86 protein-coding genes and 4 pseudogenes are annotated in these 98,759 nt (G+C 67.6%); 61 read left to right on the plus strand and 29 right to left on the minus strand.

Annotated elements, in window-relative coordinates; genetic code table 11:
- Positions 1 to 114: 114 nt before the first annotated feature.
- The 5 genes and pseudogenes from ABD743_RS44565 to ABD743_RS26620 form a co-directional block, all read left to right on the plus strand.
- Positions 115 to 324, plus strand: a pseudogene (locus ABD743_RS44565) (hypothetical protein); the annotation flags it as partial.
- Positions 228 to 977 carry an IS3 family transposase gene (locus ABD743_RS26600; RefSeq protein ID WP_379659371.1) on the plus strand — a complete coding sequence of 250 codons (750 nt, stop codon included), beginning with the start codon at positions 228 to 230 and terminating at the stop codon, positions 975 to 977. The pseudogene ABD743_RS44565 and the gene ABD743_RS26600, both read left to right, overlap by 97 nt.
- Positions 978 to 1,476: 499 nt before the next feature.
- Positions 1,477 to 1,770, plus strand: a complete 294-nt coding sequence (locus tag ABD743_RS26605; protein WP_344724972.1) for a hypothetical protein — start codon at positions 1,477 to 1,479, stop codon at positions 1,768 to 1,770.
- Between the two features lie 891 nt (positions 1,771 to 2,661).
- Positions 2,662 to 3,630, plus strand: a complete 969-nt coding sequence (locus ABD743_RS26610) for a COG4705 family protein (RefSeq protein WP_344724974.1) — start codon at positions 2,662 to 2,664, stop codon at positions 3,628 to 3,630.
- Positions 3,631 to 4,252: 622 nt separating this feature from the next.
- Complete coding sequence (locus ABD743_RS26620) at positions 4,253 to 4,591, plus strand: hypothetical protein (protein ID WP_344724975.1); 339 nt, start codon at positions 4,253 to 4,255, stop codon at positions 4,589 to 4,591.
- A 145-nt stretch (positions 4,592 to 4,736) separates the two neighbouring features.
- On the opposite strand, the gene ABD743_RS26625 is transcribed toward ABD743_RS26620, so the two are convergent.
- The gene (locus ABD743_RS26625) at positions 4,737 to 5,285 is read right to left on the minus strand and encodes a helix-turn-helix domain-containing protein (RefSeq protein WP_344724977.1); all 549 of its coding nucleotides are present in this window, start codon (positions 5,283 to 5,285) and stop codon (positions 4,737 to 4,739) included.
- A gap of 783 nt (positions 5,286 to 6,068) precedes the next feature.
- Here ABD743_RS26625 and ABD743_RS26630 point away from each other — a divergent pair.
- Both ABD743_RS26630 and ABD743_RS26635 read left to right on the plus strand, forming a co-directional pair.
- Complete coding sequence (locus ABD743_RS26630; RefSeq protein ID WP_344724978.1) at positions 6,069 to 6,782, plus strand: SDR family NAD(P)-dependent oxidoreductase; 714 nt, start codon at positions 6,069 to 6,071, stop codon at positions 6,780 to 6,782.
- Between the two features lie 73 nt (positions 6,783 to 6,855).
- A complete protein-coding gene (locus ABD743_RS26635; protein ID WP_344725118.1) occupies positions 6,856 to 8,376 on the plus strand; it encodes a GMC family oxidoreductase in 1,521 nt (506 codons plus the stop codon).
- Positions 8,377 to 9,633: 1,257 nt separating this feature from the next.
- Here ABD743_RS26635 and ABD743_RS26640 read toward each other — a convergent pair.
- Complete coding sequence (locus tag ABD743_RS26640) at positions 9,634 to 9,858, minus strand: transposase (protein WP_344724980.1); 225 nt, start codon at positions 9,856 to 9,858, stop codon at positions 9,634 to 9,636.
- Positions 9,859 to 10,384: 526 nt separating this feature from the next.
- Here ABD743_RS26640 and ABD743_RS26645 point away from each other — a divergent pair.
- From ABD743_RS26645 to ABD743_RS26670, 6 genes are all read left to right on the plus strand, one after another.
- On the plus strand, positions 10,385 to 11,710 hold the full coding sequence (locus ABD743_RS26645; protein ID WP_344724982.1) for an FAD-dependent oxidoreductase: 1,326 nt from the start codon (positions 10,385 to 10,387) through the stop codon (positions 11,708 to 11,710).
- A 255-nt stretch (positions 11,711 to 11,965) separates the two neighbouring features.
- Positions 11,966 to 12,286 carry a hypothetical protein gene (locus tag ABD743_RS26650; protein ID WP_344724984.1) on the plus strand — a complete coding sequence of 107 codons (321 nt, stop codon included), beginning with the start codon at positions 11,966 to 11,968 and terminating at the stop codon, positions 12,284 to 12,286.
- A gap of 731 nt (positions 12,287 to 13,017) precedes the next feature.
- Positions 13,018 to 14,670: an AMP-binding protein gene (locus ABD743_RS26655; RefSeq protein ID WP_344724986.1), complete on the plus strand. Its 1,653-nt coding sequence runs from the start codon at positions 13,018 to 13,020 to the stop codon at positions 14,668 to 14,670.
- 74 nt (positions 14,671 to 14,744) lie between these two features.
- Positions 14,745 to 15,407, plus strand: coding sequence for a cysteine hydrolase family protein (locus tag ABD743_RS26660; RefSeq protein ID WP_344724988.1), 663 nt, complete (start codon positions 14,745 to 14,747; stop codon positions 15,405 to 15,407).
- 306 nt (positions 15,408 to 15,713) lie between these two features.
- Positions 15,714 to 17,102 (plus strand): mercuric reductase, encoded by a 1,389-nt coding sequence (locus ABD743_RS26665; RefSeq protein ID WP_344724990.1) that lies wholly within the window; start codon positions 15,714 to 15,716, stop codon positions 17,100 to 17,102.
- An 86-nt stretch (positions 17,103 to 17,188) separates the two neighbouring features.
- The gene (locus ABD743_RS26670) at positions 17,189 to 17,395 is read left to right on the plus strand and encodes a hypothetical protein (RefSeq protein ID WP_344724992.1); all 207 of its coding nucleotides are present in this window, start codon (positions 17,189 to 17,191) and stop codon (positions 17,393 to 17,395) included.
- Positions 17,396 to 17,442: 47 nt separating this feature from the next.
- Here ABD743_RS26670 and ABD743_RS26675 read toward each other — a convergent pair whose 3' ends face one another.
- On the minus strand, positions 17,443 to 17,649 hold the full coding sequence (locus ABD743_RS26675; RefSeq protein WP_344724994.1) for a helix-turn-helix domain-containing protein: 207 nt from the start codon (positions 17,647 to 17,649) through the stop codon (positions 17,443 to 17,445).
- Positions 17,650 to 17,744: 95 nt separating this feature from the next.
- Here ABD743_RS26675 and ABD743_RS26680 point away from each other — a divergent pair, with 95 nt between their 5' ends.
- Together ABD743_RS26680 and ABD743_RS26685 are read left to right on the plus strand one after the other, a co-directional pair.
- A complete protein-coding gene (locus tag ABD743_RS26680) occupies positions 17,745 to 17,903 on the plus strand; it encodes a hypothetical protein (protein ID WP_344724996.1) in 159 nt (52 codons plus the stop codon).
- 725 nt (positions 17,904 to 18,628) lie between these two features.
- The gene (locus tag ABD743_RS26685; RefSeq protein WP_344724998.1) at positions 18,629 to 19,630 is read left to right on the plus strand and encodes a LacI family DNA-binding transcriptional regulator; all 1,002 of its coding nucleotides are present in this window, start codon (positions 18,629 to 18,631) and stop codon (positions 19,628 to 19,630) included.
- A gap of 238 nt (positions 19,631 to 19,868) precedes the next feature.
- Here the strand turns inward: ABD743_RS26685 and ABD743_RS26690 are convergent, their stop codons facing one another.
- Positions 19,869 to 21,407, minus strand: coding sequence for an alpha-N-arabinofuranosidase (locus ABD743_RS26690; protein WP_344725000.1), 1,539 nt, complete (start codon positions 21,405 to 21,407; stop codon positions 19,869 to 19,871).
- Between the two features lie 211 nt (positions 21,408 to 21,618).
- On the opposite strand from ABD743_RS26690, the gene ABD743_RS26695 reads away from it, so the two are divergent.
- From ABD743_RS26695 to ABD743_RS26705, 3 genes are read left to right on the plus strand one after another with little or no spacing between them, the layout of a single operon-like run.
- Positions 21,619 to 22,890 (plus strand): ABC transporter substrate-binding protein, encoded by a 1,272-nt coding sequence (locus ABD743_RS26695; RefSeq protein WP_344725002.1) that lies wholly within the window; start codon positions 21,619 to 21,621, stop codon positions 22,888 to 22,890.
- Between the two features lie 31 nt (positions 22,891 to 22,921).
- Positions 22,922 to 23,875: a carbohydrate ABC transporter permease gene (locus ABD743_RS26700; protein WP_344725004.1), complete on the plus strand. Its 954-nt coding sequence runs from the start codon at positions 22,922 to 22,924 to the stop codon at positions 23,873 to 23,875.
- Between the two features lie 2 nt (positions 23,876 to 23,877).
- Complete coding sequence (locus tag ABD743_RS26705; protein WP_344725006.1) at positions 23,878 to 24,783, plus strand: carbohydrate ABC transporter permease; 906 nt, start codon at positions 23,878 to 23,880, stop codon at positions 24,781 to 24,783.
- Positions 24,784 to 24,899: 116 nt separating this feature from the next.
- On the opposite strand, the gene ABD743_RS26710 is transcribed toward ABD743_RS26705, so the two are convergent.
- From ABD743_RS26710 to ABD743_RS26720, 3 genes are all read right to left on the minus strand, one after another.
- Entirely contained in the window at positions 24,900 to 25,103 is a 204-nt protein-coding gene (locus ABD743_RS26710; RefSeq protein ID WP_344725008.1) for a CsbD family protein, read from the minus strand.
- Positions 25,104 to 25,956: 853 nt separating this feature from the next.
- On the minus strand, positions 25,957 to 27,138 hold the full coding sequence (locus ABD743_RS26715; protein WP_379659363.1) for a cytochrome P450: 1,182 nt from the start codon (positions 27,136 to 27,138) through the stop codon (positions 25,957 to 25,959).
- Positions 27,139 to 27,233: 95 nt separating this feature from the next.
- Positions 27,234 to 28,025 carry an SDR family NAD(P)-dependent oxidoreductase gene (locus ABD743_RS26720; protein ID WP_344725010.1) on the minus strand — a complete coding sequence of 264 codons (792 nt, stop codon included), beginning with the start codon at positions 28,023 to 28,025 and terminating at the stop codon, positions 27,234 to 27,236.
- A gap of 114 nt (positions 28,026 to 28,139) precedes the next feature.
- Here ABD743_RS26720 and ABD743_RS26725 point away from each other — a divergent pair, with 114 nt between their 5' ends.
- The gene (locus ABD743_RS26725) at positions 28,140 to 28,535 is read left to right on the plus strand and encodes a winged helix-turn-helix transcriptional regulator (protein ID WP_344725012.1); all 396 of its coding nucleotides are present in this window, start codon (positions 28,140 to 28,142) and stop codon (positions 28,533 to 28,535) included.
- A 147-nt stretch (positions 28,536 to 28,682) separates the two neighbouring features.
- Here the strand turns inward: ABD743_RS26725 and sigJ are convergent, their stop codons facing one another.
- Positions 28,683 to 29,537: an RNA polymerase sigma factor SigJ gene (gene sigJ, locus ABD743_RS26730; RefSeq protein WP_344725014.1), complete on the minus strand. Its 855-nt coding sequence runs from the start codon at positions 29,535 to 29,537 to the stop codon at positions 28,683 to 28,685.
- A gap of 92 nt (positions 29,538 to 29,629) precedes the next feature.
- Between sigJ and ABD743_RS26735 the strand changes: the two genes are divergently transcribed.
- Complete coding sequence (locus ABD743_RS26735) at positions 29,630 to 30,028, plus strand: nuclear transport factor 2 family protein (RefSeq protein WP_344725015.1); 399 nt, start codon at positions 29,630 to 29,632, stop codon at positions 30,026 to 30,028.
- A 317-nt stretch (positions 30,029 to 30,345) separates the two neighbouring features.
- On the opposite strand, the gene ABD743_RS26740 is transcribed toward ABD743_RS26735, so the two are convergent.
- Together ABD743_RS26740 and ABD743_RS26745 are read right to left on the minus strand one after the other, a co-directional pair.
- A complete protein-coding gene (locus ABD743_RS26740) occupies positions 30,346 to 30,549 on the minus strand; it encodes a hypothetical protein (RefSeq protein ID WP_344725017.1) in 204 nt (67 codons plus the stop codon).
- Between the two features lie 245 nt (positions 30,550 to 30,794).
- On the minus strand, positions 30,795 to 31,607 hold the full coding sequence (locus ABD743_RS26745; protein ID WP_344725019.1) for a helix-turn-helix transcriptional regulator: 813 nt from the start codon (positions 31,605 to 31,607) through the stop codon (positions 30,795 to 30,797).
- Positions 31,608 to 31,693: 86 nt separating this feature from the next.
- Between ABD743_RS26745 and ABD743_RS26750 the strand changes: the two genes are divergently transcribed.
- Entirely contained in the window at positions 31,694 to 32,497 is an 804-nt protein-coding gene (locus ABD743_RS26750) for an SDR family oxidoreductase (RefSeq protein WP_344725021.1), read from the plus strand.
- A gap of 186 nt (positions 32,498 to 32,683) precedes the next feature.
- Positions 32,684 to 33,727 (plus strand): methyltransferase, encoded by a 1,044-nt coding sequence (locus ABD743_RS26755; protein ID WP_344725022.1) that lies wholly within the window; start codon positions 32,684 to 32,686, stop codon positions 33,725 to 33,727.
- A 272-nt stretch (positions 33,728 to 33,999) separates the two neighbouring features.
- Here ABD743_RS26755 and ABD743_RS26760 read toward each other — a convergent pair whose 3' ends face one another.
- Positions 34,000 to 34,464: a DUF1579 domain-containing protein gene (locus ABD743_RS26760; protein ID WP_344725024.1), complete on the minus strand. Its 465-nt coding sequence runs from the start codon at positions 34,462 to 34,464 to the stop codon at positions 34,000 to 34,002.
- Between the two features lie 50 nt (positions 34,465 to 34,514).
- Here ABD743_RS26760 and ABD743_RS26765 point away from each other — a divergent pair, with 50 nt between their 5' ends.
- Positions 34,515 to 35,096, plus strand: coding sequence for a MarR family winged helix-turn-helix transcriptional regulator (locus ABD743_RS26765; RefSeq protein ID WP_344725025.1), 582 nt, complete (start codon positions 34,515 to 34,517; stop codon positions 35,094 to 35,096).
- Here the strand turns inward: ABD743_RS26765 and ABD743_RS26770 are convergent.
- Entirely contained in the window at positions 35,076 to 35,471 is a 396-nt protein-coding gene (locus ABD743_RS26770; protein WP_417716249.1) for an alpha/beta hydrolase, read from the minus strand. The genes ABD743_RS26765 and ABD743_RS26770 overlap by 21 nt on opposite strands.
- Positions 35,472 to 35,511: 40 nt before the next feature.
- Entirely contained in the window at positions 35,512 to 36,774 is a 1,263-nt protein-coding gene (locus ABD743_RS26775; RefSeq protein ID WP_344725026.1) for a PucR family transcriptional regulator, read from the minus strand.
- A gap of 582 nt (positions 36,775 to 37,356) precedes the next feature.
- On the opposite strand from ABD743_RS26775, the gene ABD743_RS26780 reads away from it, so the two are divergent.
- The 6 genes from ABD743_RS26780 (at position 37,357) to ABD743_RS26805 (ending at position 46,807) form a co-directional block, all read left to right on the plus strand.
- Entirely contained in the window at positions 37,357 to 38,643 is a 1,287-nt protein-coding gene (locus tag ABD743_RS26780; RefSeq protein ID WP_344725028.1) for an acyl-CoA dehydrogenase family protein, read from the plus strand.
- Positions 38,644 to 38,734: 91 nt separating this feature from the next.
- Positions 38,735 to 39,970 (plus strand): CaiB/BaiF CoA transferase family protein, encoded by a 1,236-nt coding sequence (locus ABD743_RS26785; protein ID WP_344725029.1) that lies wholly within the window; start codon positions 38,735 to 38,737, stop codon positions 39,968 to 39,970.
- Between the two features lie 23 nt (positions 39,971 to 39,993).
- The gene (locus tag ABD743_RS26790; RefSeq protein ID WP_344725030.1) at positions 39,994 to 40,794 is read left to right on the plus strand and encodes a crotonase/enoyl-CoA hydratase family protein; all 801 of its coding nucleotides are present in this window, start codon (positions 39,994 to 39,996) and stop codon (positions 40,792 to 40,794) included.
- 93 nt (positions 40,795 to 40,887) lie between these two features.
- The gene (locus ABD743_RS26795) at positions 40,888 to 42,390 is read left to right on the plus strand and encodes a long-chain-fatty-acid--CoA ligase (protein ID WP_344725032.1); all 1,503 of its coding nucleotides are present in this window, start codon (positions 40,888 to 40,890) and stop codon (positions 42,388 to 42,390) included.
- 109 nt (positions 42,391 to 42,499) lie between these two features.
- Positions 42,500 to 43,930, plus strand: a complete 1,431-nt coding sequence (locus tag ABD743_RS26800; RefSeq protein WP_344725033.1) for a cytochrome P450 family protein — start codon at positions 42,500 to 42,502, stop codon at positions 43,928 to 43,930.
- 129 nt (positions 43,931 to 44,059) lie between these two features.
- On the plus strand, positions 44,060 to 46,807 hold the full coding sequence (locus tag ABD743_RS26805) for an ATP-binding protein (RefSeq protein ID WP_344725034.1): 2,748 nt from the start codon (positions 44,060 to 44,062) through the stop codon (positions 46,805 to 46,807).
- Between the two features lie 125 nt (positions 46,808 to 46,932).
- Here ABD743_RS26805 and ABD743_RS26810 read toward each other — a convergent pair whose 3' ends face one another.
- Positions 46,933 to 48,636, minus strand: coding sequence for an alpha-keto acid decarboxylase family protein (locus tag ABD743_RS26810; protein ID WP_344725035.1), 1,704 nt, complete (start codon positions 48,634 to 48,636; stop codon positions 46,933 to 46,935).
- Positions 48,637 to 49,096: 460 nt separating this feature from the next.
- Between ABD743_RS26810 and ABD743_RS26815 the strand changes: the two genes are divergently transcribed.
- Positions 49,097 to 49,540: a Fur family transcriptional regulator gene (locus ABD743_RS26815; protein WP_344725037.1), complete on the plus strand. Its 444-nt coding sequence runs from the start codon at positions 49,097 to 49,099 to the stop codon at positions 49,538 to 49,540.
- A gap of 54 nt (positions 49,541 to 49,594) precedes the next feature.
- Entirely contained in the window at positions 49,595 to 50,164 is a 570-nt protein-coding gene (locus tag ABD743_RS26820; protein WP_344725038.1) for a VIT1/CCC1 transporter family protein, read from the plus strand.
- A 559-nt stretch (positions 50,165 to 50,723) separates the two neighbouring features.
- On the opposite strand, the gene ABD743_RS26825 is transcribed toward ABD743_RS26820, so the two are convergent.
- Positions 50,724 to 51,107: a winged helix-turn-helix transcriptional regulator gene (locus ABD743_RS26825; protein WP_344725039.1), complete on the minus strand. Its 384-nt coding sequence runs from the start codon at positions 51,105 to 51,107 to the stop codon at positions 50,724 to 50,726.
- A gap of 145 nt (positions 51,108 to 51,252) precedes the next feature.
- On the opposite strand from ABD743_RS26825, the gene ABD743_RS26830 reads away from it, so the two are divergent.
- Positions 51,253 to 52,251 carry an LLM class flavin-dependent oxidoreductase gene (locus tag ABD743_RS26830; RefSeq protein ID WP_344725041.1) on the plus strand — a complete coding sequence of 333 codons (999 nt, stop codon included), beginning with the start codon at positions 51,253 to 51,255 and terminating at the stop codon, positions 52,249 to 52,251.
- A gap of 1,198 nt (positions 52,252 to 53,449) precedes the next feature.
- A complete protein-coding gene (locus ABD743_RS26835) occupies positions 53,450 to 53,764 on the plus strand; it encodes a hypothetical protein (protein ID WP_344725042.1) in 315 nt (104 codons plus the stop codon).
- Positions 53,765 to 54,038: 274 nt separating this feature from the next.
- Here ABD743_RS26835 and ABD743_RS26840 read toward each other — a convergent pair whose 3' ends face one another.
- Positions 54,039 to 54,374 (minus strand): hypothetical protein, encoded by a 336-nt coding sequence (locus tag ABD743_RS26840; RefSeq protein WP_344725043.1) that lies wholly within the window; start codon positions 54,372 to 54,374, stop codon positions 54,039 to 54,041.
- A gap of 353 nt (positions 54,375 to 54,727) precedes the next feature.
- Between ABD743_RS26840 and ABD743_RS26845 the strand changes: the two genes are divergently transcribed.
- The 5 genes and pseudogenes from ABD743_RS26845 to ABD743_RS26865 all read left to right on the plus strand — a co-directional run bounded on the left by ABD743_RS26845 (position 54,728) and on the right by ABD743_RS26865 (position 58,831).
- Positions 54,728 to 55,003: a hypothetical protein gene (locus tag ABD743_RS26845; RefSeq protein ID WP_344725045.1), complete on the plus strand. Its 276-nt coding sequence runs from the start codon at positions 54,728 to 54,730 to the stop codon at positions 55,001 to 55,003.
- A gap of 168 nt (positions 55,004 to 55,171) precedes the next feature.
- A pseudogene (locus ABD743_RS26850) lies at positions 55,172 to 56,187 on the plus strand (cytochrome P450).
- A 29-nt stretch (positions 56,188 to 56,216) separates the two neighbouring features.
- A complete protein-coding gene (locus ABD743_RS26855; RefSeq protein ID WP_344725122.1) occupies positions 56,217 to 56,417 on the plus strand; it encodes a ferredoxin in 201 nt (66 codons plus the stop codon).
- On the plus strand, positions 56,414 to 57,622 hold the full coding sequence (locus tag ABD743_RS26860; protein WP_344725046.1) for an NAD(P)/FAD-dependent oxidoreductase: 1,209 nt from the start codon (positions 56,414 to 56,416) through the stop codon (positions 57,620 to 57,622). Before ABD743_RS26855 ends, ABD743_RS26860 begins: the two co-directional genes overlap by 4 nt.
- A gap of 690 nt (positions 57,623 to 58,312) precedes the next feature.
- On the plus strand, positions 58,313 to 58,831 hold the full coding sequence (locus ABD743_RS26865; RefSeq protein WP_344725048.1) for a sigma-70 family RNA polymerase sigma factor: 519 nt from the start codon (positions 58,313 to 58,315) through the stop codon (positions 58,829 to 58,831).
- Positions 58,832 to 58,998: 167 nt separating this feature from the next.
- Here ABD743_RS26865 and ABD743_RS26870 read toward each other — a convergent pair whose 3' ends face one another.
- Positions 58,999 to 61,485, minus strand: a complete 2,487-nt coding sequence (locus tag ABD743_RS26870) for an FUSC family protein (RefSeq protein ID WP_344725050.1) — start codon at positions 61,483 to 61,485, stop codon at positions 58,999 to 59,001.
- Positions 61,486 to 62,182: 697 nt separating this feature from the next.
- On the opposite strand from ABD743_RS26870, the pseudogene ABD743_RS44570 reads away from it, so the two are divergent.
- A pseudogene (locus tag ABD743_RS44570) lies at positions 62,183 to 62,382 on the plus strand (IS982 family transposase); the annotation flags it as partial.
- Between the two features lie 890 nt (positions 62,383 to 63,272).
- Here ABD743_RS44570 and ABD743_RS26880 read toward each other — a convergent pair.
- The 5 genes from ABD743_RS26880 to ABD743_RS26900 form a co-directional block, all read right to left on the minus strand.
- Positions 63,273 to 63,635, minus strand: a complete 363-nt coding sequence (locus ABD743_RS26880; protein ID WP_344725054.1) for a hypothetical protein — start codon at positions 63,633 to 63,635, stop codon at positions 63,273 to 63,275.
- Positions 63,636 to 63,638: 3 nt separating this feature from the next.
- Positions 63,639 to 63,839 (minus strand): ferredoxin, encoded by a 201-nt coding sequence (locus tag ABD743_RS26885; protein WP_344725056.1) that lies wholly within the window; start codon positions 63,837 to 63,839, stop codon positions 63,639 to 63,641.
- Positions 63,830 to 65,146: a cytochrome P450 gene (locus ABD743_RS26890; RefSeq protein ID WP_344725058.1), complete on the minus strand. Its 1,317-nt coding sequence runs from the start codon at positions 65,144 to 65,146 to the stop codon at positions 63,830 to 63,832. Before ABD743_RS26890 ends, ABD743_RS26885 begins: the two co-directional genes overlap by 10 nt.
- Before the next feature lie 192 nt (positions 65,147 to 65,338).
- Positions 65,339 to 66,202, minus strand: a complete 864-nt coding sequence (locus ABD743_RS26895) for a TetR/AcrR family transcriptional regulator (RefSeq protein ID WP_344725060.1) — start codon at positions 66,200 to 66,202, stop codon at positions 65,339 to 65,341.
- Between the two features lie 24 nt (positions 66,203 to 66,226).
- Positions 66,227 to 67,393, minus strand: a complete 1,167-nt coding sequence (locus ABD743_RS26900; RefSeq protein ID WP_344725062.1) for a redoxin family protein — start codon at positions 67,391 to 67,393, stop codon at positions 66,227 to 66,229.
- Between the two features lie 1,084 nt (positions 67,394 to 68,477).
- Between ABD743_RS26900 and ABD743_RS26905 the strand changes: the two genes are divergently transcribed.
- The 5 genes and pseudogenes from ABD743_RS26905 to ABD743_RS26920 all read left to right on the plus strand — a co-directional run bounded on the left by ABD743_RS26905 (position 68,478) and on the right by ABD743_RS26920 (position 73,167).
- The gene (locus ABD743_RS26905; RefSeq protein ID WP_344725063.1) at positions 68,478 to 68,705 is read left to right on the plus strand and encodes a tautomerase family protein; all 228 of its coding nucleotides are present in this window, start codon (positions 68,478 to 68,480) and stop codon (positions 68,703 to 68,705) included.
- A 311-nt stretch (positions 68,706 to 69,016) separates the two neighbouring features.
- Entirely contained in the window at positions 69,017 to 70,000 is a 984-nt protein-coding gene (locus ABD743_RS26910) for an AI-2E family transporter (RefSeq protein WP_344725065.1), read from the plus strand.
- A gap of 374 nt (positions 70,001 to 70,374) precedes the next feature.
- A pseudogene (locus ABD743_RS26915) lies at positions 70,375 to 71,478 on the plus strand (DUF4118 domain-containing protein); the annotation flags it as partial.
- A gap of 122 nt (positions 71,479 to 71,600) precedes the next feature.
- Positions 71,601 to 71,870 (plus strand): sensor histidine kinase, encoded by a 270-nt coding sequence (locus ABD743_RS44575; protein WP_425566985.1) that lies wholly within the window; start codon positions 71,601 to 71,603, stop codon positions 71,868 to 71,870.
- A 907-nt stretch (positions 71,871 to 72,777) separates the two neighbouring features.
- A complete protein-coding gene (locus ABD743_RS26920; RefSeq protein ID WP_344725069.1) occupies positions 72,778 to 73,167 on the plus strand; it encodes a tautomerase family protein in 390 nt (129 codons plus the stop codon).
- Between the two features lie 325 nt (positions 73,168 to 73,492).
- Here ABD743_RS26920 and wrbA read toward each other — a convergent pair whose 3' ends face one another.
- Together wrbA and ABD743_RS26930 are read right to left on the minus strand one after the other, a co-directional pair.
- On the minus strand, positions 73,493 to 74,143 hold the full coding sequence (gene wrbA, locus ABD743_RS26925; RefSeq protein ID WP_344725071.1) for an NAD(P)H:quinone oxidoreductase: 651 nt from the start codon (positions 74,141 to 74,143) through the stop codon (positions 73,493 to 73,495).
- A 39-nt stretch (positions 74,144 to 74,182) separates the two neighbouring features.
- Complete coding sequence (locus tag ABD743_RS26930) at positions 74,183 to 75,457, minus strand: MFS transporter (protein WP_344725073.1); 1,275 nt, start codon at positions 75,455 to 75,457, stop codon at positions 74,183 to 74,185.
- Positions 75,458 to 75,536: 79 nt separating this feature from the next.
- On the opposite strand from ABD743_RS26930, the gene ABD743_RS26935 reads away from it, so the two are divergent.
- On the plus strand, positions 75,537 to 76,424 hold the full coding sequence (locus tag ABD743_RS26935) for a LysR family transcriptional regulator (RefSeq protein ID WP_344725075.1): 888 nt from the start codon (positions 75,537 to 75,539) through the stop codon (positions 76,422 to 76,424).
- Positions 76,425 to 76,451: 27 nt separating this feature from the next.
- Here the strand turns inward: ABD743_RS26935 and ABD743_RS26940 are convergent, their stop codons facing one another.
- Together ABD743_RS26940 and ABD743_RS26945 are read right to left on the minus strand one after the other, a co-directional pair.
- Entirely contained in the window at positions 76,452 to 77,342 is an 891-nt protein-coding gene (locus ABD743_RS26940; protein WP_344725077.1) for a haloalkane dehalogenase, read from the minus strand.
- Positions 77,343 to 77,682: 340 nt separating this feature from the next.
- A complete protein-coding gene (locus tag ABD743_RS26945) occupies positions 77,683 to 79,065 on the minus strand; it encodes an MFS transporter (protein WP_344725078.1) in 1,383 nt (460 codons plus the stop codon).
- Between the two features lie 79 nt (positions 79,066 to 79,144).
- Here ABD743_RS26945 and ABD743_RS26950 point away from each other — a divergent pair, with 79 nt between their 5' ends.
- The 5 genes from ABD743_RS26950 to ABD743_RS26970 all read left to right on the plus strand — a co-directional run bounded on the left by ABD743_RS26950 (position 79,145) and on the right by ABD743_RS26970 (position 83,197).
- Positions 79,145 to 79,843: a winged helix-turn-helix transcriptional regulator gene (locus ABD743_RS26950; RefSeq protein ID WP_344725080.1), complete on the plus strand. Its 699-nt coding sequence runs from the start codon at positions 79,145 to 79,147 to the stop codon at positions 79,841 to 79,843.
- A 108-nt stretch (positions 79,844 to 79,951) separates the two neighbouring features.
- Positions 79,952 to 80,368 carry a VOC family protein gene (locus tag ABD743_RS26955; RefSeq protein ID WP_344725082.1) on the plus strand — a complete coding sequence of 139 codons (417 nt, stop codon included), beginning with the start codon at positions 79,952 to 79,954 and terminating at the stop codon, positions 80,366 to 80,368.
- Positions 80,369 to 80,650: 282 nt separating this feature from the next.
- A complete protein-coding gene (locus ABD743_RS26960; RefSeq protein WP_344725084.1) occupies positions 80,651 to 81,106 on the plus strand; it encodes a hypothetical protein in 456 nt (151 codons plus the stop codon).
- A gap of 783 nt (positions 81,107 to 81,889) precedes the next feature.
- Positions 81,890 to 82,720 (plus strand): oxidoreductase, encoded by an 831-nt coding sequence (locus tag ABD743_RS26965; protein ID WP_344725086.1) that lies wholly within the window; start codon positions 81,890 to 81,892, stop codon positions 82,718 to 82,720.
- Between the two features lie 30 nt (positions 82,721 to 82,750).
- The gene (locus ABD743_RS26970; protein ID WP_344725088.1) at positions 82,751 to 83,197 is read left to right on the plus strand and encodes an SDR family oxidoreductase; all 447 of its coding nucleotides are present in this window, start codon (positions 82,751 to 82,753) and stop codon (positions 83,195 to 83,197) included.
- A gap of 56 nt (positions 83,198 to 83,253) precedes the next feature.
- Here ABD743_RS26970 and ABD743_RS26975 read toward each other — a convergent pair whose 3' ends face one another.
- On the minus strand, positions 83,254 to 84,045 hold the full coding sequence (locus ABD743_RS26975; RefSeq protein WP_344725090.1) for a dioxygenase family protein: 792 nt from the start codon (positions 84,043 to 84,045) through the stop codon (positions 83,254 to 83,256).
- Between the two features lie 255 nt (positions 84,046 to 84,300).
- Here ABD743_RS26975 and ABD743_RS26980 point away from each other — a divergent pair, with 255 nt between their 5' ends.
- The 10 genes from ABD743_RS26980 (at position 84,301) to ABD743_RS27025 (ending at position 95,282) form a co-directional block, all read left to right on the plus strand.
- Positions 84,301 to 85,086: an IclR family transcriptional regulator domain-containing protein gene (locus tag ABD743_RS26980; RefSeq protein ID WP_344725092.1), complete on the plus strand. Its 786-nt coding sequence runs from the start codon at positions 84,301 to 84,303 to the stop codon at positions 85,084 to 85,086.
- Between the two features lie 82 nt (positions 85,087 to 85,168).
- Positions 85,169 to 86,095 (plus strand): LysR family transcriptional regulator, encoded by a 927-nt coding sequence (locus tag ABD743_RS26985; RefSeq protein ID WP_344725094.1) that lies wholly within the window; start codon positions 85,169 to 85,171, stop codon positions 86,093 to 86,095.
- A gap of 150 nt (positions 86,096 to 86,245) precedes the next feature.
- On the plus strand, positions 86,246 to 87,430 hold the full coding sequence (locus ABD743_RS26990; RefSeq protein ID WP_344725096.1) for a cytochrome P450: 1,185 nt from the start codon (positions 86,246 to 86,248) through the stop codon (positions 87,428 to 87,430).
- A gap of 17 nt (positions 87,431 to 87,447) precedes the next feature.
- Positions 87,448 to 87,636, plus strand: a complete 189-nt coding sequence (locus ABD743_RS26995) for a ferredoxin (protein WP_344725098.1) — start codon at positions 87,448 to 87,450, stop codon at positions 87,634 to 87,636.
- 41 nt (positions 87,637 to 87,677) lie between these two features.
- Positions 87,678 to 88,418 (plus strand): class I SAM-dependent methyltransferase, encoded by a 741-nt coding sequence (locus ABD743_RS27000; RefSeq protein WP_344725100.1) that lies wholly within the window; start codon positions 87,678 to 87,680, stop codon positions 88,416 to 88,418.
- 348 nt (positions 88,419 to 88,766) lie between these two features.
- Entirely contained in the window at positions 88,767 to 90,347 is a 1,581-nt protein-coding gene (locus ABD743_RS27005; protein ID WP_344725102.1) for a GMC family oxidoreductase, read from the plus strand.
- Positions 90,348 to 90,551: 204 nt separating this feature from the next.
- Positions 90,552 to 91,301 carry a carbonic anhydrase family protein gene (locus tag ABD743_RS27010; RefSeq protein ID WP_344725104.1) on the plus strand — a complete coding sequence of 250 codons (750 nt, stop codon included), beginning with the start codon at positions 90,552 to 90,554 and terminating at the stop codon, positions 91,299 to 91,301.
- 228 nt (positions 91,302 to 91,529) lie between these two features.
- Positions 91,530 to 93,284: an FAD-dependent oxidoreductase gene (locus ABD743_RS27015; protein ID WP_344725106.1), complete on the plus strand. Its 1,755-nt coding sequence runs from the start codon at positions 91,530 to 91,532 to the stop codon at positions 93,282 to 93,284.
- A gap of 544 nt (positions 93,285 to 93,828) precedes the next feature.
- Positions 93,829 to 94,374, plus strand: a complete 546-nt coding sequence (locus ABD743_RS27020; RefSeq protein ID WP_344725108.1) for an alpha/beta fold hydrolase — start codon at positions 93,829 to 93,831, stop codon at positions 94,372 to 94,374.
- Positions 94,371 to 95,282 (plus strand): DUF1028 domain-containing protein, encoded by a 912-nt coding sequence (locus ABD743_RS27025; protein ID WP_344725110.1) that lies wholly within the window; start codon positions 94,371 to 94,373, stop codon positions 95,280 to 95,282. The genes ABD743_RS27020 and ABD743_RS27025 overlap by 4 nt, the downstream gene beginning before the upstream one ends.
- Positions 95,283 to 95,458: 176 nt before the next feature.
- Here ABD743_RS27025 and ABD743_RS27030 read toward each other — a convergent pair whose 3' ends face one another.
- Both ABD743_RS27030 and ABD743_RS27035 read right to left on the minus strand, forming a co-directional pair.
- Complete coding sequence (locus tag ABD743_RS27030) at positions 95,459 to 96,031, minus strand: DUF308 domain-containing protein (RefSeq protein WP_344725112.1); 573 nt, start codon at positions 96,029 to 96,031, stop codon at positions 95,459 to 95,461.
- 125 nt (positions 96,032 to 96,156) lie between these two features.
- Positions 96,157 to 96,297 (minus strand): hypothetical protein, encoded by a 141-nt coding sequence (locus ABD743_RS27035; RefSeq protein WP_344725114.1) that lies wholly within the window; start codon positions 96,295 to 96,297, stop codon positions 96,157 to 96,159.
- A gap of 713 nt (positions 96,298 to 97,010) precedes the next feature.
- Between ABD743_RS27035 and ABD743_RS27040 the strand changes: the two genes are divergently transcribed.
- Positions 97,011 to 97,640, plus strand: a complete 630-nt coding sequence (locus tag ABD743_RS27040; RefSeq protein ID WP_344725116.1) for a TetR/AcrR family transcriptional regulator — start codon at positions 97,011 to 97,013, stop codon at positions 97,638 to 97,640.
- The last annotated feature ends 1,119 nt before the right edge of the window (positions 97,641 to 98,759 follow it).

Raw genomic sequence — 98,759 nt, forward strand, 5'->3', positions numbered from 1 at the left:
ACCAACCCAGGGGGTCAACTTTCCCGAACCGAACGGGGGTCAGTTTTCGCGAACCGTTGACAGCTGGGTGGCGTCGGATTCGAGCGTTGGTGGTGGGGTGTGTTCGAGGACGCGGTGGTCGGTGTCGAGGTGCAGGGTGGTGCCGGCTGGCCAGGGTCCGTTGAGGATGGCGGTGATGGGGTAGGGGCGGGCGGCGGCGAGTGCAGCGTGCAACCGGTGCCGCGCGGGTGTGGTGGAGGGCGCGGGGACGAGCAGCAGCCCGGCCGCACCTACGGCTCGCCCCGGGTCCACGCCGAGCTCCGCCGCCAGCACGGCCTGCGCATCGGCCGGGCCCGGGTGGTCCGGCTGATGCGCACCCGCGGCCTGACCGGCGCCACTGCCAACGCCGCCACCGGCCCAGCACCATCCGCGACCCACACGCCATCCCGGCCCCCGACCTGGTCGAACGCGACTTCACCGCCGCCGAGCCCGACCAGCTGTGGGTCTCCGACATCACCCAGCACCTCACCGACGAGGGCTGGGCCTACTGCGCGGTCATCCTCGACGTCTACTCCCGCTCCCGCCGGGTCATCGGCTACTCGATCGCCGAGCACGCCCGCACCGAGCTGATCACCAACGCCTTGACCATGGCCTGCCAGCGCCGCCACCCCACCCCGGGACGCATCGTGTTCCACTCCGACCACGGCGCCCACTACACCTCTTGGGCCTTCACCACCCAGCTCGCCGCCGCCGGCCTACACGCCTCCATGGGCACCGTCGGAGAGCGCTACGACAACGCCCTGGCCGAGAGCTTCTTCGCCACCCTGCAAACCGAACTGCTCGACCGCCGGCCCTGGCACCACCGCCACCACCTCGAACAAGCGATCTTCGAGTGGATCGAAACCTGGTACAACCCCCGCCGCCGCCACTCCGCCCTGGACTACCACTCACCCAACGACTACGAACAAGCCCACACCCAGGCCGCACCCGCGGCCTGACACACCCACGTGTCCACGAAACCCGAGCAAGCCCATCTGCACCAGGGCGCGCATGTGGGTGCGGTGGGTGTCGTAGAAGGCGATGCTGCCCTCCAGGTACCCCGCGCAAGGCCTGCCAAGGCCGACGTGGCGCCGTCGCTGTGCGGGCGCACCGCCGCGCCACCGGTGGCGTAGATCCGTACGTCGAGAGACGTACGAGTGTCGGTGTCTCGCGGCGGATCCGGGACCGACCCGGTGCTCGGCCTCGCGACCCTCGTGACCGGCCTTCTGACGGCCGCGGTGACCTGGTCGCTGCGGTCAGCTCGCGGGTGATCGACGAGCAGGCGGCCGAGAACGAGACACGGCTCGCGGCCCGCCAACGCCGCGCGGTCGCTGCACGGTTGCGCGGTTCCTCGGCCCGGGCAGCACGAAGGTCCCGCATGTTCGCGAGCAGAACCGGTACGCCCGCCACGGCGGACAACGCGGCCGCCGCGATGCTGACGAAGTCCCAGTTGAGGTCGTGCCAAAGTCCATAGACGAGCAGAAACATAACCGCAGCCGCGATGAGCACTACGGATACCCATCCGTCAGCCACCATCCATTCAAGGCGGCGCGCTCCCTTCGAGCGGCTGATGGCTACGCCGGCGGCAAAGGTTGCAAACACCATGAGAAATACGATCGAGAAGAACGTCAGCTGACAGGCGTCGTGCCACAGGCCAACCCAAACCCCGATCAGGTAGACGATCGCGGCGGCGACAAGGTTCGCGAGCACGTTGACCCCGACATCGCGGGCAAACCTCTGCACGTCTGGTGATCATGCCCGCCCGGTGTTCGGTCCTCCCCGTTGCCCCGGATCGGCCACGGCGGACTTACGTCGATGCGAGCGGCGAGCCGACAGGCGCTCCTCCGAACCGATCCGCAGTGGCCCGACCACCGGCAGATCTTACCGAGCGTTGCTCTGATTGTTCGAGGACTTACGTCCGATTGCGTAGCGTGGGCTTATGTCGAGGAATTGCTCCGGCCCGTCATCGAACGACACCCCTGATCCTTTGGTGAATCGGTGGATCCCACGGTTGGGTGCGCTGGTGGTACTCGGCGTGCTGTTGGTCACCCTGCCGAGTTTTCACCTGAAGGCCAACACCATGAAAGCCGTGGGTGGAGGGCCTTCAATGCTGAACCCGGTGGGCTGTTCTAAGGCTCCATCGTCGGTAATGGACATGCTCGGTGTCCTGGATGGGCAGCCGCCCATACCGCATCGGGGTGTCCGAGCCTGCGGATAGGAGGGTGATTGAACTGTGGGACGAAGAGGGAACCGGCCGTTTGTGGCCAGGTGTGCTGGCCTTTCCTCTCGGCTCTTTCCGGCCAGCGTCAGGAGGTCGATTCTCGCGCTGCTGGTTAGCTGTAGGTTATCAAGTTGTGTGCTCGGTAAAAATCGGGTATGCGGCCGGGGTGCATGGGTCGATTTCGCCGCGGCTTCATAGATCGTGTGTTGAGCGGAGCCCTTCACGCTACCCTCGGGGGTCGGTAGCGTGGGCCGAGCGGGTATCCATCGGAGTGCGAAGAACGGCCCCGACCTGCTCAAACCGGTCAGGTCGGACATAGTGTCCGTCATATTTGATCTGCGCTGAACACGAATTGCCTGCAGAGTTGTGCGCTGTTCCGTGACGCAGTCGATGCTGTGGTGCAAAAATACGATTGGAGAGCTATGTCCTCATCGGTGTCCGGGGCGGCCGGTCCGAACTTTCCAGATCGTTCGGCCGGTTACGTGATGCGCAAGCTGCCGTACATCACGTTGTTGTTCTGGATTGTGAAGATTGTTGCCGTCACCTTGGGGGAGACTGCGGGAGACCTGTTCGGGATCACGATCGGGGTCGGCTATGTCGCGACCGCGCTGATCTTTCTCGCGTTCTTCCTGATCGTTCTGACTCTCCAGATCAGGGCCCAGCGGTTCAGGCCGGCGCTCTTCTGGGCAGTGGTCTTGGGTACCAGCTTGGTAGGTACCGAGGTCTCGGACTTCCTGGACCGCGGTCCCGGTGACTCCAGTGCTCCTAACGGTGTCGGTTACGGATGGGGCGCACTCATCCTTGCGACGCTGCTGGCGATCATCTTCGTGGTGTGGTGGCGGACTGGGCAGACCTACGACGTGGAGAACATCGCGAGCCGCAAGGGGGAGATCCTCTACTGGATCGCGATCCTGGTGTCGAACACCCTGGGCACCGCTAGTGGCGACTGGCTGTCTGATGACACCGGCCTCGGGTTCCGCAACGCCTTCCTTGTCATCGCCGGGATCCTGCTGGTGATCGTCGCCGCCCACTACTTGACGAACATCAACACCATGCTGTTGTTCTGGTTGGCGTTCATCCTGACCCGCCCGCTGGGGGCGGCCGGTGGCGACTCGTTGATCAAGCCGGTCGACGAGGGTGGTCTCGGCTGGGGCACATTGTGGGGGTCGGTCGCGCTGTTCGCTCTGCTCGTCGTGTTGGTCGCCTGCCAGGCGGTCCAGGTCGGCCGCACGCCGCTGAAGCCTTTGCCGTACCCGATCAATCGGCGTACCGGCGAACCGCAGCAGCCGAGCGGCGGCGTGGTCGCTTCGACGACGGAACCGGGTGCCGGCGACGTCGGTGCGGCGAGTGCGTCTGATCGCCGCGTCGGTAGTCGCGAGCAGAAGGACTGACGACTGCCGCGGCAGGGACCGGTCCGGTGCCGCTGGCTAACACGGCGCCGGGCGGATCGTCGCCCCGCGCTGCTCCCAGGCCGAGCTGCATAAGCGCAACGGTCGGCGACATTGCCACAGCCGTCCGGGCGAGCTGCAGCCCTGCGACATCAACCCCGGAACAAAGTCGGGAAGGTCCTCGCTCGACTTGGTCCGACAAGCCGATTCCAAGGCAGCGTGGAGCAGGTCGAGGTGGACGTCGGTGCTGCGCTCGTAGCAGGTGCGCAGGCGCTTGAAAGCGGTGGACCATGCGAAGGCCGTTCGACGACCCAGGACCTTGCCCAGTCTGGAGCCTGTGGGTGCCGAGAACCCTGTCCTGTCATGCGACCTCGCGTCGGCGGTGCTGGATGTTGCGGCTGGCGGGTGGGGGAGCGACCTGTCGGACCTAACCCGACCGGGACCTGGGCGACAAAGCAGGCCCGCCTGCCCGCAGTCTCGACCTCCTCGACTCAGCCCACTTCACTGTGATTGGTCTGGCCGGCTCTGCGGTCGCCGAGGCCCTCACCGACCATTCCATCCCAGGGGCCGAGCGACAGCCCGTACTGCGCGAGCGGGCGATCGACGCTCCCCCCGCTCGTCCGTGGTGCAGGGCGGCGACTTCCAGCTCACGACGTGGGTATCCGAGTGGCCGACCCCGTTCCCGTCACTCGTCCAGCTCCTGCACACCGGAGGCAGCGGGAACTACGGCAAGTACTCCAACCCACAGGTCGATGCGCTGCTCGACGACGCCGTCGCCACCACCGACAAGGATCGGCAGGTCCAGGACTACAAACAGGTCGAGGACATCGCAGGAAAGGATCTCGCCATCGGCTGGTATAGCCGGGCCTACACCGGCCTGCTGACCCGCACGAACGTCAAGGGCATCGTTCTCGACGTCCCGACCGGCCCGCAGATGTGGGCATACGCCTGGTTGTCCAAGTAGTCCGGCCGTGGCATCGGACCCCGGCGGATCCGATTCTGCAGTAACCGCTGAGCCCACATGAGCTTCAGTGTGTCGTCGGCGCCCATCGTCACCCTGGCGACGGGCGCCGACGTCCCAGGTCCGGCTGTGGGTGCCGAGAACTCGGTCACGTTATGCGACCTGCAGATACTCGTGTACGAGACCACCGAGGCGGTCTCGTCGCAGCGGCCGAACGGTCGCTCCGGAGGGCGGGGGAGTGTGGCGGGCGGGCGGGAGCGGGGAGCACCAGGGCACCGGTGGGATGGGCGGTGATCCCGGCGATGCGGACGCGGCGGGTGCCGTGCTCGATCACGACCAGGATGTAGAGGCGACGGGGGAGGACGGTGTCGACATGGGCGAAGTCGACGGCTAGGACCGCGTGGGCCTGCGTCGCCAGGAACTGGCGCCAGGTCGGGCCGGACCGCAGGGGAGCGGGATCGATGCCTCCGCCCTTCAGGATTCTGCACACGGTCGAGGTAGCGACTCGGTGGCCGAGTCCGACGAGCTCACCGTGGACACGTCGGTAGCCCCAGGTCGGGTTCTCGCGGGCCATCTGCAGCGCCAGGGCCTGGATTCGCTGCGGGGTGGGTGGGCGGCCCGGTTGGCGTTTTGGGTAGGTCCAGCGGCGGGCGACGAGGCCGGCGTCGTGCCAGCGCAGCAGGGTTCCGGGCGACACCAGCCGTGGCCGGCGCAGCTGCGTGGGCAGGAGCCTGCCCAGTGCGCTGAGGAGAGCGCGGTCATCCCACGTCAGCGCCGGGCGCGGATTGCGTCGTCGATGTACGGCGACCTCGTAACGGTGGACCAGGATCTCGACGTCTTTCTCTGCGTCGGGTCGGGCGAGCAGCGCCAGTCAGCACGCGGGCGAGCATCAGGTACGTGAGTCGGAATGCCACAGCAGGCGATCATGCTGGCCGGAGTTCGGGCTGTGGCTGCGGGCGTCGCTGGTTGCGAAAGTGCTGATCAGACGCCGTGACACGGTTCTCGGCACCCACACACACCCTCAACTCGTACAACGCACCCGCGAACCGCTCGACACAACGCGCATGCTCGCCGTCGATCCGCACGGGCTCCCCGTAGCCCCGATCCTCGCAGCTGTCTCCGATGGGCGAATCATCAAATTCGTCGACAATGCAGCACTGACTAATGTACCTCCGCCGAGGCGACTACCGGCCGACATGAACCGAGCGCCGTTGCAGTGCTAGTCCGACTACTTGACAACCGCCTGCCATGCGAGATATTGCGGACCGATCGGTCCAGCCGATTCCTTCCGAAATGCCCGAATAGTGGCCGCTTTGCCGGGGTCGTACCACGAATCACGGCCTGAAAGTGGACCGGCTGGTCTGGCCTGGTTAGCATGCGATCGATGCCTAGAGATGATGCCGGGGAGGACACCCCGCTGCGGACTCACCGCGTCGATCAGGCAAAGGAACTCGTCCCGCACTGAAAGAAGAAATTCACCATGAAGACACCGCTGCAGAAGGTCGCCATCATCACTGGAGCCTCGCAGGGCATCGGCTCCGCCCTGGTCGACGCCTACCGCAAGCGCGGCTACGCAATCGTCGCCAACTCGCGCTCTATCACGCCCGCCGACGACCAGCACGTCCTGACCGTCCAGGGCGACATAGCCGACCCAGCCACCGCCGAACGCGTCGTCGCTGCTGCGATCGACCGCTACGGCCACGTCGACACCCTCGTCAACAACGCGGGGATCTTCTTCGCCAAGCCCTTTACCGAATACACCCTGGATGACTACGCCGCCTTCACAGGCACCAACCTCGCCGGCTTTTTCCGCATCACCCAACTCGCCGTCGAGCAGATGCTCGCCCAGGGCAGCGGCCACATTGTCAACATCACCGCCAGCATTGTCGACAACGCCGACGCCCGCGTGCCCTCCGTGTTGGCAGCGCTGACCAAGGGCGGGCTGCAGTACGCCACGAAGTCCCTGGCGATCGAGTACGCCGCCCGGGGCATCCGCACTAATGCCGTGTCTCCCGGCACGACCAATACCCCTATGCACCCGCGCGAGGCCCACGACACCCTCGCCGCTCTCCAGCCGGTCGGCCGGTTGGGCGAGCTGAGCGATGTCGTGGACGCGGTGATGTACCTGGAGAGCGCCTCGTTCGTCACCGGGGAGATCCTCCATGTTGATGGCGGCATGAGCGCAGGCCACTGAAATGGGAACAGAAGCAAGGGGCAGCAAGAACGACACGGAAGCGATCCTGCATGGCGTTCTCGACCGGATGGTCATGGAAGAAAGTGACTTTGTCGTGGTTGGTGGCGGGACAGCCGGATGTGTCCTGGCCAACCGGCTCTCCGAGGACCCGACGGTGAGGGTGATGCTGCTGGAGGCCGGCACCGCGGACGCCCCTCCCGCCGTGTCGGACCCGGGTTCCTGGTTGCGGCTGGCTGGTACGGAGGTCGACTGGGCGTTCTCCACGACTCCGCAGAAGCAGACCGAAGGCGCTGTGCATCCCGTTCCACGGGGAAAGGTCCTCGGGGGATCGAGCAGTATCAACGGAATGATGCACATCCGCGGCCACGCTCTCAGTTACGACGCCTGGGAGAAGGGCGGCGCGACGGGGTGGGGTTATCAGGAGCTGCTGCCGTTTCTGAAGCGCAGCGAGACCGCGCCGGGATGCGATTCCGCCTATCGGGGAACCAGCGGACCGATGATCGCGGCGCCTGCCTACGACACCCACCCGCTGTTCGACGCCCTTCTGGACGCCGCGATCGAAACGGGTCATGCCTACCACCACGACCTCAATGGGGCTGACGGCGAGGGTTCGTCGTGGACCGAAGTGAATGTCGTCGGCAGGAAGCGCCAGTCCGCCGCCGACGCCTATCTGCGCCCGACCCTGCACCGCCGCAATCTCACCGTGGTCGACCGCGCAGTCGCCCGCAGGCTCGTCCTCGACGGGCAGCGGTGCCGCGGTGTCGTCTACATCAGGGATGGCGAGGAGCATACGGTCGAGGCGCAGCGTGAGGTCGTCCTCACCGCCGGTGCGTTCGGCTCGGCACAGCTGCTGATGGTGTCGGGGGTGGGTCCGGCCGAGCAGCTGCGCGAGGTCGGCGTCAAGGTGCGGGCGGACCTTCCCGGTGTGGGCGAGAACCTGCACGACCACCCGCTCGTCGCCCTTGCGTACACGGCGCGTCAGCCGGTTGAGAGGGGCTTCTTCCGCAAGCCGAACGTCCTGTTCAGCAGCGGCCTTTCCGACCAGCCCGATCTGCAGATGATCTTTCTCGACAGCCCCCTCTATCCGCGCCTGCGGCCGGGAGAGGAGAGCGGCTACTCGGTACGCGTGGCGCTGATGACCCCGTTCAGCCGCGGCTCGCTCCGCCTGGCCGACGCGGACCCCGGCACGGCGCCGCTCATCGACCCGAACTACCTGGCCGACGAGCGCGACCTCGACCGCCTCGTCGTCGGCCTGCAACGGGCCAGGGAACTCGGCGGGGCGAGGTCCCTCGACGGCTGGCGGGAACGCGAGGCCGCCCCCGGCGCTGCCGCACGCAGCGACTCCGACCTGCGCGACCACATTCGACGGAGTCTGTCCACCTACCACCACTTCGTGGGCACCTGCCGCATCGGTACGGACACACATGCGGTCGTGGCGCCGGATCTACGGGTGCGCGGCATCGAGAACCTCCGCATAGCCGACGCGTCCGTCATACCCTCGATCGTCTCGGGCAACACGAACGCCACCGTGCTCGCCATCGCCGAGCGGGCGGCCACCTTCCTGACGTCAGGAAGCCCCGTCAACCACCGGTGAAGCCACACGGGCCCTCGTCACGGTCCCCCTGAACCAGCGGGCTGTCGCAGCGTACGTACCGGCCTCAGGCCTCGAAGTCGGTACTGCGGGCCGTCGCTTCCCATTGTCTGAACTCGGCCCGGGCAGCCTCCAATTGGGGGCCGATCACGTCCGCGGCATCGCTGCCGAGCGGCTCGGTGCGCCCTGTCGCACCTGTCGCTCTGTCACTTGACGCGTGTTGACCTGCCAAACGGGTGTGACAGTCGAGTGGCAGTCAGGAGTGACAGCAAGTCTCCACACTCTCTTACCGACAGGGTCACTGATGAGGCTGAAACAGGGGGGCTGCCTGTTTCAGCGTCTTTCTCCTGGTGGCAAGCGGAGCACTGAGTGACAAACTGAGCGACGATCGCCGGGGAAATGAGAAGCCCTCCTTGGACGTCCACGGACGTTCGGACTGAGTCTGATCTGGCCTTTCACCAGGTCTTTCGTCATGATCGGGTGCCTAGGGGTCAAAAGGGTCGCAGGTTCAGATCCTGTCGTCCCGACGGCACGATGGGACGACCACCGAGGGCCTGGCGTGATCGCGGTCGGTTCACGGGGCGAGTTGATCACCAGCCCCGGCCCCTCGGGCAGAACACCGAGCCCGCGGCGACGATTCCGGGCCGACGCCCGCTGCGAACACCTACGACAGCCGCGAGCGCGCGGACGACTCTCGCCCTTCCGAGCCTGCGCAGACCTTTGCTGTTCTCGTCGCAACCGACCAGGACACAGGTCTGTCGGCGTGACCCCGCCTGTACCCTCTTTGATGCTGCTCTCAAATGCTGAGTTGTTCATCACGGCGAATCCCTCGACGGCGGCGAGGTATCCGGAGTAGTCGGGCCGTCCCGTGCGTGAGGAGCCATGGATCTAGCGGATGCACCGTCGCCCCCGCACGCGGCTAGGAGAGCGCCGAGGGCAAGGGCAAGAAGCAGGCGCCGGAAATTTACCCCACCGCCTTCCCGTTTCGTCCGGTTCCCGTGGCAGGAAAATCAGGTGCCGGCCTCTTCGGACGACCGCGCCGGTGGACGAAGTCGCCCGGCCCGGGGTGTCGATGGACGTCGTGCGCCGGGTGACGTTGTGTGAGAACGGGCCGAGCTTGATCCCGAACGACCGGCGGCCGGGCCGGGTGACCGTGACGTAGAGAGGGGCGAGCCGGAAGGCCCTCACCGGCAGCCCAGGCCGACCACGACCGGCGCCGAGCCGCCGGTGACGGCCATCCTGCCGCGTCGCGGCACCTGTTCAACCGAATCCTCGGCCGGCTGAAGCCACAGTGGCGAGCCGATCATTTTTGATGCGGCGGTGGGTGACGACGCGGCTTTGGTCGGAGGCTCTGGTGACCGGGGCCGAGTCGGCGTGGGCACGCAGCTTTCGGGCGTCGGCGAACCGGGTGCAGTCATCGCCGATTTCGCCGAGCAGCCGGGCGCCGGCGAGGCCACCGAGGCAGACGCAACGCCGGCCACACACCTGGCTTGGGTACGAACACGATCCCGACGGCGCAACCGATCACCGCAGGCTTGACCTGCGAGAAGCGCCGAGCGGTCGACAGAAGCGGCGCGACCGGTCCGACAGCGAGTCGTTCAGAGTCGGACATCGTCCACAGCAAACACGCCGAGATCATAATAGACCGGGATCTCAATGGTTTTTGGTGTAGTAGGAAGGCGCGGGCACTCTTGCCCGGATTGCGAATTTTTCGGCACGGGGCACATGCACCAACACTGGGTGTCGGCAGCGGCCAGGGGTTGGCACGGGGGCGATCTGCGTTCCGTCGGTGCAGCATCATTGTATTGCCGCCCTCTCAGCTGTAAAACTGAGATATAAGGCTCCGGAGGTGCGGAGATTATGAAGTCAGCTGGGTATATGGGTCAGATGCGCTCCGACTTGATGTGAGGCCGTTGTGTGAGCACGCCAAGGCTCGAAGGTTCAATCCCCGGAGCGATGCGTGTGGGCGTCGGCTGCCTACTATTCGATGTCAAATCCTCAAGGGGTTTCGATGAGTTCAGTCCGGCCCTACCGTCATGCCGTCGTTATTGGTGCATCCATCGGCGGTCTGTGCGCGGCGCGAGTGCTGAGCGATGTTGCCGAGCGTGTCACGCTGGTCGATCGCGACGAGCTCCCGGTCGAACCGATCGCGCGCCGTGGTGTTCCGCAGAGCCGGCACCTTCACCTTTTACTTGCCCGGGGGCGCAGCGCGCTTGAGGAGCTCTTCCCGGGGCTCAGTGATGAGCTGATCGCTGCGGGTGTGTCCGCAATCGACCTCCAGTCTGACTTTCGCTGGCATCTCGACGGCTACCTGGTGCGGCCCGAGCCGTCTGGTCTGATCGGGCTGGCGGTCAGTCGCCCTCTCCTGGAACTTGCCATCCGGTCCCGGGTCGAGGCGCTGCTCGGTGTGACGATCGCCGACCGCTGCGAAGTGACGGGTCTGGCGACCTCGCCCGACCGCGCCCGCCTCACCGGGGTGCGCACCCGGAACCGGGCCGACGACAAAGCGGAGTCGACGATCGACGCTGACCTTGTGGTGGACGCCGCCGGTCGTGGCACGCGCACCCCGGTGTGGCTGGAGGGACTCGGGTACACCCGTGTCCCGGAGGAACGGTTGGGTATCCAGGTCGCCTTCATCTCTCGAACCTATCGGCGGGAGCCCCACTATCTCGACGGGCACATCGGTGAAACCTTCAGTCCCTATCCCGGCCGCCAGCTAGGTGGTGTCGCGATGGCGCAGGAGGGTGATCGATTCATAGTCACGCTCGCCATCCGTGGAGAGGAGAAGCTACAGATCGGCAGGGCGGCGATGGCCGACTACGCCGACAGCTTCTCCCCGGGCATCGCGGAGGTCATCCGTACGGGAAAACCGTTGAGCGAACCCGCGCAGATGCGCTTCCCGGCGAGCATTCGCAGGCGCTTCGAGCAGCTGGACCGGTTCCCGGAGGGCTACCTCGTCATCGCCGACGCACTGTGCAGTTTCAATCCCCGCTACGCCCAAGGGATGACCGTCGCAGCACTCGAGGCCCTGTTGCTGAGCCGCCTGATTCGCGAAGGCGGCCATGAGCTGCATCTAAGGTTTTTCGCTGCCGCGGCAGCGCTTCTCGACACCCCATGGGACCTGATGGTCAGCGGCCCGAACGTCGAGGGCGAGCGCACCGAGGAGATGTTGGCGATGGACCAGTACCTCGAGCGATACCGTGCGGCCGCCGCGAAGGACGCTGTACTCGGCACCGAGCTGATCCGTGTAATCAACATGCTCGACGAGCCGAGCCGGCTGTTTGCCCCCGACCTGGCGGAGCGGGTGAACCGCACGGCACGTCCGTGCTCAAGGTGAGCTCCACGACCTTGCTCGTGGTGGTGATCATCGGCAGCGTGTCCTTCGGGTCTTCATCGTGCTCGCCGCTCTCTGGTCGGACCGGGTGGGCCGCAAGCCGGTGTATCTCGTGGGGTCAGGGCTGTTGGTGGTATGGCCGGTGCCGTTCATCCTGCTGGTCGACACCGGCTCGACTGCTCTGATTCTCGTGGCCGCGCTCGTTCTGGGATCGGGCTCGGCGCCTCCTTCGGCCCGCAGGCGACATTGTTCGCCGAGATGTTCGAGCCGCAGCACCGCTACAGCGGCGCCGCCTTCGCCTTCGCCGTGGGGGCGGTGCTCGGCGGGGGCTTTGCCCCGCTGGTGGCCACCGCGCTGCAGACCTCTACCGGCACGTCGCTCTCGGTGTCGCTACATATGGTGGGCACGGCCAACATGTCCGGCGTGACGCTGTTTCCCGATCCACTCGGTGATCGGATCCCTGACCCGGACCGTGTCCCGGCCGCGGATGCTCGCGGCTCGCCACTCCCCAGCAGTCGGTCGGTCACTCTCGTTTGCCGCAGCGCTCCCTGGACGCATGCCGGGTGCCACCTCCGATGAGCCTCAGACTGTCCGGGGTACCGCTCGGGATGGTCTGCTCGACCGTGTCCGGCCTGCGACTGTCAGGCCCGCGCAGTGGTGTCGGCGGGCTCGCGTCCCGCGCCCCATGGGCTGGCCTCAGTCAGGCCCTCGTCGGCCTCCAGGGGATCCTGCACGCCTCGGCCTCGGTCTTGGGTTGCTCTCGTTCACGTCCTGCGGCAGTACCGGTTCTTGGCACGCGGGCACGATGGTGGCGAACGGCGCCTTCTGCGCGAAGGCTAATCATGACGCTGTTGTCACGTTCGCTGCCGCGCCGACGGCCGGCTCCACATGAGCAGGGACACAGTCAACTCGACTGCTGCCCGAATTGCGAAGCCTCAGGCACGGGGCACCTGCAGAAGCCCACGGGAGCGGGGAGCAACCAGGGGTTCGCACTGGAGCGATCGCGGTTTCAGCGGAACAACATCGTCCGTGTCGGCATCCCTAACCAGAGGGTTGGCTCCGTCATCGCTCGACCCCGACCGCCAGTCCCGCGAGCCCCAATCCCGTGCCCCTTTCGACCCCGACGCGGCGGCCCCCCACTTATTCATGTACTGAAATCTTGGAGGTCTCCATGGCGCAGCCTCGTGATGTGCTCATCAAGAACGCACTGGTTCGTACTGTCGCTGAACGCAGTTCTGTTCATGATGTTGTATTGCTTGGATTGAGGGTCATAACGCCTGCATGACTCACCGCGTGAAAGGGGCTCCGGATTGTCAACGGATTTTTTGATCCGCCCGCGCAAAATCCGAGCGAGCAAGTTCCGCGCTTCCCATGTCTGGCGCGATGGTGGTCCGATTTCTGACCTGCGGCGCTGGCGTGATGAATTGCGGGAGTCGCTTGCGATCAAGGCGTATCGGGCCGACGGCGGAGCTGCCTGGATCAGTTACGCCGATTTCGCCCACTGTGTGGAGCGGTTCGCGGGTGCCTTGTACGAATTGGGTGTGCGGCCGGGCCACGTTGTGGCGTGCCAGCTACCGAACTGGTGGCAGGCGGAGGTGTTGCTGTTGGCGGCTGCGCGGCTGGACGCGGTGGTTGCGCCGATCATGACGGCAATCCGCCCGCGGGAGTTGGAGCGGATGCTGCGCCGGTTAGGCGCAAGCGTCTGTGTCACAGTGGATGAGTGGCACAGCTTCCCTCATGCTGCAGCGTTGAGGGAGATCGCCGCGCGGCTCCCTGAGCTGCGTCATCGGGTGGTGATCGGGAGCACGGTTGATGGGGAGATCGAGTTTAGTTCGTTCTTCGAGGAGACGCCGTGGGAGGAGCGTCATCCCGTGGCGTTGGACGACGCACGGGAGGATCCGGATCGGGTCTTCATGGTCCTGTTCACGTCCGGTACCTCGGGAGAGCCGAAAGGTGCGCTGCACACAAAGAACACCTGGTACTCGTGTACATCGGGGATGGTTGAGCCGTTAGGGATCACATCCACGGATGTGATCTTCACTCCACACTCTCTGATGCACGCGGCCGGGCAGTTCTTCTCCAAGATGTCGTTGCTCACCGGTGCGAGCATCGTCCTGCTGGATGATTGGTCGGGCGAGCGGGGCCTGAAGGTGCTGGCCGACAGCGGCACGACGCAATTCATGAGCGCGCCCTCGTTCATCTACGACATGATCGCGGCCACCGCTGGGGCGCGGCCGGTTCTCCCAGCGCTGCGTGTGGTTGGGTCCGGTGTCACGACCATACCGAAGCCCCTGGTCGCGGAGGTGCCGGAGGTGTTCGGTGTGACCTTGCGGGCGATCTGGGCCATGACCGAGGTTGGAGGCTGCACGGTCACCCGCAACGATGATCCGCCGGACTGGGCGGCACACAGCGACGGGCGGCCCACGACCGCGGTGGAACTCGACTTGCGCCCCGAGGCCGCGATCAGCAAGGACCAGCCTGCCCAGCTGTTCGTACGCGGTGGCTCCGTGTGCCTGGCGACGGTGGGCCGAGACTCGGGAGCGCTGACCATCATCGCCGATCACGACGAGGGCTGGTACGACACCGGCGACCTCGCCATCTCGGACGGGCGCGGCGGGATCCGGCTCATGGGCCGCGCCGGCGACCGCATCGGTGGGATGTTCATGATCCCGGTCAACGACGTCGAATCCGAGCTGCTCAAACATCCCGCCGTGTCCGATGTCGCCATAGTCGGCTATCCGGACGAGCAGGCCGGGGAGCTGGCATGTGCAGTGATCGTCCCGTCCACCAGGCCTCCTGTCACCCTGGACGAGCTGCGCAAGTACCTCGCCGGCAAGGGCATGACCGAGTGGTACCTGCCTGCTCGTGTCGAGTATCTCGAGGCCCTACCCCGCAACGATAACGGCAAGGTGCGCAAGGAGTTGCTCAGGCGTTTGCTCCTGGACGCCACCACCCCGACGTGAGAAGACTCAACGCGATTGGCCAGAGGCCGATCGGTGTGCCATTAGCTCCGGTACGACTATCCGACCCTGTGACAATGAATGGAACGAAGATGTCGCGTGAAGTAGTAGGAAAGATCAAATACGAGTATGATGTGACGACAACTGTCTTGCTCGGCGTCGACTTTCAACTCGCGTTCGGGGAGAGCAGTTGGGAGCCCGTCCCGGGTGCCGCTGCTGCGGTTGACAACTTCCGGGCTGCCGCAACCGCCTGGAGAGCGGCGGGCGGGACCGTCGTCCACCTGGTCACTACATTCACCGAGGATCGCCGGCCCACTGGGAGGGCCACGGATTTCGCGCCGGACGCTGCCGATGCTCTCGCAGTGAACGAGCCTATGGCAGCCAGCTATCCGGATGTGATCATGAGCGATGAACTGGTGATCGCTAAAACCAGCTTCTCTGGCGTGTTATCGAGTGACCTTGTGGCTCGACTGCATACCGATGGAGTCGACTCGGTCGTGCTCGGAGGACTCACGACCCCGATTTGTGTCCAGACGACAGCGGACAACCTCTCGATGTCAGGCTTCAAGGTGACAGTGCTCTCCGACGCTTGTGCATCACAGGCGATTGGCAGGTTGTCGGCTACGGAGGCGCACAACGCCGCGATCGAACGGCTGGCCTACCTGTTTACGGCTGTCGCAACAACGGCGGACTTCGTCGTTGAGGTCGCACTCGACTTCAAGAAGCATCTCGTTAACTGATCAACGTCGCTACGGACCCATGGGTGATCCACGATGGCCCAGTTGCAGAAGGATCGGCGTCGATTGTCCCCGCTACAGCGAATGGCAGACGCTCACGCCGACGCGGTCGCCGCCCACGTTCGCCGCGTCGCACGCTGCGAACGACTCGGGCTCGACGTCGCGATCGTTTCTGAACTTCGGATCGGCGTGTCGCCCTCGCGGGCGCAGTTTAAGCATTTCCTCGCCGAGATCGCTCGCTAACTTAGTTAGAATCTGGCTGTACGTGGTCCGCGCCAACACCCGTACCAGAACATGGGGAGACGACGCATGACTGATCAGCACTACGACGCGATTGTGATAGGGACCAGCCAGGGCGGCCGGTTCCTGCCCGTCGAGCTGGCGAAGGCGGGCCAGAAGGTGGCGCTCGTCGAGCGCAGCAGACTGGGCGGCGTCTGCGTCAACACGGGGTGCACCCCGACCAAGACGATGGTGGCCAGCGCGCGCCTCGCCTACCAGGCGCGCCGCGGCGCGGAGTACGGCGTGCGTATCGGTCCGGTATCGGTGGACCTGGCCGCGGTGCGCGAGCGCAAACGGGCCATGGTCGCCGGCGCGCGGCAGAACTACGCGAGCCGCCTGGCGCAGGACGGGCTCGACCTGATCGAGGGCGAGGCCCATTTCACGGGGCCGAAGACGGTGGAGATCGCCGTGACGGACGGCGGGACGCGGCAGATCAGTGCGCCGGTGGTGGTCATTGACGCGGGCACCCGACCCAGGCCGCTGGCGATCAGCGGCGCGGGCGACGTCCTTGTGCTCGATTCAACGTCGATCATGGAGTTGGGCGAGCTACCGGAGCACCTGATCATCCTCGGCGGCGGCTACATCGGGCTGGAGTTCGGGCAGATGTTCCGTCGGTTCGGCAGCGAGGTCACCATCATCCAACGCGCCGCGCGCCTGATGATGATCGAGGACGAGGACGTCTCGGACGAGGTCGCCGCTATCTTGCGCGATGACGGGATCACGGTCCTGACCTCGTCGACGCCGGTCCGGGTTGAGCCGGGCGACGGCGGCCGCTTGCGGCTGGCCGTTCGCACGGAGGACGGTGAACGACAGATCGAAGGGTCGCACCTGCTGTCGGCCATCGGTCGGATCCCGAACACGGAGGCGCTCACCCCCGAGGCGGCCGGCATCCGTCTCGACGACCACGGCTTCATCGAGGTCGACGAGTACCTGGAAACCAGTGTCCCCGGCGTCTACGCGATGGGGGACATCAAGGGCGGCCCGGCCTTCACCCACCTTTCCTACGACGATTACCGCATCCTGCACGCCAATCTCATCGCGCACGAGAAGGCAAGCACGCGGGACCGGATCGTTCCGTACACGATGTTCATCGACCCCCCGCTCGGCCGCGCCGGCATGACCGAGCGCGAGGCCAGGGCGCAAGGACGCGCGATACGGGTGGCGAAGCTGCCGATGAGCGCCGTCATCCGGGCCATCGAGACCGGAGAGACGCGCGGCTTCATGAAGGCCGTCGTCGACGCGGACAGCGGGCAGATCCTGGGCTGCGCGGTCCTCGGCAGTGAAGGCGGCGAGCTCATGACCATGATCCAGGTCGCCATGCTGGGCAAGCTCACCCACACCGCCATGGCGGACGCGATCTTCACGCACCCGCTCCTGGCCGAAGGCCTCAACACCCTCTTCGCGACGTTCGACGCCTAAAGACCTACGAACGCGAGCACGCCCTGGAGTCCATCGCGGCGAGCGACGCAGCGTGAGCCGTCGGATGCCAAGTCACCAGACTTGGAGTGGGCCGTGCAGTGGGCGAGTTCGCCGCGGTCACCGCGGAGATCGGCCAGGTGCTCGACGCCGACCAGGCGAATATGACCCGATTTGGCAGGGTCTCCCGGACCGTGCATGCGCTGGCCGACGTCGCCAACGGCGCGGAGGGCGGGAGGTCCGTGGGTCCGGCGAACCGGGCCTGTGTGTGCTCGGTCCGCACGGGATCACGGTGAACGTTGTGCGCGGTGTCTGCCCTCGGGGGTCTTGTCGACGAAGCCCATCAGGCGACCTCGGTTGAGCGAGCGGGCGCCGATTCCGCGCCGTCGAGCCAGGCATGGAATCGCTTGCGCGGTACGAGCCAACGTCGGCGGACTCGGGTTGCCGGGATGGACCCGTTCCGCACGCACTCGTAAGCGACCCCGCGGGCGATGCCCAGAAGTGCCGCCACCTCGTCGACGCTGTAGGTCAGCGGTTCTGTCCCCGTCATGCTGGTCTCCCTTGAGTAACCCTGCTCTTTCGCTGCTGTTGGTTCCGTTCTGCGATGGCCACAGCCAATTCGGCTCGGCGTAGGTGCGGTGTCCGATGGACGAGGCACCGGTCGTTGACGACCGTGACCGTGACCGTGGTCAGGTCGAGGGCGATGTCGTTCGAGTCGTCGGTGTCGCGATCGAGTTGGGCCAGGTCCTCGGCCAGTCGCACGTGCGCCGGTCCGCGCGGAGGGCGCCGGATGTGGTCGAGTAGCGCTGGTTGTCTGGTCCCAGTTGATGATCGTGTAGCCGGCGATGTGCTTGTCGGCCCGCTCCGGGGTGAGGTCGATGCCGGCCCGTCCGACGACGGCGGCGACCTAGGTCGCAGTGGTCCCAGACACCGCTGAGGTGGTCGAGGTAGATCAACAAATGACGCCGCTCAGGTGGCCGGTGCCCCACTGATCCGATCATGCCGGACCAGTGCCCGCATCGAACGCGCACGTCAGGGCGGTGGCGCCATTTCGCGGCGGGTGGTGGGGTGAGGCGTTGCCGAGCTGGCGGACCTGCTCGCGGCGCGTCCCAACACGCGGAGTCTTGGCCACCCGACAGATCACCTCACACGACCCGGCCGAACCTACGAGGCCGGTCCTCGCTCCATTTTGGGTCCGGCGCCGCGAGATCCCCGGCCGTCCGCGTGATCTTGACCGGGGCGCTGCGCCTGCGCCGGTTCCAGCGTGCGCACGAACACCCCAGGCTGCCGAGGCATCACCACCTCGACCGATTCATTACTGGTCCCTCTCCTGAGCCGGGCGCGGCGTGTCGGACCAGTTACGGCGAGGGACAGTCCCGGCGCGCCGGCAGTTCTCGAGGTGCAGAACGGAGGTGTCGGAAGGAGACGGCGAACGGGCGGCCGGTGGAGATGCGTAGTCTCTGCCGGACGGTCGGGCGAGAAGGTGTGGAGTGAACGGAGCCGCTGGACGTCGGTGGAGCGGGGTGACCATGACCGATGTCGCTCGCCGCGCGGGCGTGTCCACGATGACCGTCTCGAATGTGATCAACGGGCGGTCGCAACGGGTGAGTGAGTCGACAAAGCGGCGGGTGCTGGCGGTGATCGCCGAGCTCGGTTACCAGGTCAACCTCACGGCCCGGAATCTGCGGATGGGGCGAACCGGGGCGATCGGGTTGGCCGTGCCGAGCTTCGCGCCCGGGTACTACGCCCAACTCGCGGAGCGGCTGGCGGATCGGTTCGCGGCTCACGGGATGCGGCTGGCGGTGGAGAAGACGGGCGGAAATCGGGTGGCTGAGCTGGACGCCCTCACCGCGCCGCGGTTGAGCGGCTACGACGGGTTCGTGCTCAGCGTCGTCGCGGGCGAGGTAGCCGACCTCGATCGGCTCAGTCTCGACACGCCGGTCGTGCTGATCGGCGAGAAGGCGGTTCCGGCACGGTTCGACCACGTGATCATGGACAACGTCGGAGGCGCACGGATGGCCACCGAGCTCCTGATTCGCTCCGGCGCGCGGCGGATCGCGTTGCTCGCCGGCGTCGGGGTGCCGGAGGAGACGATGCCGGGCTTGCGGACGCGCGGATACCGGGACGCACACGCGGCCACCGGCACGGCGGTATGCGAGGAGCTGATCGTGTCGTGCGGGTTCGGCGTCGACCACGGCTACGAAGCGGCGCGGGATCTGGTCGGTCGGGGTGTCGAGTTCGATGCGGTCTTCGCCCTGACCGACTCGGCGGCGGTCGGTGCGCTGCGTGCGCTGACCGAGGCCCGCCGCAGGGTCCCGGAGGACGTCCAGGTGATCGGGTTCGACAACCTCGACGACAGCAGGTTCACCGTCCCGGGGCTCAGCACGGTCGAGCCCGGGAACGACGAGATGGCGGACGCGATCTGTGCATTGCTGATGGAGCGGATCGAAGCGCCGCCGGTCGGCGGGGCGGCCCGAGTGGTCATGCCGAAACCACGGATCGTGGAGCGCGAATCCACCCGAAGTCCCTGACCGCGGCGCCGCACCAACGGATGCTCTCGTTCCCGTCGCCGGGGGGCTCGTGGCGCAGCGCACTCGCGGGGGACCACGGTCGCCCGCAGCGCTCGTGGTCGGCGGTGAGTTCGACCAGTTCTGCCCACCCGGACGTCGCGTCCCCTGACCAGGAGGGACACGGTCGCATCCGGGTTCGGAGTCGGCAGGTCGTGACGGACGGCCGTGATGACAGCGTGGGCGTGCCCTGCTCATTGACTCATGTCAGGGACAACTCGACCGTGGCGAACGAATGTGGCGCCAGCACCGCGATCAGCTCTGTAGCCCCCAGCGCTCCGGGTCGCAGCGTGACGGCGAGGTCGGCCGGTGCCACCGTGTCCGGTGCGGTCGTCGAGTTGTGGCGCTGCGGCTTGTCGGCCGTGAGGATCCGGGCCCGGGCGGCCGTCACCGCCCGGCCGCGCAGGTCGAGCCGCACGGTCGTGTCGGTGTCGAGTGCGAGGTTGCTCAGCGAGACCAGCACGTTGCCGTCCTTCGTGCTGGCGGAGACCGACAGGGGGGCGAGTTCGTCGTCGCCCATCGTCACCGCAGCCGGCTTCTCGACCACATGAACCGGCACCGATGCGGCGTCCTGGTGGCCCTTGTTCATCGCGAACACGTGGTAGGTCGGGGTGAGCACGAGGCCGCCGTCGTCGTCGGTGAGGATCATCGCCTGCAGCACGTTGACGGTCTGGGCGATGTTCGCCATCCGGAGCCGGGCGGCGTGCTTGTGGAAGATGTCGAAGTGCAGGCTCGCGACGAGGGCGTCGCGCAGGGTGTTCTGCTGGTACAGGAAGCGCGGGTTGGTACCCGGCGCGGCCTCCCACCAGGTGCCCCACTCGTCGCAGACCAGGCCGACCCGGCGGTGCGGGTCGTAGGCGTCCATCACCGCGCTGTGGCCGGCGATCACGCGGTCGATGGCGGATGCCTTGAGCATCGTTCGGTAGTACTGCTCGTCGGTGAACTCGGTGGCCGATCCCTTGGAGATTCCGTCGCCGGCGAACGAGTAGTAGTGGAACGAGATGGCTTGGAAGATGTCGCGAGGTCGGCTCGTGCAGCCGAGGCAGCTCACGACCTTCATCAGGGCCTCGGTCCAGGCGAGGTCGTCGTCCGCGGCGCCGGCGGCGATCCGGTACAGCTCATTGCCGTCGTGGTTGTGCAGGAACGTCGCGTAGCGACTCGCGAGGTCGGCGTAGGTGTCGGCGCGCATGTGACCGCCGCAGCCCCACGCCTCGTTGCCGATGCCCCAGAACGGGACCCTCCACGGCTTCTCGCGACCGTTGGCCTTGCGCAGCCGGACCATCGGCGAGTCGCCGTCGCGGGTGAGGTACTCGACCCACTCGCTCATCTCCTGAACGGTTCCCGACCCGACGTTGCCGTTGACGTAGGGCTCGGCGCCGAGGAGGTCGCACAGCGCCAGGAACTCGTGGGTGCCGAAGTGGTTGTTCTCCTCGACGTCGCCCCACAAGGAGTTGACCATGACCGGCCGATCCTGTTTCCGGCCGACGCCGTCGCGCCAGTGGTAGGCATCGGCGAAGCAACCCCCCGGCCAGCGCAGGTTGGGGATCTCCAGCGCACGCAGGGCTTCGACCACGTCGAGCCGCAGGCCGCCCTCGTTGGGGATCGGTGAGTCCTCGCCCACCCAGAACCCGCCGTAGATGCAGCGGCCGAGGTGCTCGGCGAAGTGGCCGTACAGGTGCTTGCTGATGGTCGGACCCGTGACGTCGAGGTCGATCACGGCGCGGGCGGTCGACGATGGCATGAACATCCTTACGTGGTCGACGGTGCGAGCGGCGGGGTAGGGGGAGGCGCGTGTCTATATGTCGAAACTTTCGCGAAAGAACGGACCTTTGGGAGGTCTTACGCGCGAGGTTTGACGTTATACTGTGTCGCTCATTACAGTCACGCCGCGCGTAGGGCGCACGGGCCCTTGCTCTTCTGCTTCGAAACTTTCGACCCGGAGGCACATCGTCGTGAGACTCCGCTCCAGCTCTTTGGTACTGCTCGCTGCAGCCGCGCTCGCAGCGAGCGCGGCCTGTTCACCGGGCTCCGCATCCGGTGGCGGTGGGGATCCGAAGTCGTTCGAGTTCTGGTCGTTCAGCGGGATCGACCAGCAGCACGACGTCGACGTCTACCAACGCAGCCACCCCGACATCCAGGTCAAGCTGACCGAGGTCGGCAGCACGACGGAGACCGCGCAGGCGCTGACCACGGCCCTCGCCGGCGGGAAGGTGCCCGACCTGGTGCTCATCCAGGGCGACGACATGCCCAAGTTCGTGCAGCAGCCGCAGAACTTCCGCGACCTGCGCGAGTCCGGCGCCGACCAGATGAGCGGCGACTACCTCGACTGGGTGATGAAGCAGGCCACGGCGACCAGCGGTCCGATCATCGGGATCCCCACCGACGTCGGCGGCATGGCCGTCGCCTACCGCACGGACCTGTTCGCCGCGGCCGGCCTGCCCAGCGACCGCGAGTCGGTCTCCGAGCTCTGGCCGACGTGGGACGCGTTCATCGAGACCGGCAAGAAGTACGTGGCAGCGACCAGCAAGCCGTTCCTCGACAACTCCCCGACCAGCGTGTTCTTCCAGGCCGTCAATCAGGTCTCGCAGAAGTACTACGACGACGCGGGCAACCCGATCTACGACCGGAACCCCGAGGTCAAGGCGGCGTTCGACCTGACGCTCAAGGCGATCCAGGCGGGGATCTCGGCCAAGATCTCCTTCGGCTCCGACGGCTGGAACGCCGCGCTGCCCCGCGGCGACTTCGCCGCCGTCTCCGCGCCGTCGTGGATGCTGAACCAGATCCGCCGGGCAGCGCCCGACACGAGCGGCAAGTGGGACGTCGCGACCATCCCCGGTGGTGCGGGCAATTGGGGCGGCAGCTACCTGGCGATCCCGGCGCGCGCCCAGAACCCGGAAGCGGCCTGGGCCTACATCAAGGAGATGCAGTCGCCGCAGCACCAGCTCGAGCACTTCCTCGACGTCGGGGCACTGCCGACCACGCCCAGCGTCTACGACGACGCGCAGCTCACGGGTAAGGCCGACCCGTTCTTCTCCGGCGCACCGACCGGGAAGATCTATACCCAGGCGGTGCTGGGGCTCAAGCCGTTCCGGATGGGGCCCGACACCGGCACGATCGGCACGGAGTTCCTCAACGCCCTCACCAACGTCGAACAGGGGTCGGGCAACCCGGCCACGGCCTGGGACGACGCCGTGCGCAACATCCGCACGGCGATCGGGAAGTAGCTCCGATGCGTCGCTACCGCGGGGGGACCGCGTGACCGCGACCCTGCCTGTGCAGCAGGCTCCGTCCCACGGCGCGCCCCGGCGCGCCGTGGGGTGGGCCCTCCCGCTCCGCGAGCGGATCGCGCCGTACGCCTACATCGCGCCGTTCTTCGTGCTCTTCGGGGTGTTCGGGCTCATCCCGTTCCTTTTCACGTTCTACATCGCGCTGTTCGACTGGAACCCGATCGGCGACCAGACGTTCATCGGGATCAACAACTTCACCCGGATGATCGCCGACCCGCGCTTCTGGAACGCGACGGGCAACACGATCAGCATCTGGCTTCTCTCGACCATTCCGCAGCTGCTGGTCGCGCTGGTGCTGGCCCATGTCCTCAACAGTGCCCGGCTGCGGCTCGCGATGTTCTTTCGCATGTCGATCCTGGTGCCCTACATCACCTCGGTGGCAGCCACGGCGATCGTCTTCGCGCAGATGTTCGACCGCGACTACGGCCTGCTGAACTGGCTGCTCGGACTGCTCGGGATAGGGCCGATCGACTTCGTCCAATCCGTGTGGGGCAGCCACCTCATGATCGCCGTGATGGTCGCGTGGCGCTGGTTCGGCTACACCGCCCTGCTGTACCTCGCGTCGTTGCAGGCGGTCCCGCGCGACATCTACGAGGCGGCGTCGATCGACGGCGCGGGCGGGTGGCAGCAGTTCCGCTACATCACCGTCCCGTCGCTGCGACCGGTGATCATCTTCACCGTCGTCACGTCGACGATCGGCGGCCTGCAGATCTTCACCGAGCCTCTACTGGTCGCCCGCACGACCAACCTCACCTGCGGTGCCGTGCGGCAGTGCCAGACGCTCACGCTGTTCCTCTACGAGCAGGGCTTCGGCCAGTACCAGTTCGGCTACGGCGCCGCGATCGGCGTCGCGCTGTTCGTGATGATCATCCTGGTCGCCGCCGTCAACTACCTGTTGTCCAGCCGGATCCGAGGAGCGTGAGGATGAGCGACACGACGACCGGGACGGCGATCGGCACCGCGATCACCGGTGCGCCGCCCGCGGGCCGGCGCGGCGGGCCGGGCGGGCGCGTGGGCCGTGTGCGGTGGTGGACCTACGTGCTGCTGGGCGTCGCCGCGTTCGGCTCGTTGTTCCCGCTGTACTGGATGTTCATCGTCGCGTCGACCGACTCGGCGACTGCCACGAAGATGCCCCCGGAGGTCGTGCCCGGCGACAACTTCTTCCACCTGGCCGGCCTGGTCTTCGACACGGTCCCGTTCCTGCAGTCGATCCTCAACAGCCTGTTCGTGGCCCTGACGATCGGCGTCGGGCAGGCGCTGCTCTGCGCGCTGGGCGGTTTCGCGTTCGCGAAGCTGCGCTTCCGGGGCCGGGACGTGCTGTTCCTCGTGGTCGTGCTCACCATGACCGTGCCGACGCAACTCGCGATCATCCCGCAGTACATGATCGTCTCCTGGCTCGGCTGGGTCGACACCCTCCAGGCGGTGACAGTCCCGGGTCTCGCGAGTGCGTTCGGCATCTTCTGGATGCGCCAGCACATCGCCGGGACCGTCAGCGACGAGCTGATGCAGGCCGCGCGGATCGACGGGGCCAGCACCTGGCAGATGTTCTGGCGGATCGTGTTCCCGATCGTGCGGCCGGCGGCGTTCGTGCTCGGCCTGTTCGGCTTCGTGACGGCCTGGAACGACTTCCTCTGGCCGTTCATCGTCTTGAAGTCACCGGACCGTTTCACGGCCCAGATCGCCATCAAGGCGCTGCAGAACAGCTTCTCGATCGACCTCGGCCTGGCCATGTCCGGTTCGTTCCTGGCCACGCTGCCGCTGCTGGTGCTGTTCGTCGTAGTCGGGCGCCGGATGGTCGCCGGCATCCTGGACGGGGCCTTCAAGGGGTGATCCCGCCCGGACGGGGCCCCGCCACGGGATCCACGACACGGCCCCCGCGGCGCGCTGGGAGGACGGATTCCTCGGGCTCCGCGCGTATGCGGGGTGTCCCGGATGATTACGCGACTCTAGTGCTGACGGCGACGGCGGCTAGGGCCCCGCCCGCGGAATGCGTCCTTGACCTTCTCGACGATCCGCATCAGGTAGCTTTTCACCTCATCGACCCTGCCCCGGGCCTGGAGACCTTTGTCGTCGGTGACCTCGCCAGTGTTCCGCTTGATGCGACCGCGGAGCTCCTGAGCCTTGATTCTGAATTTGTCCGCGAAGCCCACAACCGCCACCATCCTCGGCGTCGAGGGTGGCCCGGGTCCTCGGGCCACCGCCCAGCTCGTCCGTGGGATTACCCCGATCGGAATGCCCCGAACCAAGCGGGTCAGGTGAACCGCCCGCGCATCCTTGTTGCACCACTGGCTCACCTCTGAATCCCTCGGGCGGTTCCCTCGGCCCCGTCATTGGCGACAAGGTAGGGCTGCGCTCGGAGGTGTGCGGCCCGGCCGCATGAGTCCATCGGAGTGCGCGGCGAAGTAGCCCGCAGCCCGATGCAGGAACCCGGCGCACGTCGGGCCCTTCTCGTCGGGAAGGACCTCGGGGTAGGGGTCTGGTGTGGTGGGCGTGAGCGGTCGACATTCGAGAGAGATCGGGGACCAGCCGGGGACCGCACGTTGTGCGCGTGCCCACTCGTGCGGAGCCGGAGCGGGCTTTTCACACCTTGATGAGCGATTGTGACGTGCGTGGATGGGTTGGCTGCACGTCCTGGGGGTCACGGGGTCGCAGGTTCAAATCCTGTCGTCCCGACGGCACGATGGGCGGTTCCCGACGTCGGGGGAGCCGCCCATCAACGTTTCTACCTGCGAAAACCCTGAATCTGGTAGATGCTGCTGATCAGGTATAGCAGTTGGTGATAGCAATGGACTCAGTCCGTCAGCTGTGCGTCGAGGTGGTCAAGCCGTCCCCTGCCGGGGACGAGCCGGACTGCGCCGGACGGCATGCGCGGCGGCTGGTCGAGCCTTCAAGATCAGACCCTCTGTGGCACGGTCACGGGAGCGGTCCGGAGTGGAGGTGTTCACGCCGCCAGCCGGATCTTCATGGCTTCCTCTTCCTGGCTCGTGGTGGAGCATTTGTTGTCTACCAGGTGACGGGGAGACGGTGCAGCCCGTACACCGATGCTTTTTCCTTGATGGGGATTTCGTCGACGTCCGCGGCGAGCTTCAACCCCGGAATCCGGCGGAACAGCGTTTCGAACACGATCTCCAGCTCGGCCCTCGCGAGGTTCTGGCCCAGGCACTGGTGCGACCCGAACCCGAACGCGACGTGGTGTCGGGCGCCACGCTCGACGTCGAGCACATCCGGCGAGTCGAACACGGACCGGTCCCAGTTCGCCGCGTACAGCGAGGGCAGCACACCTTCACCGGCCTTGATCAGCACACCGCCGAGGTCGACGTCGGCAACAGCCACGCGAAGCGGAACCGTGTCCGTGATCGAGAAGAAGCGCAGCAGCTCCTCGACCGCAACCGGTGTCTTCCCCGGTTCAGTGATCAACCGCAGTTGCCGGGGGTGTTCCAGCAGCCCGAGGACCCCGACCGAGATCATGTTCGCCGTCGACTCGTGCCCGGCCGCCAGGAGCAGGAACGCGAGCCCGACCAGGTAGGCGTGGTCGTAGGTGCCCGCTGCACGGCTCTCGGTGATCTGCCGGCCGAGCAGGTCGTCGGAGGGCGCGGCTTCCTTCGCAGTGACCAGCTCGTCGAAGTAGCGATGGAGCCGCGCGTAGGTGGCGGCGGTTTCCTCCGGTGGAGTCTCCCGGCCGAACAGCTTCGCGGTGTTCTCTTGGAAGAAGGCGTGATCGACGTAGGGCACGCCGAGCTGTTCGCACATCAGCAGCGACGGCACCGGCAGGGCCAGCGACGTCACCAGATCAGCCGGGTGGCCGGCTGCGAGCAGGTCGTCGATCAGGCCGTCGACGATCTCCTGGATTCGCGGGCGCAGCGACTTCACGCGCCGGAGCGTGAACTCGCCGAGCACGGCGCCGCGAGCCGCCCGATGCTCCTCCGCGTCCATCCCGAGCATCGTGCGCACGGGTTCCTTGTCGTTCCCGCGGGACAATCGTGGAAAACCGGGTTTCGCCCGGTCCGAGGAGAAGCGCGGGTCGCTCAGCACGGTTCGCACTTCCTCGTAGCGGGTCACGAACCACGCGCGTGATCCGTTGGGAAGGCGAACGCGAGTAGCGGGTTCTTCTTCGGATGAGCGTGCGTGCAACTCCGGTTGCGTGAACGGGCAGGTCCGCGCGACCGGCAGTTCGGGAGTGCTCATGATGATGATCTTTACCAGGTCCCCGGCGATGTCCGCTGCAAAAGGGGATCATTGTCGCGCTGTCCGAGGATCTCGGCTGAAGCGTCTGGAGCAGATCAGACGCTCTTGATCATTCCGCCGTCGATCACGAGGTCGGAGCCGTTCATGTTGGCTACCAGCCCGGATGCGAGCAGGACCACGAGCGAGGCGATCTCCTCCGGATTCGTGAACCGGCCGGTGGACAGCCCGAGCACCCCCGGCAGCTGATCGGTGAAGTCCTCTGGTTCTATGCCCGCGCGCCGGGCGAGCACGTCGCGGGGTCCGCCGGGGGCGGTCCAGGCGTCGGTCCACACCGGGCCGGGGGAGATCGTGTTCACCCGCAGCCCACGGCCGCCGAACTCCTCGGCCAAAGCCTTGCCGAGGTTCGACAGCGCGGCCTTGGCCGCGGACTGCGCGACCAAGCGCGGCTGCGGTATCCGCGCGTTCACCGAGCTGATGTTGACGATGGCCCCCTGCCGGTCGAGGAGAGAGGGCAGCGCGGCCCGGGTGGCGCGGACGGTGGACATCAGCGTCAGGTCGACGGTGTGCCGCCACCCGCCGTCGTCGAGGGCGAGGAACCCGCCGGCCGGGATCGCGGTTCCCGCGACGTTGTTGACCAGCAGGTCGATCCCGCCGTGCCGGTCGAGGGCCATCTCCACGAGCTGGCGGGGTCCGTCCGGCGTGCCGAGGTCAACCTCCAGCACGTCCGGTGTCGTCGCTGCGAGGTCGGGCGACACCGTGCGGCTGCCGGCGACCACGGCGAACCCGTCGTGGGCCAGCGCCCGGACGGTCGCCAGACCGATCCCCCGCCCCGCTCCGGTCACCACGGCGATACGCGGCGCCGCTCCCGATGAAGTAGCTTGCGTCATGATAGTGACCCTAAGGTAGTCGCTTTTATCAAACAACCAAGCAGCTAGACTGCGTGTGTGCTGCCTCGGAACTACCCAGGGATCACGTGTTCGATCGCGCGCACGCTGGAAGTCGTGGGCGAGAGGTGGACGCTGCTCGTCGTGCGCAACTCTCTGACGGGGATGACGCGGTTCGAGCACTTCCAGCAGTCGCTGGGCATCGCGCCGAACGTGCTCACCGATCGACTGGCGCGCCTCACCGATGCGGGTGTGCTCGCCCACCGCAAATACCAGGACCGGCCCGAACGCTTCGAGTACGTGCCGACCGACAAGGGCCGCGCGCTCTGGCCGGTGCTCGCCGCGATGATCGCGTGGGGGGACAGCTACTACCCGCCGCCAGCCGGGTCGCCGAAACTGCTCTTACACGACGGGTGCGGGGGCCGGATCGCCGCGGAGCTGATCTGCACCAGCTGCGCCGCTGCGGTTGCGCCCGACGCAGTGACAGCCGTCGACGGCCCCGGCGCGCCCTAGTACTACAGAGCGTGGCCGCACAGCGCTCACCTGGGAGCTCCACTGCGTCCGGTGCGGAGCGTTGCCCACACCGGTGGGGTGCGCTGCAGGGCCTTGACGCCCGCGTGACGACCGTCGCCAACTGGGCGCGCGGGCCGGAATCATCGCTCACACGGCGCGGAGCTTGTCGGGGTTGAGCACCGCGTCGATCTCACGCAGCCGCCCGTCGACCGGATCGACGTCGAACGCGAAGACCAGGAACGGCCGGCCGGCTGCGGTGATCAACGCGCCCGGGCCGCCGTTCACCGGGATGATCTCGACGCCGAGGCGGGGCGGCCAGAACGCGACTACGGAGACGAGGTACTCGGCCACCTCCTGGGCGCCGCGCACGGGCAGCCTGGGCGTCTCCGACCTGCCGTCCGCGTCCGCGACGAGCGTGACGTCGGGCGCGAGGACGTCGAGCAGCGCCGCCAGGTCGCCGCCGAGCGCCGCGGCCAGGAAGCGTTCGGTGACCTCGCGGTGCTCGGCGGGCGGGGCGTCGCGGCGAGGGCGGCGCGCGTGGACGTGCTGGCGGGCCCGGTACGCGAGCTGCCGGACGGCCCGCTCCGTGCGCCCGGTCATCCCGGCGATCTCGGCGTGCGAGAACCCGAACGCCTCGTGCAGGACGAACACCGCGCGCTCCACGGGGGTGAGCGTCTCCAGCACGACGAGCAGGCCCATCGACAGCGAGTCGGCCAGCTCGGCGCTCTCCTCGATGCCCGGCGAGGTCAGCAGCGGCTCCGGCAGCCACGGGCCGACGTACGCCTCGCGCCGGGCCTTCACCCGGCGCAGCTGGTCGAGTGCCAGCCGTGTGACCAGCCGGAACAGGTACGCGCGCGGCTCGGCGACCTCGTCGTGGTCGACCCGGTCCCAGCGCAGCCACGCCTCCTGCAACACGTCCTCCGCGTCGGCCCGGGTGCCGAGCATCCGGTACGCCGCCGCGAACAGCACCTGCCGGTGTCGGTCGAAGTCCGAGTCGCTCACGACATCACGACGTTCCTCGACCCCCCGACGTCACGCGTGACGTTCACGGGCCGCTGAGCGTCGTGTCGGCGAACCCCACAGGGAGGGAACCCATGACACCGTCCGTAGCCGAGACCAACCGCAAGCTGGTGCTGGAGCTCTTCGCGCGGCTCGACGCCGGCGACCTGGACGGCGCGCTCGCCCTGCTGCATCCCGGCTTCGTCTCGCACAACCCGAGAGTGCCGCACGATCCCGCGACGACCAGCGGGCTCCAGGCCTTCGCCGAGTTCTTCCGCGGGCCGGCAGGAAAGGCGCTGCTGGGAGCCGGAACGGATGTCCGGCGAGTCGTCGCCGACGAGTTCCTCGTCGCCGTGCACAACCGCATCGCACTGCCGTCGGGCGACGTCGCCGCCGTCGACATCCTGCGTGTCCAGGACGGTCTCGTGGTCGAGCACTGGGACGTCGTGCAACCCGTTCCCGAGGAGTCCGGGAATCCGCACGGGATGTTCTGAGCGGGCCGTTCCCGGTGGGGTCAGCTGCCGGTGGGCGGGGGTGGGAGCAGCCGCCGCACCGACAGCCACGGCATCGAGCACGGCGTGCAGGTGGACCTTGACGTCGGCCCGGTTCACTGGCAGCCGGGACGCGATGGCCTTGTACGCGCGAAGGATCCGGATCACCCTCCACGTCTGCAGCTGCGCGATCCGCTGCCGCACGCCTGCCAGCGGATCACCGGGCCGTACCACCGGCCGAGCAGGACCTCGCCCGCCTCCAGGCCGAGCTCGACCGCGATCCTCCGCGCGGCGACGACGACGCGGATCTGCTTCGGGGCTCACGGGTGGGGCGGAGTGTCCTTCCGGCCCCGTTGAGCCCGCCCGACGGCCCGGTCATCGACGAACGCGACCGCGGTCAGCGCCGCGTAGACGTTCACCGCAAGAAGCGGCACGCCGAAGGCGACTGCCCACCAGAACCACGCCGCTCCGCGGATGTCCGAGGTGCCCGTGAAGACCACAAGGAAGGCCCACAGGCAATCCATGAACATCGCGATGGAAAGGCGGAAGCCTACGTCGAGAGCGTCTCTCGAACGTCGACGTGGGCGGCCGGGCCGCACGAGGCTTCGTAGTAAGCCACCCATCGCAGCCTCACCGAGTCCCCGACACGCTCCAGGACACACAGGATTCTTACCCTCTGCGGGCGACCCGTACTCGGGTCATCCCGCATCGATGTCAGAAAAGGACGGTGCCGCCAACCACTACGTACCCGGCACCCACTGCCAGACCTTCAACCCAGCGAGATTCCTGGAGGTACCGCTTGCGAGGGGGCGAGGAAAGGCTCGCGCTCGTGGTAGACGAGGAGTTGATGACCGGGGGCGCTGGCGACGCCGAACGCGTGGAAGTCGATCGTCAGCAGACCGCGGTGGTGGTGCAGCAGCTCCTTCGTCTCGTGCATCTTCGGTCGCACATCGTGGCGGGCCCATAGCTCCGGGAAATGGGGACTCTCCCGACGTAGCGTGGCCATCAGCTGCCGGAGCCGGGTCGGGACGGCGGCGAAGTCAGCACTGGCCCGCAGGTTGGCCACGGTCGCCTCCGCGGAGGCCTCCCATTCGACGAAGAACGTGCGGGCTGCAGGATCCAGGAGCACCATCTCCAGCAGGTTCCTCGTCGACCTGAACCCGCTGAACAGGTCCTTCGCGCGCTCGTTCATCGCGAGGATGTCCAGGACCGGGTCCAGCACGATAGCTCCGGCCTCCTTCCACGAGTCCAGCAACGTCAGCAACTCGCTGGGCACCGGCCGGGATGCCAGGCCCTCGTCGAGCCGCCACGCGACGCCGGCCAGCGCGTAGAGGTGTCGTTGCTCGTCGACGGTGAGGCGGAGCGTGCGCGCCAATGATGCGAGGACCTGCTCCGACGGATGAAGTTCGCGTCCCTGTTCGATCCGGCGGTAGTACTCGACACTCACGCCCGCATCGCTCGCGACCTCGTCGCGGCGCAGGCCCGATACCCGTCGGTGGCCGGCGGAGGTGATCCCGACCAGCTCCGGCGGCACCTTCGCACGTCGTGTCCGAAGGAACTCGCCCAGTTCTGAGTGCGGCACGCCTCAAACGTAGCGACGACGACCGCCGAGAAGGGGGCCCTCGCGCGGCCTCCCTCAGCCTCGATGCGGTGCACAGGCTTGTGGATGTGAACACGACACCGAACACCCGGCCGACAGCCCAGGTCATCTCCGGAACGCCACTCTCCGGCCGCGTCGCGGTCATCACGGGCGCATCGAGCGGAATCGGTGAAGCCACCGCCGAGCGTTTCGCCGAGCTGGGAGCGAAGGTCGCGCTCCTCGCCCGGCGTGGTGACCGGCTCGACGCGCTCGAGGACCGCATCCGTAGGAACGGGGGCGAAGCGCTCGCGCTGCCGACCGACGTCACGGACCGCGACGCTGTACTCGCATCCGCCGCTCGCGTCGCAGACGAGTTGGGCCAGGTCGACCTCGTCTTCGCGAACGCCGGCGTGCAGCTCATCTCCGGGATCGCCGACCTGGTCGTACAGGACTGGGACGCCCAGATCGACCTCAACGTCAAGGGCACCATGAACACCATCCAGGCGTTCGTCCACCCGCTGGAGGCCGCGGCGGCCGCAGGACGCCCTTCCGACCTCATCGTCACGTCCTCGACCGCGGCCGTCCGGTACCTCGAAGGATTCCAGGTCTACTCAGCCACGAAGGCCTACCTGACCCAGCTGACACGTCTGCTGCGCATGGAACTCGGCCACAAGCAGATCCGCGTCTGCGCAATCGAGCCCGGCATGGTCGACACCGAACTGCCCGATCACGTCACCGACCCGGCGGCGAGCAAGCTCATGGCTGACCTCATCGAGAAGATCGACGTGCTGCAGTCCGAGGACATCGCCGAGGCGGTCAGCTTCGTGGCCGCAGTGCCCAAGCACGTCAACCTGACCGAGATCCACATCCTTCCCACCGAGCAGACCATCTGACAGGCGTAAAAGGGGCGGCGTCGCACCTGCGGCGCCGCCCTCCCGCCTGCGCGCCACCGACCCGTTCGCACCAGACCCGGTGAACGTTCCTGGCCACCGCATCCGTCCAACGGAAGGTGTCTTGAGGGGTCCCTCGGGCAGTCACCATGATCGGTCAGCTGCAACGACGCACCCGGAGGTGGCCACGTGCCCGAGTCCGATACGGACGATGACGTCCTCGCGAACGCCTCGCGGCTGCTGGAAATGGTCAACAGCAGCTGGATGCCACAAGCGCTGCGGGTGGCCGCTGAGCTCGGCGTCGCTGATCTGCTCGCCGACGGCCCGCGAACCGCTGACGACCTGGCCGGGGCCACGAGTACGCACGCATCGTCGTTGCACCGGCTGATGCGCGCGCTCGTCACGATCGACATCCTCGGCGAACGGGCGGATGGGGCGTTCGAACTGACGCCGACGGGCAGACTTCTGCAAGCCGACGTCGAGGGCACGGTGCGGTCGTGGACGATCTACCAGGGTCGTGACGTATGGGACGAGTGGGGCCTCATGCTCGAAGCCGTCACGACGGGCAGGAGCGGGCGAGAGATCGCCAACGGGAAGCCCGGCTTCGAGCCACTGCGCGACGACCCGCGGCGGGCCGCCACCTTCAACTCGGCGATGGCCGAGCTGACGCGGCTCAGCACGCGCGCGATCGTGGCCGGCTACGACTTCGGCAGGTTCTCACGCATCGCCGACATCGGCGGCGGCTACGGCGAGCTGCTCGGTGCCGTGCTGATCGCCCACCCGGCCACCAGCGGCATCCTGTTCGACCTGCCGCACGCGATCGAGAACGCGCGACCCCATCTTGCGAAGAGCGGGGTCCTCGAACGGTGTGAGGTGGTGAGCGGGAGCTTCTTCGAGGGCGTTCCCACAGGCGCAGACCTGTTCATGCTCAAGAGCGTGATCCATGACTGGGACGACGAGCGGGCTGTAGAGATCCTCATGAACGTTCGGCGCGCCATGGGCAGCGCGGCGAGGTTGCTGCTGATCGAGCGTCTCATGCCCGAGCGGATGACGTCAGGCCCGGAGCACCGCTCCCTCGCTCGAACCGACATGAACATGCTCGTCGCCCACGCTGCGCCGGAGCGGACCGAGATCCAATGGCGGCGGCTACTCGACTCAGCAGGTTTTTCCGTTGTCGGCGTCACGCCGATCACCGCGACGTCCACCGTGATCGAGGCGGTCGCAGCGGTCTGAAACCACAGGGCCCCGGGGTGCATGCGTTGGTGAGGTCGGCCGGCGGCAAGGTGGATATGGCTCAGTGGGGCGCCACGCATCACCGGAGCCCCGCTCGCCACGGTCGAGGAATTCCTCAACGAGCACCGCTCGCTGTTCGAACTCGACCGCGACAGGCCGCCGCGTGATGCGCTGAACGCGACAGCCCGGGCAGGGCCTCATGGTCTCAGCCTCCACCGGAAATCTCATTGCGATGGACCAGGCGGTGCTGGCCGCGACAGGCTGACCGGGCGTCACCCGGTGGGGCGCATCCGTCCCTCGACGAGGGTCGCCCACTCGTCCTCGTCCGGGGGCCGGTAGGACTTGCTCCACCGGTAGCCGTCCGCGGTCGGGGTGTAGGTGGTGCGGGCTGCGCCTCGGTCAGTGACCCTGTCGAGTACCAGGTCGCCGTCCTGCCACGTGCCCCGGGCGGGCGGTTCCGGCGGGTAGCCAATGCTGTCGAACGAGTACATCACCACCTCTGCCGTCTCCGGGTCGGCCATGAAGACGTTCACGGCACGGAACGCCACCGCGCCGTCGCGCTCCTGGGTTTGGTGCTGGACGAGCAGCCTGCCGTCCAGGTGGAGCGCGCCCTGCACGGCCGCCGTGGCCGCGCCGGCGGGCGCCCAGCGCGTCGAGCCGACCTCCTCCGGTCCGCCGAGATCTCCGACGAGGAAGGCCAGCCGATCGAGCGGCTCGGGGACAGGCGCATCGCCCACCGCAACTCCTTGGTTCGTCCCAATGATTGGTTGGAACCTAGCATTGCCTCATGGACGACCGCTCCGACCCGACGCCGCTGCTCGACCTCACCGTCTACCTGCTCTCCCAGGTCGGCCGAATGGGCAAGCAGGCGCTCGACGCCGAGCTGGCGGAGCGCGGACTGCGCCTGCGGCACATGGCTGTGCTCGCCGCCCTCGCCGACGAGGGCGCGGCCGGCCAGCTCGCCCTCGCGCGCTACCTGCGCCTCGATCCCAGCGACATCACGACGACGCTCGACGATTTGCAGCGGCGCAGGCTGGTCGAGCGCGCGGTCGACCCGACCGACCGGAGGCGCAGGCTCGTCTCCCTGACCGTCGAGGGGCACACCGTCCTCCGGGAGCTCTGCGCCCTGGCCGGGAAGGTTGCGGACAGCCTGCTCGCGCCGCTCGACGACACGCGCCGCGACGTCCTGCACAGCGCGCTCCTCACCGTGCTCGTCGCAGCGCGAGGTGCGACTCGTGAGCCGGAGCAATTCGGTCGTCTTACACCTCGAGGCGTCCAGCAGGCTGTTTCTCACCCCGAGAACGACAAAGACGTTCGTGACTCGAGCCGGATGGGGGGAGCACCCTCGTCAGATCGCCGAGATCCGTGACCGCGGTCGTACCAGGGCGGGATCGTCTTCCGCCGCGGCGGTCGAGGGGGTGTTGAACGCGGCCGCGGCGGCGGGCCGCTGCGTTGCCCACAACTGTTGCGCGGTGCGCGTGGGCAGGTCGGGGGCGAAGTTGTGCAGGAAGATGTTCTCCTTGAGGTAGTACTGCACAGCCCCTGCCGGGGCGCCGGTGTAGGGCGTGCTGTCGAACAGCGTGGCGGGGTTTCCGCTCAGGGCCGAGGTCTTGCCGCTGAGCTGTCCGTTTGTCTCACCCATGTCGGGTGCGGCTGCGTCGACGTAGCCCAGGACCTTCACGTTGGGGTTGCCGGCGGCGGCGTTGGTGATGACCGCGCCGCCGTAGGAGTGGCCGACGAGCACGATCGGGCCCTTGATGGTCGACAGGAAGTCCTTGACCTCGTCACTTTCTCATGGGTCGGAGTACGACCGATCCGAGGCGGTGGCAGATGCGCAGTGCCAGTTCGACGTCGTTGCGTCGATCATGGCTCGGGCGGCCGACCGTTTCTTGTGCTTTGCGGATCCGGTACTGGACGGTGTTCTTGTGTATTGCCAGGCGTTCGCCGGCGGCCTGGTAGCTGCCGTTCGTGGCCAGGAAGATCCGAAGTGTCTCGCGGAGCCGTTCGCTCTGCTCGTTGTCGTCGGCGAGCTCGCCGAGGACGTGCCATATCCAGCCGCGGGTGGCGTCGAGATCCGGGGACAGCAGCGCGATCGGGCCGACCTCGGCGAAGGTGGTGACCTGTGTGCCGGGGCGAGCCAGTACGGCGATGCCTTGCGCGCGCAGGGCCTGTTGGTGGGTCTGCCGGAACCCGTCGAGGCCGGCGGCGGGGTCCCCGACTGCGATACGTGCGGTCGGATCGTGAGCCGCCACGGTTGTGGTGAGCTGCTCCCACCCGACGCGCTTGCGGCCTCCGAGGGGTAGCCATGACCAAGCCGCGGATTCGTCGCTCGGCACATACAACGGCTTTCCCCGGCAGCTCAGCTCCTCGGCGAGGGCGGTGCTGAGCCGGTCGAGCCTGGAGAGCGCGTCGAGGCTCGAGCAAGCCTCGGGCACCCAGGTGATGAGCCCGATGTGATGTTGGTCGAGCCGGTAGCCCAGGTTCGCTTCGATCTGGTGGGGGTCGATGCGCTCGCGGTCGAGCAGGGCGCGCACGCGGACGGCGCGCATCGCGCCCTGGGTCAACAGCCACCGGTCCCGTTCGTGCTGGTACGCCGAGATCATCTGTTCTGAGATTCGGTCGATGTAGCCGAAGCTCTCGTCCAGCAGGCGGCGGATGACGGCCCGGGTCACGGCGGCATCGTGGGTTTGCTGGGGGATCTCTTCGAGACACCATTGCAGAAACCGGGCGTGGCCCACGCGATAGGCGCGGACGAGGGCGTGCAGAGGGATGCCCCGTTGGGCGACGCGCCGGGCGTACTCGACCGCCGCTGCGGGGGCGTCGAGAGTGTCCAGGGTGATGCCGTGCTGGAGGACGTCGAGCAGCGTTGCCACGTTGGCCTCGACACTGGCGGCGAGCAGGTTGGCCAGAGCGTCGTCGGCTTTGAGTTCGGGGATGTCGTCGATCAGGCGCCGCCAGACGTCATGGCTCACCTCGACGAGTCGCAGCTTCACGGTTGCCGCTGCTGCCGCGAGCTGTCGGTCGACAGGAGGACTCGCGCCGTCCACGGAGGCATCGTACGGCTGCTGAGCTGCCAGGACACCGAACTGCGTGCGGCGAAGTAGCTCGAGAACCCTGTGCGCGGGGCGCGATGGATGCGTCTCTCGCCAGCCCATGACGTCGTATCAGAAGCCAACACGACACAACCGAACCGCCGCCTGCTACGGCCGAGAGCCGAGCCTGCGCGGTGTCAGGTCCCGGTCAACTGATGCGCGGCCTGCTGAGCGATCAATTCGTTCGGTGGTTCGAGCTTGTAGCAGGTGATGGGAAGCGGATCATATGTCGAGATTGTTCCGACCGCAACGTGATGCGTCGTTTGCTCTTGTGCTCTCGACACGAAGCCGTTCAGAAGGCTGTGTGTGCAGCACGGTGGGTTGATGCCTTCTCGGACATACCGTCATGCATCAGGCCGCAACGATGCGGCAGGGCGACGCCCAGTGCGTCGACGGGGTTCGCCGGCGCGGCAGCTACTGATCCGGATAGATGGGATCGCCCTCCGTGGTTCGGGCCGATGGGCTTGGCGAACGGGCAGTGGCGCTCCTCGGGCACATTCGAGCGGAACATGGAAGTTCGAAAAGGAGTATCAGAAAATGAGTGCGACACATCCGATCGCCGCTGTTTCGGAGTCGGGCACCGCAGCCGTGAGCACCGGGGTGCGCGACGGGAGGCCGGTCGTTGAACCGCCCGTGCTGGGCGGCGCGGAGCACACGGATTACTACCTGCTGGACGATCTGCTGACCGATGAGCAGCGGGCGCTTCGCCGGCGGGTGCGCGAGTTCATGGACCAGGAGGTCCTCCCGATCATCAATCCGTACTGGGAGCGCGCGGAGTTCCCGCACGAACTGGTGCCCAAGCTGGCGCAGCTCGACATCGCGGGTTTCCAGATCTCGGGTTATGGCTGCCCGGGGATGAGTAACGTGACCGCGGGATTGGTCATTCTCGAGCTGGCCCGCGGTGATCTGAGCATGTCCACCTTCGCCGGCGTGCATTCGGCGCTGGCCATGATGTCGATCGCGCTGCTGGGTTCGGAGGAGCAGAAGCAGCGTTTCCTGCCGCCGATGGCGCGCCTGGAGAAGATCGGTGCCTTCGGGCTGACCGAACCCGCGCACGGAACGGACGTGGTCGTGCTGGAGACGACCGCGCGGCGGGACGGCGACTCGTACGTGCTCAACGGGTACAAGCGCTGGATCGGCAACGCCACTTTCGCCGACCACACGATCATCTGGGCGCGCGGGGAGGACGGGCACGTCGGCGGGTATGTGGTCGAGAAGGGCACGCCGGGGTTCGAGCCTGAGTTCATCGCGGGCAAGACGGCGCTGCGCTGTGTGCAGAACGCACAGATCTCGCTGACGGATGTCCGCGTGCCGACGGAGAACCGCCTGGCGGGCTCCCACACGTTCCGGGACACCGAGAACGTACTGCTGGCCTCGCGCTTCTGCGTCGCCTGGGAGGCGATCGGTGCCGCGATCGCCGGCTACGAGACCGCACTCGCCTATACCCAGCAGCGCCGCCAGTTCGGAATGCCCCTGGCCACCTTCCAGCTCATCCAGTACCGGTTGTCGCAGATGCTGGCGGACATCACCGGGATGTTGTTCGCCCAACTGCGGCTGAGCCAACTCATGGACGAGGGCAAGATGACCATGGCCCAGGTGGCGTTGGCCAAGATGCACAACACCCAGCGGGCGCGGGCCATCCTCGCCGACGCGCGCGATCTGCTCGGTGGCAACGGCATCGTGCTCGACTACCACGTGGCCAGGCACCTGTGCGACATCGAGGCGATCGCGACCTACGAGGGCACCGACACGGTGCAGGCCCTGATCGTCGGTCGCGACATCACCGGCCATAACGCCTTCGTTCCCGTTCCCCCCGCCCGCTAGGGCCTGCCACCGCACAGCGGGACCAACCGCCCCGGCCCGGGAGTGGGCCGGTGCTGCCGGAGCGAGAACACCCGAGCGAAAGGAACCCGTCATGGACGACACCGCGGAGAAGAGCCCCCTGCTGGAAGGGCTGCGAGTCGTGGACCTCGCGAGCTGGATCGCCGGGCCTGCGGCCGCCACCGTTCTCGGGGATTTCGGTGCCGACGTCGTCAAGGTGGAACCGCCGGGGATCGGCGACGCCTACCGCGCCTTCAGCCAGATCCCCCCCAATCCCCGGGTCGAAGGCGTCAACTACACGTGGCAGCTCGACAATCGCAACAAGCGCAGCATCGAGCTGAACCTGAAGTCGCCCAACGCCCGGGCGGTGCTCGAGCGATTGGTGAAGTGGGCCGACGTGCTGGTGACGAATTTCCCGCCGCCGACCCGGGAAAGGCTGGGCCTCGACTACGACAAGCTGGCACCGCTCAATCCCCGTCTGATCTACGCGGACATCACCGGTTTCGGCGAGACGGGACCGGACGCGGACAAGCCCGGATTCGACGTCACGACGTACTGGGCACGCAGCGGCCTGATGGACATGACACGCCAAGGCGCCGCTCCGCCGGCCATCAACGTTTTCGGGTCGGGTGACCATGCCACGGCAATCAGCTTGTTCGCCGGAATCATGACGGCGCTCTACCGCCGTGAGAAGACCGGCCGGGGCGCGCGGGTCAACGCATCACTGATTGCCGAAGGAGCCTGGGGGGCAGGCTGCTGGCTTCAGGGATTGCTGGCAGGTGCGAGCAATCCCCGGCCGGTCGACCGGCTCAACCCGCCCAATGCGCTGGGCAACACCTACCGCACCGCGGACGACCGCTGGCTGTTGCTGGCGTTCGCCAACGAGAACAAGGAGGTTCCCCTCTTCCTCACGGCGCTCGGCCACCCCGAAGTGGCGGAGGACCCCCGCTTCAGGGACTCGGCAAGCCGCCACGCCCACGCCCCGGAGATCGTCGCGCTACTGGACAAGACGTTCGCCACCCGGCCGCTGGCCGAGTGGCGCAAGGTCTTCGACGCCGCGGGCCTCACCTACGGCGTCGTCCAGACGCTCGAGGAGGCCGCCCATGACCCCCAGTTCGTCGCCGATCGGGTGTTCGTACCCGTCGACGACGGTGGCGCCGAGCCCTATCTGACCATCGACAGCCCCGTGCGGCTGGACCAGGAGCAGAAGGTCCGCCCGCGCCGAGCCCCCGACCTCGGCGAACACACGCAGGCCGTGCTGAGGGAGCTCGGCTTCGACTCTGCCGAGATCACAGAGCTGCAGAACGCGGGGACAATCCCGCACCGGTAGCCGGCGACCTGAGGGACATCACCATGACCAACCCATCCACAACCGGGGTGCCGACCACCGACGCCCCCACGGTGCTGACACGCGAACATGACGGTGTCTTCGTGATCACCATCAACCGCCCGCAGGTGCGCAACGCCATCGACGGCGCCACCGCCCGGGCACTGGCCGAGGCCTTCGACCAGCTCGACGCCCACGACGGTCTCACGGTCGGCGTGCTCACCGGCGCCGGAGGCGTGTTCAGCGCCGGCATGGACCTGAAGGCCTACGCGGCGGGAGACACCCCCGTCATCCCGGGCCAGGGATTCGCCGGCCTGACCCGGGCTCGCCCGCGTACCCCGCTCATCGCCGCCGTCGAGGGCTGGGCGATCGGCGGTGGCACCGAGATGGCGCTGGCCTGCGACCTGATCGTCGCGGCGCAGGGCGCCACGTTCGGCCTGTTCGAAGTCAGCCACGGCCTGGTGCCGCCCGAGGGGGGCATCGTGCGCCTGCCCGAGCGCATCCCCCGCAACATCGCCATGGAACTGCTGCTCACCGGTGACCCGTTGCCGGCTGAACGAGCCGAGAAGCTGGGCCTGGTCAACCACCTCACCGCACCCGGCGAGGCCCTTCAACACGCTGTCGAGCTGGCCATCCGGATCGCGCGTAATGCTCCGCTGGCCGTCGCAGCCATCAAACGCGGCGTGAACGAGCGCACGGCATTCGACGACCATGGCGCGTTCTCCCAGCAGGATCGGATCGTCGCCCCGGTCCTGACCTCGCGCGACGCGCAGGAAGGAGCGCGCGCCTTCGCCGAGAAGCGCGCACCCCAGTGGCAGGGCCGCTGACATCGGTACAGGTCCGGGACACGTGCCTCGACAGCGCGTCCATCTCTCCCTCGAACGGCATGTCGCTGTTCGCCCACTCGGAAAGAGGCCGGCATGGGAAACCTGGCACAGAATCTGCTCGACACCGCAGCCAAGGAAGGCGATCGCCCCGCACTCGGCATGGGCGACGACGTCCTGACCTATGACCAGTTCAGCGACGCGGCGATGCGGGTCGCGCAAGGGCTGCGGGCGCGCGGCGTCACACCGGGCGATCGCGTGGGCCTGGCTCTGCCGAACGTGCTGTCGTTTCCCATCGTGTTCTACGGGGCGCTGATGGCGGGAGCGGCGGTGGTTCCGCTGAACCCGCTGCTCAAGGCCCGTGAGATCCACTACCACCTGCGGGACTCGGGGGCCCGGCTCGTCGTCGCCGCGGAAGGCTCCGCCCAGGCTGCCACCGAGGCCGCGGGTGCGGTCGGGATCGAGGCCGTGGCCGTGGCCGGCGTCTGGCCGGACGCGCTCGTACCCGCCTGTGCGCCGGCGGATCCGGCCGTCCGGACGGACGACGACCACGCAGTGATCCTCTACACCTCGGGGACCACCGGCCCACCGAAGGGTGCCGAACTCACCCACGGAAACCTGTCGGGGAACGCCCGCACAACAGCTCAGACGCTGCTGGGAGCGACCCCGGACGACGTGATCATGGGGTGCCTGCCCCTGTTCCACGCCTTCGGACTCACCTGCGGGCTCAACGCGGCCGTGCTGTCCGGCGCCGCCATGATGCTGCTTCCCCGTTTCGACGCGGCAACCGCCTTGTCGCTCATCGAGCGGGACACGGCCACGATCTTCGCGGGTGTCCCGACGATGTTCTCCCGGATGCTGAACGCGCCCAACGCGGGCACGGTCGACGTCACCGGCCTCCGACTATGTGTGTCCGGCGGCGCGGCCATGCCTGTCGAGCTGATGGGCTCGTTCGAGAAGACGTTCAGCTGTGTCGTGCTCGAAGGCTACGGCTTGTCCGAGACGTCGCCGGTCGTCTCGTTCAACCCTCCGCCTCCCCATCGCAAGGCCGGCAGTATCGGCACACCGATCGACGGGGTCGAGATGCGCCTCGTGGACGACCACGGCGCCGATGTCTCGCGTGGCGCGGTCGGCGAGATCGCCGTCCGCGGCCCGAACGTGATGAAGGGCTACTGGGGCAAGCCAGAGGAAACGGCGGAGGCGATCCCCGACGGCTGGTTCCGCACCGGTGACCTCGCCAGGCAGGACGCCGACGGCTACTTCTTCATCGTCGACCGCAAGAAGGATGTGATCATCCGCGGGGGCGAGAATGTCTACCCCCGCGAGATCGAAGAGGCCCTCTACGAACACCCGGCCGTGGCCGAAGTCGCCTGCATCGGCATCCCGGACCCCGACCTCGGCGAGGAGGTAGGCGCCGCTGTGGTGCTGATGCCCGGCGCGAGCGCCGACCCCGGCCAACTGCGCGAGTGGGCCAAGGCGCGAGTGGCCGCCTACATGTACCCCCGGTACGTGTGGCTGGTCGACTCGCTGCCCCACGGCCCCACCGGCAAGACCCTCCGTCGGGACGTGCGGATTCCTGAGGATGTCGGCCGGCGGTGACACCGGGAGGTCAATGCCGGCCCCACGACGCGCGGCGTGGTCGGCGCCGCTCGAAGCAGTGACTTGCACGTAATCGTCGGACACTGACATCACGATCGGAGAACTCGACATGGTCACGCCAAAGGAATTGGTCGGGCTGTTGCCACCGACCTTCGACCAGGACTACATCAGCGGTGCCGTGGTGCCGTACCTCCTGAGCGGTCAATACTTCGGGGAGCGGCCCGCGCTGCCGCTCATCGATCTCGCTCTGAGCAAGGAGAACGCGGCTCCGCCTCACTTCTGGGGCATGCTGTACGACGGATGGGCGCCCAACCCGGAGGAGGAAGGGGTCACCGTCTTCATCCAGGGCTACGACCAGCGCGGACCCGACAACCTGCGGAAGAAGATCTATCTGTCGGCGACCACGCCGGACCTCTACGCAAAACACTACGCCGGCAAGATCCGCAGCTTTCTCGTCCGTCTCCTCGACGAAGCGAACGCCGGCATGCCCCTGATGCACCATTACTATGCCGACTACTTCGACCTCTACTGGGACCTCCACCTCGGAGTCACCGGCGACGCCATCCCGGCCGAGGTCCGCGAGATCGGCGCCGGCTTCACCGCCGTCCTCGGCCACTGGTTCCCGACCTCGGACATCGTCCGCGAGAACATTCTGCGCGTGCGCGGACTGCGCCCGTTCCTCAAGGAGTGGATCGACCGCCGGGTGCAGGCGGTGATCGACGGCGACGTCCCGCATCCCGAGCGCACATTCGTCTATTACTGGCTCAAGAACGGGGGAGGGGGAGAGCACTTCCGGCGCAAGGACATCGTGTTCGAGTGCTTCCACAACTTCCTGGCGTTCAGCCAGTGGGGCAACACGGTCTACAACGTCATGGCGCAGCTGGCAGCCGACACCGGTGACCCGGCCATCCGGTCGTGGTTCAGCCAGATCATGAACAACGGCCCCGACCAGGCCGACGGCAGCCCGTTCACCCCACTCGACCGGTTCGTGATGGAGCTGTTTCGCACCATCTCGCCGAACGGGGGGAGCCTCTCGACCGTGGACACTCAGCGCGGTCTGGAGCCCCGCGCCGGCGCCGTCGTCACCCCCCACCTGGCGACGAGCCAAGACCCCCGACACTGGCCCAATCCCGAGGAGTTCGATCCGAACCGCTACAAGGCGGCCCCGACGAGCGCCGACAACGACGAAGCGAGAAGCAAGGAGATCGGACTGGCCCGCTGCCCCTTCCCACCCGCACCGTTCGCGGTCAGCGACGGCCGCCGGGCCGAGCTGACCAACAGCGCGTTCGGCGCCGCCTACGGCGTGGTCGACGGCACCGAGTACCCGGTGTGCGACACACCCGGATACGCGCCCTTCGGCTTCGGCTACCGCCGCTGCGGCGGAGAGCAGCTCACCACAGAATTCGTCAAAGAGTTCCTGCGAACGGTATGGCTGAGACGGATCGAGTTCATGCGGCTCGACCTGGAGAATTCAGAGCAACTCCCCGTCTCGCCGCGCACTCTGGTCGACGACAACATCGGGTTCCAGCCTTCGAGGTGAGACCGGCGTATAATGGCTCGATCACGGAACAATCGACAGCCGCAAGCGGTGAATACTCCATTAGTGTCGGGAGTTCATGATGCTAGAGAAGATCATCGTCGCAAAGAGGAGGTCGGCGGGTCCGAGTTCGTGGAGTTCGTGGTCGCAAGCGCGCTGAAGGACAGGCACGGAGTTTCCTCCCAGGCCGGGCTGGTCGGCCGGCAACAAGACCTGGAAGTGGTCCGATCATTCGCCGCGCAAGCGTCCGTTTCAGGTGGCGCGCTGGTGATTGCGGGCGAGCCGGGCGTCGGCAAAACCACGCTGCTCGATGCCGTGGCGATGGAAGCCGATGCTGCCGGGACGAGGATTCTGCGGGCTGCGGGGGTGGAGTACGAGGCCGGGATCAGCTATGCGGGGCTGAACCTCGCTCTCCAGCCGCTGGCGGGGTCGATCCCGTTGCTCGACGGGGCGTACCGCGACGCGCTGCGCGTCGTGTTCGGTCTTGACGTCGCGGTCGCCCCTGACCGATGCACGCTGTGCAACGCCTTTCTGGAGCTGCTGCGCAGGGAATCGGCCGACCAGCCCGTACTGCTCCTGGTGGATGATCTGCAGTGGCTCGATCGCCCTAGCGCGGCGGTGTTCGGCTTCACCGCTCGTCGTGCAGTCGGCAGCCGCGTCGGCTTGATGGGCACGATTCGCGCCGGTGACGAGGGCTTCTTCGACCGTGCGATGCTCGCCGAGCATGAACTGGTTCCGCTGACCGAGTCGGCCTCGGCTGAGCTGCTCGACCGCCGGTTCCCGTCCCTCGACCGCAGGCTGCGGGAGCGGGTAATGGCTGAGGCGATGGGAAACCCGCTGGCGCTCGTAGAGCTGTCAGCGGCCTCCGGTCGGTTCGGTCTCAGTAAGCGGCTCCAGGCGAGGTTCGGGGTCAGGATCTCTGACCTGCCGGCCCTGACGCGTCAGGTGCTGCTGCTGGCAGCTCTCGAGGGCACCGGCAGCCTGGCAGTCCTGGAAGCCGCGAGCCCTGCAGACGTGCTCGACGCCCTTGCGCCGGCCGAGGCGATCTCGTTGGTGCGAGTGGACACGGCAACGTCGAAGGTCTCGTTCCGTCATCCCCTTACCCGGTCGGCCGTTGCCGGTCTTGCGCGCGCGGCTGAGCAGCGTCACGCGCATCGCAGGCTCGCGGCGGCCTTGTCCGATGATCCTGAGCGGCGGGCCTGGCACCTGGCCAATGCCGTGGTGCGCCCGGACGAGCAGGTGGCGGCATCCCTGGAAGAAGCGGCTTACCAGCGGCTGCGGCGCGGGGATCCCGTCGGAGCCGTCACGGCCCTGACCCGGGCGGCGGAGCTCAGCCCGACCGATGCCGACCGGGCAAGGCGTTTGGCGGATGCCGCCTATGCGGGCGCCGGAATAGCTGGAGGTCTCGACGCCGCTCCGGGGATTCTGCGTGAAGCCCACCGCGCTGACCCTGACTCCAGCCGCTCACTCGAGGCCGCGATCGCCACCGCATATGTCCTGCTGAACACCGACGGGGATATCGATACGAGTCACCGGATCCTCGTGGCCGCGGTTGAGGCGGCCAGACACGAGACACCGCCGGCCTCGGCGCTGATCGAGGCGCTGAACCTGCTGTGCCGTGTCTGCTTCTTCGGCGGCCGTCAGGAGCTGTGGAAACCGTTGGATGCAGCGATCAACCGTCTCGGCTCACAGACGCCGCGGTCGCTGGATCTGCTCCGCCGCTTCATCGGTGACCCGGCGCATGCCGGGGCGTCGGCGGTGGCGGACCTCGATGCTGCCGTTGCGGGCCTGCACGACGAGCCTCACCCGGCTGAGGTGATCCGGATCAGCACCGCGTCGGTTTATGTCGACCGCCTCCTTGGCTGCCACGCGGGACTGCGTCGCGTTGCCCTGGAGGGCCGGGAAACGGGCGACGTAGGCACCATCGCGCAAGCCACCCAGATACTGGCCTTCGAGGCGTACGCCGACGGTCGCTGGGATGAGGCCGACTCGCTGCTCGCCGAGTCGCTTCCGCTGTCCGAGCAGCACGGTTACCGCCTCTTCGCTTTGTACGCCAAGTACTGTCAGGCCCTGCTCGCGGCCGCCCGCGGCGAGGACGCCTCTGTGCGATCCCTCACCGATGAGATCACGCGCTGGGCGGTACCCAGGGGAGTTCTCGTGGTCCGCCAGCTCTGCAGCCACGCAAACGGACTGGCCGCTCTCGGACGCGGCGCGTTCGACGACGCATACCGGGAGACGGCCACGATGAGCTCGACCGGCGTCTTGCTTCCGATGCGCGCCCACGCGCTCTGGTCGATTCTCGACCACGCCGAGGCGGCGGCCAGGACCGGCCGGACGGCAGAGGCGGCCGCACATGCCTGCACGGTATCCAGATTGCGGGTGCAGGACATCTCCGGGCGCCTGGCGCTGCTGGTCGGCGCGGCGGAAGGACTCGCCGCCGACAGGGATGGGGCCGGTGCGTGTTTCGAACGGGCCCTGCAGGTTCCAGGTGCGGATCGCTGGCCGTTCGATCTCGCCAGGGTGCAGCTCTTATACGGGGAACACCTCCGCCGCATGCGGGCGTACGCGCAGGCTCGCACTTACCTGGACGCCGCCCTGGATGCGTTTCAGCGCCTGGGTGCCGTGCCCTGGATCCGCCGGGCAGCGGGCGAACTGAGGGTCACAGGTGTTCAGCCGGGCCGCCGAGGACGTCTCACCGGAACGCTGACGGACCAGGAACGAGAGATCGCGCAACTGGCGGCCACCGGGATGACGAACAAGCAGATCGCTCAGCGCTTGTTCCTCTCGGACCGGACGGTAGCGGCTCATCTGTACCGCGCCTTCCCAAAGCTCGGCATCAGCTCGCGAGCTGGCCTTCGCGACGCCCTCGACGCTCTCTGAGCGACGAAGACGAGCCGCCTGTCGCCGCGTCGGGTCTACACGAATTCCGCACCCCTCGGGAATCGATGTGTTTCGAACGCTGCTTGCTTCCCGCCGCACACGACGGCGGGAAGCGTCGGCCTGATTCAGATTTGGACGCCGGGCCGGCGCTGGGGCCCGCGGGGGCCATAGTCGACCTCGGCCATTCCACGGCCGGCGCCGATAGCGGGCTGCGGGGCGTCGTACTTGTCCATGACCGACTCGATGAAGATCATGCCGTCGTGCGGGGCAGCCAGCGCGGCTTGAAGTTCGGCCGCGGTCCTCACAACGAATGTCCGGGCGGTCGTCCCCGGGTGCAGGACCTTCGGCAAGTCGGCGTAGGCCCAGTTGGCAATGTCGTTGAAGTGGCTGTCCTTGCCGCAGATGACGCGCTCGATCGTGTAGCCGCCGTTGTTGATCAGGAAGATGATGGGTTTGAGGTCGTGCCGCAGGATCGTCGATATCTCCTGCGCGGTGAGCTGGAAGGACCCGTCTCCAACGAACAGCAGATGACGGCGCTCAGGTGCGGCCAGCAGCGTGCCCAGGACCGATCCCACGGTGTAACCGATCGAGCCCCAGATGGCCTGGGTGACGAAGGTACAGCCCGGCGGGAGCTGTAGCCCCCAGCCGCCTGCCTCGGAGGTGCCGTCCTCGGCGATGAGAACGTCGCCCTCGCGGATGAAGCCCTGGATCAGATTCCAGTACGCGGCCTGCGTGAGCGGACCCGACGGCACCGACACCTCCGATGACGGCACCGCTGCGTACGCACGAGGCGCCGGCTGCTCCCTGCACGGGAGCCTGTCGACGACCCGACCGAGCAGTTCCTTCAGGTAGACGGCCTGGTAGTTGTCCGGGCCGATATCGACGGCGTCGCCGCGGACATCGATCCGATCAGCCGGAAGCGCGGCGGTGAAGCCGCCGGACGTCGTGTCCACCCGACGCACCCCGATCGCCAGCAGGCAGTCGCTGCCCTCCACCGCCTTCCGTACCTCGGGGGCGCTGGCCGCCCCGACGTAGAGGCCGACGTAGTGCGGGGAGGTCTCATCGATGACCCCCTTGGAGGTGTTGATGGCGGCGATCGGTGACAGCAGCTTGACGGCCAATTCCTGTATCTCACCAACCACGCCGAAGCGGTCTGCGTCGATGTCGGCAAGGATCGCCGGCGAGCGCGCGCTGGTCAGCCGGGCGACGATCTCGTCGGCGCACGTGCTCAGTCGTTCGGAGTCGCTCGGCGGGATCACGAGGTCCAGCGGCTCCGCCGGAACCTCGACATGCAGGTACGCGATGTCGGAAGGCAGTTCCATGTAAACCGGCCGCTTGAGCTGCCAGGCGGTGAGGATGAGCCGGTCGATCTCGGCTACGGCGTTCTGCGGAGTCAGCCTTGTCTGCGCAACCGTGAACGGAGTGTAGGCCTGCAGGACGGCGTCGTACTCGGTATCGCCGGATGTGTGGTGCATCAGAAGGTTCCGGTCCAGCGACTTCAGCGGGAGCGACCCGCAGACGCAGACGACCGGTACATACTCGCTGTAGGCGCCGGCGACACCGTTGATGGCGCTCAACGCTCCGACGCCATTGGTCACGATGAGTCCCGAGATCCCGTTGAGCCTCGCGTAACCGTCAGCCGCGTAGGCGGCGTTCAGTTCGTTGCAGTTGCCGACCCACATGAGCTCATTACCGTCCTCCATCTGCAGTAGGAACTCGAGGTTGAAGTCGCCCGCGACCCCGAACAGGTGCGAGATGCCCGCCTCCCGCAAGCGCCGCAGCAGAAAATCGCCGATGGTCATCGTCGAACGGCTGGTCGTCGTTGGCATGTGCATTGTCCCTCCTGAACCGGTTAACACGCCCACCCGGAGCGGCCACAGACCGTCACACGTCGATCGTCAGGCCCGCGTGCTGGGGCGCAACGGCACCGTAGGCAGGCGCGAAGCCGCCGCTAATCAGTAGAACGACTGACAACGCAGCCGTCAGAGCGCGAAGGTTCCAACGGCCGAGTGATTGGGACCTCGATCTCCGCGATGCTACTGCGCTTCCCCGCACGCTCGACGAATCGCCAGCATGCGCACAGCCGCCGCCGACGACGACGCGGTGGCCATCGTGCACATCACGACCATCGGCGCCCGCACTGTTTTGCCCCGTCGCGCTGGGGGTCGGATCGCGAGCCCTCGCTCGGTGTACGGATGGCGTCCGCCCACAAGTGACCAGGACCTCACGGTGGTGAGTTCTCTGGACATTGTCCAAGTACTAGGCTGGACAACATCCAAGGAGGCTGGCATGAACGGGCAACGGGAAGCAGAACTGAGTGGCCGTCTGCGTGAGCGCGGGCTGCGCGCGACCAGACCCCGGATCGATGTGCTAGCCGCGTTGGAAGACTTGGGCGAGCATCGGTCCGCCGATGAGGTGCGCGATCGGCTCGCCGACGAGGGCCACCGGTTGCCACGATCAAGCGTCTACAACGTGCTCACGACGCTGGTCCGCGCCGGACTCGCGCTCACCGCGGACGCCGGGCCCGGCCCGGTGCTCTACGAGGCAGGTCGGGAGTGGCACCACCACTTCGTGTGCCGGCGCTGTCAGCGAGTGTTCGACGTCGACTGCCTGGTGGGTGCCCGACCCTGCCTCACCGCCGGCGGCGACGTCGGCATCGTCGAGGAGGCGCAAGTGATCTTTCGAGGCATCTGCGCCGGCTGTGCGGCGACCTGCGAGTCCGGCTCCGAATAGTCGAACGAGAGCCCGCGCGGCTACTTGCCTGCGCATTCCGAGGTGACTTGCCCGGTGAAATATCTGGATTCCCCTGATGGGAATCCTCTGGAAAACTCGGAGGACGTAATGTCTTCGGCCATTCTTGAAATGACGACCACTGCGGAGAAATTTCGGTCCGCGGAGAAATCCTTTGTTCTGCGCTATGTGCAGCCCGGGCTCGTAGGGCTGATCGACGGCACCCTGTCCACCCTGGCGCCGATCTTCGCGGCGGCCTTACTCGCCGGCCCGCGTGCGGCCTTGCTCGTCGGGCTGGCCACCGCCTTGGGGGCGGGTATCAGCATGGGGCTGTCTGAAGCGCTCTCCGACGACGGCAGCCAGACCGGTCGCGGCCCAGCGATCACCCGTGGTGCAGTGACCGGGATGATGACAACCCTGGGTGGGATATTCCACGCGTTGCCGTTCCTCATTCCGAACCTGTCTAGCGCGCTCGTCGTGGCAGGTGTCGTGGTGGCATGCGAACTGGCCGCGATCGCCCTCATTCGTAAGCGTTACCTCGCGGTCACACTGCGCGCCTCGCTGGTGCAGGTCGCCCTCGGCGGCGCGCTCATCGTTGCGGTCGGGCTCTCCCTTGGCCGGGTGTGAACTCCGAACCATTGGCGGATCTCCAGCCTGGGCACGCGGAGACGCACCTTCCGCCTCACTGGATGGACGTTCGCAGCGCATAGCCGGTGTCGTGCCAATTGCTGCCGCGGTCGCCTGCTGTTCCGCCTGGTCGGCGACTCGGCGGCGAGTCCGACCGAGTTCACCGTGGGTGTGTCGGTGGCCCCGCATTGGGTTCTCCCGGGCCATCTGCAGCGCCAGGGCGCGGATTGGCTGCGGGGTGGGTGGGCGGCCTGGTTGGTATCCGTCCGTCCGACTCAATGTCGGGTTCCGGAGGCAGCAAGACTCCGCGACGTCAGCCGGACGGCGGGAGCCGATTTTCTCCCCTTTGGGGTGTCGCTGTCCGAAGATCGGATTACTCAACGACCCGGTCAAGCCTGCTCTCGGGCGTGGAGCGCCAGTTCGGAAGATCGCGTATATGGATCGGTGCTGACCTGGCGAGGCGGTGACCTGCGCGTTCCTGGGACGCTCGCCGGCGTGCCCCGGTGTTCCCCGTCAGTCGCCGCGTGATCGCGCGAGCTGGGGGCCACGAGCCCGATCGTCAGGCGGTGGCGTGCGTCCGGTCGTCGTAGTCCGCGCGTGCGGCACGGATCACGTCCACGTGCTGGTCGGTCCAGCGGGCGAGGGCCGTCACGACGTCGAGCAGGGTGCGGCCGGTCTCGGTGAGGGCGTATTCGACGCGGGGCGGCACGGTGGGGTGGACCGTACGGCTGACGATGCCGTCGCGTTCCAGAGCGCGCAGGGTGGAACTGAGCATGCGCTGGGTGATTCCCTCGGTGGCCCGGCGCAGCTCGTTGAAACGATGGGGCCCCGTTCCGAGTCGGCAGATGACGATGACGGACCACTTGTCGCCTATGCGGTCGAGGATGTCGCGCACGAAGCCCGCCCGCTCTGCGGCCGTGTGCCAGTTCCCGGACTCGTCCATGGTTGTTCTCATCGGTACCTCGGGTGATACCAGGGCACTTTGAACTGCCTTCTTGTCGAATTCGCTGACTGGTCTAATGATCGTTAGTACTGGTATCTATCGGATACCAGGCTGCGCGTAAGGTACCAGAAATGGAGTGACCCTTGTGATTGACGTACCTCTCTCTGTCCTCGATGTCGCTCCGGTCGCCGCCGCCGGATCCTCCGCCGAGGCCCTCCAGCACACCACGGCGCTCGCGGTCCGCGCCGAGGAGCTGGGTTGCCGGCGGTTCTGGGTGGCCGAGCACCACAACACACCGTGGGTCGCCAGTTCGTCGCCGGCTGTGCTGGTCGCGCATTTGGCGGCGTCGACCTCGACGATCCGAGTCGGCTCGGGTGGCGTGCAGCTGCCCAACCATTCCCCGCTGGTGGTGGCCGAGCAGTTCGGCACCCTGGAGGCGCTGCACCCGGGCCGGGTCGACCTGGGCATCGGCCGGACGTCCGGCACCGACCAGGTCACCGCGCTGGCCCTGCGCCGGACGATGGAGGGCCCGTCCGCCGAGGCGTTCCCGCAGGAGTTTGACGATCTCATCGGGTACTTCACCGGGCGCGAGAACCGGATGCGGATCACCGCGATCCCTGGGCTGGGCAACATGCCGGCGATCTGGCTGCTCGGATCGGGCGGGTTCAGCGCGCAACTGGCCGGCATGCTGGGCCTGCCGTTCAGCTTCGCGCACCACTTCAGCTCCGCCAACACGCTGCCGGCGCTAGACCTGTACCGGCAGCACTTCCGCGCGTCGGAGTGGCTGGAGCGGCCGTACGCGATGGTCTCGGTCAACGCGATCTGCGCGGATACCGACGAGCGCGCGGAGTACCTGGCCGGCCCGGCCATGCTGTCCTTCCTGCGCATGCATACCGGCCGGGCGCAGCTGCTGGCCAGCCCCGAGGAGGCGGCCCGGTACCCGTACACGCCGCAGGAGCTGGAGGTCGCGCGGCAGCGGTTCGAGGGGCAGGCGCTCGGTTCCCCGGAGACCGTGGTCCGCCAGCTCGCCGAGCTGCGCGAGCGCACGGGTGCGGACGAGCTGATGCTGACCACTCAGGTCTACGACATCGAGGACCGGATCCGCTCGTTCGAGCTGATCGCCAAAGAGGCGGCCACCCCCTGACCCAACGGCCGGCCGCGGGCGAGGCCGGGGGAGTCTGCCACCCAGCCTCTACGAGTGACGTCTCGTTCGCACCGAGTTCCACGGTGTCGCGCATGACGCCCTCGTCGTCTTCCACGGTGGCGACTTCGAGGTCGGTCGGGCATGCGGGCGCGGACCGCTGGGCGCGGCGGTCTATGTCGAGGACGGCGCGCAATCCCCCGTTGATGACCCACCACGGTGAGGGTCGCCGCGGCAGGCAGGTGCGGCCCGATGAGGTGGGCGGCATAGGCGGTCAGGGCTGCCCGCGCTTCGCTTCGCTTCGAAGCAATCGCAGCAGTCGATCAACACTGTGGGATGTGACTTGCCGCGCAGGCCACCGACGGCCCGGCGTCCTCGCCGTCGACGAAGGACAGCACGAGCGGAGATGCGATGGCCCTGGCCATCGCAGCGGGCCCGGTGCCGGCTGATCCCGTTGGTCCACCGCCGGTGATACCGGGAACGCCCACTCACCGCATGACAGCGGCGAGTCCACCGCGCCGCGTTGCGGCCGTACCGAGGTGAGGTCGACGAGGGGGAGGGCCGGCCGTTCTGCTGCGTATTGGCTGCTCAGGAGGTGCGGCACCACAGCGCCGTCCACGTCGTCCGGGTCGGACGTCGGTTCGGGGCAGCTACCCGGCCAGTCCCTTTGGCGTGATCATGGCGGCTTCCTCCGATCGTGACGTGAGCGTCGAAGTTACGACGCCCATCGCAGCCACTCGTCGGCGCGTTGCCGAGAATTCGGACTCTCGCGCCTACGGCCGCTCTCCGGGCCGGCCGCACGGCCGTCGCGCGCGGAATGTGCCTGAGTCGCGAGCTCGGAGCGCATTCGGCTCGTTCTGCCGCCGGTCGTGCGACTCGACCTACTTGTCTGGATCGCGTTGATTTGACGGGAGCTGCGGAGTTGCCGTTGTGCTGCGAACACCAATCAGTTCCGAAACCCGTGCCCGCGGCACGGTGAATGCCGGCCCGGGTGTGCATACCGTCTTGTGTGAGGCCGCGATGACGTAGCACTTCGGCGCCCCGCGCCGACCGTGGCGACCTGATCCACACGCATCGCGATCGCGATCCGTATCTGTGTGGCCGGGCTCAGCGAACGGGCGATGGCGCCCTTTGGTGCGCGAACCTGTGCCGGGGAAGACCCGTACCACATCGACCCGGGAATGATGGAGAAGCAATTAGAATGGGAACGACAAAGCGGGACGCCGCCGACTCGGCGTCCGCCGCTACCTCAGTCATCGACCGGACCACGAACGGAAAGCCGGTCGTCGAGCCGCCTGTCCTGGGCGGCCCCGAGCACACGGACTACTTCCTGCTGGACGATCTGCTGACCGATGAGAAGCGGGCGCTTCGCCTGCGGGTGCGCGAGTTCAGGGACCGGGAGGTCCTCCCGATCATCAACCCGTACTGGGAGCGCGCGGAGTTCCCGCACGAACCGGTTTCGTCGCCCGCTACGGAGGGCACCGCCGCCCATCGGCACCAATCGCCCCGGCCATAGACGGGGCGGCCGGGACCGGCGCGAGCTAGGACGCGGGTGTCAGGTCGTAATTCGCGCGGACGATGGCAGACGGTCCCGACGAGGCGGCGGCTTCACCCCGCTCGACCGGTTCGTGATGGAGCTGTTCCGCACGATCTCGCCGAACGGGGCAGCCTCTCGACCGTGGACACGCAGCGCGGTCTGGAGCCGGGCGTCGTCGGCGTCGTCACGCCCCACCTGGAGACGAGCCGAAACCCCGGCACTGGCCCAACCCGGAGGAGTCCGATCCGGGTCGCTACAAGGCGGTACCAACGAGCGCCGACAACGACGCGGCGAGGAGGAGATGGGGCTTGCTCGCTGCCCCTTCCCGCCCGCCCCGTTCATGGTCAGCGACGGCCGCCGGGCCGAGCTGACCAACAGCGCGTTCGGCGCCGCCTACGGCGTGCTCGACGGTACCGAGTACTCGGTGTGCGACACGCCCGGATACGCGCGCTTCGGCTTCGGTTACCGCTGCCGCGCCGGTGAGCAGCTCACCACAGAATTCGTCAAAGAGTTCCTGCGAACGGTATGGCTGAGACGGATCGAGTTCGTGCGGCTCGACCTGGAGAATTCGGAGCAAGAGGAAGTCCATGACGGGGTGCGGCTCGCCGTGGCGGCGGCGCTCGCGGTGAGGCAGGGGCCACCGCTCGAGCAGCGCCCGGTGCAGAACGCACGCACCCGCCACACCGGCTCGTTGAGCAGCCCGGGCGACTCGAGGACGACCAGCTCCCCAGCTCGCGGCGGGTCGGGCGGTTCCGACGGAAGCGGTGCAGGCACACGCATATGCCTCCACCGCCGGGACCGCCCGCTCCGCCGCACCACAGCCCGTCTCGCCGCGCACCCTCATCGACGACAACATCGGGTCTCGGCCCTCGCCGTGAGACCGGCGCATAAGGACACGGAATACGCCGTGGATCATCCAAACGCCCGAGCGGCGGATCCGGCTTGGTCGGGCTCAAAGACTGGGTGGAGGCTCTCGGTGGCCGACTCTGGGTGCAGAGAGTCCCCGGCGTGCTGGTCGACACGCTGACCGACAGCCTGCGCGCGTGTGAGGTGGCGGGGGCACGGTTGCGGCTGCCGGCCGAGCGGGCCGCGATCGTGCTGACGGTCGGCACGCATGGCCGGGTGGCGATCTCCCAGGCCCGGTCCGGGGACGACGCCGAGGCTGCGGTGGTCGAGTTCGTGGACGAGCTGCTCTCCCTGGTGTTCGAGAGCGGCTGACGTCCCGGCTCGCCGTCGGGCCGACTCGTGACCTCCGTCCCCCGATAATTCTTTGCCCTCTTTCATGATTCTTTGTGGCGCCCGTTGAACAGCAGCCCAGAGACAGCTAACGTCTGTTCAGTAAGTTGATGAACAGATGTTAGGTCCTTTTCCGGCGCGGAGGCGCACATGGCCAATAGAGCGACAAACTCGACAGTCCGGGCGTTGGCTGACATCCCCGAGTACCCGATGCAGCGGGCAGCCGGGTGCCCGTTCGATCCGTCGCCCGCCCAGCGGAACTTGGCGCAGGAAGGACTGGTCCCGAAGATCCGGCTCTGTGACGGCAGCACCCCCTGGCTGGTGACCCGATACCACGACCAGCGCGCCCTCCTCGCCGACCCGCGAATCAGTGCGGACATATCGCACCCGAACTTTCCCAATCAGACGGCGGGTTTAAGGAGCGCTGGGATACCGACCGAACCGTCGTCGCCATGGACGACCCCGAGCACGCACGGCTGCGCCGCATGGTGACCGCGCCATTCACGATCAAGCCGGTGGAGGCGCTGCGGTCGGCCGCCCAGAGGATCGTGGGTGGCCTGATCGACGACATGCTGGCCGGCCCGAAGCCGGTGGACCTGGTCCAGCAGTTCGCCCTGCCGGTGCCCTCGCGGGTGATCTGCTACCTGGACCGGCGCGACGCCGCCGGATGGGTCACCTGATGCTCGTGGCCGGGCACGAGACCACCGCCAACATGATCGCACTGGGCACCCTGGCCCTGCTGCAACACCCCGAGCAGCTGGCCCAGCTGCGCGACAACGACGCCCCCAAGCTGACCCCCAGGGCGGTCGACGAGCTGCTGCGCTACCTGACCATCGTCATTTGCGGGCGGCGGCGGGTGGCGCTGGCCGACATCGAGCTCGGCGGCCAGACCATCCACGCCGGCGACGGCGCGATCTGCCCCAACGACATCGGCAGTGGACCTCGACCGGCTGGACATCCACCGGGAGGCCCGTCGCCACGTCGCCGTCGGCTACAAGGGTGCACCAGTGCCTGGGCCAGCCGCTGGCCAGGGTGGAGCTGCAGGTCGTCTACGGCACCCTCTACCGCCGCATCCCCACCCTGCGCCTGGCCACCGATTTCGAGCAGGCGCCCGCAAGTTCGACGGGCTCGTCTACGGCGTCCACGAACTGCCCGTCACCTGGTGACCACTGCGAATTTGCACGAGGAGGATCTCATGAAAATAACCATCGATCAGGACAAGTGCGTCGCTTCGGGACAATGCGTGCTAGCCACGGCGCAGGTGTTCGACCAGCGCGACGAGGACGGCATCGTCACGCTGCTGACCGACAACCCACCGCCCGAGCTGCACCAGGCTGTCCGCCAGGCCGTGGCGGTCTGCCCGGCCCTGGCCATCACCGTGGTGGAACAGCCGTGAGCGGGCCGAAGCGGATCGTCATCGTCGGGGTGTCGGCGGCCGGGCTCGCCGCGGCCGAGGCCCTGCGTCGCCGCGGCTACGACGGCGCGCTGACCCTGATCGGGGACGAACAGCACCTGCCCTACGACCGGCCACCACTGTCCAAACAGATCCTGGCCGGCACCTGGGGGCCGGAAAAGATCGTCTTACGCAGCGGTGCGGAACTGGCCACCCTCGACGCGGATCTTCTGCTCGGCCGCTCCGCCGTGGGCCTGAACAGGACCGACCGGCAGGTTCTGCTCCACGGCGGCGGTCGGGTCGACTTCGACGCCCTGATCATCGCCACCGGCGTCACCCCACGCCGCTTGCCCGGCGCCAACCTGACCGGAGTGCACGTCCTGCGCACCCTCGACGATGCGCTGTCCCTGCGCACTCACCTCCTGGAGCGGCCGACGGTGGTCGTGGTGGGCGCCGGCTTCCTCGGCGCCGAGGTGGCGGCCGTCGCCAGGGGGATGGGCCTGGACGTCACCCTGGTCGATCCGCGGCCGGTACCCATGCATGCCCTCGGCGACCGGATCGGCGAGGTCGTCGCCGACCTGCACAGCGATCACGGCACCTCGCTGCGCTGCGGTGTCGGCGTGCACCGGTTCATCAGCGCGGCCGGGCGCGTGGCCGAGGTCGAACTCACCGACGGTTCGCTGCTGGCCGCCGATCTGGTGGTGATCGCGGCCGGCGCCACCCCCGCCATCGGCTGGCTCGCCGGATCCGGCCTCCCGCTCGGCAACGGGGTCGAATGCGACACGCATTGCCGGGCCGCCCCACAGATCTACGCCGCCGGCGACGTCGCGTCCTGGACCAACAACCACTTCCACACCCGGATGCGAGTGGAACACCGGGTCAACGCCACCGAGCAAGCCATGGTCGTCGCCGCCAACTTGCTCGGCGACGATCAGGCGTACGCTCCCGTGCCCTACTTCTGGACCGATCAGTACGACGCCCGCATCCAGGCCTACGGCATCTTCCCAACTGATGCGGACATCACCCTGATGCACGGGGAACTGACCAGCCGCAGGTTCGTCGTCGGCTACAGCCACCGGGGCAGGGTCGTCGGTGTGCTGGGCTGGAACAGCCCTCGCGAACTGCGCAGACTGCGCCAACTCGTGGTCCACGCTGCACCATCGCCGTGGTTCCGAGACCCGCGCATCTCGACCGCCAACGCCGGCTGACGGCCAGCTACGCCGGTCGGCGCCTCGCTCACCAGCCCGCTCTCGACGGGTCCCGAGAACCGGTACCCGGCACTTTGGGCCGGACGATCACGTCACTCCGAGTCGGCAGTCCCCAGGGCGCACGGGTTCGGTGTTACGTAACAGGGGCCCGAACAGTTCGCCACGGCCTCGCCGAGGCTGGGTTCGTCGTGCTGGTCCATGATCACCAGCACTTCGCCGCCGGCAGCGGTGAGCCGGGTCATCACATCAATACGTGGCAACAGCAGATCGCCGACTGATCGGCTCTAATTCCTCTGGAATCACACCTCGAGTTCGATTCGGAGAGAATCGGCCTGCGGAGCGGGCTGTTCCATGAACTGTCAATCATCGCCTTCCACCTGCAGCCGAGTCCCGCAGCTCGTCACCGGCGATCATCTCGAGCCATTGCTCGCCCGGTTCGACATCACGAGCCGCGTCGCGCTCGACTGGAATCGGCAGCACCTGCGCTAACCCAGCCCTGACCCCGTCGCCCCGCCACACGGACACACATGGCTCCTCGAAAGGCTGCGATTCCGCCACAGGTGACCATGTGGCAACTCGACCGGATCCCACCCCACTTCAGGAGAAACCAATGCAGAGATGCATGCGCCTACCGCACCGCCAAGCCCGCCGAGTCGCGATGTCCGCTAACGGTGAAGAATGGGACTGATCATGTTACCCCCCGAGGAGACCACGGAGGCCCTCATCCGTGCGCTGTACAACGACGCCGCCGGACCGCTGTTCAGCTTCGCCCTGCGGTTGACCGGTGACCGCGGTAGAGCCGAGGAAGTCGTCCAAGAGGCACTCGTGCGGGCCTGGCGCCATGCGGGCCACCTCGACCTCGGCTCCGATGCCACCCGGGGCTGGCTGTTCACCGTGGCCCGCAACCTCGTCGCCGATCTGTGGCGCTCGGACGCGGCACGACCGGTCACGATCTCCGACGAACGCATGCTGCGCGCTGCATCCGTGGCTGACGGCGTCGAACAGGCAGTGCAACGTTGGGCCCTCGCCGATGCGCTGCACCAGCTCAAGCGCGAATATCGCGACGTCCTGATAGCCATCTACTACGAAGGCAGAACAATCGCCGACGCCGCAGCGCGCCTCGGCCTGCCGTCGGGAACCGTGAAGTCACGCACGCACCACGCATTGCGGGCGCTGCGCCACGTACTGGAAGGGGCCGAAGCGGCCTGACGGGAGCAGGGTGTCCTCGGCGGTCCAGCCCAACCAGCGAGCACAGGACCGTCGCTGAGAGGCGGCGACTTGATTGCCGAGGCCTTGGCCAGCTCGGACAGGCGCAGGATTGCCACCGGCCCATCCCCCGGCCTTCACGATGTCCGTGGCCCGCCCTGGCAGCCGCCTCAGCGTCGATGGCGTCGGTGTTTCCGCGTCGGCGGCGGGTGGTCTTGTCCGGTCGGTTGACCTCGACCACCTCGATGCCGTGGCCGCGCAGGCGCCGGGCCAGCGCCATGCCGTACGAGCCGGTGCCTTCCACCCCGGCCCGCCGCACGGGACCGAAGCCGTGCGCCCAGGCCATAGTCGCTGGTCGCGAGCTCGTGCATGAGCTGCTGCAGGTGGATGAGCGGTCGGGCGGCGGCGTGCAAGGCGGGCTCGTCGGGATCCGCGGGGTCGAAGAGCATTCGGTCGGCGGCGGCAAGGTCGTCGAGGACCTGCTGGTCCGAGCGACCTGATGCGGGATCGGCGAGCGTGCGGGAGGCCGCCGCGAGCGAGAGGCTGGCCGACGCGAGCCGGACCGGAGCCTGCGATGCCCTGCGGAGCTGGACGGCGAGGGCACGCGCATAGGTCGCGGACGCCGCGTAGAGCCTCAGCTCACGGCTCACCCGACGAGGGTCGTTGTTGAACAACATCGGCCGGGTCAACGGTGCGGAGACGAGGGTGAGCTGCCGCAACCGGTTCTCGACAGTGCGAACCAGTCCGTCCAGGTTCGCGGCGGCCTGCGGTCCATCACCGCGGCCGGCCCCGCAGACAGCGGCCGGGACCGCGCTCGGGTCGATCCGCCGGGCAACCGCGTCGAGCAGGTCGGACAACGAGAACATCAAGGTGGTGCGGGCCGCCCGCACTGTGTCGCGTGTGCTCGTCGGAACGACGAACAGGGCGACCACTGCGCCGACAGCCGCACCGATCGCGGTTTCCTCGAGCCGGAGCACGAGCAGGCCGTCGCTGAACTCGTACAACACGCTGTAGAGCTGAGCGACCATGATCGTAACGAAGAAAATCATGAAGGCGTAAGAGACACGGAGCAGGTAGAACCCAAGGAACACGCTGGCGAGGATGACCACCAGGACGAGCGCGGTGCTCCCGCGGGTCAGTTCGGCCAGCCAGATGGCGGCGAACAGGCCCACCAACGTGCCCAGGACCCGGTTGCCTGCCTTGATGAAGGTCTCCGACCGGGTCGCGGTACCCGCGAACGCGACAAAGGCGGCGATGGCGGCCCAGTAGTAACGGGTCGTCGAGAGCTCGCGTCCGAGCAGGATAGCCAGCCCGCCCGCGATCGCGACCTGCACGGCCTGGCGGGTGGTCAGGTTGAGACGGCCGAGCGGGTTCCAGCGATGGGCGCGGGGCGCCACGTCGGCGGCGACCGCTGGGGACCCGGGGAGGTTGCCCATCGTCATCATGACCGCGGGCTCGAAGTCCTCGGCGATCGTCGTCCCCGGCGGGGAGTTCCACCGCCGGACCAACTCGACGTATTCGAGGACGGCGGTGCCGGCACGCCGCGCCGCCATCACGGCGCGGACCTCACCGTCTGCCGTCGACCTCCAGGGGAGATCCGCGTCCTCGGCGGCACTGTCGGCGAGCGCACGGGCCGTGATCGCGGCTGCCGGGTAGTCGGCGGCGCCGAACCGGCGCAGGGCCAGGGCGGTCCGAGCGGTGATGGGGCTCGACCTGCCGAGTTCGGCATCGACAACCGCGAGCGTCGCCACAGACATGGCGAGAGCGTCGATCGTGAGTTGGGCATCGACCAGATGCCTGCGCAGCGCCGCCGCCGGCCAGCCGACGGGTGCCGCATCGCGGTCGGCGAGCGTGCCGTCGATCATCAGCGCGCTTTCGGCGAGCCGCAGGTGGCGCCCCTGAAGCGTGCGACGGAGGCGGCGGCGCCTGCGCTCGTCGCCCGGATCCGCCTCCAGCAGGTCGGCGGCCACGGCGGCGATCCCGCGGGAATGAGCTCCGAAGGCGCGCAGCATCCGGCCGACCGTCCGTGCGGGACTGCTGCGCAGCACGGTCACTGACAGCATCAGGATCCACGCCGAGGCGATGGCGACCTCCGCGATGAGCATGGGCACCGTCGCTATCGTTGCGCCGAGGAACGACGCGAAGAAGTAACCCATCCATCCCATGAAGCCGTAGGTGAAGAACGCCGCGCCGAACTGGCGCACGAACACCGCGGCGAACATGACGAATACGAAAACGACGAGCATCACGTCGGTGTGACCTGCGACCGCGGCGCCGGCGAGCAGGCCAACGCCGATCGCAACCGGGAAGAAGCCAGCCGTCTGCACCTTCCCCCAGGACGAGCCGGACAGGGCCGTCGCTCCCATCATCGCGGTCACCGCGCCCAGCAGCATCGCAACGAGCGTTCCCTGCGCCCCAGCGTGGATCAACGTCCCGAAGCCGTACTCGACGGCCAGGACCGTCCCCACCCCGATCATCACCGATCCGGCCTGGCGGAGGTGGCCGAGTCCGGGGTCGGATGCCGCGATGCGGTCCCGTGTCCGACGCACCCGGTCCTGCACCGTGTTCAACCGCCCTCCGAAGCAAACATGTATCCACCGACAATGTAATGACAGGAAGATGATCGAGGTTGAAATGGCCGGAGCGAACACCGTCACGAGGCAGACCGGGTCGGCGGGCCGCGGAGCCCCGAGCACGCCGAGGTGATCTCCCGCGTGCTGGCCATCCCGCCCATACGGCACGGCCGGACGCAACTGACCTATCTCGTCCGCGAAGAGATCACCGCACTGGGCCACACGAACCGGTCAATTTGGACCAGGCGGCGCGACCACGCCTTGATCCCGCTCGCTATCACCACCGGCCTCCGGGTCGGCGACTCACCAGCCTGACCCGCACCGATCTGCACCTGGGCAGCGGCGCTCACTAGCGATCGCCCGCACACACCAATCGGCATCTAAGCCGGTCGATACCCACCCAGCGACCGGCTCCTCGCCTTCCTCGGGGACCTCTGACTATTCCGACCTCATCCTGCTGCTCACCACCTTGACCAGGGTTCCGCCATCAACCTCGGCATAACCAGCCCCTCGGCATAATCGGTCTGCTACGGCCACGACATCACACCGACTGCGACCGGCGGGCCAACGCCGCCCTTTACCGCATCGCTTTGTCCCGTCTCCGCTAGAACCCCGCCACCCGCGCATACCCGCGAGCGACGCATTGCCGAGGGCAAGACTCCCCGAAAATCATTCGTTGTCTGAAGCCCTACATCGGCACGGGAGATCTATCAGCTCATCACCGAGCCGCGCTCACGCCCGGGCGCCTCAGCGCCAGCGGCTTGGCATCCATAGGGACATCGAGCGCCTACGAGCGGCGTTGCCGCTGATCAAGCGCCTGATCCGGGCCTGCCTGCCGACACCGATCTGTGGACCGATCCCGTCTGGGTGGTCGATTCCACGCCGGTGGAATGCGCTCGCTCGCGTCCGACGGTGAAACGCTCGAACGTGGCCAGGTGGGCCGGCCACGGGTACTGCGCCTCGCACTCGAGGGTCTTCTGGGCGGACGATGGGGCGGCATCCACCGGCGGGTCGAGCCGCTGGCGCAGCAGCAGCGACCCGCGTGCGGTGATGACCGCGATCGAGCCGATGACGACGAGCGCCGCATGGCACTGGCCCGCAAGCAGGGCGGGGGAGCTGTCGAGCTGCTCGCCCAGCCAGCCCACGCCGATGAGGACCCCGACCACCGGGTCGGTGCTGGTGATCATGGCGACGGCCGGCGACACGAGCTGTCCCTGCCGGAAGGCGTTTTGGCTGAGCAGAAACCCGATCGAGCCGATGACAGCGACGATGTAGACGACGGGGTGCAGGAAGAGCTCGTCCAGCCCCAGGCGCAGCTGGCCGGTGACCACCTTCATCAGCCCGGCGGTGACGACGTAGAGCACGCCGATCCCCAACGCCAGCGCCAGCACACGCGACGGATGCCGGACGCTCGCCGCATACACAAGGCAGCCGAGCAGGACGACCGGGAGGGGAATCGTCAGCGGCAGGCTCGCCGGCAGGTCCAGCTCGGCGTCGTCCTCCTGAGCTCGGCCGGGCGAGCAGCAGGAACGCCGCGAGTCCCCCGGCGCAACACAGCGCACCGAGCAGGATCAGGGCGTCAGGACACCCGTGGTGCAGCAGGGCGGAAAACGCCGTGGCGAAGGCGACCCCGGTGACGAGCAAGGGTTGCACGAGTGCAAGCGGTCCGAATGCGAGCGCGACGATCTGCAGGACGAGGGCGAGGATCGTGGCTACCAGACCGAACAGCCACATCGGGCGCGCGAACAGCTCGACGAGCAACCGAGGGCTGAGGGTCGGCGCGACCGGCACATCCTTGGTCGCCCGTTGCTGGGCGGCGCTGGCCAGCCCGAAACCGGCGGCGCCGAGCACGGCCGCCGGTACCGCGACCATCATCGCCGTGCCCGCGACCGGGCGCGGCTCGAGACCGTCGCCATCAGGTCACGAACACCTCGTGGCCGTGGGCAGCACGCCAGGGCTGCATGCAGCACGTCCGGCTCGACCCAGAACGGGTTGCCCGCCTTGCCCGCCCACCGCCGCGGACCGTCCTCGCCCCTCACGGTTGAGTCCGTGCTGCCCTCGGCCAGCACGATGCCCGACGTAAGCGGGTCGGCGGCCTCAGCGCCGGAGATGCGCCACATACGCTGGTGATCCACGACGTCACCGTCGACGAACGTGACGCGATCGGTCAGCTCCTCGACGGCGTCGCCGGCGCCCTTGAACTCGTACATCGCCTCCGGATGGAACCCGCGCACCGCTCACGGCTGTTCCACCACGGTGATGGCCAGCGCCGGGCAGACCGCCACGGCCTGGCGGACAGCCTGGTGCAGCTCGGGCGGTGGGTTGTCGGTCAGCAGCGTGACGATGCCGTCCTCGTCGCGCTGGTCGAACACCTGCGCCGTGGCTAGCACGCATTGTCCCGAAGCGACGCACTTGCCTTGGTCCACGATCACTCGCATGAGGTTTCCTCTCCGGATTCTGTGTGGATTCCCGCGGTCTGCTCACCCGTTTCCGGCGGGTGGGTCGACCAGGTGACGGGCAGTTCGTAGACGCCGTAGACCGCTCCGTCATGTTTGAACGAGATGTCGGCGAGGTCGGCGCCCAATCGGAGGGTGGGGATGCGCCGGTAGAGGGTGCCGTAGACGACCTGCAGTTCCACCCGGGCCAGGGGTTGGCCGAGACATTGATGCACGCCGAACCCGAAGGCGACGTGTGTGCGGGCGTCACGGTGCAGATCCAGTGCGTCGGGGTCGGCGAATACCTGTTCGTCGCGGTTGCCGACCTCGGTGGCGAGGATGACGCCGTCGCCGGCGTGGATGAGCTGGTCGTCGATCTCGATGTCGGTGAGCGCGACCCGGCGCCGGCCGGTGTGGACGATGCTCAGGTAGCGCAGCAATTCCTCGACCGTGCTGCTGATCATTGCGGGGTCGGTGGTGGCGCGCAGCGCGGCGAGCTGGTCGGGGTGCTGGAGCAGGGCCAGGGTGCCCAGCGCGATCATGTTCGCGGTGGTCTCGTGGCCGGCCACGAGCAGCAGGCCGGCCATCTTGACCAGGTCTTGCTGGGTCAGTTCCCCGGTGCGGACCTGCTGGTGGGCCAGCCGGGAGAGCAGGTCGTCGGTGGGGCGGGCGAGTTTGTCGGTGATCAGCCGGTCCAAATAGTCATTGAGGGTGTCCTGGGCCTGCCGGGCCACCTCGGGCGGGGTGCCCCGGTTGATCAGCAGCTTGCTGGTGTGTTGGAAGAAGTCGTGGTCGGTGTAGGGCACGCCGAGCAGGTGGCAGATCACCAGGGAGGGCACCGGCAGGGCGAAAGCCTCCACCAGGTCGACCGGGGTGGGGCCGGCCAGCATCTGGTCGATCAGGTCGTCGACGATCTGTTGGATCGCCGGGCGCAGCGTCTCGACCCGTTTGATAGTGAACGGCGCGGTCACCATCCGGCGCAGCCGGGCGTGTTCGGGGTCGTCCATGTTGAGGAAGCTCCGGGCCTGCGTGCGGCGTTCCCGCTGGCCGGCGCTGACGTGCGGGTAGCCGGGAGCCGTGGTGTCGGAGCTGATCCGCGAGTCGGCCAGCAGGGCGCGCTGGTCGGCGTAACGGGTGACAAGCCAGGGGGTACTGCCGTCCCAGAGCCGGACCTTGGCAATCGGTGCCTGTGCCTGCAGCGCCCGCAGGCCCGGCGCCGGGTCGAACGGGCAGCCGGCTGCCCGCTGCATCGGGTACTCGGGGATGTCAGCCAACGCCCGGACTGTCGGATTTGTCGCTGCCTTGGTCATGTGCGCCTCCGCGCCGGAAAAGTCTAATTACCTAACATTCGTTCATCAACTTACTGAACAGACGTTAGCTGTCTCTGGACTGCTGTTCAACGGGCGCCACAAAGAATCATGGAAAAGGGGCAAAAACCATGGGGAAGTAAAATCATGGGCTAGTAAAAGATCATGGCACGGGCCCGACGGTGACCCGGGACGTCAGCCGCTCTCGAACACCAGGGAGAGCAGCTCGTCCACGAACTCGACCACCGCAGCCTCGGCGTCGTCCCCGGACCGGGCCTGGGAGATCGCCACCCGGCCATGCGTGCCGACCGTCAGCACGATCGCGGCCCGCTCGGCCGGCAGCCGCAACCGCGCCCCCGCCACCTCACACGCGCGCAGGCTGTCGGTCAGCGTGTCGACCAGCACACGCGCGGGGCTGCCGGGTTGGCCCAACCGCGCCCCGAACATCACCCGGTACTGGCCGGGATTGGCCAGCGAGAACCGACAGAAGGCATGCAACTGGGCACGCACCCGGCCGATCGGATCCGCCTCGTCCACCGCGGCCCCGGCCTCCTGCAACAGGCCCACCAGCCGCTCGTGCTCGTAGTCGAGCAATGCGTCGATCAGGGCCGCCTTGTCCGCGAAATGGGCATACAGGCTGGCCGGCGCGACGCCCACCTCCCGGGCCACGCCCCGCAGGCTCAGCCCCTCCACCGTGCCCAACTCGCCCAGCAACCGGGCAGCAGCCTCCAGAACCTCCGCACGCAGCCGCTCACCCTGACCCCATCGATTACGGGTCCGCGAACGGGCCGCCCTCGTCACAGGCTCCCCCTTCGGGCCCGCACTCTTGCCGGTCACCGGCACATCCTCACTCAACCACTCAAACCAATGCGGTCCACACCTAGCCGAGCGCAGCAACCAGAACGTCTTCGAACCGGGCCAGGCCTCGGCGAAGGCCAGACACACCGCCTGCCCGGTCGGCCGAACCACCACCGAAGCGACCAGGCAGAACCGGAACTCGTGATTGGCTCCGGTTACGACCTTCGCCTCGGCCAGGCTAGCGCCGCCCGCGTCGATCATGACACCACCGACGATGTCGGGCTGCTAAGCGCCATCGGTGTGGATCTGCTGAATCATCAACCGGCCAGCTGCAGGCAGACGTGCGGGCAGACGCGCTCGTCGGCTCGACGTTACGCCGCCGGTCGAGTGGCTCCTGCGCCGGCGAGCTCGACGACGGCGGGATCCGTCCTGACTAGCCGAAGGTGAAAGCGTAGGCCTGGACGCCAGGACCGACGAAGTGATCTCGAAGGTGCGGTCGATGATCGGGCCGGGCTGGCGGATGAGCTGGTGCAGCCGCTGTTCGGCCAGCGTTCCGTTGCCTTGGTCGTCAATATCGACCCCGTGCGCCCCGGCCGGTGGCTGTCCGTCGTGGAGCACGCGGAACCGCACGGACGTGCCCCGTTCTGCCGGCCCCATCACCAGGTGGAGATCGCGGGCGTGGAAGCGGTAAGTGATCTGCCCGTTGGCCGTGTTCAGCGTGGTGGCCTGGTCGCCCATCGTCCAGTCCCCGGACAGGGTCCACTGATTGAGTCTCAGCTCTGCCGGGGCCGTATAGGCGTGACGCTTGCCCAGTACCGCGCCACCGGGGGACGCGAAGTTCTCGGTGCGCTCATAGCCGAGGTAGTTCTCCGGGGACCATAGGCTGGGCCAGTCGGCGGGCGCTTCCACGTCACGGGCATCGACTGACACCAGTTCGCGACCAGCACCGGTGGATCCGGCCTCGGCCAGTAGCTGCTGGATGATCATTTCCGACTGCTGGTATTCGCCCTCGCCGAAATGGTGATGCCGTATCTGTCCGTGGGCGTCCACGACGGAGAGGGCTGGCCAGTAGTGGTTGTCGAAGGCGCTCCAGGCCGCGTAGTCGTTGTCGATTGCGATCGGGTAATCGATCCCCATCTCCCGCACGGCCTCGCGAACGTTGTCCGGGTCATTCTCGAACGGGAACTCCGGTGTGTGTATGCCGACGACCACCAGTCCCTGACTGGAATATTTCCCGGCCCAGGCGCGGACATAAGGAAGCTGGCGTAGCCAGTTGATGCAGGTATAGGTCCAGAAGTTGACCAGGACGACGTTTCCGCTCAGGTCGGCCGCGGTCAGCGGCGGCGAGTTCAGCCACCCTGTCGCGCAGGTCAATGAAGGCAACTCGCCCTCGACGGGCAGCTGGACCGAGGGCGTGTGTAGCCCGGCGGGCACGAGCCAATGCGCTGCCATGACATTACCTTTTCCTATGGCTGGAGGTCCGGGCCAAAGGGCCATGGCCGGTGTCCCCGCATGTGCCGATGGACGGCCGTCGCATTGGATCGGCCGTGCTCGGCTGGCGACCCGGGCTCAGGCGCGTTGAGTACGGGACGCAGGTGCCTCGTCCCGGGCCGTTGGCTGTTGGTGGGGCGTCGATCAACGCGTTGTGTCGGTGTCACCCGGCGTGATCACGCTCCTCGGTCCACACCCGAGCCATCTGCCGTCGAGGGCCTGTGCCGGCGCCTGGCGAGCCGCTCGGGCTGCTCGAGCAGTCTGGCGATGCTGCGTCCCGTCCCGGCCTAGTTGGCCAATCCCGGTCACCGTCGCAGCGGACCCGACCTGCCCGCATCACCCGTTGTGGATGACGATTGGCTCATGTAGGCGCCTCGCGCAGATGCGCCACGACCTGCAGAGCTTGCACATCGGCGTCCAGGCGACGCCACCTCGTACCACGTTGGGCGTGTCGGTGGCTGAGCGCGTCGGCACCGCCCCGTCCCCGGGGAGCAGGATTCAACGTTCGTCGCCCAGCCTCCTGCCGAGAGCTCGGATTCCGGTCCGATACTGTCCGCAGGGCAGCTGGCTGAGAATGACAGATAAATGGTCGGGACACCTGGCTACTCGTCGGCCCACTCGGTTTTGACCCAACCCCTCTGCCGGGCGGCGTGCCGCCAGATCGGCCGCCGCCACGTCGCAACCACTCCCATGATCTAGAACAGCGGGTACAAGAAGCCGGCAAGCACACACCGATGTAGACGCTCGCCACCGAGGACCCACCAGTACCACAGCCCGACATCGACTTGGGGCGTTCCGACCGTTCGCAACCGCTTCCCGATCAAGGCAGCCAGCCGGAACGCTACCGGAACGCTGCCCTCCTAATGTTGCGAGCGTCGCCTTCGACCCCATCCAAACGACGAGGGCTACGAACAGCGCTCCGCCGGCGGCGAGACCCGACGCAGGAGCCATCCACCAGCGCCGACGAATGGTCGGCCAGACGCCGATCCGCAGATCCGAGCCCCGGCGACATCCGTCGCCGAGGCCCACCGGAAGGAAAATAGACATGCCACTCATCAACGTCAAAATCATTGAGGGTGTCTTCACCCCCGCTCAGAAGGAGACGATTGCCCGCACTCTCACCGAGGCGATGGTCGCGGTCGAGGGCGAAAACATGCGCTCTGTCACCTGGTGCGTCCTCGAGGAGGTCAAGAGCGGCGACTGGGCCATCGGAGGCCAGACCCTGACGACGGAAGCGGTCCGTCAGCTCGCCGCAGGGAAGGCGCCCGTCTGACCCTCACGCGCCGGTCGAGCCTCCGGGCTCGACCGGCTGCACCATTTCGCCGCCTGGCTCGCGCGGGTCACCGGGGCTCTTGTCGAGACTGGCCGCGATGGTCGCGACCGCGGGACAGCCGCCCACAGGTTGTCAGTCCTGTACGGCCACAACGGGCCATCATGACGGTGTAGCTCGACCTGACACCCGATGAACGGTGGTGACCAATGGCGCCGATAGCTGCAGCATCCCGGAAGACGTCGGTCGCCGGCCGGCCGACGAGGAGGTCGGACCGAGCCGCGGATCGCCGCTCGCCTTTCCGCGTCGGCGCTGTGGGCGCAGCAGGGGTCGCACTCACCGCTGGACTCGCCGCGCTGGTTTTCACCGCCCGGAACATGCTGGTTCTGATCGGGTTGGCGTTGTTCCTCGCAGTCGGGCTCGAACCAGCAGTGGCCTCGCTGGTGCGCCGCGGGCTGCCGCGCTGGGCGGCGGTCACCGCGGTATGCGCGGGGCTGCTTGCGATCGTCGGTGGATTCCTCACCGCCGCGATCCCGCCACTGATCGCACAGGTCGAGGCGTTCAGGACACAAGCGCCGACCTACTTGAACACGCTGACCGATCACAACTCGCTCGTCGGCACGCTGAATGACCGATTCCACGTGCAGCAGAGCCTGGAACAGGCCCTCACGAGCAGCAACGTGGTGAGTGGCGTTTTCGGCGCCGGCATCCTCGTGGTCAACGCGGTGGCCTCCACCGGCGTCGTGCTGGTGCTGACGGTGTACTTCCTCGTCTCGCTACCTCAGCTGCGGACCGGCTTCTACCGGCTGATTCCGAGATCCCGACGACCCCGCGCCACCCGCCTCGGGAACGAGATCGCCACCAGAGTCAGCGGGTACGTGCTGGGCAACCTCGCCACCTCGCTGATCACGGCGGTTCTCGTCTACACGTGGTTGCTGATCTTCAAGGTGCCCTACCCGTTACTGCTGGCCGTTCTGGTCGGCCTGCTGGACCTGATACCGACTATCGGCTCCACCCTCGGGGGGATCATCGTCTGCTTGGCGTCGTTGACCGTGTCACTGCCCGTCGCCCTGGCCACGGCCGGATTCTTCGTCATCTACCGGATCCTGGAGGAGTATCTCCTGTGGCCCAGGATCATGAGCCGAGCCGTACAGGTTTCGCCCCTGGCGACCATCGTCGCGGTACTACTCGGCGGAACACTGCTCGGCATCATCGGCGCCGTTGTCGCCATCCCCATCGCGGCCGCCGTACAACTCATCGTGCGCGAGGTTGCCATCCCGCGACTCGACCAGCGCTGAGCAACGGGGCCAGACCCTCCTCAAGCCGCGGCCAGCACGGCGGCGGCCGGGCCGAGCCGTCCTTGCGGACGTTGCAGTCGCGCCGCTGCTCGCGGGTGAGGTCCTGCTCGATGACTTGGCACCGCCCGGCGCGGTCGGGTCCTAGGATGTTGTGGTCGGCGACACATTCCCGCCGCGCTGCGGACCTCGCCCTTGCTGAGCACGCAGGCCCGTCCTGGGCGCTGGTCGTCCCAGCTGGCCCAGTTGCCGACGGGACCGGGCATTGGCTCTGCCACCCGCTTGACGGGAAGGGCGACCTCGACGTGCATACATCGTCTTCCACAGAGCCCGCCGCGACCCGACGCCGGCTGACTGCAGGACACGCGGGGCCTTCCATGCGGCGGCGAATCGCCGCGGCCGTGACCGGACTGGTCGTTCTTCCCCTACTGACGCTGGGTCTGACCCGGCTTCGCGACATCCTGAACCTGCCCAGCCAGATGCTGCTCTGCCTGCTCGTTGTCGTGCTGGTGGCGCTGGTCGGTGGGCTGGTTCCGGCATTGGCCGCCGCGGTGGCGGCCGCGGTGCTGCTGGCCTACTACTTCATCCCGCCGCTCTACGACGTCGCCATCGCCGACATCAACGACATAGTGGCGCTGGCCGCGTTCCTCCTCGTCGGCGCCGCGGTCAGCGAGGTTGTCGCCCTGGCCGAGGGCCGCACCCGGGAGGCCGAAACCCTGGCGAAGGCGAACGCCGCGAGCCGCGAGGAGCTGCGCGTGCTCGCCGACGAGCAGGCGGCGCTGCGCCGGGTCGCCACGCTCGTCGCCCGCGGCACGCCGGCGGCCGAGGTGTTCTCGGCCGTCGCGCAGGAGGTCGGCTACGTCCTCGCTGCCGACACCACGCTCATCCTCCGCCTCGATCCCGACGGCGCGACGACTCTCGTCGCCAGCGTCGGCGGCGTACACCCCGCCGAGCTCCCGGTGGGGAGCCGCTGGAAGCCTGAGCCGCCGCTGCCTTCGGCGGTCGCCCTGCGCACGGGCCGCCCGGCTCGCTGCGACGACTTCAGCCAACCCTCCGGCGCGTCCGGTGACGCCGCCCGCCGGCTGGGAATCCGGTCGTCGGTCGCGACGCCGATCGTCGTCGAGGGGCATCTCTGGGGCGCGATCAGCCTCGCGGGGCGGCGCGGGCGTTTCCCGGCCGACACCGAACAGCGTATAGCGGACTTCACCGAACTCGTCTGCACCGCGATCGCCAACGCCGACAGTCGCGCCGAGCTCACCGCCTCCCGGGCCCGGATCGTCGCGGCTGCCGACGACGCCCGACGCCGCATCGAGCGCGACCTGCACGACGGCACCCAGCAGCGCCTGGTCTCGCTCGGCCTCACGCTGCGCCTGGCCCAGGCCACCGTGCCCGCGGAGCTGCCCGAGCTGCAGACCCAGATCTGCCGGGTCGGGCACGAGCTCGACGGGGCGATCGAGGAGCTGCGCACGATCTCCCACGGCATCCACCCGGCGATCCTCTCCGAGGGCGGGCTCGGCCCTGCCCTGCGCAGCTCGCCCGCCGCACCGCGATCCCGGTGGAACTCGACATCCGGGCCGCCGGCCGCGCCGCGGACCCGATCGAGGTGGCGGCCTACTACGTCGTCTCCGAGGCACTCACCAACACCACCAAACACGCCCGCGCCTCTCACGCGCACGTCACCGTGGAACAACGCGACGCCCTGTTGTGCCTCTCGATCCGCGACGACGGCATCGGCGGCGCCCATCCCGCCGGAGGGTCAGGCCTGACCGGTCTGCGCGACCGGGTGCAGGCATTAGGGGGGTCGATCGAGGTCGACAGCCGCCCCGGGGAAGGGACGGCGATCCTCGTCGAGCTTCCTCTGCAGCCAGACTGACCGGTCTGCGGTGCGAGGGGCGACGTCGTGCAGCCAGGCCACCGCATCGCCGCCAAACCAGCTGACGGCCTCGATCGGGGCGAGCACCACGAGCCGTGCTGTACCTGACCACCGAGGACTGGGACCGCTGGACCCGGATTCCGACTAGTGGTTCCTCCGACCGCCGCGCGCCCGGAAACTGACCAGCCGCGGACGGAGGCGAGGATCACCACGGGAAGCAGTCAAGATCCACCTTGCCAGCTCGGTGCGGGCCTTTGGTCTCGCCGTCGACCCGACCTCCCCCCTTCGGCGACGGCAGCACGCACTGACAGCCCGGCAATAGGCTCCACGGATCCGGGCGCGAGGACGGGGTGTCACACTCCCCGATAGGCGACAGGAACCTGTGCGATCTGCGAGTCCCGCGCGTGCGCATCGACGCTCGTCCACCCGACCGTGCTCGCGCTGGTCGCATCCGCTGTGTCCTACGCCGTGCTGCGGCCGACGGCCGCCACGGGTCGGCGGCGGGCTGCCTGATCCTGGTCGTTGGCCGAGCGATTGTGGCCCGGGTCTGCCAGGCTGGCCCAGGGGGAGTCGGTGATTCACAGGACGCGTGCACACCGTCGGCGGCGGTCGGACAGGTCGTCCTGAAACGAATGGTTGAGGGTCGCCGCTCGGGAGCCGGCGATGCTGCCTCGTGTGGCGGGCACGGGCGGGCCACGGCAGGGTGGCCGTCGGCGAGCAGTGCACGGATAGCGTCATGGCGGGGGCGTTGGGCGGGCTCTCGCCGCCTTGGTCGCGCTGTGACCGGTGTACCGACACTTCGGTGAGGTCGAGCGGCTCGATCGGGGTCCACAATGAAGGCGTAGCTCCACCCGCGTGGGCCAGGCATGGAATTCTGCGAGAAGCTATGCGACTCGGAAGGGCGAAAATGCCACTCTTCACTGTCACAATGCGTGCCGGGAGGGCGACGGCAGAAAAGGATGCGATATCCGCTGCCATCCACGAGGCAAGCGTCAGTTCCGGTTATCCGGAGGATGATTTCTTCCAGAGGTTCATCTCATTGGAAGAAGCTGATCTTCGCATCAGTCCTCGCTATCCCGATTTGCGGAAGCCGCGCAGTGGCCAGGTTGTCATGATCGAGGCCCTGCTCTCGTCAGGGACTGCGGACGCGAGGAAGCGCTTGCTTCTTTCCGCGATGGTGTCTCGACTGCAGGCGGCAGGAACGGACCCAGACGACGTCATGGTCTTCTTTGGTGAGGTGGACCGTTCTAGCAGTTCCTTTGGTGGCGGCCGCCTGGCCCCGCCTGTCGACGTGTAGACCGCAACGTAAAGGTCGATAAGACGGACGTCCCGGTAGAACGTCTGAAGGCTCTGCGCGCCTGTGCGATCTTGTTGGCGAGTGATCCGTTGTGTTGGGTGGCGCGCCGCGCGCGGTACACCTCGGACGCCAGCGACGAGCAGTAGGCCTTGATCAAGTCACTGCTGGCGCAGGTCAATACCGATGGCCACCCGAGAACCAACGATGCCGTGACCACGCTGCCGCCGCCTCCATCTATGTCGTGTGCTCGCCGCTCGCCGCTCGCCGGACAGCCGTTGGGCGTACGGCGCGCTGCTGTTGCCGGTCCCGGGTTCGCGGCGTCTGATCAGGAGGATGAAGCTCTCGCCCACGGTGTCGTGGCTGGTGTTGTGAACGACTGCAGGCGGGCGGTGAGCTGGGTGAGACGTACGCCTTGGTAGCGGGCCGCCTCCAGCGTTGCCGGCGGGGGCAGCAGGCCGTCGGGTCCGCTCGGGTGGCTGGTTCCGTAGGGGTTGCCACCCGCGCCGTGCACGGCGTCGTCGGTGTATCCGGGCGGCACGAGGATCGCGCCCATGTGGTAGGCCGAGTTGTAGAGCGCCAGCAGGGTGGACTCCTGGCCGCCGTGTCGGGACTGGCCGCTGACGAAGCCGGTGAAGGTCTTGTCGGCTAGTTGGCCCGCCGCCCACAGGCCGCCGCAGGTGTCGAGGAACTGCTTGAGCTGAGAGGCGATGTTGCCGAACCGGACCGGGGTGCCGAAGGCCAGGCCGTGTGCCCAGAGCAGGTCGTCGTGGCTGACCTCGGGGACGTACGCCGAAACCCGCTGACGGTGAGCGGTCCAGGCGGGGTCGGAGGCGATCGCGGATGCCGGGGCAAATTCCGCGACTCGACGCAGTCTGACCTGTGCGCCTTCGGATTGCGCGCCGTCGGCCAGTGCCTCGGCGAGCGCGTGCACGTTTCCCGTGGCCGAGTAGTAGACGACGGCGATATTGACGCTCATCCCGGATTCTTCCTTCCGATGTGTGCAGGACTTCGGGGGTCAGTTCGGCGTGCCTGCCGATGCAGGAGAACCGAGTGGTCGAGAAATCCTGGTTCGTTCCAGCACCCACAGGACGAAAGTTCCGCAGGCCAGCAAGCCGCCCAGGACGCTCACTGCCGACCAGCCGCCGAACACCCACGCCATTCCGGCCAGCGCCGATCCGGCGGCACCGCCGGCGAAGAAGGCCGTCAGCAACGCGGAGTTGAGCCGGTTGCGGATCTCCGGGCGCAGCGCGTAGATGACGTTCTGGTTGCTGTTGAGCACTGCCTGGTGCGCCACGTTGAGGACGATCACCCCACCGACGAGCCACGCCAGCGAACTCTCGGCCGCGCCGATCAGCAACCAGGACGCTGCCAGCGCGGCGGTGCCGGTCCCGGTGACCCACTGCACGTAGCCGCGGTCGGCCAGCCGGCCTGCCACCGTCGTGGTCACCGTGCCCACCGCGCCCACCAGCCCGAACAGTCCGATGACTGCCTCTGACCAGCCATATTGCGGGCCGGCGAGCAGGAAAGTCGCAGCTGTCCACAACACGTTGAACGATGCGAGCGAGAGGGCGGCGATACCGGCGCGCCACCGCAACACCGGCTCCTGGCGGAACAGCGCGATCGTTGAGCGCAGCAGCGCCGGATACGACAGCCCGATCGGGGTGTGCAGCCGCGGTAGGAAGCGCCACAACAGCACCGTCATCCCTGCGACGAGGATCGCGCTCACCCAGTACACCGTCCGCCAGCCGCCGAGTTCGGCGAGCGCGCCCGACACCGCACGGGACAGCAGCGCACCCAGCAGCAGTCCGCTCATCACCGTGCCGATCACCCGGCCGCGCCGGCCCGGTGGCGCGAGCGTGGCGGCGTAGGGCACCACGACCTGAGCCGCCACCGAGGTGAACGCAGTGAGCGCGGTCCCGGCGAGCAGCAGGGTCCCGTTCGGTGCGGTCGCCGAGACCAGCAGGAATACCGCTGTCGCCGCGTACAGCAATACCGCGAGCCGCCGGCGTTCAACCAGGTCGCCGAGCGGGACGAGCAGCAACAGCCCCAACCCGTAACCGACCTGGGCAGCCGTGATGATCATTCCGGCCACTGTTGTGCTGAGCTGGAGCTCCCGGCCGAGCAGGTCCAGCAGTGGCTGGGCGAAGTAATTGTTGGCGACCGAGAGCCCCGTCGCCGCGGCCATGAGCAGCAGCAGCCCGCGGCTCAGCGACGTGCCGCCGTCCGGCGCCTCGGTGGCCTCGTGATGCGCCGTACGGCGCGGCGTGCCGGACCCGGCTGTGTTCGTCATGCCCCCAGCCTCGGGCGTTGACGATCAATGAGTCCAACACATCGTTGTCAGGACAGCGATCGTGATTCACGATGGATGCGTGGAGCTGCAGCAAATGCGCTATGTCCTCGCGGTGGCCGAGACGGCGAACTTCACCCGTGCCGCCGAGCGCTGTCGGGTCGTCCAGTCCGCGCTCAGCCACCAGATCGCCCGGCTGGAACGAGAGCTGGGTGCCCGGCTCTTCGATCGCACCAGCCGCAGGGTCGGGCTGACACCGGCCGGCGAAGCGTTCCTGCCCGCCGCCCGGCAGGCACTCGACGCTGCCGAACGGGCGCGCGCCGAGGTTGCGGCCGTCTCCGGTGAGCTTCGCGGCCGGCTTGCCATCGGCACCATCCCCACCGTTACGGCGGTCGACCTGGCGAGCGCGCTGAAGCGCTTTCAGGTCCGCCATCCGCACGTACGGATCACGCTGCGCGCCGGGTCGAGCGACGAGCTGGCCGAACGGGTTCGGCAGGGCGATCTGGACATCGCGTTCCTCGGGCTGCCGCCGAGCGTCCAACCGAAAGGCGTCCGGGGCCGCGCTCTGGCACGCGGCGAGCTGGTCGCGATAGTCGCGCCCGGCCACCCGCTGGCCGATGTGGCCGACGTGGACCTGCACCGGCTGTCGAAGGAAGTGTTCGTCGACTATCCCGCCGGCACGGCGGCGCGTGCTCAGTCGGACGAGGCGTTCGCCGCCGCCGGCGTCACCCGAGAGGTCGCCTTCGAGGTGACGAACGCGGACCTCGTGGCGCGTCTGGTCCGGCTCGGACTGGGTATCGGCATGATGCCCGCCGCCTTCGTCACCGAACTCCCCAACGTGCACGTCGTCGAGCTCCGTGATCCACCGACCCGAGTGGAGCACGTGATCTGGAGTCGCCTGCGCCCCTCACCAGCCGCCGCTGCATTCCTGGATGCCCTGGACATCCCGGCAGATCGGATATCCGAGTGACGGAGGCCGTCCGCAACCGTCTCGCGGTTACGCGAGTGGGGGCAGCCAATCGGCGATGGCCTTACCGATTTCGTTTCCGGAGTCTTCTTGGATGTAGTGCACGCCGGGTACGGTGATCTCGGTCTGATCCGGCCAGGTCCGGCAGAAGTCCCGCTGGATGCCCTCGCCCAGGATCGCTCCCGGCTCGGCGTTGACGAACAGCTTGGGAACCCCACGCGTCGTAGTGAGCCACCGGCCGAACTCCTCGACGATGCCGACCACGTCCGCCGGCTCGCCCACGATGGGCAGCTGCCGAGGCCAGGACAGGGTGACTTGGCGGTCATCGCCTGGCTGGAGGTAGGGGCGGCGGTACTCCGCCTTCTCCTCCTCAGTGAGCTCACGCAGCGTGCCCATCCCGAAAAGCACGCCTTCCACGAAGGCGTTGTTCTGCAGGACCAGTTCTTCGCCCTGCTCCGAGCGGAAAGCTTGGAACGCCTCACGCGCGACTGCGGGCCATTCTGCCCATGACTTGTATGTCGCGGCGATCGCCTCCATGTAGGCGATTCCCCGCACCGCCGACGGGTGGCGGCGGGCCCAGTGGAAACCGAGCGCGCCGCCCCAGTCGTGGAGCACCAGCGTCACATTCTTGGTCACGCCGAGCTTCTCCAGCAGTGCATCGAGGAACGCGCTGTGCTGGGCGAAGGTGTAGCGACTCGGGTCCTCCGGGCCGAGTTTCTCGGAGTCACCCATGCCGATCAGGTCGGGAGCGATGAGGCGTCCCTTGCCCTGCAGGGCGGGCAGGACGCTGCGCCACAGGTACGACGAGGTCGGGTTTCCGTGCAGGAAGACGATGGGCGCGCCGTCGCCTTCGTCGATAAGGGCTATGCGCCGACCCAAGACCTCGGCGTAGGACTTGCGTTGCTTCCAGTTCTCTGTCATCTCGTGCTCCCCGCATTCTTGTGTTGGCAACGCTCACTCAGTTGAAAGACCGCAATTCGGATCACGCCCGCAGAAACCTGGATGATTGATGCTTGATTATTCAGTGGTCGTAGGCGATTCGCGAACGTTTGACCACTCGCTCGGCTTCAGCATCGGTGCCATCGACATAGATGTCGCGGCGCAGCACCGACAATTCCGACGTGGCCGGTGACGCACGGGGTCCGATGCGGACCAGGCGCTCGTGTCTCTGGGCGAGAAGGTGGTGGGTTTGTCGTCGAAAGCGCTCATTCGTGCGCCCCGGCGTGGCTCGTCGATGATCAGCCAGGCCCGCACCTCGGTACTAGGCCGAGACTGTCAGGTGCTTACGCCATTGCAGACACCCCAGCACAGTCAAGGCGCCGAGCACCGAGAATGCCGCGCTGACCAGGAGCGCCTGGTTCCATCCCGCGAGCAGTCCCTCGACGCCCGGTCGGGTCGCCACCACCGCGATCACCGTGACGCCGATCCCGCTGCCGGCGTACCGAGCGGTGTTGTTGGCACCGCTGCCCATGCCCGCCCGGCCGGCCGGCACGCTCGCCACCGCCTGTCGCCCGAGGGTCGCGTTGAGCACTCCGCTGCCCACACCGGCGATCACCAGCCCGGGCAACAGTCGCGCGAACGAGCCCGCCCCGTACAGCGCCAGTTGACCAGCGGCCACCACGAGGAGCCCGATCATCAGCTGAACATCACCATCCACCCGTAGCCGGCGTGCCAGCAGCGCCACCGGCACGCTCACTCCCGACCAGACCAGCAGAACCAGCGAGGCGAGCGCCACCCCGTCTCCGAGGCCACGCTCGACGATCGTCGGCAGAAACGACGCGGTGGAGATGATCCCGCTGCCGGTCGCAATCCCGGCGGCGGTGACAGCGGTGAAGTCGGGGCGGCGCAGCAGCCGCGGATCCAACAGCGGCGCCGCGGCTCGAAGCTCGACCGTGACAAAGCCGGCCAGGCCGAGTACCCCGGCGGCCAGTAGCAACACCGTCGCCGGGTGCATCCACCCGGTACGCCCGCTGACCAGCCCGGCCAGCAGAGCGGCCAGTCCGCCACCGAGCAGCACCACCCCTGGTACGTCGACCGGGTGCGGCTGCGCGGCCCGCGACTCGGTGAGCAACACCCTTCCGAGCAGCACCAATGCCACGGCAAACCCTCCCACCAGCACGTACGGCAGCCTCCAGTGCCCGGCGAACAGTGCCGCGCCCCACGGTCCGACCGCGATGCCGCCGCCCACGCTGGCCCCCCAGACCCCACTGGCCCGAGCCCGCGCCGCCGGCTCGGAAAACGCATGTCCAATCAAGCCCAACCCGCACGCGATCACGGCTGCCGCGCCGAGACCCTGCCCCACTCGAGCCAACGCGTACTCCAACGCATCGGTGCTCGCGGCACCGGCTAGCGAAGTGACGGCGAATACCACCGTGCCGCCGAGAAACACCCGCCGCCGGCCGAAGTCATCTCCCAACCCGCCGCATGCAAGCAGCCCGGCGGCCAGGCCGAGACTCATCGCCGAGAGCATCCAGGTTTGGCCGTCCGACCCGGCATGCAGCGCGGCGCCGACCGAGCCGAGCACGCTCAGCGGCAGCGTGAAGGAGACCAGCGCCAACGTGGTCCCGAACGCCACGACCAGCAGGGTTCGGGTCTGCTGCCGGTCGTGAACCGGCGCGTTGATCGCTCTGGTCGATCCGGTCATGGCATCCCTTCGGTCTGATGACCGGACCGTAGCACGACTAGGTTCAATCATCAGACCGAACTTGTGTAAGGTGGCTGCCATGGCGCTGGGAAGGGACTACCAGGGGCAGGACTGTTCACTGGCCCGCACACTCGAGGTGGTGGGGGAACGTTGGACGCTGCTGGTCCTGCGGGACTGCCTGTTCGGCGTGCGCCGCTTCTCCGATCTACGCCAGCGCCTGGACATTCCGCGTGGCGTCCTGGCCACTCGCTTGGCCACGCTGGTCGATGAGGGCCTACTGCAGCGGCGCCTGTACCGGCCCGGGCGAGAGGAGTATCTACCGACCGAGCAGGCACTCGCGCTCTGGCCTTCGATCTATGCACTCATGCAATGGGGCGAGCAGTATCGGGGCAATGAGCAGGGTCGACGCCGGTTGTTTCGGCATGTGAGCTGTCCCGCCCAGTCCGCGGACCCGACCGATGCGCAAATCAGGCCGGACGGCCTCTGTCCGGCGTGCGGCGCGCGGCCTGGGCCGGGCGAGCTGGAGATGCGGCCTGGTCCGGGGTATGACCCCACGGTCGGGGATGACGAGGTAACTCGAGCGCTGCGGGCTCCGCATCGTCTGCTTGCGCCATTGCCTACCCCCGCGGAGGACGACTCGGGTGGTGGCTTGACGTACGACTTCACCGTGAAGCAGGCGGCGCTGGCCAACGGCGGGGCGAGAGCCCGTTCAACCGGGTTGTCAAGCCCCCGCGGCGGCACCGCCGATATCCCATCAGGCAAACCCGTCGGCGCTTAGACCAGCCACTTACGCTTGGCCCAAGGCCGGCGAAGTGGAGCAACCATGACACAACCAGCGCCCAACATCGACTTCGGCAACCTCCCTGCCCCTGTCGAGGGCATTCTGGTGACATTGTTCATCACCGTCCGCAACGTCGCGCGGTCCCGGGACTTCTACTCACGCGTCCTGGGCGGCACCGTGGTCCTCGACGAAAACCCGTGCATCGTCAAGCTGTCCAATTCGTGGATCATCATGAACCCCGGCGGGCCGCCCACCCCGGACAAGCCAGGCATCTCGGTGGTCGACTACCCGGCCGGCGACACCACCTCGATTTTCCTGAACTTGCGGGTCGCTGACATCCAGGCCTGCCATGAGGAATGGAAGGCGAAAGGCGCAGAGTTCGTTACACCGCCGATCGACCGCGACGCCGAGATCCGCTGCTACATGCGGGACCCGGACGGATACCTCATCGAGGTCGGCCAGTCCACCGGCCTGCTGCACGGCAAGCGCGCCGCAAAGCGCCCAGAGGATCTCCCGGGCTGAGCCTCCGTCACCCACGCGATGGCCGGCCTGGGGTGTGGGTGCCGCAGGACACTTTGGAGCACGACATGAGCACCGACTCTAGCCACGGCGTGGACGATTTGTGGCTGAGGGAGCGACTTCACAGTGCACTGTCAACACGACCTTGAGCTGTGGACTCGCACCTGTCTATCTTGCTGCGTCCGTGCATGGGCCGTGGCGTGCGCGAGAGCTGGTTGCCTCGGGTAGGACGCCGCTCATCGCACGACGCGAGGCCCGGTACCGCCGGCGTCGTACCATCGCGAAATGGCATCTGTCCTCATTGAGGATCTACCCCCTGCGACCGCTGAGTTCCTTCACCGACGCGCTCGTCGGGCAGGCGCTTCCTCAGTCAGTGATCACGTACGGCACGAACTGATCACGTTGGCGAGCGAGCGGGCACCCATCGACAACGTGGTGGAACTCGCCGCTGAGAACGGTAGCCGGCGGCTCCCACAGCCTGAGATCGACTACGACGCAACCGTTCTGAGCAACACCTATAACCTGCCGAACGACGTTTGGGACACCTTCTGCATTCGCGCAGCCGCCACAGGCGTTCCGGTCAGCGACTACGTTCATCAAGAACTTGTGGCATTGTCACGTCGGGGAACGATCGATGACGCCATGTGGGAACTCGGAGAAGTGCAGGCCGCGAATCCAAGTCTCGACATCGACCTTGACGCCGCTCTCAAGGCGATCAGGTACGCGCGGGGTCTGGACTAGCGCAATCGAGCCAAATTGCGCTGTTGTTCACCCGCAATCGTCTGAGGTGATCGCCTCGCGGCGCGGGTTCATCCCTCGACCTGGTTCTCGTCTAGGCGCGCTGCGAGGAGATCACACCTCCCCTGATCTCCGAGCGGAGTCGGGTCCGGGCGGAGCCCTTGTCATCGAGTCGCACTCGATCTCGTGAGATCGCGCCGGCGGACGAGCTCGCCGCATGGAGTGACGCTCGCAGGTCGAGATCGCGTGCGCGCTGGTGCTCCTCGCCGTAGCGGCGGTGAGTCTGCCGATCTTGCTGAGCCTCTGGTCAGGTGCACTCCTCGCCGAGGTCGTGCTCCGCGCATCCGCCACGGTGGTAATGATCGTTCGCCTCTGGGGTGGCCGGGTAGCTTGCTCCGCCGGCCGCGAGCGGGCCGGAGGCAGGAGCGAGCGACCGAGCGGGGCCGGCCCGCGCCGCCGGAAGCGGCGCCCTGATCCCTGTAGACGAATTCGGCAAGACCGTGGATCAGACCTAATGCCCGCACGATCTAGGAGATGGGTAGGCAGCGGCACGCTGCACCCCACTTTGACGTGCGACGATCCACGCTGTCCCGCGCTCGCGGGGGGTCACGTGCCCGCTGACGTGGACGTGCTCGCCGTCACGGCGGGAGCTCGCGCGATGACATGACGCAGGTCTCGTCGGCAGATCGGCCCTTGACAGGACCTCCCAGACCTTGCTGCAAGCGCGTTGACTGAACGGCATGGACGACGCCGTCCCGCCTCAGCTACGACGTGACGAGGAGCGTGATGACGATGGCGACCTGGCTGATCACAGGATGCTCGACGGGATTGGGACGTGCGCTCGCCGAAGCAGTGCTCGACGCCGGACACTCCACGGTGGTGACGGCGCGGAAGGACTCTGCGGTGCAGGACCTGGTCGACGCCCACCCCGACACCGCGCTGGGCCTGGCGCTCGACGTGACCGATCCCGCGCAGGTTGCCGACGCAGTCCAGCGGGCGGAGGAGCGTTTCGGCCGGATCGACGTGCTGGTGAACAACGCCGGGTACGGCTACCGGGCTGCGGTCGAGGAAGGCGACGAGGCCGACGTCCGGCGGCTGTTCGACACCAATCTCTTCGGCGCGATCGCCATGATCAATGCCGTCCTGCCGGGCATGCGCGCCCAGCGCTCCGGGACGATCGTGAACATCTCCTCGATCGGGGCGCGTGCATGCCCGCCCGGATCCGGCTACTACTCGGCGACCAAGGCGGCCATGGAGGCGATGACCAGTGCGCTGCGCAAGGAGGTCCAGCCGCTCGGCATCACCGCCATGGCTGTCGAACCCGGCGGCTTCCGCACGGACTTCGCCGGTCGTTCGCTGACCCAGGCTGCCGAGGCGATTGGGGACTACGCGGAGACCGCTGGCAAGCGCCGGAAGGAGAACGACACCGTGCACGGGACGCAGCCGGGCGATCCGGCGCGCGCCGCTGTCGCCCTGGTCGATGTGGTCGCCTCCGGGAAGGCACCCGAGCTTCTCGTCCTCGGCTCGGACGCTCTGACCGGGTTCCGGTCCGTGACCGACAGCCTGCGCGCCGAGGTCGAGGCGTGGGCGCACGTGAGCACGAGCACCGACTTCTGACGATCCACCACACGAACGGATTCGCACGACATGAGTAGCACACAGCAGGTCGCCGTCATCACCGGTGCTTCGTCGGGGATCGGTGCGGTGACCGCCCTGGCCGCCGACGGCTACCGCGTCGCGCTCCTCGCGGGTGGCGGCGACATCGTGAGTATCTCCTCGGTCGCGAGGCGCATCGCGCGGCCGGGCAACGGTGTGTACGCAGCCACCAAGTCGGGCTTGAACGGCTGGTCCGAGTCGCTGCGGCGCGAGCTGCTCCCGGATGTCCGGGTGACCCTGAACGAGCCCGGCGCCGTGGCCACCGAGCTGCCGACCCACACCACCCATGCCGAGACCAAGCAGGGAACCGAGGCGCTCTACAGCCAGGTCGAGGTCACGGCAGAAGACATCGCCGAGGTCATCGCCTTCGCCGTCGGCCGGCCGCGGCGCCTCGCCATCCACGAGGTCCTCTTACGCCCGGCCGGCCACGAGCTCTGAACGGGCATGAACTACCGACTGCTGGGACGGACCGGAGTGTCCGTCAGTCCGGTCGTTCAGGCCGTCACCCGTTCGGCGACCGGCTGCAGGACGAAATCGAACCCGGCCAGCGTGACCGGCGTGCCATCGTGCTCGCCGCTGGTCGGGCTGATCACCAGATCGTTCTTCACCGCCGAGCACGAGTCGTTGTCGAGGTAAGGGTCGCCCTCGAAGTAGAGCTGGGTGGTCAGCGGTGTGAACCCGCTGGCGGTGATGGTCCAGTGCAGGTGCGCCGGCCGCCAGGAATGGCGGCCCAGAACGGTTTCCATCAGGTAGCCGGTGGGTCCGTTGCTCGGGATCTGGTAAGGAACCGGAAGGATCGAACGGAACTCGAAGGATCCGTCGTCGTCGCTGTAGAACCGGCCGCGGAGCAGGTATTCGTCCGGCAGGGCGGGGTCGAAGAAGGTGTACACGCCGTCGTTGGTGGAGTGCCACACGTCGATCAGCGCTCGGCCGACCGGCGCACCGTCAGGTCCGGTGACCTTGCCGCGGAAGAGCAGGGGCTCACCGGGCTCGTCCGGCCGCATCGGCAACTCGTACGGCTTTTCGGTCAAAAGCGGCGCATTTTCCTTGTAGTACGGGCCGGTGATGGCGCTGGGTGTCCATGCGCCGACCCCGTAGCTGGTGGTGTTGACGGTGGATTCGAGGAAGGCGTCCATCCACAGCGGCCACTCGCCGGCTTCGCCGATCGAGATCAGGTACTTCCTGACGGCCTCGTACTCGGGATATCCGAGATCGTGCTTGGCGACGAAACCCCGGACGAGATCCATGAACTCGTCGAACAGTTCCACCGTGCGTTGATCAGCCATTGCAACTCCTATCGCGGATCTCCGTGTTCCCCTTCACCAGGGTCGGGGTGCGGCCCCGTCGAACGCCACCCGGGCAACTCACCGGTCGGGGGGATCAGCGCCTCGTTGGCGGCCGGCCGTTGCTGTGACCGCCCTATGGCTGTACGCTTAGCGTACAGTTGGGTTCGCTATGCGAACGGCGCGGCGCAAGTGTCTCCGCCCGTCGGGGACGTGTCAAGGGGTCCCATGCCTATCTCCCGTGATGATCGAAGCTTTGTGCAGTCGCTCGAACGCGGGCTCGCGATGCTCCTCGCCTTCGACGCCGAGCACGCCCGGCTGACGCTGCGCGAGGCGGCCGAGGCCACCGGTTTCTCCCGCCCGGCGGCCCGGCGTCTCCTCCTGACCCTGGAAGCGCTCGGTTACATCTCCAGCGACGGTTCGACCTACCAGCTGACTTCGCGCGTGCTCACCCTGGGATACGGCTTTCTCGCGTCCCGGTCGATCCACGAGGTCGCCGAGCGCCACCTCGAGAGGTTATCCGCGAGCATCGGGGAATCGTCGTCCCTGTCGATGCTCGACGAGACCGACGTCGTGTTCGTGGTCAGGGTTCCGACCCACCGGATCATGAACTACAGGCTCTCGGTCGGCGCCCGCCTGCCCGCCTACGTCAGTGCCCACGGCCGGGTCCTGCTCGCCAACATCAGCGATGAAGCTCTCGACCGCTACTTCCGGCAGGCCGAGCTTCTGCGGTTCAACAGTCGCACCTGCACCAGCGAGGTGCAGTTGCGCGCAGCGCTGGCGAAGGTGCGGTCGCAGGGATGGGCGATGATCGACCAGGAGTTCGAGACGAACGTGCGGGCCATCGGGGCACCCGTCCGGGACGCCGCAGGGCTGGTGGTGGCAGCGATCGGCTGTTCGTGCCACGCCGGCCGGGTGTCGATCGATCAGTTGTCGGAGGAGTTCCTGCCGTGTCTCCGGGAGACCGCTGCGGCGATCACGGCTGACCTCGGGGGCAGTCCCGAGGGCAGCCCGGGCCGCCACCGGACCCCGCCGCAACAGTGAGCCCGCAGGCGATCCTGGTGGCGCGGGCCGCTGTCGTTGCTCGTGTCCCGGGAACCGGCAGTGCTGAGAGATCGGAGCGTCCGTGGCCACCAGCTTGCTCGACATCCGCCAGCTCGAGTGCTTCATCGCCGTCGCTGAGGAGCTGCACATGGGGCGGGCCGCCTCCCGGTTGCACATGACCCAGCCACCGCTGACCCGGCGCATCAACCGCCTGGAGCACGACCTGGGCGTGCGCCTGTTCGCCCGGCACAGCGGGGGGATGCAGCTCACCGAGCCCGGCGCGGTGCTCCTGGATCGCGCCTACCGGATCGTCCGGCTCTCCGATCACGCCGTCGAACGGACACGGCTGGCGGATCGGGGCCACGTCGGCGAGCTCGCGATCGGATACTTCGGTACGACGATCTTCGACGCGGTGCCCCGGCTACTTCGCGGCTTCCTCGGCCGGCATCCCGAAGTGGCGTTGCGCCTGGAGCTGGCGCCGAAGAACGTCCAAGCCGAGGCAATCGCCGATGGCCGGATGCACATCGGGTTCAGCAGGTTCTACCGGGATGAACCAGGACTCACCGTCCGCCGCGTCTGCACCGAGCCGGTCTTCGTGGCGCTGCCCGACTCGCATCCCCTCCTTCGGCGCGGCGAGGTCCGGGTGGCCGACCTGCGCGACGAGGAGATCGTGCTCTTCCCCTCGGCGCCGCGGCCCAGCTTCGCCGATGAGATCAGTCAGATCTGCAACGACGCCGGTTTCGTCGTCAGGGTCGCCTGTGAGGCCGAGGATGCCGTCACCGCCCTGTCCTACGTGGCCGCGAGCGGGTTGTGTGCGATCGTCCCGCGTTCGGCCACCTGCATCGGCCTGCCGGGTGTGAGCTTCGCGCTGCTCGGGGACGCCCGGTGGCAGGACCTCAGCTGCCTGCACCGCGCGGGCGAGGTCGCACCCGTGGCCCGGTCGTTCCTGAACTATCTCGACAACTGGACCGAAGCAAAGGAAAGGGCGCGAATCGCCATACCCAAGTGATTGCGCGGCGATACCAATATGGTGGACGCCAATCCTTGGCCGGCGGTTAGCTCGGAAATACACTCGGCTTGGCCGCGGTCTGATGGGTCGGGTAAAACGTCGAGAAAGTGAGCCGACATGGGGCCGTCGCAGGAGATGCGGACAATAACGATGAACCGGGATCCGCACCATCCTTTCGACCCGCCGCCGCTGCTTTACCGGCTGCGCGACGCCGGACCGATCGTGCGGGTCATCTCCAATGGTGGGACCCCGGCCTGGATCGTCACGCGATACGAGGATCAGCGGACGCTGCTCAGCGACCCTCGGCTCAGCTCGGATCAGACCCTGCCTAATTTTCCGGTGGCAGTCGAAGGGATCAAGAAGAGTCAGGCCGAGCTCTCTCGCACCATCATCACCCTCGACAACCCGCGGCACGACGTGCTCCGGCGGATGTACGCTCGGGATTTCACGATCAAGCGCATCACGGCGCTGCTTCCGGCAATTCAGCGGCACGTCGACAACCTGATCGACGATATGCTCAGCGGGCCCAAGCCGGCCGATTTCGTCGCCTCGCTGGCGCTGGCGCTGCCGACCCTGGTCATCACCGACCTCCTCGGCGTGCCGTACGAGGACCATCAGATGTTCCAGGACATCACCGAGAAGATCGTCTCTCCTGAACTCCCGGCCCAGGAGCTGGCTGAAGCCACGGGCGAGCTGGTCGAGTACGTCGGGGGATTGCTGGACACCAAGCGCGACGATCCCAAGGACGACATGCTCAGCCGCCTGGCCGCGTACTGGACGGCCGGCGAGATATCCAGGGCCGAGGCGATCGGTGCCGGGATGGTGCTGATCCCGGCCGGGCACGAGACGACCGCCAACATGATCACCATGAGCACGATCGCGCTGCTCGACCACCCCGATCAGCTTGATCAGATCCGGTCCGGCGAGGACCAGAAGCTGATCGCGAACGCCATCGAGGAACTGCTCCGCTACAACCACGTGACCCACTACGGTCGCCGGCGGGTGGCCCTCGCGGACGTCGAGATCGGCGGTCAGCTCATTCTTGAGGGTGACGGGGTCATTCTCCCGGGCAACCTGGGCGATCGCGACCCGGACGCCTTTCCCGGTGACCCGGACGAGCTGGACATCCACCGCCAGTTCCGGCACCACCTCTCGTTCGGATACGGCATCCACCAGTGTCTCGGTCAGATGCTGGCGCGGGCCGAGCTGCGGATCGTCTTCTCGACTCTCTTCCGGCGCATCCCCACTCTCGACATCGCGATACCGCGTGATCAGATCCCGTTCAAGTCGGACTTGTTCGTCTATGGCGTTCACCGGCTTCCGGTCACCTGGTAGAAAGAGGCAGAAGATTCGTGAAGATTCAACTCGGCCAATCAAAGTGTGTGCCTGCCGGTCAGTGCGCGCGGGCCGCATCGAACGTGCTCTCGCAGGATACGGACGGAATCGTCGTCCTGCTGGGCGACAGAGTCTCGGTCGGCGACATCACGGTGCCTGACCAGGTGCCGATGTATTCGCTCACATCAATTGAGCGTGGTTTTTGATCATGGGAAAACGGTCCGCTGGAAATTTCGATGATCTCGTCATGGAAGGCTTCTCCGTACCGGTCGAGGGTTGGGATTTCTCCTGGTTCCGGGATCGGGGCACTGAGCAGCGGCCGCCCTGGGGATACGCCACGCTAATAGATGAAAGGATGTCCGCGGCCAGTCGGGCGCTCGACCTGCAGACCGGCGGCGGTGAGGTGCTGGCCGGAATCTCGAAACCACCGCCGGTGCTGGAGGCGACCGAGGGCTGGCCACCGAACGTCGCCCTTGCTCGGCGACGGCTCGCGCCGATCGGCGGCGAGGTGGTGGTTGTCGACGAGGACGCGGACCTGCCGTTCGGCGACGCTTCATTTGATCTGATCGTCAGCCGTCATCCGGTAACAGTCCGATGGCACGAGGTAGCACGGGTGCTGTCGCCCGGCGGCACATACCTCTCCCAGCAGATCGGCGCCGGGGAGAAGCGCGAACTGCGCGAGTTCATGGTCGGCCCGCGGCCCGTCCCGGATGCGCGGCGCCCGGATCGGGTCGTTGAAGCCGCATCCGCGGCCGGCCTGGACGTCGTCGATCTGCGCACCGACACGCAACGGGTCGAGTTCTTCGACGTCGCCGCGGTGATCGTGTTCCTGCGCAAGGTGATCTGGCATGTACCGGACCTCTCCGTGGAGAAGTACCGGGACAAACTGTTCGAGTTGCACAACAAAATTGAAATGGAGGGTCCATTCGTAACGTACTCCAAGCGCTTTCTCATCGAGGCGCGGAAGCCTCCCTGGCAGGCCCGCTGAGGTACGGCCTGGCGTCGAGTTCGACATGTCGACCGGGTGTGGGCCGCGTCGAGCGGAGCCCAATTCTCAGGGAAACAGGGCTACCACAACGCATCGCCGGATCAGACTGCCGCCTTCGCCGAGCCGCCGCGAATATTGTCTCGTCCGACAAGGAGGCCCGTCATTGGACCGTGAGGACCTACGAATAATCGACGCAGTGCTGATTGGTAGCGACCATTCCAACGACTTCATCGACACATTGTGTCGTACGTCCGGCAGCATCTCGAGCTGGCCTCGGCGTGGTTGACCCCAGATGGCCGGTGCCCGCTTTAGATGGGCTGCCGGGCTCGTGCGACGGCGAAGGACTCTATGACAGCGGAATCGTTCGACTACATCATCGTGGGGGCTGGCAGCGCGGGCTGTGTCCTGGCCACTCGGCTGACCGAAGACCCCGAAGTACGTGTGTTGCTACTGGAAGCCGGACTCACCGACGAGGACCCGAGGATACACACGCCCGCCGGGTTTTTCTCGCTAGCCAAGTCCGAGCTGGACTGGAACTACACAACCCTACCGTTGGCATCGACCGGCCGGTCGCAGTACATGCCGAGAGGGCGGGTACTCGGCGGCTGCTCCTCGATCAACGCGATGATCTACACGCGATGCGCGGCGGCGGACTACGACCACTGGCGGGACGCCTTCGGCGCCGACGGCTGGGGCTACCACGACGTGCTGCCCTACTTCCGGCGTGCGGAGGACAACGCACGGCTCGGCGGCCCGATCCACGGCCAAGGCGGACCGCTGCGCGTCGAGGACGCGGTCGAGCCACACCCGCTGCAGCGCACCTGGCTCGACTCGGCCACCGCGTGGGGCCTCCCGCACAACGACGACTTCAACTCCGGCGACCAGCACGGGGTCGGGCATTACCAGCTCACCTGCCGCGATGGCCGACGATGCTCGACCGCCGACGCCTACCTGCGCCCAGCGATGACGCGCCCGAACCTCACGGTCCGCACCGAAACATTGACCACCCGAATCCTGGTCGAGAACGGTCGGGCACGGGGCGTGGCCTACCAGGACCGCCAACTCGTAGATGCCGCACTGGCCGAGCGCGAGGTGCTGGTATGCGCCGGGGCCATCGGCTCGCCCCACCTGCTCATGCTCTCCGGTATCGGGCCGGCCTCACACCTGCGCAAGCACGACATCGACGTGCTGGTCGACCTGCCCGGTGTGGGGGAGAACCTGCAGGACCATCCGGCGGTCGCATTGTCCTGGGCCACGACCGGCACCACCGACCTGGGCGAGCTGGCCGCCACGGAAGAAGCGAGCCGACGCTACGCACACGATCGCCGCGGGCCGCTGGCCTCCAACTTCGCTGACACCGGGGGATTCCTGTCCACCGCCGATGCCGAGGGCCCGCCCAACATCCAGCTGTACACCGTGGCCACCGGATACAACGACAACGCTCAACAACCAGTGCCCCTGCCGGCCTTCAGCGCTGTCGTCTCGCTGGTCGCGCCGCGCAGCCGAGGCCGAATCACCCTTGCCGGCGCCGACCCGGCCAGCAAACCCTCCATCGATCTAGGTTTCTACGATGAACGAGCCGACTTCTACGACCTGCTGGCCGGCGCCAGAATCCTCCTGGAAATCAGCCGTCTCGACCCTCTCGCCCGCTTTTTGGCCAAGCCCTACCTGCTCGAGTCGGCCGAGCCCACCGACACGGAACTCACCTCACACATCCGTCGGTGGACCCAGACCATTTATCACCCGACCGGCACCTGCGCCATGGGTACGCACGATCACGCCGTCGTCGACCCGACGCTGCGGGTCCGCGGCGTCGACGGGCTGCGCGTCATCGACGCCTCCACTATGCCGTCCTCACCACACGGCAATACCAACGCGCCCACGATCATGATCGCCGAAAAGGCCGCCGACCTCATCCAGCAAGCCTGAACTCCACCTAGGCGGGAGTCTCCGAAGATCGGCGGTTCACCGAGCTCGTGGACGTACCCATGCTGCGATACCTGACGCGACTGTAGGCACAGACCGCCCGCACCCTGCTCACGAAGCACGCCGTCACCGTCATCCGGGTCGCGAATCGGATGGGCACCGCTCGGCGACGACCCCGGGCGAGCGTCGAAAAGCTGGAGGAACAACGTGACCCACTCCCGACGGTTGTTCCTGATCGGCGTGCCCGTCGTCGCCGCAGCGGCGATGGTGACGACGTCCGCATCGGCGATGGCCACCGCGCCCCACCAGAGCCCGATCGCCATCCGGTCCCGATCCGCTGTGGACGATCCCGAGCTCCCCGAACTCGTCATCGACTACCCCGACCACGTCGACGTGGGTGTCCACTACATCCGACACGACGCGAACGAGCCCGCCGGCTGCAGCATCCGCGGTCCCGAGGAAACCATCGAGGCAGATGCCCCGGCGGGCTCCGCCGCCGTACTCATCGGCGGGATGCGCTACGAGCTACTGCAGTTCCATTTCCACACCCGTTCCGAGCACGTACTGGACGACCATCACTACTCCCTCGAGCAGCATTACGTGCACCGCGGGCCACAGGGCCAGACGCTTGTCGTCGCGCTGTTCCTCACCCACGGCGGGCGCGGCGGCACCCCCCAGGACGCGGTACTGCACACGCTTCCCCAGGAGTGCGGCAAAGTGCGGGAGATCGCCGTCAACCTGAAGAAATCGCTGCCGGACGATCTCTCCACATTCCGCTACGACGGTTCACTCACCACCGCGCCTTACACGGAGGGCGTCTCGTGGCTCATCCTGCGCCAGCACCGCGCCGTCACCGACGCAGTCGTCGACGGCTTCGAGAAACTGTTTCCCAAGGGCAACGCACGCAAGCTGCAACCGCTGAACAACCGAACCGTGCGCTACCGCAGACAGCGGTAACCCGGCACGGGGACCCGCGATCTATTCGATCAACGCGCGCGGGCGGTTATCGGTCAGCTGACGCGCAGCGCTGTTCCGCTGCTGTGCGCCGCCACGATCGTGTTCACCGGCAGCAATCGCGGCTGAGGGGCATACCTCGTGGTTCCCGGTTTCGCATCGGGATCGGGTATTGGACCGGCGTCTCCGTGCGCTGTTGACTGTTGAGTATCCAACGAACGGAAGATCGAAATGGCTGCACCCATCCCTGCTGTGAATGCAGATGTCGTCGTCGTCGGCACCGGGCCGGCGGGGGCGGCCGCATCAGCGCTGCTCGCCACGTATGGCGTCTCCACCATCACGGTGAGCAAGTACGGCTGGACATCGCGCACCCCACGGTCGCACATCACCAACCAGCGAACGATGGAAGTGCTGCGGGACCTCGGACTCGAAGACCAGGCAGTCGCGCTCGCCAGTCCTCGCGAACTGATGGGGCAGAACACCTACTGCACCGCGGTGGCGGGGACCGAACTGGGCCGGGTGCGGACCTGGGGCACCGAGCCCTATCGACGCGCCGACCACGACCTGGCTTCGCCGACCCGCATGTGTGACCTGCCGCAGAACCTTCTCGAGCCGATCCTGGTCGACGCTGCCGCCCGGCGCGGTGCCCGGGTGCGCTTCGACACCGAGTACGTCGGCCACGTCCAGGACGACGACGGGGTCACCGTCACGGTCGCGGACCGGCTGACCGGCGTGCAGTACGACATTCGCGCGCGCTATCTCATCGGCGCCGACGGCGCGAACTCGAAGGTGCTCGCCGACCTCGGCCTCCCGATCGAAGGACAGATGGGGGTCTGCGGGGCGCTCAACATCGTCTTCGGGGCCGACCTGTCGCCCTGGGTCGCGCACCGGCCCAGCGTCCTGTACTGGGTCATCGCGCCCGGTTCGGACCGCGGCGGCCTCGGCATCGGCCTCGTCCGGATGGTGCGGCCGTGGCACAAGTGGCTGGCGATCTGGAACTACGACGTCGCTGACGGCCCGCCGGCGCTGTCCGACGAGGAAGCCGCCGGCATCGTGCGGATGCTCGTCGGCGTGCCCGATCTCGACGTCACGATCGAGGCCACCTCGGCCTGGACGGTCAACGACGCCTACGCGACCCAGCTGTCCGACCGGCGGGTGTTTTGCCTGGGCGACGCCGTCCACCGCCACCCGCCGACCAATGGGCTCGGATCCAACGTCTCCATCGGCGATGCCTACAACCTGGCCTGGAAACTCGCCTACGTGTTGCGCGGTCAGGCCGACCCGTCCCTGCTCGACAGCTACGACGCCGAACGGGCGCCGGTCGCGAAGCAGACCGTGACCCGCGCCAACAAGAGCCTCGGCGACTTCCCGCCGATCCTCGCCGCGCTCGGACTGCTCAGCACGTCCGACCCGGATCAGATGAGCACCAACATAGCGGCATTGCGGGACACCGACGCGGCGTCCGAACAGCAACGCGGCGCGCTGCGCGCGGCGATCAACTCGACGCACTACGTCTACAACACCCACGGCGTCGAGATGAACCAGCGTTACACCTCGACCGCCGTCGTCCCGGATGGGACACCGGAACCGGAGTGGCAGCGCGATCCCGAGCTCTACTACCAGTCCAGCACCCGCCCCGGCGCTCCGCTGCCGCACGCGTGGCTCGCCCGTGGCCGCCAGACCGTTTCGACCCACGACCTCGTCGGCCACGGCACCTTCACGCTCCTCACAGGCAACAACGGTCTGTGCTGGCGCCAGGTCGTCGAGGACGTCGCCGCGAAGACCGGCGTCTCGATCGCGATCGAGATCATCGGGCCGGGACAAGCCACCGAAGATCCGTTCGGCGAGTTCGCCGCCGTCCGGGAGACCACGGAGTCGGGCGCACTGCTCGTTCGGCCCGACCACATCGTCGCCTGGCGAAGGCAGGCCTACGACGAAGGCGCACCCGACGCCCTGCTCGAAGCGATGACGCAACTCCGCGGCTGACTGACCACGGCCACGTCCGCCGGGTCCCCGAGGGATGGACCCGGCGGACCTGGCCGTGGGTCAGGGGAGCTTCCGCTGTTGGGCGGCGCAGCTGGCTGCGGAACAGCGTCCGACGCAGGGGAGCCCGGTGGCGGGGGTTAGGAGCGCACCGACCTTTCCTTTGGGTTCTGCATGCGCGATTGCGGCCGATCAGTAGTCGCATCCCGGCTTGGCGGCGCAGGCGCCGCGCGTCGACACCGCTGATACCAGTGGAGTGCCACGTGATGGCGCCGGGAAATCTCTCAAACCGCGCGGCGATGGCGAAACCGATCGTGAGAGAATCGCTTGGCAGCGATCGAAAACTTCCAGGGCGCAGGCGCTCACGCGGCGTGTGATCCGCCTGGTTCGAGTCCGTACGCAACTTTCCGGAACAACAGATTCTTCTCGAACACGTTCCGAATCGTTCGGGCCAGGGGTGTCAGCGTAAGCCTGGGGTCGTTCTCGATAGCTCCACCGCAAATTCCGATCTTGGTTAGCCCGCTTTACGTGGCGTAGCGTCGAGATCATGCGTGCTGACAAATCCCCGTCGCCATTCACAGAGATCTTGACCTCGGCGCGGCGAGCGGCGTTCGTGCAGTTCACGGCGTCGGGCCCGGTGCAGGAAACGGTGCTCTTCAGCGGCCTCCGAGCTTGGCCGGTAACCGGCCACGCTGAGGCCCGCGAGGGCACGCGAGGCGATCGAGCTGATCCGGGCACTTTGGTGCCCGACGTCGTCGGCACGTCCTACCGGGCCGAGCAGCGGGTCCTCGACGGGATGCGGTCGGCGGCGGGAAACCGGCCCGAGTCCGTCGTCGCCGCGATCCCGTACGGCGCGTTCGGTGCGGACATCAGACACCTGGTCGGGAAGGTTGCGGTCCCGGTGCTCGCCGCGACGGGAACGGAAGACCCCACCTGCCCGCCCGCGATGACCGAGGAGATCGCCGCCGCGACCGGCACCTCGCCGGTGCTGCTTGACGGAGTCGGGCACCTGCCGATGCTGGAGGTGCCGGTCCGGGTCGGGGGGCTGATCGACGAGCACATCGCCGGTGTCGAGGCGGGGGCTGGCCGGTGACGTACTCGATCGTCGCCCGCGACCCGGGGACGGGGCAGCTCGGCGTCGGCTCCCAGTCGCACTTCTTCGGCGTGGGGCGGCTCGTCGGCTGGGTCGTCCCCGGTGTCGGGGCCGCCGCCACGCAGGCGTTCATCAACGTCGGTTACGGGACGGCCTCGCTCGAGGCACTGGCTCGCGGGCTCTCGGCGCAGGAGGTCGTCGACACGGTGACCGCGGCCGACGAGCTGCGCGGCTACCGGCAGCTCGGGGTCGTCGATGCCTGTGGCACGGCGGCGTCGTTCACCGGGGAGAGCTGTGCGCCCGCGGCGGGCGGCTTGGTCGGCGACGGCGTGGCCGTGCAGGGCAACATGCTCGCTTCCGAGCGTGTGTGGCCGGCCATGCTCGAGGCCTACGAGAGCACCGGTGGCGATCTCGCGGACCGCCTGCTCGCGGCGCTGGCCGCGGCCGAGGATGCGGGCGGCGACGTGCGGGGATCGCAGTCGGCGGTGCTGAAGGTGGTGTCCGGCGAACGGTCCGATACCCCCTGGGCCGAGACCGTCGTCGACATCAGGGTCGACGACCACCCGGATCCGATCGGCGAGCTTGCCCGCCTGCTGCCCCGGCAACGGGCCTTCGACCTGATCGGCGGCGTGATCTTCGCGCCGGACCTGATGATCGGGCCCTACCGCCGGGTGCCTCCGGAGCTGCTCGCGGAGAAGCTCACCGGGCTGGCCGAGGCGGCGGAGCTACTCGGTGCCGGCAACCGGGAGGCGGACTTCTGGCGTGCGCTCCTGCTCGCCCGCAGCGGCGACCGGGAGGCCGCCGGTGCCCTGTTCGACGACCTGTTCTCCGCCCGCCCGCGGCTGCGGGGCTTCTTGGCCGGGATCGCCCCGCTGGGATTCCTGGACGACGTCGAGGAGTATGTCTGACGCGCTCCGACCCGCTGGCGGACACGGTCGCGCGGCGAGCCGCGGCCCGCGCTGCGGTGGACACCCGCCGATGCACCGATCGACCACCTGACCGCTGGTCAGGCCACATCCGCCCAAAATTCCCGGTTACCACGGCAACCCTTGGTGGTGTCGCGCTGCAGGTGTGGTCGGTGATGTCAGTTGCTCCCACCGGTGTTCCGGCTGGCGTTCCGTCCGAGGCGCAGCGCAGAGACGAGGAAGAAGATGCCGCCGAGCAGGGCGTAGCTGGCCAGGTTGCTCAGCGAGGCGTGAGGGACCGAGGCCTGCAGGAGGAACGACACCCCGGCGAGCGTGGAGATGGCGCCGCTGGCGATCATCGCCCACTGGCCTCCGAGGTTGCGTCGCCGCAGAGCCACGACGAGCTGGACGAGCCCGGCTAAGACGGCCCAGACCCCCCACACCTGCAGCACCGCCGGAATGCCGGAGGTGACCGCGAAGACCAGTCCGACGGCGGCGAGCACACTGATCACGATGTTGACGTAGAGGCCCAGGGCGGACCGGATCGCTCGGGAAGAACGGGCGTCGACGATGGCGGCGCCCACGTCGAACAGAGGGTAGATCACGAGCAGGGTCGCGCTCACCGGCCCGATGCTCGACGCGGTCAAGAAAAGCACGACAGCCCAGATCAGGGCGAACCCGAAACGAACGAAGTAGAGCCGACGAAGCGTCGGCGCGACGGTCGCAGCGACCGGGGAAGTAGTCGTGGTCATTACAGTTCCTTTCCAAAAAGGACTTTGGAATCTGATGTCTGCTGGGGTGGTGCGGGCAACCGGACTCGTCGTCGGGTCGACTTCCCGGCGATCGTGGGTGGCTGGAAGCTTCTGTGCGGTGTGCGCTAGTCACAGCCAGCGGTGAGGGTCTGTTTGTTGGCTGCCGCAGTGAGCGTGGCGACCCACTGGTCGGTCAACCGCAGCGCGGCGGCCGAGGTGTTCTGGTCGAGATGTGCAAGCGAAGACGTGTTGGGGATCGGGCACATCACTGGCGAGCGGGCCAACAACCAGGCCGGCGCGACCTGCGCGGGGGTCGATCCGGTCTAGGGCGGTTCCCAGATGTGGGGACCGCCAACTGCATTGCCCCGAGCCCTCGGCGCGCCACCGTACTGCTGGTCACCTCGAGGGTGTCCCGAACATCGGTCATGTTCGACGTGAGTCGCACGCGCTGCTCCTCGACTCGCGGGCCTCCAGGACCCTCGGCGCGTGGTGCGGATGGTCGGCGCTCACGAGGTCAGGTCGGCGTCGAGGGTGATGACCGTGGTACTCGGCCGGGGATTCGGAGATCGGAGGTCTGCTCGGCAACGGTGGCCGGTTCTCGGGACCTGGTCGCGTCGACTCCGTCGAGATCGGCGCGATCGCGATCCCGCCGATCTCGGAGCCCCTGCGCGTGGCCGGCCCAAGAACGCCCGAGAGGTTCATCGCCAGACACGACGAGTGTGCCGCGGCCAGTAGCTCCTCCGGGCTGGTTTGACCGTCGGGCCCCGCGGCTCGGGTCGGGAAACGGCTCGTCGAACGCACCGGCGTTCCACGTTGACGGCGCCCTTACCGTGCAGCAGGTCGCCCTGCCGCCGGCTGGTCGCGTCTCGGCTCGGCATGGTGCCTCCATGTAGAAAGACCGTTCTCTCTTGCAGCGCCGAGTTTGGCAGACGCCGTCGGCAGCCACAAGACAGAATGTTCTTTCTGTTACTGTCAGTTCATGGCGACACCGACACGCCCCGCGCCCGACAGCCCGAACGGCAGCCCGCGGGGACACGGGCGGTCCGAGGCCCGAGAACGGCTGTTGTCCACGGCCAGCGCACTCTTCTATCGCGAGGGGATCCGTGCGGTCGGAGTCGAGCGGATCCTCGCCGTGGCCCCGGCCACGCGAGCGACGTTCTACCGGCACTTCCCCTCTAAGGAAGAGCTCGTACTCGCTTACCTGCGCGGCGTCGACGCCGGTATCCGCGCCGCCGCGAAGGCCACCATCGAAGCCGCGCCCTCGCCGGCCGACGCGCTGCGCTCGATCGGCACCGCCGTCGCCGACGACCTGGCCAGACCGGAGTTCCGCGGGTGTGCTTTCCTCAAGGCCGCCGCCGAGTACCCCGACCCCAACGACCCGGTGCGCCAGGTAGTCCTCGATCACCGAGCCTGGTACGTGACCACGCTCACCGAGCTCTTCGCGCAGGTCTTCGGGACCTCACCGCGGCGCCCCAAACCAGAGCACGCCGCACGGCACTTCGTCATGATGCGCGATGGCGCCATGTCCGGGGCCCATCTCGACGGTGCCGACAGCGTCGGCGCCGCGTTCCACCGCGGCGTCGAGGGCCTGCTCACCGTCCTCCACTGAGCACCGGTCCACGAAGCAGCACATCGCGACCACAAAGGATCATTCCCGAGACACCCCGGCCGCGCCTCGTTCCTGTAGGTCGCTTGGCGTCACGCAACCGGTGCCCGCGCCACGTCGTGCTGTCGGGGGTTCGCGATACACCAGCGCCCGCGAGGATTGGGGACGCACGAGTCTCAGTCCGCGACCAGCACCCCGAAGCCCAGCACGACGGTCTCACCGCGGCCGACTGCGACCGGTCTTCGTCGACAGGGTATCGGGCGAGCTCCCGCCGCCCCGAGCTCGACCGGGCCTGCTCGTCGCCCGCGGCGTCGCCCTCCAGTAAGACATCGACACTGCCACTGCCACCGGGTCGGAGCGCTTGAGAAGGTCGGGGAGCGCGTCTGGGGCATCCACCCTTCCCACCCTGCAGCGGGGCCCAGCCGAGCCGCGTGGATGTCAAGGTGGCCACATACGCCGATCATCATCGGCGTGCGGTACCCCGCGCTGCGCAGCGACCGCCTCTCGGGCGGCAAGGTCACCGAGCCGTCCGACACTGGAGGAACTGATGTCGGAGGGCCCGACCTCCTTGTCATCCTCGCTACGCCCGGCTAGGTGGCTTTCTACGAGGTCTACGAAGGCGCCCTCAAGAGGAAGTTCCATATCCCCGCCGTTTGCCATCGTTGTCGCTTCCCGGCGAATCGGGCGAGCGGCCGCTATGGCACCGACGCCACGATGTCCATAGGCGGGGCGTATCAACAAGAGCTCGGGGCGTAACGCCGCTGCCACGGCGATCGACTTCTCGGCCGGCGCTGTTAGTCGAAAAGGAGCGGACCGTGACAGGCCGGACGTTGGTCATGGTCGCGAAGTCAGCCCTGCACGGCTTATCTTCTCAGCAAGAAGCGGTGCAGCCTGCGCCCAGCTGTATCGATAGTGCCTTCGGCGGATTATCACTAGTAGATCGGCCGCGGGATGCGTGTCGCCAACGTGTCGGCCGCCGTGTTCGGGGTCGTGAGTTCATCGTCTCAATGCCCGAGGCCGGGTGGCCTCGCCCCTGGGCGGGCGGGGCCACCACGGCCGCTCGGTCAGTACCGCCTGTTGCGGCCGTAGCCGCCGTGGTCGTGGCCGCGGCCACGGTAGCCA

Origin of the sequence: Pseudonocardia yunnanensis (assembly GCF_039534065.1) — a bacterium.
GTDB lineage: Bacteria > Actinomycetota > Actinomycetes > Mycobacteriales > Pseudonocardiaceae > Pseudonocardia > Pseudonocardia yunnanensis.

What these genes read in the sequence shown, in the direction of transcription:
- ABD743_RS26610 (WP_344724974.1), top strand. Translation starts at nt 2,662, where the DNA reads ATGTCCTCATCGGTGTCCGGGGCGGCCGGTCCGAACTTTCCAGATCGT.
- ABD743_RS26630 (WP_344724978.1), top strand. Translation starts at nt 6,069, where the DNA reads ATGAAGACACCGCTGCAGAAGGTCGCCATCATCACTGGAGCCTCGCAG.
- ABD743_RS26635 (WP_344725118.1), top strand. Translation starts at nt 6,856, where the DNA reads ATGGAAGAAAGTGACTTTGTCGTGGTTGGTGGCGGGACAGCCGGATGT.
- ABD743_RS26645 (WP_344724982.1), top strand. Translation starts at nt 10,385, where the DNA reads ATGAGTTCAGTCCGGCCCTACCGTCATGCCGTCGTTATTGGTGCATCC.
- ABD743_RS26650 (WP_344724984.1), top strand. Translation starts at nt 11,966, where the DNA reads ATGTTCGAGCCGCAGCACCGCTACAGCGGCGCCGCCTTCGCCTTCGCC.
- ABD743_RS26660 (WP_344724988.1), top strand. Translation starts at nt 14,745, where the DNA reads ATGAATGGAACGAAGATGTCGCGTGAAGTAGTAGGAAAGATCAAATAC.
- ABD743_RS26665 (WP_344724990.1), top strand. Translation starts at nt 15,714, where the DNA reads ATGACTGATCAGCACTACGACGCGATTGTGATAGGGACCAGCCAGGGC.
- ABD743_RS26675 (WP_344724994.1), bottom strand. Translation starts at nt 17,649, where the DNA reads ATGACGGGGACAGAACCGCTGACCTACAGCGTCGACGAGGTGGCGGCA.
- ABD743_RS26680 (WP_344724996.1), top strand. Translation starts at nt 17,745, where the DNA reads ATGGACGAGGCACCGGTCGTTGACGACCGTGACCGTGACCGTGGTCAG.
- ABD743_RS26685 (WP_344724998.1), top strand. Translation starts at nt 18,629, where the DNA reads ATGACCGATGTCGCTCGCCGCGCGGGCGTGTCCACGATGACCGTCTCG.
- ABD743_RS26690 (WP_344725000.1), bottom strand. Translation starts at nt 21,407, where the DNA reads ATGCCATCGTCGACCGCCCGCGCCGTGATCGACCTCGACGTCACGGGT.
- ABD743_RS26705 (WP_344725006.1), top strand. Translation starts at nt 23,878, where the DNA reads ATGAGCGACACGACGACCGGGACGGCGATCGGCACCGCGATCACCGGT.
- ABD743_RS26715 (WP_379659363.1), bottom strand. Translation starts at nt 27,138, where the DNA reads ATGAGCACTCCCGAACTGCCGGTCGCGCGGACCTGCCCGTTCACGCAA.
- ABD743_RS26720 (WP_344725010.1), bottom strand. Translation starts at nt 28,025, where the DNA reads ATGACGCAAGCTACTTCATCGGGAGCGGCGCCGCGTATCGCCGTGGTG.
- ABD743_RS26735 (WP_344725015.1), top strand. Translation starts at nt 29,630, where the DNA reads ATGACACCGTCCGTAGCCGAGACCAACCGCAAGCTGGTGCTGGAGCTC.
- ABD743_RS26740 (WP_344725017.1), bottom strand. Translation starts at nt 30,549, where the DNA reads ATGGATTGCCTGTGGGCCTTCCTTGTGGTCTTCACGGGCACCTCGGAC.
- ABD743_RS26765 (WP_344725025.1), top strand. Translation starts at nt 34,515, where the DNA reads ATGGACGACCGCTCCGACCCGACGCCGCTGCTCGACCTCACCGTCTAC.
- ABD743_RS26780 (WP_344725028.1), top strand. Translation starts at nt 37,357, where the DNA reads ATGAGTGCGACACATCCGATCGCCGCTGTTTCGGAGTCGGGCACCGCA.
- ABD743_RS26785 (WP_344725029.1), top strand. Translation starts at nt 38,735, where the DNA reads ATGGACGACACCGCGGAGAAGAGCCCCCTGCTGGAAGGGCTGCGAGTC.
- ABD743_RS26790 (WP_344725030.1), top strand. Translation starts at nt 39,994, where the DNA reads ATGACCAACCCATCCACAACCGGGGTGCCGACCACCGACGCCCCCACG.
- ABD743_RS26795 (WP_344725032.1), top strand. Translation starts at nt 40,888, where the DNA reads ATGGGAAACCTGGCACAGAATCTGCTCGACACCGCAGCCAAGGAAGGC.
- ABD743_RS26800 (WP_344725033.1), top strand. Translation starts at nt 42,500, where the DNA reads ATGGTCACGCCAAAGGAATTGGTCGGGCTGTTGCCACCGACCTTCGAC.
- ABD743_RS26810 (WP_344725035.1), bottom strand. Translation starts at nt 48,636, where the DNA reads ATGCCAACGACGACCAGCCGTTCGACGATGACCATCGGCGATTTTCTG.
- ABD743_RS26815 (WP_344725037.1), top strand. Translation starts at nt 49,097, where the DNA reads ATGAACGGGCAACGGGAAGCAGAACTGAGTGGCCGTCTGCGTGAGCGC.
- ABD743_RS26825 (WP_344725039.1), bottom strand. Translation starts at nt 51,107, where the DNA reads ATGGACGAGTCCGGGAACTGGCACACGGCCGCAGAGCGGGCGGGCTTC.
- ABD743_RS26835 (WP_344725042.1), top strand. Translation starts at nt 53,450, where the DNA reads ATGGGAACGACAAAGCGGGACGCCGCCGACTCGGCGTCCGCCGCTACC.
- ABD743_RS26840 (WP_344725043.1), bottom strand. Translation starts at nt 54,374, where the DNA reads ATGGACTTCCTCTTGCTCCGAATTCTCCAGGTCGAGCCGCACGAACTC.
- ABD743_RS26855 (WP_344725122.1), top strand. Translation starts at nt 56,217, where the DNA reads ATGAAAATAACCATCGATCAGGACAAGTGCGTCGCTTCGGGACAATGC.
- ABD743_RS26865 (WP_344725048.1), top strand. Translation starts at nt 58,313, where the DNA reads ATGTTACCCCCCGAGGAGACCACGGAGGCCCTCATCCGTGCGCTGTAC.
- ABD743_RS26885 (WP_344725056.1), bottom strand. Translation starts at nt 63,839, where the DNA reads ATGCGAGTGATCGTGGACCAAGGCAAGTGCGTCGCTTCGGGACAATGC.
- ABD743_RS26890 (WP_344725058.1), bottom strand. Translation starts at nt 65,146, where the DNA reads ATGACCAAGGCAGCGACAAATCCGACAGTCCGGGCGTTGGCTGACATC.
- ABD743_RS26895 (WP_344725060.1), bottom strand. Translation starts at nt 66,202, where the DNA reads ATGATCGACGCGGGCGGCGCTAGCCTGGCCGAGGCGAAGGTCGTAACC.
- ABD743_RS26900 (WP_344725062.1), bottom strand. Translation starts at nt 67,393, where the DNA reads ATGGCAGCGCATTGGCTCGTGCCCGCCGGGCTACACACGCCCTCGGTC.
- ABD743_RS26905 (WP_344725063.1), top strand. Translation starts at nt 68,478, where the DNA reads ATGCCACTCATCAACGTCAAAATCATTGAGGGTGTCTTCACCCCCGCT.
- ABD743_RS26920 (WP_344725069.1), top strand. Translation starts at nt 72,778, where the DNA reads ATGCCACTCTTCACTGTCACAATGCGTGCCGGGAGGGCGACGGCAGAA.
- wrbA (WP_344725071.1), bottom strand. Translation starts at nt 74,143, where the DNA reads ATGAGCGTCAATATCGCCGTCGTCTACTACTCGGCCACGGGAAACGTG.
- ABD743_RS26930 (WP_344725073.1), bottom strand. Translation starts at nt 75,457, where the DNA reads ATGACGAACACAGCCGGGTCCGGCACGCCGCGCCGTACGGCGCATCAC.
- ABD743_RS26940 (WP_344725077.1), bottom strand. Translation starts at nt 77,342, where the DNA reads ATGACAGAGAACTGGAAGCAACGCAAGTCCTACGCCGAGGTCTTGGGT.
- ABD743_RS26945 (WP_344725078.1), bottom strand. Translation starts at nt 79,065, where the DNA reads ATGACCGGATCGACCAGAGCGATCAACGCGCCGGTTCACGACCGGCAG.
- ABD743_RS26950 (WP_344725080.1), top strand. Translation starts at nt 79,145, where the DNA reads ATGGCGCTGGGAAGGGACTACCAGGGGCAGGACTGTTCACTGGCCCGC.
- ABD743_RS26960 (WP_344725084.1), top strand. Translation starts at nt 80,651, where the DNA reads ATGGCATCTGTCCTCATTGAGGATCTACCCCCTGCGACCGCTGAGTTC.
- ABD743_RS26965 (WP_344725086.1), top strand. Translation starts at nt 81,890, where the DNA reads ATGACGATGGCGACCTGGCTGATCACAGGATGCTCGACGGGATTGGGA.
- ABD743_RS26970 (WP_344725088.1), top strand. Translation starts at nt 82,751, where the DNA reads ATGAGTAGCACACAGCAGGTCGCCGTCATCACCGGTGCTTCGTCGGGG.
- ABD743_RS26975 (WP_344725090.1), bottom strand. Translation starts at nt 84,045, where the DNA reads ATGGCTGATCAACGCACGGTGGAACTGTTCGACGAGTTCATGGATCTC.
- ABD743_RS26990 (WP_344725096.1), top strand. Translation starts at nt 86,246, where the DNA reads ATGAACCGGGATCCGCACCATCCTTTCGACCCGCCGCCGCTGCTTTAC.
- ABD743_RS27000 (WP_344725100.1), top strand. Translation starts at nt 87,678, where the DNA reads ATGGAAGGCTTCTCCGTACCGGTCGAGGGTTGGGATTTCTCCTGGTTC.
- ABD743_RS27005 (WP_344725102.1), top strand. Translation starts at nt 88,767, where the DNA reads ATGACAGCGGAATCGTTCGACTACATCATCGTGGGGGCTGGCAGCGCG.
- ABD743_RS27015 (WP_344725106.1), top strand. Translation starts at nt 91,530, where the DNA reads ATGGCTGCACCCATCCCTGCTGTGAATGCAGATGTCGTCGTCGTCGGC.
- ABD743_RS27020 (WP_344725108.1), top strand. Translation starts at nt 93,829, where the DNA reads ATGCGTGCTGACAAATCCCCGTCGCCATTCACAGAGATCTTGACCTCG.
- ABD743_RS27030 (WP_344725112.1), bottom strand. Translation starts at nt 96,031, where the DNA reads ATGACCACGACTACTTCCCCGGTCGCTGCGACCGTCGCGCCGACGCTT.
- ABD743_RS27035 (WP_344725114.1), bottom strand. Translation starts at nt 96,297, where the DNA reads ATGTGCCCGATCCCCAACACGTCTTCGCTTGCACATCTCGACCAGAAC.
- ABD743_RS27040 (WP_344725116.1), top strand. Translation starts at nt 97,011, where the DNA reads ATGGCGACACCGACACGCCCCGCGCCCGACAGCCCGAACGGCAGCCCG.